Genomic DNA, 115,343 nt, shown 5'->3' with positions numbered 1-115,343 from the left:
GTTATTACGGCAAGTTGTTGTTAGCCTCAACGGCGTTTGAAAAGGCGCGTTTAATGTTTAATTGGACGGAGCGTTCAGAGTTTGATTTTCAACATGATAACCGCTTGTATTGGTTTAAGTTAGATATCGATAAAATGATGAAAACCATCGAACGTATTCATGATGCTGAACCCGATTTAGATGAAGATGAAGCCAGACAAAAAGCGGTAAAAGAGTCTGGTACGGTAGTTGAAATTGCCAATTGTTATCCTACCCCGTTATATTTCCAAAAGTCGGTTGAAACCGATGAATCATGGTATTACATGCGTGTTGATTTTCCTCGCCAGCCACAGGTTAAAGCCACGTTTACCGCCTCGCAGTTAACCAGTGCCAGTGAATTCAAAAAGCGTTTATTGCATGTGGCCAAAGGGGCGGTTTATACCGGCACGACCTTGCAATTGGATCGCATTTGCAAGCAAGCATTGCCGGATATCAAAGAGGTGATCACGCAAAATTATGTGGGTTACAACAAAGAGTATGGCGTGTATGTGTTTAATAGTGTGGCGGTGCAAGATGGTAAGTGCTATTCGTTGAATGAGGAAGATTATTTTTCTCTTAATAAGTTGGATATCAAGACATTAAGCCTTAGTCCATCATTAGCTATTAATACCGATTTTAGCGAGTTTGATACTAATTGGTTAGACTCGCTTTGGGAAGCGTTTGGCGCGAAAGGTTATGTGGTATTGGCATTCTGGTTGGGTTCATTTTTTGCGGAGCAGATACGAAAGACGCATAAAAGCTACCCATTTTTAGAAATTTGCGGTGAGCCTGGTTCAGGTAAAAGTACGTTGATTGAGTTTTTATGGCGTTTATGCGGCCGCGCAGATTATGAGGGGTTCGATGCATCAAAATCAAGCGCAGCCGCTCGAGGACGAAACTTTTCACAGATAAGTAATTTGCCGGTGTGTTTAATTGAAAGTGATCGCGTGCAAGATAACGCAAAACTTAAAGCGTTTGATTGGGAAGAACTTAAGTCACTGTATAACGGCCGTGCAACGCGTTCACTAGGGGTGAAAAATAGCGGCAATGAGACCTATGAGCCATTATTTAAAGGCAGTATTGTGATTGCACAGAATGCCGAAATTAACGCATCACGTGCGGTTTTAGAACGAATAATTCATCTTTATACCGATAAAGCTGAGCAGAGCATCGAAACTCGTTATGCCGCAGTAGCCCTTGAGCGTTATCCTATTGAAAAGTTGTCAGGTTTCCTGCCTACGGTGCTGATGAAAGAAGCGGCAATATTAAAACAGTATAATGAGCGTGTAGATGGTTTACAGGCGCAGTTATTTGCAGATAAGGAGATTAACCATGAAAGGATCGCCAAGAATCATGCACAGTTAATCGCTTTATTGGAAACGTTAGCGTTAGTTTTACCCGTAAAAGCGGCTCATATTCGTCAAACGCGCGACTTTATTATTGAGTTGGCCAAACAACGTGTTCAAGCGATTCAACTCGACCAGCCGCCAGTGATGGAGTTTTGGGATATGTTCGATTATCTGCAAGATAATGAAGCGTTTGGTGTGAATCATAGCGTTGAGCAGGGTGTTTATGCGGTGAATTTTAACCATATTGCACAGGTGGCCAGTGAACATCGTCAATCGGTGCTGTTGAATACAGATATTAAGAATTTATTGAAATCGGGCCGAATGCGTAAGTTTGTGGGCGTTAAGACGGTGAGAAGTGTGGTAAACAGTCAGTTTAATAGTTCTCTTGCGGTGGGGAGTACACTTAAGAAGCCCGAAGTGATTAAGTGTTGGGTGTTTCAGGATAATAGTGAGGTGTAGTTTCTGTTCCATTCTTCTATAGGCTGCCGATGTGCAGCCTTTCTTTTATCTATCGATAAATCCCATGAATTAAGTAAATGCTCATCATCAATATTCTATGAAAGCGTAGGTAAGTGAATCTATGGATAACAGAGTAAGAATTGACTGTTATTTAATCTCTTTTATAAATATAGAGAATTTATGGGAGGGGTTCGGAAAGCGGTTACAATGGTTACAAAATTAAAATAGTCTTATATCTTATTGATAATAGATAAAAATATAGGAATAGTAAAAGGTTACAAATGGGTTACTTTGCGGTTACGTGTAACCGTTTTAAGAGGTTACAAATTAAAAGTATAACTTATTGTTTTATAAGGGTGTAACTTTTTAACCCCTATTTTGTAACCCGTTGTAACCAGTAAAAAGTTACAATGGAGTTGTTTGTAATCAGTGAGTTATAGGTGGTTTTGGTAGGGTGTAACCGATGTAACCGGTTTCCGAATAGGGGGCGGGTAAAATAAGAAGATTAGAGAATAGAATAACTTCGCTATTTGCCTTAATATAATAAAATATTAATATGTTAATCTTTAAGGAAGAGATATATGAAAAATGAAACTAAATCTGAATTCTTGAAATTTTTTCTTAATTTAATAATTATCATAATTGGAACTTTAATTTTCGGGGTTTTATTGGAGAAATTTAAAAATGATGAGTCATTTAGAACTACTCTAATAAAAGATTATTATAGCCCATTGAAAATTAAAGAGTCAGAATGTGGTTCTAAAAGTAATGATTATTCAAAAGCATATTTTGGTATAGGAAATTATTACTCAGAACTGCAAAAAAGATATGTTGCAAATAAAAAAGGAGTTGGTCCGTCTCTCACAATAGAATATCAAAAATATTTAATAGATACTCTTAAATCAGCTATAGATTTATCAAAAAAAGCAGAAAAAATAGGATATGAATTAAGAAATTGTAGGGGGGAATTACATCAGTTGCATGTTGAATTATCATTAGTTACAGGGTCATATCCTGAAGTAACAGATTTATATAATAAAAAACAAAATGAAATACAGAGTTTACAGAGCCATCTTAAGATCGAAGCTGACAAGTTTAATGAAATTTCAAAAGGTACATTTCAAGATGAAATTCTAAATAATTTTTTTAAGGCTGGAGATTTATCTAAACCTGTAAATAAAGGTGATAATAAATTCTTGGATGCTTTTATAGAGAAGAACATGCCTTCATTGATCCCAATATTTTATAAAATAGCAGAAATAGAAGTTGAAGCATCAAATATAGAAAGAAAATATAATAAGATAATTGATAAAAAAATAGAATTAGAAATAAGTGAAAGATTTCGTAGGGGGTTATTATCGAGAATTGGATTGTAACACTTTTAATTTAAAGGGGCTAAAATAGAATTGCCCCCATTTTTATGGTATAAGTTTTAATTTAAATCAAGGAATGTACTTTTCTACATCATGAAAATATTCATCGTCATTGTATTCAATTACTAAAGCAGAACTAAACCGAGCTCTTGTCAATCCTACATATAATTTGGCTCTAGTTTCATCATTAATATTAATGGAGTTATCTTTTATCCATTTTATCATATTATCTGTTGGGTAAATAAGAACCCTATTAGCAGTTAAACCTTTAGACTCACCAAAATTTTTTACCTGAAAATCTAAGTTTACCTTTTTTGTTGAACTCCAACGTAGTTGTAATGGATTAAACATTTTTAGGTAACTATCTACTTGACTTGGTTTTATAACAAAAACACCTATATGTTCATTTGGAGTTATTCTACACTTACTACATTTACATTCTGTTGGTATGGGTAGGTCTGGGTATAATTTAGAGGAAAAATCGCATATTTTTTTATTGTTCCTATGAGATGCGTTTAATGTATCTCTATCTATAAGACACTTTATTTTTTTTCCTAATTCACTTTCAATGAATTTAGCTATATTTCCATTAGAATATTTAGAATAACGCTTGGAAAAATGAGTTAGGTATGTAACCTGCCTTGGATCACCAACTAAAATAACAATGGACTCAGTTGAAAATAAAAGTTTAATTATATCAAGGTCATAGCCGGCAAGATCTTGCACTTCGTCTACAAGTATATGTTTGTAAATTCTAGATATTCTCTTTATGACTTCCCCATTTGACATTTTATTTACTTGAAAAACGAATTTTGAGATTTTATCTGAGTATATTTTATTTGTGGGGGTTAAATAATGTTTAAATACATCCTTTTCACCCCAATAGATAGGCGCTCCAGTCGAGGTTTTTATTCCAGCTCGAAGACCTGATTTACTGCTTGTTAAGTAAAATCCAATAGTTATGTTATCCAAATTGCTATCTAAAATACTTTGATATGGCTTTACACCATGTTGTAATAAAAAAGAAAACCATGTCTGTATGGTTATATTTTCAGGTAAATAACCTTTTTGTTCTATAATTCTATTAGCTATTTCTTTCCCGTTAGCTTCAGTAAAAGTTGTTATAAGAACACTTTCATCTTTAATTGAAAGTGCTTTCATCACTAGATGATTAGTTTTTCCAGAACCAGCTGCTGCAATAATTAATTTGTTATTCATCACACCACTCAACCGCGTCATGTAAGTATTTTGGAAAGTTCAATTCTTCTTCAGATTCAAATACATGTAAAGCCCAATCGGTTTTATTATTTTCCATATAATTAGAAATTTCATCTACAGTTTTGTATTTTTCTTTATTTATTTTTAGTATTGAACATAATTTTTTTATTTTTTTCCTATTAGCATCAACAAACTGTGGTTCTAGAGTATTTAGATTGTTTCTATCATCTGCAAATATTTTAATATTTTCGCAATCAGAATATTCACTATATTTTTTAGTTATTTTTTTATCAAAATCGCTATCATTATCAGTGATTACTGCCACAGGTTTATTAAGATGGAAAGCTATCTCTAAAAAACGTTTAAACGTAAGTTTAACAGATATAACATCAATTTCATTTTCTATAGGAAGAGAACCTTTATGTGTATTCATATACAATTTTTGGAATACTAACTCATCTGAGTCACCTTCAACTAATACGGCCTTTTTACAAAGCAGCAACCTAAGCGTTTGATAGCCTGGTAATTTTTTAAAAAAATCATATGTATTTTTATTTAATTTATTTAGTCTGATTGTTTTTTTATCATTTAATAAAATTAAATTTTCCAAACCTAGCTTATTTGCTACAAAACTACTGTGAGTAGTTATAATCACTTGCTTCCCTTCACAGTTACTATTTATTTTTTTAATTAGATGGTTTAGCTTTGCATGAGACAAGTGATTTTCTGGTTCTTCTAATAAGATTAAATTTGCTTCTTTTGCTTTATTGTGACCTAAAGCTAAATTAGTTTTAATTATGCACTGTTCTCCTTTACCAATTTGATGAAATGGTATTTGATCTAAATATGTCATAAGTACCGTTTCCCAAGAATTCTGGGTGGATAAATCAGCAGAAACATGTAATTTTTTGCTTGAAATGTCAGCTTTTTTGTTTATTTTTTTATTTATATCTTGCATAGATTTATCATTGATAAATCCATCTTTCATTTTTCGATATGCTTGTGATAGTTTTATTTTTTCTTTATCATTTAAGTCATTCTTAATTATTCTAGCAATGTAAACATCTGAACCATTTTGGTACTTATTAGAAGATGAGTCTATTATTATCGATTTAATAGGTATTGAGCGCGATGAAATCGTATCTCTAGCAAAAGATTTCAAAGTTATTTTATAATACTCGATAGGTAAAGTTAGTATGGTTTCATCGCTCTTCACAAGCTCTTCATATTCATCTTTATATTCATCATCAAATTCTATTTTAAAAGATATACCACAATGTTTTGTTTTTTCATTATTTCCATTGCCTTCAAACAAAGGAAGATCACATTTTGCAAAATAAACTTCTATAGTGATTTTAGGTGGAGGTAGTTTACTAGCCTTATCTAACGAATTTAAATACTCGGTAATAGATTCATTATTAAATAAGTACTGCGTTAGTTCATTTTTCAGGTACTTACCGTGTAAGATGCCTGTTAGTGCTAGGTTTATTGCCTCTAAAATAGTTGATTTACCCGCTTCATTATCACCTACAATAATATTAATACCATCGTTAAAAGATAGTGAAAAAGGTTCTTTAAAACTCTTATAATTTTCAATATACACTTTTTGAATATTCAACGGTTACACCTATTAGCTTGGCTCTAAGTTAATTATTAATAAATAAAGCTTATTATAGTAGCTTTAAAATAATTATAATTCTGCGCTAATTTGCACAATTTTAATATTAACTTATAAGGTATTTATCACCAGTTGTGGTCTAGTTCTCTGCTTCCGCACACCTGCACAAAATCCCACCCCTTTTGTGTGCGGGCGAGGCGGGGGAGCAAGCGCGCGCAAAGGGGTAAAAATGGGCTGCGCTGGCTATGGTGCAATTAGCTCGTGAGTAGTGTTATTTGTGATTATTTGGGCTACATAGCCGAGATGAGATAAAAAATAGATTTGGATATGTCGAGTAGATAGAACGGCGCTAAGACCGTTCTATTGTGTTTGAGCGGAAATGTTTATGATCAGGTTCCCTACACTATGTTGGAAATAGATTACTTTCAGTTAAACTCTCTGTACTTAACGTGTGATGAGTTATTTATAATTCGGCTCTTTCCCCTTCGCCTGCGTCAAAAAATCCAGCAACGCATATTGTTTAAAGCGGATCGCCTCAACGCCTAACATGTCATTAATTGATTTCATGCTTTCCATCAGTGGCAATAACTCATTGAACCAAAACACCATTGCGGCTTTCTCGATATCGCCGAGGCTACCGGAACCTTGCGGAATGATCCCCATCAACTGCGGTGGGATGCGGTGCATTGCCAACAAATCATCGCGTGTGGTGTCTTTGATACCAACAAACTCATCTTTTGCACTGATTTGTGAGAATGGCATGATTTGAATCCCATCCTTGCCGCCATTGGCTGCATACACAAAAATATTCTTAAATGCTTTACCTTTGCGGGCTTCGGTGAGTGATTTTTTTAATGACTCGACTGCCTTGTCGTCGGCCAATGCCGCGGAAAGATAAACCATCACACCGGCGTGACTGCCGTTCTCATAATAGTTTGTCCGAAATAGGGTGGCTGAATGATTCAAATTTGCTGAAATTAGTCCAGCTAAATAATCGGGTACGCCATAAATCTCTTGATGAATACAGGGGTTTTTCAGGTGAATAACGCTATTTTTGCGGAACTCATAAGCATCTTGGTAATTCTTCACTTGCCAGAACTGCCCCTCATTCACACCGGCGCGGGTGTATTTTGCCAATGAGGGTTTAAGTGCCAGTATGTCGCCGAGCCGGTTGATACGTTTTTCGAGGTAGCCATTGCCAAAAACCACAAAATCTTGTGCAAATGAAATGAAATCAGGTCGTGATAAATAGGGTGTAGGTTCAAAGCAACTGGTGATCACATTGCGCTTAAATACCAAGGGGGATTGATGATAAGCCGCAGATGACGTAAAAGAGCGCGCAATACCATTAAAATCAATCGGGGTTTCATACCAGCGGCCATTGTGGGCGCACTCCATGCAGTCGAGTAAATCGCTACCACTAGACACAATTGATGGCGGGTCAAAAGTAAATGAGCAAAATTCAGGGGCTTGTGCTTGTTCGTCTGTTGCTGTTAATTCAGTTGCTTGTTCCATGTTTAAAACTCCATTACTTGCGCGCCAGTGCCGCCAGTTTCACTGGATATGGCTTCGTTAGAGAAAATGTTCATTGCCGCCCATGCCAGATCGCCATGGTCTAAACCACGTACACGGCTTGATTCATACGTGATAATCCCGCTTGGGGTTTGAATTTTCTTGATGGTCATAAAAGAGGTGATCAGTGACTTGTGTAACCCTGCATCGTATTCAAAACGGCCGCTACGGATTAGCATTTGCATTTTCATGATCATCATGCGTTTTATCGGGGCTGAATAGTTGAGTAAATTTGCCGCTGGAAAGAACTTCACAACCAGCTCATGCACGGCTGCACCTGTACCGCCAGTGCCATCAATGGTGATTGATTGCACGTTATAACGTTGTGTAATACGCCTGATTTCTTCGGCTTGTTTCTCGAATGCCATACCGCGTAATTGAATAGTTTCAATAATGCGAAATTTGCCACCACTTACCGCCGGTGGTGACGCGATAACAAGCCCTAAACCATCGCCATTATCGCCCGTGCCCGTTGGGTCGGCACCAACCCAAACAGGTCGATTACCCAGTGGGCGTGGGGCGTAAGGTTTCCAATCGGCCCATACATGGTTGTTATAGCCATCCACGCCGCAGTTAATCAATGCATCGTAGCTGAATGCTCGCTCACCAGTTTTAACGAACTCACACTCGTATAAATTGCGAAAATCATCAGGTGGGTTTTCGTCTTTAATTTCTTCCAAATCAACACGATCAAGGCCACGGGCGATAGCATCGTGAATATTAACGATTTGTCGCCACATCTTATCCGCACATTTGTGACCAGACTTTAAGACCTTGTGTGAAAGCTCAATGATTTTACGTTCTTTTTCGGGGTTTCCTTTGTTATACAAGTCACCTGTCCAAAATGAATAGGCCTCGTGATCTTCACTGGATGGAGTCGAAAAGTAGGTACGTCGTAAATGGGTATGTGATGCCATGGCGGAAGCAACTTTGCGTAACTCCAAGAAACGCGATACCCAAAACACCTCATCAAAATAGAGATCACCAGTGTATGACTGTGCGGTTGCCGCTGCGGTACCCAAGAAAAACAAAATAGCGCCGTTGGATAACATAATTTCGTCACCGCCTTTAAGCTCAACGCCGACTTGCCTTGCGAGCAATTGAATAAAACGTTTGAACTGAAAAGCTTGAGCGCGGCTAGCAGAGAGAAATATCTGGTTATTGCCGGTTTCCAATGCGGTTAATAAGGCCTCGCGGGCAAAATACCACGTGGCACCAATTTGCCGTGATTTAAGAATAAAGCGATTTCGTTGTGTGCGTTCATTCCACCATTGGCGTTGATACTCAAATAAGCTATCCAACACCAAAGTTTTTAGTTGTTCGATTTGCTCAGGGGTGAAATGGTTTTTTTGTGTCTTCGTTTTGGCCGTGCCTGAACTCTGCTTTTTCACTTCTAATCGTTCAAAGCGATCTAATTGCCGATTGAGAAAATCCACCGTTTTAAAGTCATGGGCGGTCATGGTGTCTTTCGCCATGATACGCAGCACTTTTACATGCGTTTGGTCATTCACGCGATGAATAGGGGAAGCCTCATCCCATTTATCACGTCGTCGCCATGAATAAATTGTATGAATACTTGTGCCCAGCCGTTTTGCAATCTGCGAAACGCTGTAAGCCTGCCAATAAAGCTCTTTGGCCTCTTGTCGTGGGTCAATGTCTGTTTTCATCATATTGTCACTTTGTCACGCCCGCGCGTAACCCTCTATGAATAAGGGTTCTCATAGCCTTATGAGAACCGTAACCCTTTGAGCAAAAAGAGAATGATTGCGATAGTAGCGTTATCGAAATGACAGAACTGTCAGGAATGGAGATTGATTTATGCCACAGGGTAAAAAAACGCGTCAGATAAAACTGGTTGCTTGCGCCGAAGGAATGACACTTAACGGTTTTCCCGTTGAACGCGAACATATAGAGCAGATGGCGAAGGACTATGATCCTAATTTTTATTGTGGACGCGTGAATTTAGACCACATTAAAAGCCTGTTTCCAGATAGCCAATTTCGCAGCTATAGCATGATTTCAGCGGTTAATACCGTCGAACTTACCGAGGGTGAGCTAAAAGGTAAATTAGGTTTAGAAGTCACCATTGAGGTTGATGAGCTGAAAGATGAATACATTGTTAACCTTAATAAATCCGGCCAGAAGATTTTTTCTAGTATTGAATATTATCCCTCGTTTCCACAAACCAAGCGCGCCTATTTAACCGGCGTGGCATTAACCGATTACCCTGCGGCCGTAGGCTCTCGCCCAATTGAACTTAGTACCGCATCCCGCGGTTTACCTGAAATCGGCAACCGATTTACCGCATCATTAGAAACGCAATGCCATTTGTTGAGTGAGCAACGAGCGGAACATCAAGAAGATAAAGAAGCCGGTAAAAAATTCTTATCCACGGTGAAACAGTGGCTAGGACTTGAACGTAATCACAATTCAGAAGAAGCCGCCAACTTACAAAAAGCCATTGAATTAACCGCGCAGCAGTGCGGCACGTTATTAACTGAAAATGAAGCGCAAAAGCGAGCGTTATCCCAGCTTACCAATGACTTTAACGCATTAAAGCAAAAGCTTGAGCTGACAGATGGTTCGGGAGAAGGTCGCCCGCCAGTGACCGGCGGTTCTACTAAGTTGGCCGAGTATTAATTCTGGCTTCACTTTCTTAAATTCAAATAAATAAAAAGGTTTTTACTATGGGTATCAGTAATGAATCACTCGCGAATTATCTTTCATGGCTTGACCAACAAGCCCGATTAAACGGGGTACGCCGTGAGGGCTCGTCGTTAAATTTTAGTGTTGACCCAACGGTTCAGCAGCGTTTAGAAAAAGCCAAAATGGAAAATAGCCCATTTCTAAAACAAATTAACTCATTTGGTGTGACGGATCAGGAGGGGCAAAAGGTATTTGGTTCCGTAAATGGACCGATTGCGAGCACCAACACCTCTAACACCGACCGCCGTAACCCTGAACAAGTGAATGATGAAAATAGCGACGATTATCGTTGCGAACAAACCAACTGGGATACTTACGTACCTTATTCATGGCTCGATGCATGGGCGGGGCACCCTGAATTTCAGCCGATGATTAGCCAACTAATTGCACAACAAGAAGCGAATGACCGCTTAATGATTGGTTTCAACGGTATTCAGAGGGTGAAAAAGTCCAATAAAGTGACTAATCCATTACTACAAGACGTCAATATTGGTTGGCTACAAAAAATCCGTGAAGCAGCGCCACAGCGCGTGATGAAAGGCGTCACACTGACTAATCGCGATGAAAATGGAAAGATCATTGCCAAAGGCACGTATGCCAATGTGGATGCGATGGTATTTGATGCGGTGAATTCACTGTTAGACCCATGGCACCGCCGTGCGCAAGGTTTAGTGGCCATCACGGGTTATCAGCTTTATACCGATAAAAATTTCAAAATCATGAACAAGCACAGTGAGCAAAATCCCAACATGGAAATGCTCGCCGGTAATGAATTGTTGAAACTCAGTTCAATGGGCAATTTACCAACGCTACAAGTGCCATTTTTCCCTGATGGCACAACATTAATCACTACCTTTAAAAACCTCTCAGTGTACTGGCAGAAAGGCAAATATCGCCGTGTGATCAAAGATGAGCCGGAATATAACCGCGTAGCGACGTATTCGTCGGGGAATGAGGGCTATGTAATTGAAGATTATGGCCTATCTTGCCTGATTGAAGGTATCAACTACGCAGAAAATAAAAACATTTAAGCCAATATTAGGGAAACCAAATGGAACATTTAACACCGGCACAGCAACATTGGCAAAAGGTAATGGCCTCACGTCGTGGTGAATCTAATGGTGAAATGTCACGAGCTGATATGACGGCATATGAAAATATTTTGCATCGTCTACGTGCTGACCAATCGCAGTTAAGCAACATTCAAGGCAACGACCGAAAAGCCGCTTATAAACGTGAAATTTTACCTAATTATCAGGGTTGGATTGAGGGCGTTTTAGAAAATAAAACCGGTATTGCCGATGAAGTTTTTACTCGTACTTTGGTTTGGCACATTGATGCCGGTTTATATACTGATGCATTAAAAATGGCGGAATATGCCATTCAATTTAATTTGCCTTTACCTGATAACTACAACCGCACTTTAGCCACTGTTTTAGTTGATGAAATTTGTGACTGGTCTTTAGCCGTTAAAGCCAGTGGTAAAGAGGATGAAGTGACGGCGTCACTTGATGAGTTACTAGTGTTAGAGCGCATTACCGAGCAATCGGACATGCCTGATGGGGCACGAGCCAAGTTGTATAAGGTGATTGGTTTAACGCTCAAAGCGGATGAAAAGCAACAAGCTTTAGCACTCGAATACCTGCAAAAGGCCATTCTTATCGATAAAGACATTGGTGTGAAAAAAGAAATTGAACAGCTATTACGGGCACTTCGCAAGCAAGACGACGAAACGCCTAAAAAATAGCAATAACCGAGTTGCACCCGCAAGCCACGGAGGCACAGCAATAATAAAGGGCTAATCCTCTTATGTTATCGCTGTCCACCTCCGTTTTCTCAGAGGGTAAATCATGAGCTTAGTGGCTACAAAACAGATCCATTCCGTACAAGAAGAAAGCATTAACGATGGTGACGAAAAAATCACCTCGGGCGACTTCTGGCCAGTGATTGTGCTTGCTCAATTAAGGCAGTCGATGCGCTTGACCGGCAATGTCACCACTAGTCGATTAAAGCATATGGCTATGGAAGCGGTTTTGTATGTCAATCAGCTATTGGATGAGTGGCGTGAGGTACAAAAAGATTGTGGATTCAATCAATTATCTACCGTGCCTTCACCAAAAATTAACGATACCACGGCGATAGTTTTTCGTTATCACCATGCCGTGTATAGCTTCACGAAAGCGTTATTGATTGAAAATTACCGCGATATTGACACAACACGCGAGGGTGAAAAGCACGCTCAAGCCCTAAGTACACAAGTCGATGATTTACGCCGCGATGGCCAAAATGCGGTGCGAGATATTCTCGGTAAATTACGCATGTTTGCGGAGCTCGTTTAATGAAAGTGCAGGCGCTGCAAGGTGACACCGTTGACCTATTGTGTTGGCGGCATTATGGGCGCACTCAGGGCATTGTAGAACAAGTGTTACAGGTCAATCCGAATCTGGTAGAGGGCGGCATACAGCTTGCCGCGGGGCAATGGGTGGAACTACCCGATATTGCACCGGCGGCACAACAAGAAATGATCCAACTTTGGGATTAACAAAAAGGGATTAATAGCATGAGTGAATGGTACAGCCGCCTATCTTACACCCTTTCAGGATTCGGTAGCTTCTTCAGTGGGTCAGGTATTTTAGGTTTTTTTGGTGATTTTTCTTTGTATGAATGGGGTTTCTTGGCTGGGCTGATTGCCAGTATTTCGTTAGGCGTAATGACCTATCGGCTAAACCGTCGTGAGCAGATAAAACGCACTCGTATATTAGAGCGTTATTTTTCACGGCATCCCATTACTGAGCGTGATATTCAAAACATCGTAAAGGTCACAGAGCAATCACCAAAGGATTTATGAAATGAATACAAAATCACGATTAAGTCAGGCGGTAATTGCGTTGATTATTTCAGGTGCCAGTGGCGGTGCGATCCTCTCCGGTTTTTTGGATGAAAAAGAGGGTAATACACTCAAAGCTTATCGTGATGCGGGCGGCGTTATCACCATTTGTCGCGGGGTAACGCGTATTAATGGCCAGAAAATCAAACTGGATACCAAACTCACGCAAGGGGAATGCGACAAATTAAATCGCATTGAAGCGGATAAAGCTATTGCATGGGTTAAACATCATGTTTATGTACCACTGACAGAGCCACAAATCGCCAGTATTGCGTCATTTTGCCCTTATAACATTGGTCCTTCCAAATGTTTTTCATCCACCTTTTATCGCAAGTTGAATGCAGGCGATATCAAAGGGGCCTGCGCTGAATTACCTAAATGGACGCGTGATGGCGGCAAAGATTGCCGACAAACCAAAGGGCAACCAAACGGCTGTTATGGCCAAGTGATCCGCCGTGACCAAGAGGCCGAATTACTGTGTGGCGAATGGGAGCAATGATGGTCAGTTATCGTCATGTTTTATTGGGGTGCTTTTCTGTTGCGCTCATCAGCGGTGGCGCGGCTTTTGGTATCACTCGGTTGGTTTATCAATCCAAATTGGATGCAACCAAATTGGGGCACCAGATGACATTAAATGCTCTCAGTACTCAAGCCTTTATTGATGCAGCTGAAAAACTCGCCCAACTACAAAAGGCACAAGCTAGCTTACATCAGCTGGATGTGGCCTATAACCAGAGGTTGTTAGATGAACAGAATGGATCTCAACGTTTGCGTGATGATTTGCTCACTGAGCGTCGCCGCGTGCGGTTCGCCAACGCCGACCTTGCAACCTGTGAGCTCGCCATCAATCACACTGCCCGCACCGGCAGCGTGGGCGATGTTGCCACCGTCGGACTCACTCGAAAAGGTGGACTTATTGTTCACGACCTCCGAGCTGGAATTCAGCAAGACAGAGCAAAAATAAGCTATTTACAAAGTTATATCCATGACGTGGTTAAGCAGTGCAAGGTGAAAGAATGAAATACATCGCTTTGTTATTTATCACACTGTTTTTAATTACCTTTTTCTTTGGTGGCTTGGTGCTATTACAAGAGCCTAAATGTGCCACAGCATCACCGCAAGAACGCGTTGAAATGCGTTGCCAAAAAGCACTGTATGACTATCGGGGGAAATAATGCTAAAGCCGAACTTATTACGCCAAATTATTGTTGAACAAATTCCTTTTTTCAAGCAAGACCCTGATTTATTAGAGGTCTATGTGACTGAGGGGGGCGTACAGGCCACAGGTACACAATCAGCCTCTTATTTGAATGAATACCAGATTCAGGTGTTGGCCATGGATTATACCGGCGAGTTAAGCGAGCTCTCATTGGCGATATTGATGTTTGCCCGAAAGCATCAGCCAGACTTGTTATTTAACCCTGATAAGCGGGCGAATGGCATTCGTTACAAAGCGGATATTCTCGACAATGAAAAAATTGACGTGCTGTTTACCATTCAAGCCTCTGAACGGGTGATCGTCAAAAAAGAGAATGGAAAAATTATTCAGACTCATATTACAGAGCCGAAACCAGCACTGCCGATGCCTGCATGGGATATCGTTATTGATGAGGGAGTGATGGCTCATGAGTGATAACGGTCTGTTTATGCAACTTGAAAATGAGCTAAATGGCTTGTTATCAACAACCTCACAAGCTTATCGCCGAAAACTTACCGGCAAATTAGCGCGGGCAATTCGTGCCGACCAACAAAAGCGCATTCGCAGCCAAAAAAATGCGGATGGCTCGGCCTATGAGCCTCGTAAACACAAAGTATTACGGACACAGCAGCAAATTCGATTTATTCATCGTGGTGATGTTCGAACTTTGCGAAATTGGCAAGGTTCAAAGGGCCAGCGAGGTAAAAATATCACCGGATTTGATGAAGATAGAGGCGCGGTAAGAACTTTTTATCGTCAAGATATTGCTCGTTTTCTAGATATTAATTTTTCATCGATAAAACGCAGTACCAAGCGTAAAGCCCCGATGTTTAAGCGACTCAGAGCAGCTCGATTTCTACATACCCGTAATAGCCAAGACAGCGCGATTGTGGGCTTTCAAGGTAAAGCCGCTGCTATTGCCAGAGAGCATCAATATGGGCTTGAGGGCGCGGTAAATCAATTGGCGCGGGCGCGTTATCCAAAGCGTGAGTTGTTAGGACTTTCAGAGCATGAGCGCCTAGGCTTGTTAGAAATGATTTATCTCGATTTAGTGGGGCAGCTATGAATTCACAAGAGCTATACCGCTTGCTCAGTAATATTTTCCGTCAAGGTGTCGTCACCGAGGTGGATTTAGACACTAGCTGTTGCCGTGTTCAATCGGGTGAATTAGTCACGGATTGGATTCGATGGTTAGTTTATCGAGCCGGTGAATCTCGCAGCTATTGGGCGCCAACGGTGGGTGAGCAAGTATTGATTGGGGCTATGGGGGGTGAATTAACCACCGGTTTTGTCCTTGGGTCGCTGTATAGCAATGACAATCCTGCGCCGTCACATTCAGCTAATGCATTAAACCATACCTTTTCCGATGGTGCGGTGATTGAGTACGAGCCGGAAAACGGAATATTAAAAGCGGTTGGCATTAAAAAAGCGGTGATTGAAGCTAGCGACGAAATTACGGCCACAACTAAAAAAGTGATTTGCAAAGCCTCTGTTGAAATCAAATTTGATACACCGAATGTGATTTGCACTAACAACCTCACCGCCGCCACGTTAAATGTGGAAAAGGGCGGCGAAATGACCGGTAACTTTAACCATACCGGCGGTGCGATAACCTCCAATGGTGTGGTTATCCATACTCACCAGCACGGTGGAGTGCGTTCTGGCGGTGAAACTTCAGGGAAACCCGTATGAAGTATTGTGGCATGAATGCAAAAACAGGGCGCAGCCTAAATGATGGTGAACATATTCGCCAAAGTATCGCCGATATTTTGCGAACGCCAATCGGTTCGCGAGTAATGCGCCGCCAGTATGGCTCAATGCTTTATGACCTGATTGACCAACCACAAAACCCCTCGTTGCGCCTCAAAATTATGAGCGCGTGCTATATGGCACTGATGCAGTGGGAGCCCCGAGTTAGGTTGCAAGCAATTGATTATATTCGTTCAGATATTGGTGAAATGGCGGTGAGTTTATCCGGTGTGATTGTGTCATCGGGTGAGCCCGTTTCGATTTCTATTCCAGTGAGGTAAAAGTATGGCAGCCAGTATTGATTTAAGTTTATTACCCGCACCGGACGTGGTCGAAATATTAGATTTTGAGGTGATATTTAGCGAGCGCAAAGCCGCGTTAATTTCTGCTATGCCATCGGAACAGCGGGAAGCTATCGCCCGTACTTTGGAATTAGAATCTGAGCCGCTCACCAAATTATTGCAAGAAAACTGTTATAGAGAGTTAATTTTACGTCAGCGCGTCAATGAAGCAGCGCGCGCAAGTATGGTGGCTTTTGCTTCAGGTGCCGACCTTGATCAACTCGCGGCCAATAATAATGTTAAACGGCTGATGCTATCAGCGGGTAATGAGAGTGTTATTCCACCTATTCCTCCGGTGTATGAATCTGATTCTAATTTACGTTTGCGTATTCCTACCGCTTTTGAAGCACTAAGCGTAGCTGGTCCTATCGGCAGCTATGAATATCATGCTCGCAGTGCTGATGGTCGGGTATCAGATGCCTCAGTGATTAGCCCGTTACCGGCTCATGTGACTGTGACAGTTTTATCTCGTGAGGGGAATGGCAGAGCACCCGTTGATCTCATTGAAAAAGTTACTTTAGCGTTAAACGATGAAGATGTTCGCCCCGTAGCTGACCGTGTCACCGTGCAGACAGCTACCATTGTTAACTATGAAATCGACGCGGTAATTTACTGTTATCCCTCGCCTGAATACGAGCCGATTACGGCTGCCGCCGAGGCGCAACTAAAGCGCTATACCACTCAACAACACCGGCTAGGCCGCGACATTGTACTCAGTGCCATTTATGCCGCGCTACATGTTCAAGGCGTTCAGCGTGTGGAACTGAAAAAACCGATTGCTGATATCAAACTAGATAAAACGCAAGCCAGCTATTGCACACAAATTAATGTGGTGCTAGGTGGCTCAGATGAATAGCCGTTTATTGCCGGTTGGCTCGTCACCGTTAGAACTCGCAGCGGCTGAATCACTGGCACAAATTGAGCGCGTGCCTATTCCCATTCGTGAATTGTGGAACCCTGATTTATGTCCAGTACATTTGCTGCCGTATTTGGCGTGGGCGTTTAGTGTTGATCGCTGGGATAAAAATTGGTCAGAAAAAGCTAAGCGAGATGCCATCAAGGCTGCGATGTTTATTCATAAACACAAGGGCACCATTGGTGCATTGCGCCGAGTGGTTGAGCCATTGGGTTATTTGATTCGGGTGATTGAGTGGTGGAAAACCAATGAAACACCGGGCACGTTTCGCCTTGATATCGGAGTACTTGAAACCGGTATTACCGAGGAAATGTATCAAGAGTTAGAGGCGTTAATTTTTGATGCTAAGCCGGCAAGTCGCCACCTTGTGGGGCTCACCATTCAGCTTGAAACCAAAGGCCATATTTATTGCGCCGCGACGAGTTACAGCGGTGATGATTTAACTGTTTACCCTTACACGCCAGATGTAATTAGTTTCGGTGGGACTATTTCCACAGGGGTTGCGGTACATGTAATTGATGAAATGAGGGTTATTCTCCAATGAAATATTTTGCCTTACTCACCACTTATGGTGAAAAAGTGCTTGCAGAGGCTACGGCGCTCGGCACGAAAATTGAGTTAACACAGATGGCAGTGGGTGACGGCGGCGGTTTATTACCGGCACCGGATACCAAGCAAACTAAACTAATCAATGAAAAACGCCGTGCAGCAATTAATACGCTATTTCTTGATTCAGTGAATACTAACCAGATTATCGCTGAACAGGTGATCCCCGAAAATGAGGGCGGTTGGTGGATACGTGAAATCGGTTTGTTCGATATATCAGGGTTATTGGTGGCCGTAGCGAATTGCCCTGAGACCTATAAACCGTTGTTAGCTGAGGGCTCCGGCCGCACGCAAACTATCCGCATGATCTTGATTGTGAGCCATACCGAAGCTGTCACCTTGAAAGTCGATCCCGCGATTGTGCTTGCCACGCGTAGTTATGTGGATGATTCAGTAAAACAAGCTATTGAAGTTCACGCCAAAAGTCGTAATCACCCTGATGCAAGTACCAGCGCCAAAGGTTTTGTTCAACTTGCTGATGTACTCAGTGCGGATAACAACAAAGCCGTCACGCCTAAGTTGGCCACTGAAGTTAATCAACGTGCAGTAAATGCACAAACCTCGGCGAATAACGCTAATACTGCGGCAACCAATGCGAATAACAACGCTAATGGACGGGTGCCAAGTTCGCGCAAGGTAAACAATAAACCGTTAAGCGCAGATATTACGTTAACCGCTGGTGATGTTGATGCCTATACCAAGGCTGAAACAGACACTAAAGTCGCCGATGCGAAAAAGGCGGGTACAGATGCGCAAGCTACGGCAAACGCTGCCAATACTGCCGCCGCCAATGCAAACAGTAATGCCAATGGGCGAGTGCCGAGTTCGCGTAAAGTGAATAGCAAACCATTGACGGAAGATATTAATCTCACCGCTGGTGATGTTGGCGCATATACCAAAGCAGAAACCGACACCAAAGTCGCTGATGCGAAAAAAGCGGGTACGGACGCGCAAGCTACGGCAAACGCCGCTAATACTGCGGCAACTAATGCGAATAACAATGCCAATGGCAGGGTGCCGAGTTCGCGTAAAGTGAACAGCAAACCATTGACGGAAGATATTAATCTCGCCGCTGGTGATGTGGGCGCGTATACCAAAGCAGAAACCGACACCAAAGTCGCTGATGCGAAAAAAGCCGGTACGGATGCAAATACAAACGCCAATGGTCGCGTACCTAGTGCTCGCAAGGTGAATAATAAGCCATTGACGGCAGATATTAATCTTACGGCCGGTGATGTTGGCGCATATACCAAAGCCGAAACCGACACCAAAGTCGCGGATGCTAAAAAAGCGGGTACGGATGCACAAGCTACCGCTAACGGAGCTAATACCGCCGCAACCAATGCGAATAACAATGCCAATGGTCGAGTGCCAAACGGACGCAAGGTAAACAATAAAGCACTAACCGCAGATATCGCACTGAATGCGGGAGATGTTGGCGCGTATACCAAAGCAGAGGTGGATAGTCGGATTTCAGCTGGTAGCGGCTTAGGTTATGGACAGACTTGGAAAGATGTAAAAACATCAAGAGCTTTGAGCACTACATACACAAATTCAACAGGTAAACCGATATTGGTTTCTGTTTCACCCAATGGAGCACGAGATCATTATATGGGTTTCGATGGCTTTGTTAATAATGTCAAAGTAGCGGTATCAGTTGGGTTCGGAGGTGAATCTAAACCACAACTATGCTTTATTGTACCTAACGGTTCATCTTATAAAGTTGAGTACAGTGCAAGTGTTACAAAGAATGGTATCAATATGTGGACTGAGCTGAGGGCATAATGAAATATTACAAAGATGAAAATAATGAAGTTTACGGCTATGAATCAGATGGATCACAGGATGTATTTATTGCCGATGATTTAACATTTATTTCTGAGCAAGAGGCATTAGCAATCACCAATCCGCCGCCAACAAAAGCACAGTTAATTGCTGAAGCGGAGTATCAAAAACAGGCACGATTAAATGAAGCTACCGCCGCAATAGCTCCCTTACAAGATGCGGTTGACCTTGGTATAGCTACAGATGAAGAACGCGAGCAATTAAAGGCATGGAAAGAGTACCGAGTGCAGGTGAATCGGGGGATGTTGGGTTGAGTGTTAATTGGCCAGAAAAGTTTAAATAAAAATGATCTTTTAGATGTATCATCTATAATCGTAAAACTACATTAGTGGTAATGTTGTTTTATAAAATATAATGAGGTCATAATGTCCGAGCAGTTAATTTTCGAAAATTGTAATAGCACAACAATTGGAGTGTATAGGCAGAATACTCTTTTTATGCGATTTAATAGTTTTGGAGACATATATCATGAATCTGGAGATGTTCATCCGAATATAATAGCTGCTAATGTTCATGAGTATATACATTATTTACATAATTTATCTACTGCATCAGGAATTACATATTTATATTTAAACATTATATCATTACGGTTGATGGTAAATGGATGTGATCAATCAGGTCACTTTATGGGAAGCAACGGACTATCAGAGGATCTCGTTTTACAATTAAGTGATGTAATTAATAAAATGAATATAATACTGGGGACAACATCAATTCAAGAGTTGAAGAGTATAACCGATATAAATAAATGTAATTTTGGAAAGTCTAATTTAATTTATAATAAAAAAGGGAGTGATGAAATAATAATAACTAAATGTGAAGTCAATATAGAGCATGAGGATAAGACAAAAAAAAGCGTAAATATAATAGTTGGCTTGAGTTTTATTACTGAAGGAATTGCATATGAAATAGAAAGGTTTATAAGACATAATAATGGGGTTCCTGAAAATGAATTAGATATAGGAACTGCTATATATCCTTACCTCTCATTCAAAAAGCTTGTAGAACAATGGTCAGGAAAGTCGTTGGATAGCATTGAATTGATTAAAGTTGGTGTGGCTGCTCTTAGCTTTATATATCCTGGTCACGGTTTAGCAACTATATGCGAGAAAATTAAAGAATCAGAAGAAACATTAGATAATATACTTGATGTCGCGACACAGAGCCAAGAAAAATATTTAGATTTAATAATGTTAGATCTTTCTAGGCAACAGATAGATCTTAGTCAAGGAGATACTATAGGTACGGCAATCAAAGCATATTTAGGCTTAGTAGAAAAAGGTCTTTATTTGAGAGATAATGACCCTTATATGGAATTAAAGTTTCTTGAATGCAATCCTATTGATGTTTCAATTTATGAAAAAATGGTTGTTAGTATGATTGACTGTTTTGTTATTCAAGAGAAATTTGAAAAACAATTGGATATATATTGGCTTGGAATAGACTCTCATTTAAAGAGCGATGAAACAATAGCTCGAATAGCAACACTACAATCTTTATTGCATTTTAGTCAACTTCATTTTAAACCCACTAGTGAAAATAATTTTGTTGCTACGTCAGTATTGCCAAATATAACTTGTCCTTTTTCTGGAGGTTGTGGTGATGAAACAAAAAGAGGGAACCCAAAAGAGTGTAAAAGTAAACCTTGGATGAATCATCAATCAAAAAAACCTGGAGATAAAGTTTGCTGGTATGCATCAGGAGTTAAATCATTAAAAAATTAATCCTATAAATAACTTTGCAATATTAAATTAAACTTTCCAATATAGTTATATATATTACTTATTATTATAACTTTCTAGATTAATTAGGGATTATACTAATTAATCTAGAAAGTACATTAACTCTAAAAGGTTATATGATTATAATTAGTAAAGTTCTCCCTCACATCCTCATTCACCCGACTCAACGACAGTGTAAAATCTATCTTTTTCGCCTTACCGTCGGTAAAACACTCGGTCCTATCCATAACCAGATTGGTGATTACATACATACCATAAATGGTTCCTGTACCTTCAATCAAAGGCAGTGGCTTAGCCACATAGGCCGATGTTTTCAGTAATTCCAGCGACATATCACCGCCGGTGACTTCGGGGTAAAGCGTGCCGGCCAGTGTGATTTTATCTTCACCGGCGCCGATGTATTGCCATTTTGCACTGCAGCCAACACGATCATTTTTAACATGGCGCCAGTCAAGTGAATGGTTAAAAGTTTGATAAGGGGTGGTGCGTAGTTCAAACACAAACATGCCATAAATCATCATCATAATTTAGTCCTGATCTTTTAAGCTGGAACGGCGGCGGCTATCGCGTTCACGTAATAGTGCGGTTAATTGTTGCTTCACAACGTCGGCCAGTTTCTTCTCGTTATTCACATCAACCCCGTGAAAGTGCAGCTCAAAGGTATTGTATTCAGGCTGCATGATTTGACGTTCTGGTCGGGTCGGGGATATTGCCACCGGTATTGCGTTTAATTTGGGCTGAATAGGGGCAAAAGTATTAATAAGCGAATCATTGAGTTGCGATAGCAATGACGGTTGCTTTTGGGCGGCAATACGAGGCTCTCGATACAGACCATCAACCGCCGTCACCGCAGGGAAATTTTTAAATACAATATCGCCGAGTTTATTTTTATCGACACTTTCGGCCGCATCGCTTAACGCGGATTTACTACCTTTGGCTTTGTTCTTTTTCTCTGCGCCGTCATAAACCAAAGTACCGTATTTTTCCGCATTTTCTAACGGGTTAACCTCATTGGCTTTTTGCTGTAACTCGCTGCTTTTTTCTAGCTGTTTACCGGCAACCATCACGCTACTGGTGATTTTACTGGTTGCCTCGGCTTGTTGTTTTTTGGCTTGCTCATTGGCTTTGGCGGTTTTTCCTGCATAGGATGAAACTGAATTGAGTACCTTAAATGGATCTTTTTCGTTCGGGTCAACACCCATGGCTCTTGCTGCATCGGCGGCGGCACTGGCTGCATCAGGAATAACGCCAAGCTTTTCTAATATCCAACCTAATCCTTTGGCGACTTGCTGAATTGGCCAAAATAGGGCGCTGATGGCTTTCCCTACCACATCACCAAATACCTGACCAGCTTCAGTACAGGATTTCAATTCTTCGGTAGACAGTTGAACCGGTGAAAGCAATTCTTTAAACCAATTCCACACCTTGCTAACGGCATTTGAAATGCCATCGAATATCGGTGCGAATGGGGCAAAGGTGGAGCTGAATGCTGCACCCATCGGTGCAAGGGCAGATGTGAAACCATCCCAAAACCCACTAAAAAAGGCTTTAATAGGTTCCCAGTATTGGTAAATCAACACGCCAGCCGCCACGATGGCTGCGATAAATAGCCCAACAGGGCTCAATAACAATGAGAAACCGCCGCCAATAACACCAATCGCGTTACTACCGGCGGCTATTAAGCTACTAAACCCAACGGTAGCAAGTCCTTTAATTCCAGAGCTAAGGGCCGTTAATGCCCCTAATGGATTGGTGAATAATAAAGAAAGGGCGCCACCGGTAGAGGTCGCGCTGGCTAGAATACTTGTAAACCCTGTTCGACCAAGCGCCATCACGCCAGATGAAAGCCGGCTAACAGCCCCTTTGGCATTGCCAAAGATAGGCAACCAGTCGCGCACGCTGCGACCTATTTTTCCAATGGAAGGAATTAAACTTTTTAAGCCAAACGAAAACGAACCTAATTTAGGAATAAGTCCACCGAGGCCGCGGCCACCGGTGAGCATAAATACACTGAGTCGCATTGCGGCAAAAGGTACAATAACCGCTGCCACAGCAAGGGCTAAGGCGCCGAGTGTAGTGACTAATGTTGCGATGGCAATCCCTCCGACAGCAAGGGCTTGCGTCATTTTCGGGTGTGCTTTCATCCATTGGCCAACTTGACCAATAAAGCCAGTCAATGATTGAGTCACACGCCGCAAAGGGGAATCAACATTTTCTTGGATCTCAATACCAAGATCTTCCCATGCAGATTGCAACTGTTTCAGGTCGCCTTTTAAGTTATCAATTTTAACTTTCGCGTTTTTATCAGCTTCGCCCTCGGCGCCTATATTGGCTGTTTTCAGCGCGTCATAGCGGCCATTCATCACTGAATCAATTACCGCGCCCATGCCGACCATCGCCTCCTCGCCGAAGATATCTTTTTTCATGCGAATTTGGCTAGCTTGGTCGAATTTACGCATACTTTTACCAACATCTTTTAGTATTGTGTCGGCATCGCGCAATTTTCCGCTGGCATCTTTAACGCTAATCCCTAGCTTGTCGAGGGCGGCTTGACCTTTGCCAACAGGGGCAACCATTCGTGATAAGCCGGCGCGGAGTGATGTACCCGCCATACTGCCACGGATACCGTTATCGGCCATGGTTCCTGCCATTGCTGCCATGCTTTCAAGGCTGACACCGAGCTGTGCTGCAATCGGGCCGGCATAGGTCATGGTTTCACCTAGTTGGCGTAAATCGGTATTACTGCGAGTAAAAGTGGCAGTCAGTACATCAGAAACGCGGTTCATCTCATCCGCTTTCAATTGAAATTGCGTCAAAACATTTGAGCCGATATCAGATGCCTCACCGAGATCCATATCACCGGCTAAACCCATATTTAATACGCCACCTAATGCCTGTTTAATGGCATCTGGCGTAAAACCGGCCATGGCCAAAAACTTCTGACCGGCGGCAACATCAGTGGAGGTATAAGCGGTACTGGCGCCAAGTTCACGGGCTTGTTGACGTAACATGGCGAGTTGAGGCGAGTCCTTATCTAATCGGGTCAGAGCTTGAACAGTCGACATACCCTCATCAAAGTCTCGACCAGGCGCAGTGATTCGGGAGCCTGCATAAAGCGCACCGGCGCCGCCTGCGGTCGCGATTGCACCACCCGTTGCTAGCTTATTACGTAACTCTTTTGACTTTGCATATTGGCCTTGCGCTCGAGTCACGGCACCTAGTCGCCGGCGCTGCTCATCTAGCTGCCTATTATAGATTTCCGTTCGCCGAGTCACTTGTGCTGTGGCATCACCGCTTTGACGCGCCGATACGCCATGACGATAGAGTGACGCTGTCACGTTATTAAGCTTTTGTTTCTCTTTGTCGAGTGTCCGGCCGTAGCGATCACGTTCCAAACGGGCAGCGGCTAAAGCTCTTTTTTGCTCATCTGTTTGTTGAGTTAGCGGTGGGTATTGGTCTCGCAATGCTTTGACTTTATTTTTAGCTGTCTCGTAAGCCTGCGAGTTTTGATTTACAGACCTAGAAAGCCGCTCGAAGGTTTTCGATTGGCTTTGTAGGTTGCGGATAGTATTTTGTGTGGCTTTGATTTGCGTCGCTAACCCTGCCGCGCTGCGCTGTGCAGCACTAACAGGGGAAGATAGCTTATTCGCAGCACTTAACGAAACTTTGATATTTAAATTGCGATTACTCATGGTTCATTTCCTGTTCTGGCGGCTGCGCGTTGGTGCCATAACAGGAGTTCAGAGGCCGTCATGGCATCATATTCAGACGGCGCCCAGTGAAAAACGGTGGCGATATCGGCGATTAACTCATCCGTTTCAACGTTGGGGCACTCTATGACTCGTCCGCGATGTCTGTCATCTCTGGCGGGGAGCTCGGTACTAAAAAATTGGCAATACCCGTCGCTAACGCATTGAATGTCGGAATCGGAAGCTGTGAAACATCACGCTCAGTTAAACGGGGTGAGGTGACGCGCGGCAGCAACTTAATCAGCGAATCTACATCGGAGGTCATCACGTCATACAGTTTTAAACCACGCAGCGCGCCAACTTGTTTCATGGTGTCCGTGATCGTGATTTCAGTCACTTCTTGCCCTGATTCCAATTTGATAGGTGCGTCGAATTGAATAACTTCAGCCATAGTAAATCTTCCTATTAAAAGTTAGTGGCCAATATTGGCGCGATGTTTTTCTAGCATGTCTTTGCCGTTGACTTTCCACACCATATTCAGCAAGTCCACTTCAAAAGCTTCTTTATTATTGATGGTGATCTTGCAGTAAGTATTTTTGATTGTGTACTTATGCTGCGTGTTATCGCCAGCTTTCGCACTACCAAAATCAAGCTCAGTAAAACGTCCGCGAGTTTGAATTTCACACGGGAGTGATTCGCCGGTTGAATCATCATAGTAAGAACCTGCAAAACGAAATTGTTTGCCGTCGATTGTGCCGCCCCAACTTTCCAATAATTCAGCTAATAGACCGCCCATAGTGGCATCCATATCTAATGCTCCTGAATCAAATCCCATCATAACAGCGACAGAGCCCACCATACCGGCACCCTGATAATCTTCTGTTTTTAATGACAGCTTTGGCGGGGTGACTTCTTCTACTTGTCCAAGGTAGGTTTGGCCATCAATAAACAGGTCAAACAAAAAGAGTTTTTTAGGCATACCCATAATCTAGATTCCTTAGCCCAGTTGGTCGAAAACAGTGAAATATTCGTCAGTGAATTCCTGCGTCAAAGACAGGTTTTCAAGTGGCGGTACGGGGGTGTACTTGTAGCGAATGTGCGCCTTACCATCACGTAAATTTTCTTTCGGGTTATCCGATGGGTCATACCAACATTGGAAGCCTAATAAACGCCCTTGAGTGACGAGTTGCGCGCCTTTGCGGTTGATCCCATCAACAATATCTTTCACCAGTGAGGGGGTGAGTGTTTTGTCGATATAACTAAAATGCGCCTCGGCGATCATTTCAGCCAAGATTTGTGCGGTGCGGGTATACACTTCAAAAGTATAAGTTTCATTATCGCCGGTGCGATTACCCCAAATACGGTAGCCATCGCGCTTAATTAACGTGGTGATTTGATGGCTGTTTAAGTCATTGGCATCGGTGTCTTTACCTTGTAGCGTCCAGTAAATATCTGCACTTATTCCGAGAACGCCATTCACTGGCACGTTGGAAATCGACTTATGCCAGCCTTGTTCTGCATCAATCTTTGCACGTAAACCAATGGCGTAAGCGGTGGCAGGAATGGTTTCATTTTTACCGCTTTGCAAGTTGTAGGCGATAAACTCAGGGTAGATGATCATCACTTCGCGCTGATTAAAATCTTCGCGGTATTTCTTCGCCTCGGCGATAGTTTTACAGCCGTTCGCGCTGATATAGGCAAAGGCTTTGATTTGCTCGGCAAAAATCGCAAGCTGCATGGCAACGGGTTTGGTATCAAGCTTCGGCACTGCCAAAATGCGCGGACGTTCCCCGATATTGGCCTCTGCGGTTAGTAATGCATAAAGGCCGGTATAACGGCCATCGTCACCAGTGCCGCCGATCACTAATTGGTCCTGTGTCTTTTCATCTCCTTCTTTCGCTTCAGCAACACGCACAATTACCACTTTAGGGCTGCATTGGTCGTCAATCGCTTTAAGTGTGGTGTAAAGCGTGCCGGTTTTTCCTGCTTTGTTTAGTACCGTTTTAATGCGCGTGACTAACACGGGCGTGTCTAGTGGGAACACTTCGGGGTCGGCATCTTCTGCGGTGCAGACAATCCCAATCACTGAGGTGTCGATATCTCGAATAAGGGTGCTGAGGTCGGTTGTTTCATGGACTTCAACACCGTGATGATATACGGCCATCGTTATTATCTCCTGATGTCTATTTATCTTTATTCTCAGGGATGTTTGATAACAAATCATGTACTTAGGGTTCTCATAGACACAAGAGAACCATTGATGATTGCTCACATACGCGCGCGACGACAATCTAGGCATATTGAATTGGCTAGGTGGTGAATATGTCTTTTACGGATTGGACTGAGGGGAATTTAGTCAAAGTTCCTGCATTTGATTTAACGGTTGGTGGCGTGCAGCTCCTCGGCGTCAATGACCGGCTTATGTCATTAACATTAACCGATAATCGGGGTTTTGAGGCTGATACCTTAGAGCTCACTATCGATGATGCCGACGGCAAAATTGCGTTACCAGCGCGTGGGGCTGAGATTTCCGTATCCCTTGGCTGGCAAGGCGAAGCCTTGGTACACAAAGGGATGTATACCGTTGATGAAATTAGCCACTCAGGCCCTCCCGACCAAATCACGGTAACTGCACGTAGCGCAGACTTTCGGCAAGATTTCAACGTCAAACGGGAGTATAGCTGGCACGATATCAAAGTCCCTGATGTGGTGAGCGCGATAGCGGGGCGTTATAACCTCAAACCCGCGATTAGCAAGCAATTGATGCACATTGAAATTGACCATGCAGACCAGACCAATGAGAGCGACATTAGCTTTTTAACGCGCATGGCTGAAATGCTCGGCGCGATAGCCACCATCAAAAATGGCAGTCTGTTATTTATTGTGCCTAATCAGGGAGTCACGCAAAGTGGGAAGCCTTTACCGGTGATCACTATCATGCGGGAAAGTGGTGATAAGCATTATTTCCGATTGGCCGATCGTCAAGCATACACCGGTGTACAAGCTTATTGGCTTGATTTGAACTATGGCCAACAAAAGAAAACCAATCTAAAACGCAAGCAAAAACCCAAAAAAGAGAAGTCGAGCAAAAAAGAGGGCGATTACATCGAGGGTGCTGAGGGTAACGTTTTTGTGATGCGACAAACCTTTAAAAACGAGCAATCTGCTAAACGTGCCGCCGCGGCCAAGTGGTCAAAGCTACAAAGGGGTGTGGCAGAATTTAATATTACGTTGGCCGAGGGGCGTGCAGACCTTTACCCTGAAATGCCTGTCACGGTAACTGGCTTTAAACCGACTATTGATAGTCACCAGTGGGTGATTAGCCGAGTGACACACACCATTGATGGGAACGGATTTATTACCCATTTGGAACTGGAAATAAAAATCAAAGATATTGATATGACAGATGACGAGCAAAACGAAGCATAATTGATTATAATAACGTCAGGCATACCCATAACCCAAGGTTATAAAATGGCGTTCAATTGTCCAAAGTGTGGCGCTGTAACTTATACCAAAACAAGTAAATCCATGAGTAGTGAAACCCGTAGAAGTTACCATCAATGCCAAAATTTGTTGTGTGGTTGTTCTTTTACGACAATAACCTCAGTCGAGATTTATCTAACAAAAACAATCCCCCAAGAACTGCCAGAAGGCTTTGAAATCCCGATGGATGAGTTACCGAGATCACATCGGGGTGAGAAACAGATGGAGATGTTTTGATTCGGATTATATGTCATAATTTCTTTAATTAAATTTAAATAGTGAAAAATTATGAACTGGACAGAATTTTTGGTAAAACCGGGACTAACATTAATAACAGGTGCTCTAACAGGATTAGTTGTGGCATTTTTTACTGCAAGATATGCGTTGACACGGTTTTATAAAGAAAAATGGTGGGAAAAAAAGCTTGCTGCTTTTTTGGAAGTGACAGAATATATCTATAAGATTAAACGAGCTGAAAACTATTGGTTTGCTGAAGTTGAAAGTGAAAGATATGAAGATGAAACATTTCAAGCACTATCCACTGAAGATAAAGAACTTCTTCGTGCAGAGTATATTACAGGGATGAAAGAATTAGTAAGAATATCTCATCTTTCATCGTTCACGTTATCTAAAAAGGCGTCTATTTTATTAATGAATTATATTAAGGAGCATGATAAAATATACCCATCGTGGTGGGATGATGAAATTGATAGTTTTGAAGCTTCTGAAAATAGTAATAAATTAATTAACAACCTTCTTGTTGATATATTAAACGAAGCAAGAAGTGAGTTAAAAATCAAATAAAATTTAAATGTGATGAGTGATTTATATCATACATGGTAAACTATGTTTTTTGTGGGTTTTTCATGATCTAACATTTTTATTAGACCATCAGTGGGAGTGTTGGGTTTTTGAGTTGTACATCAATGTTATTTTCATTAAAGCAAATCTGCATGCGCTTATCAAGTAACTCTACGAATAAATTAATTTTAAAATCACATAGCTTCATGGTATAAAAAAACTCTGAGATAGTTATTATGTTAAAGCATATGTCATATCTTTTACTTAGCGTCATCATTAATTTTATTACTTCATTCCATTTTTCTGATGGCCTAAATTCATCTATAATTATAACCCCATAAAATAAATAACTTTCATCTAATAACAATATTTCGTTTGAATTATTGTAAATTTTCTCACCTCGTTTATATACTTTGAATACACCTTCTAATTGGTCTAGTGCCTTTTTGCAATGCTTTATTATGTTTGATGCAGTTCGGTGGGTAGTTTTATCTATAAAATTCTCATCAGTTTTGAGAGATTTAGATTCTATGGCGATAAGCTGCTTAAAGTTGGTAATAGTTAAAATATCAGTAAATTCTCGTTCTTTCTTACCAATCGTAACAAGCGGAGATATAGTAGTACTAGAATTATCCATTAAGCATAACGATTGATATATTTGGCGTTCTTGACGTTCTCCATCGATATCATGAGTAACATTATAAGATGTAATTCCTTGATTGCTATTATGGATGGTTTGAATAGAACGTATACATTTAATTTCCACAGGGAATTTAAAACTTAAAATTGAATAGTGAGTGTTAGATATGTAATCAATGCCTAAGTGTGCTGAAATTGCGTCAATAAACATATTTGATTCAATATAATTACTGGCGGTTATCAAGTTAGTATTTTTAAGAATGTAATGAATCCTTTTATTTCTAAAGTTTGTTTTTATTTTTATTTTACTTTCTAGGACTGGGGCATCAGTTTCATCAAATAATGTTAAACTCAATTCTGTATCAAAGAATGTTTCATTAAATTTATTATTCAAGTTCCACCATCGTTGCGGAAGAACAGCGTATAATGGGGAGTTTTTATTATCAATGATTTTCATGCATAACGCTAAGTAATGAGGTTCATTTGATGTAGTGAATATATAGAAATCGACTTTAGCGCCAAGTGATATTGCTTTAATTGTTGAGGTAGGTAGTTTGGCTATAATGGATTTGTGACCTTGAACATTTGACTCACAAAATACCCCTATTTGTTCAGAGCATAGAATTTTATAGAGAAATTCAGATGGTATATACATGTATTATTTCCAATAATCATATATTTGATTGAAATCAAGTGGTTAAGATTAAAAACTTACAATACTATTTTGTATGGCTAATTTTCGTCATACAGTATGGTAAATTACCACATATGTAACATATTTCATAGATTGTATTCACTATATGCAAAGGGTCATGAGCTATAAAAACGCCTCCCACCCATTGAAAAATAAGCAAAAATAAAGCCTCTCGTCAAAAGAGGCTTTATAAGTGTGGTCAATATGTGGACATCAACCATTGACTAAATCCATTTAAATCAATGGCTTAACTCACTTTTAGAACGCCGCACTTAGCGCATTTGACTACCTAATCCGCACTAGTACCAGAACTGCTGAATAGGGGGTTTTTACTCTAAATTCAGTGAGTTGTAGTCAAAAGGCACTCGGGGGCGAGTGCCTTTTTTTTGTGCATTCATATAGTCTGAATTTTTTCACATTCTCTTGATTGAAAATTACTCAATATTCTATTTTGAGATGCCCATTTTTAATTTTTATCAAGACCACGCTATCCATATTTTAAATATTTAGATTTTTTTCATCTTTTTTAAGCGCGATACATAGTGCAATTCAATTAATCTGGCATGAATAATTTTTTATTGGAAAGCGTGTAAATCCGTGGCTTTAAAGCCATCTGGATGGCTAAATAACCACGCATTACATACCTGATCATGAATATAGTTCATGTTCTAATGAAATTAAGTCGCTTTAACTCATCGAAAGGCTCTGGCATTAATGGTTCATAACTTATTGAGAATATGAAGATTGGTAAATGAGATGACGAGAAAATTCTCGGCAATCAAGGGGCGAATAAAATTTTCATATCAGTGCTTAGGAAATAAAACCACGATGAACAGAGACTTTACATTTACGATTAAGAGCAGTCTTTTTGATGAAAATTATAACCCCTCTAAAAATACTCGTATAACGACCAACTTTGCTAATTTAGCTAGAGGAAAAGACCGCCAGACGAACTTAAAAAATACGTTGATGATGATTAATAATCGTTTTAATTCACTTGCGTATTGGGATAATCCTAAAGGTGATCGTTACTCAGTAGAACTTGAAATCATTTCTGTTTCAATGAAGATTGAAAATCAGGGTCATACATTCCCTGTAATTGAAATATTAAAAACCAATATTATTGATCAAAAAACAAACCAGCGTATTGAGGGTGTTGTAGGTAATAATTTCTCCTCTTACGTGCGAGATTATGATTTTAGTGTATTGCTGTTAGATCATAATAAAAATCAACCTAACTTTAGCATTCCAGATAATTTTGGTGATCTGCATGGCAATATATTTAAATATTTTGTGAATTCAAATGAATACAAAGAAAACTTTAATAAATCACCAATAATATGTTTAAGCGTTTCAAATAAAGATGTTTATTATCGGACAGGAAACCAACACCCGACATTAGGCATAGAGTACCAACAGAAAGGCACTTCCTTGACCGACCAATATTTTAAAAAAATGGGGCTGCAAGTGCGTTATTTTATGCCTCAAAATAGTGCGGCTCCCTTGGCTTTTTATTTTAAAGGTGACCTACTGAATGATTACACGAATATTGAGCTTATTAGTACGATAAGTACGATGGAGACTTTCCAAAAGATTTATCGACCTGAGATTTATAATGCAAATTCTGTGGCAGGTGAATGTTATCAGCCAAGCCTGAATCAGCAAGATTACTCATTAACAAAAATTGTTTATGACCGAGAAGAGCGTAGCCAGTTGGCTATTGAGCAGGGGAAATTTACTGAAGAGTACTTCATTAAGCCCTATAAGAATATTCTTGATCAATGGTCTGCTAACTACACACACTAATTAACTAAAAATAAAAGGTCATTTATTATGAAAAAATTATTACCTACATCGACAGCTGGCAGTTTACCTAAACCATCTTGGCTTGCACAACCTGAAACACTTTGGTCTCCGTGGAAGTTACAAAATGAAGAATTAATCCAAGGTAAACAAGATGCTTTGCGTTTATCTCTGGACGATCAGTTACGAGCCGGTATTGATATCGTCAGCGATGGTGAGCAAACACGACAACATTTTGTGACAACATTTATTGAACACCTTAGTGGCGTTGATTTTGAGAAGCGTCAGGTCGTTAAAATTCGTGACCGCTATGATGCAAGTGTACCTACAGTTGTTGGGGCAGTAGCTCGTCAAAGGCCCGTATTTGTGGAAGATGCTAAATTTTTGCGACAGCTAACTAATCAGCCTATTAAATGGGCTTTGCCCGGCCCAATGACAATGATCGATACACTTTATGATAATCACTATAAAAGCCGTGAGAAACTTGCTTGGGAGTTTGCCAAAATTCTCAATCAGGAAGCCAAAGAATTAGAGGCAGCAGGTGTCGATATTATCCAGTTTGATGAACCCGCGTTTAATGTTTTTTTCGATGAAGTGAATGATTGGGGGATCGCCACATTAGAAAGGGCGATTGAAGGGCTTAAATGTGAAACTGCGGTGCATATCTGCTATGGGTATGGCATTAAGGCTAATACCGATTGGAAGAAAACTTTGGGAACGGAGTGGAGGCAATACGAAGAGACTTTCCCTAAGCTACAAACTTCTAATATTGATATAATTTCGCTGGAGTGTCACAACTCGCACGTTCCTATGGACCTGCTTGAATTGATTCGAGGAAAAAAAGTGATGGTTGGGGCTATTGATGTGGCAAGCCATACTATAGAAACACCCGAGGAAGTCGCGGATACATTGCGGAAAGCGCTTCAGTTTGTTGATGCAGATAAGCTTTATCCTTCGACCAACTGTGGCATGGCTCCTTTATCTCATCAGGTAGCGAGAGGTAAACTCAATGCCTTAAGCGCAGGAGCAGAGATCATTCGTAGAGAACTCTCAACGAAATAAACTAGCAAAGAGTTAGCGACTAAAAAGGCACTCAAGGGGTGCCTTTTTATATTAAATTTCAAAAGATTAATTTATGCCTACTTGTTGACACTTAAAAAATCAATTTCGCAATTGCTAAGCTAATACCTGAAGCTGCAAGAATAATGCCAACAATCCATTTGGTTTGAGAACCAAGCTCTTTATGTAAATCACTGATTGTTAGATAATTTGATTTAATTACCGCCACATCAGTTTTGATTGCTTTCATATCATTTTCAAGGCTACTTAATCTTGACTCCATTTTGTTTCCTCCACTAGAACTGCCTAGGTTGCTACTGCTCGGAGACGAATCACCATAAGAAACCAATAACATTAAAGGAACTTGTTTTTCTCTAAATTGATTTGCCATTGAGTTTCCCTCTAATTATTTCACTAAATTTTGCTCATCCAGTCAGCCCTTTGAGCAAGCAAATAAGAGACTAAAAATCATTTGTGCTAAGGAGGGTATGGTGACAGATGAAGAGAGTCAAAAGAAATGACAAGTATACAGCTGAAGTTGCTCCTAAAAGTCTTGAAATGATAGATAAAGCCCCACTTTAATGGGGCTAATAGCGTGAGGGAATAATCAATCAATCGACTAATCTGGCTTAGTGAATATCATCATGACTGCGATAAATGAGTGATAACTCGGGGTGTTGCCATAGGCTTGCGGGAGTCACCGTTGTACGTTCCCACGGAATAGAGCCTATAAACCAAAGTTTCCAAAAATTAAGTTTTGCATCGGGATTTTTGGACAATAATGTATGAAATGTCTCGATTTCTCCGATCTGAATGGACAGGGCAGATTGATATATATCGAAGACAAATTTTGAGCAAAATTGACGAGATGAATCGTAATTAAACCCCGTATGATAGAACTTATTTAATCTTGAAGGAACTTCATCAATAAGCGCCTGTTTTTGGTGTTCATCAAGATGTGTCGATAAGCGACGAACACCATAACGATGCTCAGCTGAGCGAGCGATAAAGCGTGATAGTGTCGTAGTTGTTGACAGCGGAACTCGGCTTTCAGCGATTAAGTAATCTTCGCCATTATGCCCAATAATCATACCGACATGGTTGCTCCAGCACAGTGATGCGGAGGCTATTTGACGAAATAACTCAGTGCCAATACTGGTGAAAATAATATCTCCAACCTCAAGTTCTGACGGGTAATTTATTCTTGTCATAAGATAACCTCAATATGGTGATAAAGTGTGCATTAAAGTTATCTTATAAGCTGTTCGTTCTTAGCAGCAATCAGAATGAGGGCGAAAATTACTTCTGTTTATCTTGGGTATATCTTCAACAGCTTTTGACTTAAATCTTGAATACTCTGGATGATATCTTGTTCAGTATGCGCCGCATAGCCAAACAGAATTGCATTATTATTTGGGCTATTAATACAGTAGCGAGACAAAGGTTGGGCACCAAAATTGAGCTCTCGACACTGTTTTAGGATAATATCCAAACTATAACCTTGTTTTATCCAGCAAACTGTATGGATACCAGAATCAGTCATTTGCACATCAAATAAATGAGGAACATATAATTGAATATGTTGGCAGAAAGCATTTTGCCGTTCATGGCATATTTTACGAATTTTTCGAATATGACGTGCGTAATGACCTTCTTGAATAAATTGGGCTAAGGCTGCTTGTTCTAAATAACTACAATGACTATCGCTGTAGTACTTCATCATAGTAAATGCTGCACTCAGATTTTCTGGAACAATTAAAAATCCCAACCTAAATCCTGGATACATCATTTTTGAAAATGTACCAGCGTAAATAACCCTCTGGTGGTTATCTAATCCTTGCAAAGCTTGGATCGGTTTAGAGAGAAAACGAAATTCACTGTTGTAGTCGTCTTCAAATATCCATGCATTGTTTTGTTGTGCCCAATCTAATAACGCTAATCTGCGAGATAAACTTAACGTAATACCTAAAGGAAATTGATGGGATGGTGTGGTATAAATCAGCTTAGCATCCCCATGATTCTTGGCTCCATAGGCGATATCCATTCCTTCATCATCGGATGGAATTGGGGCAATTGAGGCGCCAGCTGCAGTAAATATTGCCCGGGCGCTGTCATATCCGGGGTCATCAAGCCAAACTTTATCTTTCTGTTTTAATAATACTTTAGCAACTAAATTGATAGCTTGCTGGGTACCATTAACAATAATAATTTGTTTTTCTGTACAGTGTACTCCTCGGGTTGAACGCACATAATCTACAAGTAGTTTTTTTAACGGAGCATAACCATCAGGGTGATTATAGTGGGTAATAGCCAGTTTTGATTTACGCCAAACTCGACCTAATAGACGTCCCCAAAGGTCATGAGGAAATTGGTCTACACAACCAATACCTATATTAAATACCTGATGTTTATCGGTATTAGGGCGAGATTGTTCCCATAGGTGATCTAAATCATTTATTATGGGGTTAAGAAAAACCGCATGATTTTCTGGTGAATCGCCCACTTGTGGTTGACTTGTTGTGCGTACTAGCTCATCCGGAATTTGTGCGGATACATAGGTCCCAGACCCTGATTTAGTATAAAGATAGCCTTCATCCACTAAACGATCAAAACCAGCAATCACAGAGTTGCGAGAAATTGACATCATTTCTGCGAGGGCGCGCGTGGAAGGTAATTTAATTCCCGCAATAATTCTGCCATCTAGAATTGCATTCCGAATGGTATGGTATACCCCTTCATTAATTCGCCCTTTTTCAATCAATAAAAGCGGAAATTGAGCTTGCTGTTTTCGGCGCATTAAAGTGGATCCTAAATAAATAACAAAAGTGTATCTTATGAAGCACCAGATAGCTAAGTACTATAGCCCCATTATGTAATATGTCTACAAATGGAAGGGTTATTATGAATAGTGCAACATTACCAGTAACAGTTGAATTTGTATCTCAAGAACATTACCCACAATGGTTAGTTTATTGGTTGGAATATCAAAAATTCTATAACGTTGATTTAAGTGAAGAGATCACATTAAAAGCCTGGGAACGCTTTTTTAATGCAGATGAACCGATGTACTGTGCTGTTGCATTGGAAGGGGATAACGTGGTTGGTTTTGTGAATTACTTATATCATCGTTCAACATGGGCAGAAAATAATTTCTGTTATTTAGAAGACCTCTATGTCACGCCAGAAATTAGAGGAAGGCATGTGGGAAAACAGCTGATTGAATTTGTTCATAATCAGGCCAAACAAAATCAATGTGGACGTTTATATTGGCATACACAAGAAACCAATTTACGAGGACAAAAGTTGTATAATTGGGTTGCAGAAAAACCAGGGGTTATTGAGTATAGAATGCCATTATAAAATAGGTTCTCCGTTGTTGGTAAAACAATAGAGAGACCTAATTACAATTTTCATTTAGTGGAATAGTAAATCGTACTTTTAGTTACTCCTATTTTTCAATGGTGCTAAAATTTCATATTTCAACTAACAAATTAAATTTTATAGAAAATTACTGGCCAATAATTAGTATTGGCTATTCTAAATAAAAATACGGCATTGACTATTACAGTTAATGCCGTACATTAATTCTTAATTTAAATTACTTAACCAGTTTACAATCACGACCTTTATCATCTGATACACGGTTATTGACTGCATCATCTTCAGAAATAGTTGCCAGATTTAACCCGCCTTTATGACTCCATAGCTGGAAGTTCTCACCCACATAACGAGCTCCGCTTGCGGCTTCCTTACTTTTCATAACAATTAATTCGTCGCTATAAAGCATCACTGCTGTATCTTGATTAGGAAAAGAAACCTTAATTTTTTGTCCATCACAATTGTAGGTGTCTGTTTTAGCTGCGAATGCAGATGAAGAGGCTGCTAGAATAGATAAAGCAGTGATAGATGAAATTAAAAGTGTTTTTTTCATTAAATTTCCTTAATACCTATAAAGTATTGAAACAGCTTTTATAAAAATAAACTTATATACTGTTAGTAATATGAAATCACTTTAAAATATATAATGCATAAGTAATTAATCATAAATTAATGGTGATGGACTATAAGTTTTTTCTTAAAATAATTTTTATACTTATAAAATTAATTACGTAAATTTAACTAAATATTAATTAATAAAAATTGCGAAAGATAATCTATTAAATAATCAGACGATAAAAGCAATTTCTTGTGAGAAGACAATGAATAACATACACTGATCCAGCAAAATTACGTCATTTGATAAGGAGTTGGGTGTGTCTTTGGAACAATACCGAAAATATGAAAATCTCTCGATTGAAGAGACCATAGAAAAACTTTCATTACTCTATTCAAATGCGATCGAAGCATTAAGAAATGCAATCGCGACCTACATCGAAAAAGGAACCATTCCAGATGTAAAAGCGAGAGAAAATGGTTTATTCGCCTACCCAGAATTGTGTGTTACTTGGATTGGTAAAGTCGACCATTGTGAAAAAACTCGCGCATATGCACGCTTTGTCAAGCAGGGTGATTATAGTATTACAATTACCCAACCTGATTTATTTAGAGCTTATCTCGTTGAGCAATTGACAATTTTTCAGCAAGATTATGATGTTTCCTTTGCAGTTCGTCCTTCTAAAACTGAAATACCTTATCCATTTGTGATTGATGGGTCTGACTTAATACTCGATAGAAGCATGAGCAGTAGCTTAGCCGCTCATTTCCCAATTACTGATTTATCGCATATTAGTGATGATATTACCGATGGCTTATATCATGTCACGGATGATATGCCACTTTCCCATTTTGATGCTCTACGGGTTGATTTTTCCCTTGCTCGACTAAAGCATTATACAGGAACACCACCAGAACACGTTCAGCCATATATTTTATTTACTAACTATAACCGGTATGTCGACGAGTTTGTTAACTGGGCATGTGAGCAAATTTGTGATCCGGAGAGTCGCTATATTGCCTTATCCTGTGTAGGTCATAATTATCTAACAGCTGAAAATGCAGACCCACAAATAGCCACCTCAGATTTAACGTGGAAAAAATTTCAAATGCCTGCATATCATCTGATTGCTCGAGATGGGGCTGGTGTTACTCTTGTTAATATTGGTGTTGGTCCATCGAATGCAAAAAATATCTGTGATCATTTAGCCGTATTACGCCCTCATGCATGGTTAATGATAGGTCACTGTGGTGGATTAAGAGAAAGCCAAAAAATTGGTGACTATGTCTTAGCTCATGCATATCTACGGGATGACCATATTCTAGATGACGTATTACCACCAGATATTCCGATTCCTAGTATTGCTGAAGTTCAACGGGCGTTATATGACGCAACTAAACAAGTAAGCAATATGCCCGGAGAGTTAGTTAAGCAGCGCTTACGTACCGGAACTGTGGTAACTACAGATGATAGAAACTGGGAGTTACGTTTCTTTGCGACAGCTCGACGTTTTAGTTTAAGCCGTGCTGTCGCTGTCGATATGGAGAGCGCCACTATTGCCGCTCAAGGATACCGTTTTCGCGTACCATATGGGACGTTGTTATGTGTTTCTGATAAACCAATTCATGGTGAAATTAAGTTACCGGGGCAGGCGAATAGCTTCTATGAGGGAGCTATATCAGAACATCTACAAATTGGTATTCGTGCGATCGATCTCTTAAGACAAGAGGGGGATAAGTTACACTCTCGAAAATTAAGAACATTTGATGAACCACCATTTAGGTAATGAAAGTAAGGAGACTCAATTGATCCCGACACTGGAAACTGACAGGTTAATTTTGTCAAAACATGAAGTGAGTGATTTTACTGCTTTGACACAGTTATGGGCCAACACATCGATGGTACAACATATTGGTGGTAAGCCTTCCACGGAGCGAGAATCGTGGATGAGAATGCTCGCCTATGGGGGATTATGGCCGTTACTTGGCTTCGGTTATTGGGCGGTAAGAGATAAAAATACTGGCGTCTATGTGGGGGATCTGGGTTTTGCAGATTTCCACCGAACGGTAGAGCCACCCATCAAAGGGATCCCAGAAGCTGGATGGGTAATCGCGGCGGAATACCAAGGAAAAGGCTACGCAACAGAAGCAATGCAAGCCGCGTTATCTTGGCTAATATCTCAGAAAAAACATCAACAGAGCATCTGTTTCATTGATCCGAAAAATAGTCGTTCATTAAGAGTTGCTGATAAATTAGGTTATATTCAAGATAAAGAAGTCTTTATGAATGGCAGTATTTCGATATTGTTACGTAAAAATCTGAACGAATAATAGCATTATCCCATTATTGATAATAATCAATCCTATTTTTATCAATAGAATAGGATTGATTCTCTATTTACACTGTTAAAATTGATATATTAATTTTAAGGTGTGTATGTCTATTCATTCTCTTGCTTTCGAAAAACCGATTGTTGAACTCAATGAAAAAATTGATGCATTAGTTGCATACAAGCAACAGAGTCATGCTTCTGAAATAAAACTTGAAGAAGAGATCCAACTTCTTGAAGAAAAAAGTGTTTCATTAACAAAAAAAATATTTTCATCATTGAGCGCATGGGAAATTGTGCAATTGGCTAGGCATCCATTACGTCCCTATCTTCTTGATTATATTCCATTAATTTTTACTGAATTTGAGGAGCTGGCTGGAGATCGCGCATTTGCCGATGATAAAGCCCTTGTGGGGGGACTGGCTCGTTTGGATGGACAACCCGTAATGGTTTTAGGGCAGCAAAAAGGGCGAGATACCAAAGAAAAAGTGATGAGAAACTTTGGGATGCCTTCTCCAGAGGGATACCGAAAAGCATTGCGATTAATGAAAATGGCGGAGCGATTTCATTTACCTGTGGTGGTTTTTATTGATTCTGCGGGAGCATATCCGGGAGTTGGCGCCGAGGAACGGGGTCAAGCTGAAGCTATCGCAAGAAATATTATGGAAATGTCCCATTTAAAAACGCCTATTATTTGCGTGATCACAGGGGAAGGTTGTTCAGGCGGCGCATTAGGTATTGGGGTTGGCGATAGAATTAATATGCTGCAATACAGTACCTATGCAGCAATATCACCAGAAGGCTGTGCATCTATTTTATGGAAAGATTCCCAAAAAGCCCAAATAGCGGCTGAAACGATGGGAATGACAGCGACTAGATTAAAAGAGTTGGCAATTATTGATACAATTATTCCAGAACCATTAGGCGGCGCACATCGTAATTATCAATTAGCTGCGCAACATCTGAAACAACAATTACTGGCGGATTTAGCGGAGCTAAGCCAACTCGATATTGATTCATTGCTCACTCAGCGTTACCAAAAAATAATGGCATTTGGTTACTGCTAATGTTATTAGTGCCTTATTAGTCATAACGAATTAGGTAGTCAAATGCGGGTTGATTTGAATTTATTACGCATTTTTGTCGCAGTGGCGTCACAAGGTAGCTTTGCGAATGCAGCAAAGTTACTCTCTATGCCAACATCAAATATTAGTCGCGCCATAAAGCAGTTAGAAGCGCAATTAAATTGTCAACTTATTGAACGAACAACAAGACAAATGCGTTTAACCGAGCAAGGGGCTTTATTGCTGAAAAAAAGCCATAAACTATATAGTGAGTTAGAAGAAACACTGCAACAAATTCGTGATCCGAGAGAGCTCTGTGGAACCTTAAGGCTCACTATTCCCAGTGAGTCTGGAAGCTTGTTATTGGCAGAATTACTGGCCAAATTTGCTATCGAACACCCCAAATTAGCTATCCATTGTGATACCCAATTAGTTCCCTTGGATGTCATCAGTGATGATATCGATTTATTACTGACATTTCATCGTGGGGATCTGGCTGATAGCCGTTACCACTCAAAACTTCTTAAATCATGGGAAAGTGTTATCGTGGCTTCTCCGGAGTTAATTAAAACTACAGGGACCCCTAAAACGATTAGCCAATTATCCGAGATGCCATGTATTTCTAGTTTAAGTGCATTGCATGGGCAGCCGTGGATATTTTTAGAAACAAATGGGCAACAGAAAAAAGTTATTGTGACGAGCCAATATAGAGTAAATAGTGGAATGCTTGCGAGTGTAGGGGCAATTAACGGCTTAGGATACGCAATATTATCGAAAGAGGCTTGTCAGGATAATCTTCAGCAAGGGAAATTAGTCGAAATCCATTTTGAAAATATTCAACCAGCTCCCATTGAGTTGCGAGCAGTCTATGCCACTCGCCGTTCACTATCACCGATAGTCGATAAATTTCTTAGTTATTTAACGCAAAATTTATAGGGAAAATGGATTGTTTTCCCCTTTATACGGATAGTGCTTAAGCGCCACGTAAGCGGATAGTGAGTCCTTTAAGCAGGTAGCGTAGCAATTGATCCCCGCATTCACGGTAATTTTTATGACCTGGTTTACGGAAAATAGCATTTAGCTCTGGCTTGGATACACGAAAATCAACTAACTGATAAAGTTCAGTCATATCAACATCTTTAAGCTCGAAGGCTACCCGTAATTTTTTCATAATAATGTTATTACTCAAACGAGTCTCTACTTCAGGCATCGGACGCTCTTCATCTTTGCCTCGGCGAAAATAAATCAATCCATTAAGAAAATGTCCAAGTACATTGTCATTACATTCGACATAATCAGGATCTGTGTCTTTTTTAAGCCAAAGAACCATTTCTTCTTTAGTGACCGTTAAGTCTGCAAGTTTTACGATATCAACCATCTGAGCATCGCTCAAATCCAACATATAGCGAACACTTCGTAAAACATAGTTATTCAACATGGGGTAAATTTTCCAATAAATGGTACAAAAAATAAGCTTAAAATAGCAAATGAGGGGGCATTATAAAGCAAAGGTAGCCACCGATGCTTTATAATTTACGCAATATAAGAAAACAATTATGCCATAAAGTAAATCAGCCCATAGAAAAAGACTAATGTTAATCCTACTGTTAGCAGCATATTTTTAAGTATGGATGCTACAACCACACAAAATAGCGCTCCCCATAAATAAGGGTTATCCGGGAAACTACGAATTTCATGATTTTCTAGCAAAATAACGGGAGCACAAATGGCAGTCAGTAAACAGGGAGCTGAATAACTTAGGGCCTGTCGAACGATTAAAGGTAACCGTATAGGTAATTGAGGAATAAGGAAAACATAGCGCAAAGAAAAAACGACCGCGGTTAAGCTAATTATCAAAATCCAGATCATTTTTCTTCTCCGAATAAACGTGCAACCCCAACAGAAACAAACATTCCACCCACACCGGCAATGACAATCGCACTGCTAATTGAATACATTGAGAGGGTGATGGCAGTAACCAGTGAAAATAATACTCCACAAGCCGTACTGATCTTTTTGGTTAATGGCACCACGATAGCTAATAAAGTTGCTACAACAGAAAAATCGAGATGCAACTTACTCAGATCTCCCACGAGATTGGCCATGACAATGCCGCATAAGCTAGTAACCAACCAAACAAGATAAAAGCTAAAGCCAGCACCAAATAAGTAGGGGAAACTTAATGCTTGTCGTTTGGCTGCACTGATGGCAAATAACTCGTCGGTTAATAAGAATCCAATACTTAATCTCTGTGGCGCAGTGAAATTTTTCACGTGTGGGCGCAGTGTTAATCCGTATAGCAGATGTTGAGAGGTAATAAAAAATACAGAAATGATGATAGTGATATAGCCCGCCCCTGAGTTTAGCAATCCCAAAGTGACTAATTGCGCTGCCCCAGCAAAAACCATTGCAGACATTGCAATACTTTGCCAAAACGTTAATCCCGTTTCTACTGCCATTGAGCCTGCTAAAACTCCCCAAGGGATAACGGCAAGGTTTAACGGTAAAGTGTGGACTGCACCATCCATTAGGGCTTGTTGCCAAGGTTTTTGTTGCTGAACTGACATTATTAATACCTATTTATTAATGAAGCTGAATTTATTTTATGGAAGAGAGCAAACAACACATCTACAGCTATTTGCTTAAAATCATTTTTGGATAATAAACGGTAGCTACTCATGTTATATCTTGAAATCTAAAACAATTCACTATCCTCATTCATGGTAATTAACCGGAATTAGATATCGAGTTTTATTTTTTATTCAGAATAAAATATTGCTTTAATTTTGTTTTTGGCTTGCTTCTGATTGCTATCATAAATTTGGTTTTTTGTTTCATATTATAACTGTAATTCAATTGGTTTAATCTGGGTTTTTCGAATAAATTAAAATTTAAATTTGTTACATCACTAATAATATAGTGATATCTTTTATTGAAAATGAAAGGTGTGTATCATAGTCTCTATTCAGTATGAATGTGAATTTATTGTTATAACTTTTATTGAGTTAGCGGGTTTCCTATGCTTGAAAATCTAGGTATTACAAACTTATGGACTTATCTTATCGGTGTGATTTTTATTACTCTGGTACCAGGCCCTAATTCTCTATTTGTTTTAACAAGCAGTGCAAAATATGGTGTAAAAAATGGATATAAAGCAGCATTAGGTGTATTTACAGGTGATGCATTGCTCATTTTTTTATCATTTTTAGGTGTGGCGTCTTTAGTCAAAACCTCACCAATATTTTTTAGTGTTATTAAATATGCTGGTGCCGCCTACTTATTTTATTTAGGTATTAAAACGCTATATTCGGTATTACATAAAAAAGAGTCAGCAACAGATGTTGATAGCATCATTTTAGAAACTAAAGGAACCTATAAAAAGGCGGTCGTCCTAAGTCTGTTAAATCCTAAAATGATTATTTTTTATGTCTCATTCTTTATCCAATTTATTGATCCTGCATATCCAAACGCAGGCGTACCATTCTTTGTATTGGGCGTGATCTTGGAAGCATGCAGTATGTTTTATTTATCTATGCTGATATTTGGTGCAGTCGCAGTGACCAATATGGTTAAGCATAATAAAAAATTATCCAAGTTTTCAAATAGCTGTATTGGCGCTGTATTCTTAATGTTTGGTGCAAAATTAGCATTGACCGCCTAATTAGCATCCTCATACTTCTAACTCCCCGAAATTTGGTGTAGTTCTCATTTTTGGGGAGCCTTGTTTTACTATTCCTACCTGTGTTTTATGTCTCTATCTTCTTGAGTAACTGATGTGAATCTTGCAAGTAAGGGTAAGATTTTCTTTTTTAAATCATCCATAAAGCTATAAATTACAGGCACAAATAGCAAACTGAGCAACGTAGAGCTTATTAACCCACCAATAACCGCGACCGCCATAGGTGCTCTAAAACCTGAATCTGCACCGCTAGTCAGCACTAATGGTATCATGCCAGCAATCATAGCTAATGTTGTCATAATGATAGGGCGAATACGTTCTTGGCCGGCTTCAATAATTGCAGCGTCACGGGGTAATCCGGCGCGCTCTTTCTCTAAAATAAACTCAACTAATAAAATCGAGTTTTTAGTGACTATCCCCATTAGCATCAGTATTCCGATAATGACGGGTAAGTCGATCATGGCGTCATAAAGTACTAAGGCAATAATAGCGCCGCCAATTGAGAACGGAAGGGCTGCTAAGATGGTAATTGGTTGGATAAAATCCTTAAAAAGGATAACAAGAATCGCAAAAACCAATAATATGCTAAATATCATCGTTGAACTAAACCGCTCAAACATATCAAGCATATATTCCATGTCGCCATATTCCAGTGGTTCAACACTTATAGGTAAGGATTGATACTCTGGCAAAGCCATCACATTTTCTATTGCTTCACCTAAAGTCAGGCCTTCTAAGTTACCTTCGATAGACATTTTTCTGGAACGATTGATCCGGTCTATTTGGGATGGACCATCGCTGAAATCGATGCTAGCTACCGATTTAATAGGAACTGTTTGTTGTTCATTATTGCGGACATATAAATTATTTAAAACATCCACATCGTCTTTTTGGTAGTCAGGTAAAGTGACCTGTAAAGCTAATTGCCGCTCTGGTAAATTGAATTTTGCACTACGTGAGTTGGATTCACCAATAGTTGCAACCCGCAGAGTATTCGCTATTTCTTCGACATTTACCGCGGTTCTTCCCAAATCCGGTAAGTTAGGCGAGACGATGAGTTCTTTACGCAATAACGGTTTGACGACTCGTGCATTATTAATTCCTTTAACGGTTGCAACCGCATCTCGCAATTTGTGCATAGCAACTTCTAATTCATCAGGATTGGATCCAGTAAACGTGAGTGAAAATTCTTTATTGCCATCACTGTTGCTAAAGGTATATCGAGCATCAGGATTTTGTTGCAACAAATAAGAGATCGAATTTTCAAATTGCTTTTGTGACATTTTTCGCTCATTGGGAGCCGTTAATGTCAGTATCAATTGACCTTTATGCTGAGCAATACCATCAGCATCGTCACTGATCCCTGCAATGGTATATATTGATTTAATTTCCGAGCGATCTTTTAGTTTTAGCGCCATATTCTTAATGGCTTGTTGTGTCTTTTCCACGGGAGTTCCGGGTGGGAATTCCACCTCAATTTGGCTAACACTCATATCACCGTCAGGCATAAAGCCTACGGGTAAATAAGTTATGCTAGACATTGAGCCGATTAAAAAAATTAAGGCTAAAGATAAAGCGAGTTTTCTGTGCCTCAACGTTGCAGATAATAACTGCGTATATTTTTTAATCCATTTAGGAATGGAGTTTTGGTGGTTAATATTTTTTGCTGGTAGTAATACATAGGCAGCCATTAATGGTGTGACTAATCTGGCAACGAGTAATGAGGAAAGCACCGCTGCGGAAACGGTAATACCAAAAGGAACAAAGTATTTACCGATAAAACCACCAATAAAGCTGACAGGTAAAAAGACGGCAACAATGGTAAGGGTAATGGCCACTATAGCAAACCCAATAGCATCCGAGGCTTTTAATGCGGCTAAATATGGGCGTTCACCACGCTCGATATATTTTTGAATATTTTCAATTTCAACGATGGCATCATCGACTAAAATGCCAATCACTAAGGTGAGGGCGAGTAGAGTTATACTATTTAGTGTGTAATCGAAAATAGTCAATATAAAGAATGTTGGAAGAATAGAAAGCGGCAATGCGACTGCTGCAATAAGAGTTGCACGCCAACTTTTTAAGAAAAAGAAGACAATTATGATGGTAAGAAATGCACCTTCTAATAAGGTCTGAATGGTTAAATGGTAGCTAGATTCGGTATATTTCACTGTCGATGATACTAACTGAATCGACATTTCAGGGTGTTTAAGCCTGAGTTGTTCAAGTGCCTGTTCAACACCTTTAGCAACCTCAGTATCACTAGAGTTTTTCGCACGAAAAACAGCAAAACCCACGACATCTTCATTATTTAACTGTGAAATTGTCTTGGCTGTTTTTTGCCCTTGGTAAATGGTCGCAATATCATCAAGTTTTATCCAACGTTGGTCACCAATCGGAAGCTGAATATTTTTAATATCGTCAACGCTCTTTTTTTCACCTAAAATCCGAATCGTATGTTGCAGTGAATTGTATTTTGAAGAACCTCAAGCCGAATTTTGATGAACACTTCTTAGTAATTCATTGATACCAACAATTGACAGTTGTAATGATGCGAGTTTATTTGCATCTGGTTCTACGCGGATCACGCTATCCGCACCGCCTAGACGACTCACTTTCTGTACGCCGGGTATCATTATTAACTGTTTACTAATCGTGTCATCAACAAACCATGAAAGGTCGGCAATAGATTGAGTATCAGAAGAAATCGCGTAACGTAATATTGCACCACCTTCAATATCAATTCGATTGATTAACGGTTCATCAATGGTTTGGGGTAAGTCACTCCTGATTTGAGCTATTTGTTCTCGGATATCATTGATCGCAATGTAAGCGTCAATATTTAAATCAAACTCGATTGCAGTGGTTGAAATACCCTCGGTTATTGTCGATGAAATATGACGAATTCCAGGAATGCCCGAAACAGCACGTTCTACGGGTTTAGTAATTGCATTTTCCATTTCTGTCGGTGATGAACCGTCTTGAGTGATGGTGACGGTGACAATTGGAAAGTTAATCACTGGGTTAGCAGTAACAGGTAATTGGTTAAATGAAAATATTCCAGCGATGGTGAGTGCGAGAAAAATCACGATAGTTGGAATCGGGCGAGTAATTGCCCATGACGATAATTGCAGTTTCATTCACTATCCTTGACTGGCGTCACTGCATCATTTTCAGTTAAAAATGCTTGTGCATTAGTGACTACATCAATATCGAGGGATATCGGCGATAATATTTCAACTAAACCGCTGTGAGGTTTTCCGATAGTGACTGTTTGTTGTTTTACTGTATTATTTTCAACGATAAAAATAATACGTATGCCATTATTGAGTGTTCGAATGGCACTGTATGGCAAGGTTATTTGTGGCTTCGCTGCATACGAAATCATCGCTATGCCCGATTCACCTACCTGAATTGGGGATTGATTTCCCTCTAAACTGATACGTATTTTCCCTTGCTGAGAGAGTGAGTCCACTTTAGGGGATAGATAACGTAGAGTTCCAGATAATTGCTGATTGTCTTCGGTTTTCAAGGCGATTGAATCTATACGTGATAAATTCTTTAGCTCCGAAGCATGAGCTAACCCTTCAAACTCAATTTGATTATTTTCGATAATTTTAAACAGTAATTGATTATCAGAAAGCATTCCTCGCATGGCTAAGCGCTCACTGATTACACCCGAAACAGGCGCAATAATTCGTGATTTATCCTGTTGGCTCTGTTCTTTGGTTAATTGTGCTTGTAATTGTCGTAACTCTGCGCGGCTGGCTTCTAATAATGCGTTTGCAGCGATAGAATCCGACTTGGTTTTTTCAAACTCACTGGCAGAAATTACGCCTGATTTTGCTAACGGAATGAGTCGGTTCAATTCTTTTTGCGCTTGAACAGATAAGGCTTTTTGCTGTTTGATATAAGCCGTTGCTTTCTCTGTTTCAGCTTGTAATTGTTTAACTGACGCGGTTTGAACAGGAGATTCTAATGTCGCTAATAGTTGGTTTTTTTCTACCCATTGACCTTCTTCAACAAAAACGTCAGTCACCATTTGCTGCTGTAATGGTGACCCGATTGAAATTTCATTTTGAGCAATAAACTTTCCCGGCAAGGTGAGAGTTTGAATATATTGTGTTTTCTGTGGCTGAGAGACATTGAGGCGCATATTTTCTGAAAATGAAGAGAATGATATAAAATATAAACATATCAAGGTAATACATAGACGGCTCATAAATAAATTTATTCCTAAAGTAGCGTTAGGAACACGTTAGTTAAAGACGCCAAGTATTACCATTAACGAAAGTTAAACCTTAATTTTTCGTTAAGCTTAGCCTGTTGTTTTATAAAAAAATAACAGCACTAGTGATAAGTAAAAATACATTTTCAAATCAGTTAATATTAAAAAATAACAAAGAGAGACCTAAAATAATGAGTAGCCCCCCAATTACCCGATCCATAGCGAGTTGATATTTTAAGATCTTATTACGGATTAATGGCGTGGCAAAAAAGAGGGCAATCAAACTAAACCAGATCCAATGAGCAAAAGAAATAAATAATCCATAACCAAAATTTAGCCATTGTGAATTATTGGCTTGAATAACTTGAGTATAAACAGATACCACAAAAAACATGGTCTTAGGGTTTAAGGCATTGGTTAAAAAACCGGTTTTAAATGCGCTTAATATTGATGGTTCAATAAAGTCACCAATTTTATCGTCAGTACTGATTAGCGTTTTGTTTGTTAATGATTTATAGCCAATATAAACCAAATAGCCAACCCCCAGGAGCTTTACGACAAGAAATAGCATGGGGGAGCTCATAATAATCAACGTGACCCCAAAAATGGTATATAGCACGTGAACTTGTACTCCTATAGCTATACCTAGAGCACAAAATAATCCAATTTTACGACCGTAAGAGTAGCTATTTTTAGTTACCATAGCAAAATCAGGTCCAGGACTAATCACAGCGAGGATCGTGATAGTTGCGACAGCAAGAATTTCATTCATAGTTAATATCCTAAAGACAATGAAAACTGACTTAAATATTGATGAAAGATAAGTCAATCAATCTAATTTGAGAGTTTTATTATCAATAGATTGCAGATATTGAAAAAGCGATTTATCCTCATGTAAATCTGTCAGATTTCGTTACCTATTTATGAAACTACCTCCATTAGCATCATTACGTTTTTTTGACGTGGCCGCACGTTACGAAAGCTTTGTGAAAGCGGCACAAGAATTGCACGTTACACACAGCGCAATTAGCCGTCAGATCCGATTACTTGAGGAACACCTCGGTATTCATTTGTTTGAGCGACGAAATCGCGCTATTTTCTTGACGTTAGAAGGAAAATTGTTATTTCAAACAACAACTAGTATGTTTCAACAACTTGCAGAAACAGTAAAGCAACTAGAGCAGCCACCGGACATACAAGTCGTGAATTTATCTTGTGAGCCCACCATAGCGATGAAATGGCTGATCCCGAGATTGACCGATTTTTATCGGCAATATCCAGATATTACCGTCCATTTAATTGCGGCTGGCGGACCTATCGATTTTGCTAAAACGGGGGTTGATTTGGCTCTACGGCGCAATGATTTCAAATGGAATGATAATATTCATTCAACACGAATTTGCGCAGAAAGAATGGGGGTCGTCAAACGTGTCGATGATACGCCATATCAGCGAATGAATTTACTGACTCCGTCATCTCGGCCAACAGTATGGGAAACATGGCAGTCTCGAACTGGCGTGAATCTGCAAGGCAATAAACGGATTAATTTTGAGCACTTTTATTTGTGCCTACAGGCCGCGTTGGCAGGGCAAGGAATCGTAATGGCTTCATTTTTGATGGTTGCTGATGAGATTAAATCAGGACAGCTAATGGCTCCGGAAGGTTTCATAGAAGATGGTTCTGCCTACTATATTCTTGCGCCTAAAATGTTAAATACACACAGTGCGGGGGGGATTTTCATGGAATGGCTAATCGAGAATGTGAATCAAAGCCTACAGCTGACTCAGTAGAAGACCGAGAATTTATACCAGAATGCAAATTTGGTTATTAAATCATCGAACCTCCATAAGAAACAAAGTTTTTATGACATAACTATTTCTCTGCGTGCTATATTTCCTTGATATATTTTGATGTTTTCAAGTTGGAGTAAATAATGAGCAAAATCCGGGTTGGTGTCATTTTTGGTGGAAAATCGACTGAACATGAGGTTTCTCTTCAGTCAGCTAAAAATATTATTAATGGTTTAGATCGTAATAAATTTGATGTGTGCTTGATTGGCATTAATAAAGAGGGGCAATGGCATGAATATGATGAAGCCAACTTTTTAGTCCACGGTGATGACCCTGCTCATATTGCATTAAACACTCCAAAACGCAGCATTGCTATCGTTCCTGGAAAGCAAAAAGAACAATTTATCTCTCTGGAAGATGCGAAACCACTCCCACAAATTGATGTTATTTTTCCTATTGTTCATGGCAATCTAGGAGAAGATGGTTCACTGCAAGGTCTATTACGTATGGCGAATCTGCCATTTGTAGGTCCAGGTGTTTTAGGCTCTTCTGCCTGCATGGATAAAGACGTTACCAAACGCTTATTACGTGATGCAGGTTTAAATATTGCACCATTTATCACGATATTAAAAAGTGGGCGAGAGCAAATTAGCTATGCTGCAACCGTTGAAAAACTGGGCTTACCATTGTTTATTAAACCTGCCAATCAAGGCTCTTCTGTTGGCATCAGTAAAGTAAACAATGAGAGCGAGTTTTATGCTGCGCTGGATTTTGCATTCCTATTTGACGTTAAAGTATTGATTGAAAGTGCAGTAAAAGGGCGAGAAATTGAGTGTGCAGTTTTAGGTAATGAACAGCCACTCGCTAGCCCATGCGGTGAAATTGTTTTACACGATAGTTTTTATGCTTACCACACTAAGTATATTGATGAGAACGGTGCCTCTGTTGTTGCTCCCGCCGATTTAGACGAAGCTGTTAGTGAAAAAATTCGTCAAATTGCACTAGAAGCCTATCAAGCCTTAAATTGTAGTGGGATGTCCCGTGTTGACGTATTTTTAACTGATACTAATGATGTGGTTATCAATGAAATTAATACATTACCGGGCTTCACGAATATTAGTATGTATCCTAAATTATGGCAGCAAGGCGGAATGACATATCAAGAGCTGATTAGTCGTTTAATTGAGCTGGGAATGGAAAAATTCGAGCAAACGGCGTCGTTAAAAACGGCATGTGATGAAATTTAATCACTAACACTTTGCCGATAGTTTTTAGCTATCGGCAAAGTGTGGTAGTAATCCATTTTTAAATCAATCACTGAGCATTATTTTCACACCAAACATAATTGATATAACGGAATAGTGGTTCGAAACCAAATTTCTTATAAAGATCAAATCCTGCTTCAGAAGCATCCAAGAAACAATGCTCAACTCGCTGTTGCCGGCAAAATGCTAATGCATAATCAATCAGTTGAGAAGCATAGCCTTTTCCCTGAAACCTAGGTTCTGTACCAATATCATCAAATCGAGCAAGTTCGCCTTCAATGGTTATCGTCATTGATGTGGCGGGTTCACCATCAACTAACAGTACAAAGTGAAATTGTGGAGCACCTTGTTGTAGGGCATCTTCATGATAACGAACATATTCTTGGATAACTAAGTCATGTTCTTCTGAGAGATAAAATGCAGAAACTAAAGGTTTAGCCCAGAGGGAAAGATCATGGTTGGCTAAAACAATATCAACTTGATTGTCGGGTAAATTTACGTCTTTTTGCTGGGATAATGAGAGTGCCATTGCAGTTGTGACGCTGTCACGTTTATAATTAAGAGCTTCAATATCTTTGACCACTTTTGGCAACATTTCTTCAGGGATTACCAATGTGTGGTTCTTTTTTTGTGCCACAAACAGATTATAAGCCTGCATAAATGCGTGATGTGTGGAGTCAGGCTGTAAGTAGATAAAGTTAAACGCAGGAGAATTCAGCGGGGTCAAATAACAGATTGTATGTTGTGCAATTTGTATGCTGTGCTCACAAATCGAGGTCCAAAACGTCTTTTCGATCGATTGGTAATGTCGTAAATAGTAGAGCGGAATATTCATGTCTCAGTTACCTGATGTAAAGCGTGTTAATCGATATGGGGTTAATATAGCGTGTTTGATCCCATGTAAGATTGTTATTTAACTTATTGGTACTAAAGCCATTGATGTATATCTACTGATAATATATCAACCCTCAAAATCATCAACACTTTCGATGATTGCTATCTCATCTTCTGGCCTAGGTCGCATTCCTATGTAAAGATTTTCAATTCAATATCTATAAATCATATTAGCAAGGTCAACAGGTCATTTTGTGCGGTATACATGTCCCCTTGCTAAATTGTATTATTTGGTCAGTTTACGCTGAGCGATAATTTTTTCTGTAGCTAGATGATACTATCTAATTAATTTATTTGTTATGGTAGCTTTAATTCAATCATCGTATTGGCATGAATATGCTACTTGATTGGGGTTTAAGTTATCTACAAAAGAAATCATGGATACTGTTGAATAATACGCTGTATTTTCAGGTTAAATATCAAGCTTATTGAGATGCAATAATGAAAAAAATTATTTTTATAGCCATGTGTGTATTTAGCTATCCCGTGACTACATTATCTGAAACTACCAATTATGAAAAACAAGTGCTGAAGAGTGGCGAAAAAGAGATCCATTATTACTTGTTGAAAAACACATCAAAAAAAACTGAAAATTTGTTAGTTTTAATTCAAGGGTCAGATTGTAAAAGTATCTTAAATAATCAAAATATAATGGCTAACTTTAGCCAGATATTACCCAATAGTGATATTTTACTAGTAGAAAAAACAGGGTTAACCCCTCAAACTGGTAAGGAAAATGAAAGTGCGTTAACTGAAGATTGTCCAATAGTCTATATGCAAAATGATTCTTACTATGAAAGGGTTGATAACTACATAACAGTCTTAAATGAAATAAAAAAAGACTATAAAAACATTGTGTTACTGGGTGGTAGTGAAGGTGCAATAGTGACAAATATTATTGCATCAAAAATTGATTTTATTGATGCATCAATTTCACTCAATGGTGGTGGGCAATATTTTATTGATGACGTTATTTATAGTATAAAAAACAGTGTTCCATCAGAGGAAGTTGAAGCATCAACTGAAGGATTTAAACAGTTCGCGAATGCTGTATTACAGAATCAATTAGAGGATGACCAATTTCCTAGCAACCATGGAAAAAATTGGTGGTATGAAGCTCTGACAATTGACAATAAAAAGTTGCTTGAATCAGTGAACAAACCGCATTTAGTGATCCAGACATTAGTAGATATTAATGTTGATGTTGAAAGTTCAGAGAAAATGATGAATGACATTGCTAATCCGAATATAACGTATAAAACCTATCCAACATTAGATCATTATTTTAAAGACAGCTCTGGGAATAATCATACTTCAGTTATAGTCAATGATATTCAACATTGGTATACAACGATTAAAGTGAAATAAATAAAATAAAAATATGCCCAACTGAAATCGGTTGGGCAACATTTTATTCGGATATATAGCTGTAATAATTAAAGATAGGCTTAAATCCTAATTTACTATACACAGAGAGCCCATCGCTAGATGCTTCTAAATAACACCGTTTTATATCGTGTTGATGGCATATGTGAAGGGCGTGTTTGATTAACATAGTTGCAAGGCCTTTGCGTTGATATTCAATATCAGTACCAATATCATCTAAACGAGCCAGATCCTTATAAATCGTAAGCGTTAAACTGGTGACAGGGCGCTGATGATGGAATAAGACAAAGTGCAGCATATTGATATTTTTATCCAGCGCACGCTGATGATAGCGAATATATTGATCAATAACAGACTCTTCATCTTTGACCTCAACATCAGAGTCTACTGGAAATGCAGTAACTAATGGTTCAGCCCAACATGATAAATTTTGGTTACATTGTTCAATGTGATAAAAATCAGGTAAACAGCATGGCGCCTGCTTAATTAAATCCTGTTGTTCTAATACCATCGCTGTTGATTCACCATCATTAACAAGTTGATACTCTTGAATCAACGCTGAAAATTTAGCTAATTCCGCAGAATGGACAACTAAAACGTAGGGCTTTGATTGCTGCTTAAATAAGTCATTCGCCACTTCAAAACTGGCTGTCGTCGCCCCTGAGTGTAAATAAATATAGTTGAATATGGGCATATTTAGCTCAGAGAAGTAGGCGACAGTTGTCGGTGTAATATCATAGGTTGATAAACAAATAGCAGACCAAAAATGATGCTCAAGTGTATAAAAATTTTTTTCGTTATACGTTATTGCAGTGTGATCTGAAAAATTCATGGTAAACCTTATAATATTGATAATCGAAAGATTGCTGTTGATATACTACATGGGATAGCATTTATTGAATTAAGAGAAGATTAAGGAAAAACGGTGAAAAATATCCCAGACACAATTACTTTTTTTGAACGTTTATTGCCATTAGTAGTTTCTGGCGAGAAAGTGATTACTATTCGTGACCAAAGTGAAAGCCATTATGTTCCTGGCTCTATTGTTAAAGTTTATGCGCTAGAAACGGGAAAATACTATACCGATATTGAAATACTCTCGGTTGAACCGCTCAACTATGACGATATTTCTGACTATCATGCCACACAAGAAGCGATGGCATTAGATACATTGAAAAATTTAATCCGCGAGATTTATCCAACAGAAGATTGCTTGTATGTCATTCATTATCGCCTAACAAATTCAGTCCGGTAATCGAACACTTATTTTTTCTACCAGTTTGATGAATGCCTTTGCCGCTGGAGAGGCTTCATTCTGGTTATTCATCGCCAATGCGACATTTCTTTCAACTTTCGGAAATAGAGGCTTGATGACTAAATTCGTTGTCTCTTCGGGTATGGCGAGTTGAGCAACAATAGAGACCGCTTCTCCACGGGCGACTAAGGCAAAAGTACTCAGTAACTGGCGTGTTCTAAAATGGATTTGGGGCGTCAGTTTTTGTGCAGAAAATAAATCCATGACTGTTTTCCCTGATCCTGCTTGGGTCAGATTAAATGGATAATCGCATAATTGCTTCAATGTTACGCTATCATATTCTGCAAGAGGGTGCCCTAATGGTAATATCGCAACAAATTGATCTTGCCTTATTTTAAACGTTTCAAATCGCTCATCGGGCAATACAACAAATCCAATATCAACACGTTTTTCTTGCAGCCAGCGAGCCACACTTTCATCATCACCTTCATCGACAATAATATTAATAAAAGGATATTGTTGGCGAAAAGCATTAAGCAGTGGAGGGAGAATTGTCATAGAAGATCCTGGGCCAAATGAACCTATCCGCAAAATACCTTTTTTTAAACCATTAGCTGCAAGTGATTCCTGTTTCATTGCTTCTTGAATGCTCAGCATATGATGAGCGCGAATCAGTAATGAATGCCCAATTTCAGTCAGTGATATTTGATTTTGTTCACGAGTAAATAAACTGATATTTAAATCTTTTTCGAGAGATTTAATCGCATGGGAAACGGCAGATTGGGAAATATTTAAGCGCATTGCGGCCAATGTAAAGCTTTTCAATTCAGCAACAATAGTAAATATCTCAAGTTGTCCAAGTGTCATGAGTAAATGCTCATTTGATTATGATAGTAGATAACAAATAACTTATCTGTCTTATTGCATTGGGTCAATAAAATGCAAACTTTCTTATTCTAAGAGGCAGAAATGGAAAAAGGTAAAATAGTCACTCAGAAAGTACCCATTAATCTGATGATGTTACAGATGGTTTTTGTCTCCATAATTTGGGGCGGAACCTTTATTGCTGGCAGGGTATTACAAACGGATATTTCCCCATTATTATCGGCCACAATACGCTTTATATTTGCTAGCATAGCGCTGATTTCACTACTTAGCTTAACCAAGATTGGTTGGAAAAAAATCACATTATCCCAGTTAGGGCAAATCATGTTACTCGGTACGAGCGGGATATTTGTTTACCAAATTTTATTTTTCTACGGGTTACAGGTTATTCCTGCATCGAGAGCAGCACTATTAGTTGCCATTAATCCAGCGATGATTGCCTTAATTTCTTTTTTACTTTGGAAAGAAAAAGTAACGCAGATTAAAGGGGTCGGTATCTTACTTTGTGTTACGGGGGCGGTAATACTATTGTCCGATCAAAGCTCAGATACCCGTGGTTTTCTGACGAACAAAGGTGACTTAGCGATATTGGGTTGCGTAGTGAGTTGGGGGATCTATACGGTTGCTGGCAAGCATGTTATTCGTGAAGTTGGTGCACTGCATACGGTTACTTACGCTGTTTTATTTGGGACATTGTTACTTATTTTAGTCTCGGGAATGACAGGTGTATTAACAATAGAAGGGATTACACATTTATCCTCCAATGATTTTATTAGCTTGGTTTATTTGGGCATCTTAGGATCTGCATTGGCATATGTTTGGTACTACCAAGGTGTCGATAAGTTAGGTGCAGCCAGTGCTGGCTCATTTATTGCACTTAATCCGTTAACGGCAGTCATCATCGGTACACTCTTTTTAAATGAGAAAATCACGTCAATGGTTTTATTGGGGGGCTGTGTAATTGTACTTGGCTTAGTGATTACGAATCGGAAAAGTACAGATAAATAAAGCGCTCTATGGGGGAATTAATCTCCCATAGAGCCCTAAAATTAGTTTATCGTTTTGTTGATTTCAGCATAGGCAAATAGTGCTTGTGCGCCACCAGTATGGACAAACAATACGGGTGTTTTTTCTGATGAGTTATCGAGATAATCGATTAAACCAGCCATCGCTTTACCCGTATAAACGGGGTCCAGTAGGATGCCTTCTTTTTGCGCTAGCAATTTAATGGCATCTAAACCACCACGGTTTGGCATACCATACATAGGCGCAAAGAAGTTATCCCATAAGGTAATTTTTGGTGTTTTTTCAATCTGTAGTAACTTAGCTAAATCATGTTGCAGTTTTTCAACTTTTGGCGCTTGATCTTGCTGCTTACGAGAAACTGTCACACCGATAAGTTGTGAGTTAGGGAGTAACTCTTGCAGTCCGATAGCGAGCCCGGCATGGGTTCCTGCGCTACCCGATGCGACAATAATCTTATCAAATTCAATATCAGTGGGCTTTTGCTGTGCAATTTCAATGGCACATTGAACGTAGCCTAATGCACCAATATCATTCGAACCGCCCACGGGCACAATATAGGCATCGTTAAGATTTAATGATTCAATTAAATCTGCCATTTGAGCTTGAGGGTCGGTTAATTCATCGCACATTACGCACTGAGTATCAAATAAATCGGTGAGTAATTTATTTCCATTGCTTAGAAAATTATGATCTTCGCTTTGAATTGGATTCTCTAATAACGCAACACATTTTAATCCATACATTGCGGCGACAGCTGCAGTTTGTCTCACATGGTTAGATTGAATGGCACCTGCGGTGACGATAACTTTTGCATTTTTTTCGAGTGCATCAGCCATTAAAAATTCGAGTTTACGTAACTTATTGCCACCCATAGCAAGAGGGGTCATATCATCGCGTTTAATATAAATTTCGCGCCCATACAAACGAGATAAATTATCTAGTCGATTCAGTGGGGTCGATGCTTTAAGCAAGTCAACTTTAGCGAATTGAGTTAATTTTTGTTGAAGTGACATCTAAATTCCCCTGTATTAATTGGTAAAACCTAAATAGAGATAAATCGCAAGAACCACGCTTGCGGTAACTATTGCATATGGCATTTGAGTACGAATATGTTCAATATGGTCACAATCTGTCGCCATTGATGCCACGATCGCATCGGCTGAAATGGGTGAAGTCATATCGCCAAAAATAGAACCAGAGATAGCGGCGCCAATCATATATTCTATTGGCATACCCACAGATAATCCCAATTGCACACCGATGGGGATCATTATCGCAAACGTTCCCCAAGAGGTCCCTGTTGCGAGGGACATGATGGCGCTGATAATGAAAATGAAGCCAATAGAAAAACCAGGTGCCATTATTCCATGGGTCACTTCGGCAATATAAGCGCCGGTGTTAAGTTCCGAAGATACATTACCCATTAAGAAGGCTAAGATCATAATCGAACTGATTTTTAGCATACTGGCGTAGCCAATAAATAATTCTTTAAAAAAGTTATCGATATTCAGTAGCCTTCTTCCGATAAACCAGCAGAAAGAAACGGCGGTACCGAACATGACTCCCCAATAGACTGATGTTGATCCGCTACCTTTAGTAAAGTCACCATCTCCAGTGATATAGAGGGCAACAGGCACCATCAATACAGTGGAGAGAATAGGAATAAAAAAGTTCAGAACTGAATAGGCATTTGGGTGCTCGATTATTTCGTCTTCTTCACTTTGTTTTGTTGTGTTAGTCAGCTTTCCTGAAACAAAGTGTTGCTGGTATTTGTCTTCGGCTTTTTTCATCGGTCCCCACGAAATATTGGTGAGAACATAGAATAAAATGGTTGCTAGGGATAACCATGCCATTAAGTTATAACCGATAGACTTAATTAAAATATCGAAAGGTTCACCAGAAATCAGTCCTTGAGAGATTTGCACTCCAATTAATCCCATAATGACCGCTCCCCAACCGTTAATAATGGCGGAAGAGCAGACCGAAACACAGGCAGTTTGAATTAAATAGGACATTTTTTCTGGAGCAACGCCATATTGTCTAGCCAAATTCTTAGTTGATGCACCAGCCACCAGCTGGTTAATTGAGCTTTCAATAAAGATCAATGATGTGATTAGAATTGCCAATAATTGTGTTGCTGTTCGATTTTTAATTAGTCTGGTTTTGTTTGTGAGAAGCTGTACGAGGGCGCGTACACCGCCCGTGACAACAACTAAGCGCATAATCCCACCGATCATGACCATAAAGACGATGGTGCGTGTATTCCCTGCGGAAGCAAATGTATCGATAATTCCGTCAACTGTACCGCGAACACCCAGTAAAATATTGTGATCGTTGATAACAGTGAAGCCAACCAAGATCCCTAACATCAATGAGAGCATCACTTGCCGGGTTAGGATCGCCAAAAGAATGGTGACGATGGGAGTGATGATTGTCCAAATACCGTAGTCCTGCATGTGTTTACCTTGGTTATTTTTATAATATGATGTGTTGTTTATAAGTGTCAGGAAATCATAGCATTGATGGATGCGGGCTGTGGGATCTTTTCATAAAATTGCAGCAGATTGTTACAAATTGATCAGCAAGGCGGGGAAAACTACCAATAAATTATCCTCCAAAAAAACGCCATCTAAAAAACGATAGCGTCTCAGTAATTATTTTTTAATAAAATTAATCCATTCATTGTAACTAATACGGCTAATTTCTTCGGTTTTAGTTTCACCAATCAACTCAATAAATTGAGGTTTTAACGTTGAATGATATTTAAAACCGCATTTTTCTTGTGCAATTTTTGATTGCTGATTGCCTTGAAAATAGCCACACCATAAGTTATCGAGTTTTATATTTTTAAAACCGTGGCGCATAATTTCTTGAATCGCTTCAGGAATTAAACCTTGCCCCCAAAAAGGGACTCCAATCCAATAACTTAATTCAGCATCATTATCACCAATAGGTAAATTACTCTGTTTTCCAATTGATAAGCCAATGAGCCCGATAGCTCTATTATTTTCTTTTAATGCCACGGCGAATACATTGTCGCGCATAAAAATTGTTTTAATAATTTCAGTACTTTCTTCAACACTTTGATGAGGAGGCCATCCCGCAATAGGGCCAATACGTTCATCTTTTGCGTAATGATAGAGATCTTCCGCATCAGTGAGTTGCCAAGGACGCAATATTAATCGTTCTGTATATAACACCATTTTTTACCTTTGTATTTTGTGCATTATAGAATGGTACTTATTTTAGGTATTTATTTATGTTTTATAAGCGCAAAAATCGATCATTTTGGGTACTTTTGACAACTTATGTTAGGATGCGATGGAAAATATCAGGATATGAGTATGCGAAATTTAAAAAACCACCAGTATCATTGGCAAGATATCGTTAGTGCAGGAATAACAAATTTAGACAAAAAGCAGAATACATTATTGTCTACGGATTATGTCACTCTGTGTGTTTGTCGGCAGGGGCGAGGTGTTTTTAATATTAATTTCAAACAATATCTAGTACGTAAAAATGACATTTTAGTATTGTATGACGATACATTTTTAATGTTAAAGAAAAAATCTAAAAATTTTTCAATTGACTACATTATGCTAGATAAAAGATTTGCAGCCGATGTGGCTTTTGTTTTACCGAATCCATTATTTGCATTCTTTAATATTTATCCTGTTTTACCCATGACACAACTACAATCAACGCTGTTTACACATTGGCATCAACTTCTGCTTTATTATCTTCAACAACAAAGTGAGTTTAGCAAACTGCAATTACGTCATCATTTGCAAAATTTTTTCTTAGAAATAGCGAATCAAGTTGAACAGTCAAATATTGATTTGCAGGAAGATCGTAGCCGTAAATCGCAATTATGTTGGCGATTTTGGGATTTGATTACGAAGTATTGTAAAACACATCGAGACGTTAAATTTTACGCTAAACAGCTGTCTATTACGCCATTTTACTTATCTCAGATTACAAAAGATTTCTTTAAAGACCCACCTAAAGCATTAATTGATAGGCAGGTTGTTTTAGAGATCAAAGCATTGCTGGATTTAGGTACCTTATCTATTCAAGGCATCGCCAATGAGCTTAATTTTGAAGATACCTCCTATTTGTGCCGTTATTTCAAACGACAAACTGGGATCACACTCAGTGGGTTTAGAAAACGCCCAACTAAGGATTAGCTGGGTTCGATTTTGGTTGTATGTTTTTTGATAAAATCAATAAAGCAGCTTAGGCGAGGGGAAACTGCCTGATTTCGATAATAAACCGCATTGATTGGCTGTTTCATCGAGATAGTTTTATGTTCAAGAACTTGGACGAGGCGGCCACTGGCAAAGGCATCTAAAGTCACAAAGTCAGCGGAACATAAAATTCCAGTGCCTTGTAATGCTAAGTGGTACAAAACTTCACCGCTAGCGCCCGCAATATTCGGATGAATTTTCAATAAGTTGCCACTAGAATCTTCTATTGGCCAATAATTCAATGATTCCGGTGTTGTAAACCCGAGCAGGCAATGTTTGTTTAGATCCTCGATATTTTGAGGAGTACCATATTTCTCGAGATAAGTAGGGCTTGCTACGAGCCTTTTTTGGCTATAGCCAAGTAACGTAGCGCTTAGGGACGAATCCTTCAATGTTCCGATCCTAAAAGCGACATCGGTCTTTTTTTCTAATAAGTTAGTAATGCCTTCATTATTATTGATCTCTAACTCAACTTGAGGATATCGCTCATAAAATAGAGGAATTAGAGGAGCGATAACATGGGTCAAGAAAGGGGTGGAGGCGTCAATTCGTAATTTACCTGATGGGATAGATTGTCTGGCTGAAAGCAAATCTTCAGCTTCTTGGGCTAAATTGACGATTTCTCGCGCTTTTTGCAAGAATGCAATGCCTTCTTCACTCAATTTAATCGAGCGTGTGGTGCGATAGAGTAATGTGGTTTTAACTTTTTCTTCTAATCGCAATAGTGCTCTACTTACCGTAGATACAGTCATACATTGTTGTTCAGCAGCACGAGTGATTGACCCGCTGTCGACCACACTAATAAAGGTTTGTAACTCATCTAAAGTAATTTTCATTGTTGCAATTCCCGCAAAAGTTATTCCCACCTTAACGGGTTTTTCTATGTCATTCAATATGGAAAAATTGCCGTCGGTCAATTTGGATAGTTTTATTAGGATCTTAAAATGAGAATAAATACTGCGCTTATTGCATTATCAATAGGGGCATTTGCTATTGGTGTCACTGAGTTTTCACCAATGGGAATGATACCGTATATTGCTGAAAATATTCAGGAAGATATTCCTTCTGTCGGTGCCGTGGTTGTGATTTACGCGCTTGGGGTGATGATTGGTGCGCCTATAATGACATTGTTGCTGGTCAGTAAACGCCCAAAAGTAGCTTTAGTGTTTTTAATGTCAATATTTACAGTAGGCAATTTTCTTTCTGGGCTATCGCCTGATTTGGTGACGTTGTCACTTTCTAGGCTAATTACAAGCTTAAATCATGGTGCTTTCTTTGGGCTAGGTGCAATAGTCGCAGCCAATGTAGTTCCCCCGGGAAAACAAGCCAGTGCGATTGCTGCCATGTTTATGGGACTAACCATTGCGGGAATTGGAGGGGTACCTTTAGTGACCAAATTAACTCAGTTAATAGGCTGGCGAGAGGCTTTTTATGCGATTTCAGCATTAGGGCTGGTGACGATTGTGAGTTTAATTTTTGCAATTCCTAGTCATCTTCAAGGCAGTACTGTGAATGTAAAAAATGAACTGCGTATTTTAAAACGTCCATTAGTGATGCTCGGCATGCTGTCTACAGTATTAGGGGCAAGTGCAATGTTTACCTTATATACATTTATTACACCGATGCTGATGCACTTTATTAATGCGTCTGACCAAACAATAACTATTATGTTAGTGGTCATTGGTGTTGGATTTAGTATTGGTAATTATCTTGGCGGATATTTTGCAGATAAATCCTTATACCCTACATTAATGTTATTATTTCTATTGTTGGCGAGCAGTATGGTGCTATTTCCGTTTATTGCGGTTAATACATTAGGCGCAACATTAGGTTTATTATTCTGGAGTATTTGTAGTTTTGCATTAGTACCACCGATTCAAATCTTAGTGATGAATGCGGCTGTTGGGGCGCAAGCACTGGCATCCTCTGTTAATATTGGTGCTTTTAATCTTGGAAATGCCATTGGTGCTGCCGTTGGGGCGGGTATTTTATCCCATGGATATAGTTATACCGTTATTAGCTTCACGGGAACCTTATTAGCATTGATGGGTAGCATGGTTATTTTGCTTATCATTCGTAAGAAAAATCGACCCGACCAGGAACTCAACGTTGTCTGTGTTTGCCATTAAACGTAAAACGTTGGAAGCGTTATAGACCACCATGTAGGTCTTAAAAAGTTCGCATAAAATGATTTTTCAATCTGGAAAAAGAAAGTAGTTACCAGAGAATCCCGCTAAGGAGGGTATCATTAGCGGGATTTCTTTTAGATAGCCAAGGTTTGATTATTTTTTATCCTCATGCCATTCAACATACTCAGCCAAGCCAGTACCGTCACAACCATCAGAATAATAAAGATGGAATAAGCCGGTAGTTCGGTTAGCACGAATCCTGTCATCATTGGGTTAAATGCACCTCCCAATAACCCCAGTGCTTGTGCTGAGAAATAGCTCGATTTCATGCCTTCGGGAGCAATGCTATCAATCAGCATATATTCTCCCGGGGCGTAAATAAGCTCACCGAGGGTGAAAATAAACGAGCCCAGTGCCCATAGATAGAGATTGTTTCCAGCCCCCATAAATACCGCTAAACCAGCAACAAAGAACATACTGCCTATGGTCATTAGTCGCCTTAAATTTTCAGGCGTAATTCGCTTACCAACCGTATATTGCAAAGAAACAACAACAATCGCATTCACCGGTAAAATCACCCCAATAACAGCTTGAGCAAAATCGCTATTCGCAACGGTAATAATATATTGGGAGATCCATGTCATGAATGAACCGAATACCAATGAACCGAGGAATGTGGAGAGAATAAACCACGCTAATGCACGGTCGTGTAGCATCGCTTTTGGGTTCCATACCCGTGGTTGACCATCGACATAACTGGCCGGTCTCGTACTTTGAACGAAGCGTTGAATAAAAAAGATAGGCGCAGCTGCAGAAATGGCCGCGAGCCAAAACGGTAAATTAACGCTGTACATCAGCAACCAAGTGCCGATGGGTGGGCCAACTGTCCATCCAATATTAATAAACGTGTAATTAAGGGAAAATACTTTGGTTTTAAGGGCTAAGGAGAGTGTATCCGCAAAATAGCCTTTTAAGACGGTAGAAAATACAGAATAAGAACAGTTTATTAATGAGAAAAAAACGGTTACCAATAGTGCGCTATTCATCAATGGAATGGCGATAAAACCACAAATAAATGCAATGACCGCAATTAACATGCAGCGTTTTTTATCTATACGGTCTGCGAGTATTCCGAACCCCATACTAAAGAGTACACCAACCGTTAACGCGATTGTCATGGCAATACCCACAATGTCGATTGCCATGTGGTACTGCCTTGTGAGGTAAATCGCCATAAATGGTAAAGTTGCACCGCGCCCAATAGTGAGGAGAAGTGAGGAAACTAACAGCGCTGTATTGGAGATATTAGATTTAGACAACATGACTCACGACCTAGAAGACAATATTTTTGTTATACACATGTTTTATGCAAATCAGTTATATAAAATACATAAAATTAGTACGCTAATAAATGGCTTGTAGGAAGTGAAAACTAAAACAATATTTTGAGTAGGCTATTGTGCCATTGCCAATCAATGATCTGGCTATGAATCGAGCTTTAATCTTTAGCAGAGTTATCTGCTGCTAACATAACTGTCTAAAAAATAAATCAATTATTCTAATTAATTAAAATAGAGCCATCTTAAATTATTAATAGACAAAGAGCGCAATAAATTGCGCTCTTATACTGGGTCAATATCTCAACAAATTATAATGATGCGATAAAGATGCGACGGCTAACTTCCGGTGTAATATCCCCATGCTCACCTAATGTCACCATATTATGGGCCACTAAGCTGTCGACTAATGGTTCAACAACATCTTGGGTTAATTGATAATCTTTGAAACGCGTTTTAACTTGCATTGATTCAAAAAATTGGCGAGTTAACTCAATAGATTTTAACGCTTTTTCTTTCTCGCTACCGTCATGAATACCCCAAACTCGCTCAGCGTATTGCGCCATTTTAGCCTGCTTTTGCGCTAGTTTTTCATGCATCATGGAAGGCAATATGATTGCTAAAGTTTGGGCGTGGTCTAATCCGTATAGCACGGTAATTTCGTGTCCTAACATATGTGTAGCCCAGTCTTGGGGAACACCAACACCGATTAAACCGTTTAATGCTAACGTAGCGGTCCACATTAAATTGGCTCGGACATCATAATCCGTTGGGTTTTCCAGCGCTTTAGGACCAATTTCAATTAAGGTTTTTAGTAAGCCTTCAGCAAACGCATCTTGAACATTGGCATTGACCGGGTAGGTCAAATATTGCTCGATAACATGCACGAATGCATCTACAACCCCATTACTGATTTGACGAGGGGGCAAAGTGTATGTTTTAACAGGGTCTAAAATAGAAAATTGTGGAAATACTTTGTCACTCATAAACGCCAGTTTAGAATGCAGTTCTTCGCGGGTGATCACTGAGCCTTTATTCATTTCAGAACCGGTCGCAGGCAAGGTGAGTACGGTACCAAAAGGAAGGGCAGTTTTAATGGTTGATCCACCGCTGGTCACAACTTCCCATTTATCCCCGGGATAATTCACCGCAGCCGCAATAAACTTGGTCCCATCAATCACTGAACCGCCACCGACAGCAAGCAAAAAATCATAGCCTTCATTTTCAATTAGGGCGACAGCTTTGATTAATGTTTCATAACGTGGATTTGCTTCGATCCCACCAAAATAGCCAACTTGGCGACTTTTTAATGCATCCGTGACTTCATCAAGAGTGCCATTTTTTCGAGCACTTTCGCCACCAAACAGCACTAAAACTTTTGCATTTGTAGGAACTAAGCGATCTAGTTCGCCAATTTTGCCTTCACCAAAAACGATACGGGTTGGATTGTAAAACTCAAAATTATTCATATACAAACCTTTGTTGGGAATTGCAGGAAAAATCATTTGGCATCTGTAGATTTACGCCAGATCAAAAACAGTTACTTGATTATCAAATAATATGAATTGATATAGTATACGCCATAAAATATGCAGATTTTGTCATATTGTTTTATTTATAAATAAATTCGCTACTATATTGATTAGAGTTGAATTAAATAAACTAATATCCGATGTGATTGGGAAAAGAGTTATGCGTCGTTTTATCCATTTAGATCTTCCTCCTGAGCCTGTTATCAATGATAGGTGCGTGAGAAAGCGACTGAAAAATAGCCTCTGTGAAAACTGTGCAACCAGTTGTCCGGTAGACGCTATTTCTTTTGGTTTTATGGATGCGAAAATTGATGACCAACTCTGTTACCAGTGTGGTAACTGTTTGTTTAGTTGCCCAGTCGATGCAATTGAAAATATTCTTCCACATGAACGCACTTACCAAGATAGTGATTTGGTGATTAGCCATGATGAACCGTTAGCCAGTACAGAAGAGCTTATTGTATGGCACCGTCAATATGCTATCCGTGGGATGCAAATCCCTGAACCACTGGTGGATAAATGGTTACCTACGTTGGCAGCCTTAAATCTCAAGTTACAAGCACTACAAGAGCCTATCTGGCGATTAACAATCACTGAACCTGCTCCCGTAGATAGTGGACGCCGTAGAATGTTATTTCGTCAAAAACTGGATCTGCAACCCCTAGATAAAGGAATGGTGAAAACCGGTTTAAACGCGAGGAAACAATTCTATCCTGAAGATAGTTGGTTTCAGATTGAATTAGATGCGGCGAGCTGTATTTTATGTGGCGCTTGCGCCAAAGTGTGCGATGAGCAAGCGATTGAAATTGAAGATCACCAATTCAAAGTGGATGAGAAGCGTTGCACGGGATGTATGAGTTGTCAGGTGGTCTGTTTTCCACAATCTATTCATGTACATCCCCATGTTGCAAAAAATAGCGAACCTACGATTTATCATTATCATGATAGCACTTGCCAGAAATGCCAATTGCCATTCTTTTCATGGGAGCAGGATAAGAAAATCTGTCCTATATGTACCCAACATCAAAAACAAGGATGGTTGTAAAACGCTCCTAGAGGAGCGCTTACAATAATCCGCACTCAGTCAGACTTAGCAACCTTGCATATGCGAAATAATCATGTCGGCAATGATTGGATTTAACTCTGGCGGTGTGTCGTGTCCCATACCATCAATAATCTCTAATTCAGCATTTTGAATATTGTCAAAAATATCCTGACCTGAGGTAACTGGGAATAACGGGTCAACCGCTCCGTGGATCACTAATGTTGATGCGGTCACGTTGGGTAAGTGAGGCCTTAGATCACCAGTCACTACAGTGGCAACCAGCTGGCGTTTAGTTCCTTCAGGAGAATAATTTCGAGCTAAAGCTTGCAAAAGATAATTGCGGCAATGTTCTTCATTAAATGGGACGCAAGTTGAGCCAATTCGACGATAAAATGCGATTTGTCCGGCTAAATAGGCATCTAAATCTTGTTTAGGATCAGCACCAGAACTGGTGAGCATCTGCATAACGTCAGGTTCACTTGGTGGTAAGTTCGGATTACCAGTAGATGACATAATTGGGCACAGAGAGAGTACTCGATGGTTAGCTTTCGCCGCAATGATTTGAGCGATAAACCCTCCCATGGAGCGCCCGACAATATGCGCTTTTTCAATGGATAAATTATCTAATAACGCAATATAGTCATCAGCCATATCAAATAACGTATAGGGAACGTCAATTGGCTCTCCAGCCTGTAATTTCTTCGAGAGTTCAGCAATATCAATCGACGGATAATCAGATAAATGGGGTGATAGACCCGCATCACGGTTATCAGGGCGGAGAATATAGAACCCCGCATCGGCAATTTGTTGGCAAAATTCAGTGGTCCAACTAATGTTATGCCCCCCTAAACCGGGGATCAGTACAACGGCAGGGTTTTCTGGTTTCCCAAAAGAATCATAATACAGAGGTAAAGGCGCAGTATTTGTCATTTTATTTCCATGTTTTGTGACGATAGGCTATTTATGCAGTAAGTCTGTCTAAAAGGCTATGGCTAAAAACAGATAATCAATACCAACAAAAATACCTATCCTCGTTCCTGTTAACTTTTAGTAAACTCGCTATCTTTTTTTGCGTATAAATAGACAGACGCTCGAGAAACGCCAAGATGCTGGGCAATAGTATCCATAGATTTTCTGATATCCAGAAGACCTTCCCGGCGTAGTAATTCAATGAGAGCGACACGCTCATCCGCTTTTAGTGATCGTGGCGTCGCAGCAAGAGAGGCGGCAAACTGATCAATACGGCTGCGAATGGCTTCACTACCAATGGGCTCAAGATGCTCTTTAATTGGGCTGCAACCAACTTCGGTAAATTGAGAAAGCATGCTTTGCATACTGCGAAACTGTGTCATATCTAAATTTAAGCACAGTGCTGCAACGTATTGACCATTTTCATCTTTGATACCGATCGACGTACTTTTTGCCGGACGGCCATCTGGAAATTGGTTTGCATAATTGGCGATAATATTTGGAAAATCAGCGGATGCTATTCTGGCTAATCCTAATTCGGTCGTGGGTTCACCCACTTTGCGCCCAGATAGATTGTTATGAATAGATAAAATAGATCGCTCTGGATTTTTCAAATCATGGACAACCACTTCACAAAACGGGGCAAAAGTTTCACTGAGACCTTTTGCAATGGCTTCGACTTGAGCCAGTAGGCTATTTTCTTTTGGTTTTGCCATGACCATACCCCTTCATCTTTTCGATATCTTGTTCAATGTTAAACTATTTGTAGAAATTCTAATAGAGAAGGGGCATTAATTGCTTAAGCTAACATTAATTCTGCGAAGCGTTTAATATCCACATTTCCGCCGCTAACAATAATACCGATACGTTTACCGCGTAATTCTTCTTTCATCTTTACCGCCGCCGCAAAGGATAAACACCCCGTTGGCTCTACGACCATTTTCATTCTTTCAGCGTAGAATTTCATGCAGTCAACCAATTGTTCATCCGTGGCAGTCAAAATATCATCAACATTTTGTTGGATCAGGGCAAAAGTATAATGCCCAATATGTTGAGTTTGCGCACCATCCGCAATCGTTTTTGGGGTTTCAATATGCACGATTTTGCCACTTCTAAACGATTGTTGGGCATCATTGCCGGCTTCCGGTTCTACGCCATAAACTTTACAATTAGGGGATAATGCTCGCGCTGATAGCGCGCAACCGGACAGTAATCCGCCACCACCAAGGCAAACGAATAAGGCATCCAATTCGCCAACTTCTTCGAATAGCTCTTTGGCTGATGTACCTTGCCCAGCAATAATATGCGGATGATCAAAAGGTGGAATAATTGTAAGCCCCTGTTGGGTTGCCAACTCTTGAGTCAATTGCTCTCTATCTTGGGTATAACGATCAAATCTGACAACACTTGCACCATATCCCTCTGTAGCGGCCACTTTGACTTCAGGGGCATCCAGAGGCATTAATATTGTTGCAGGGATGTTCAAAATTTGTGCCGCCAGAGCGATCCCTTGAGCATGGTTGCCGGAAGAAAACGCAATTACACCGGCTTTTTTCTGCTGTGGCGTGAATTGTGCGAGTGCATTAAGTGCACCTCGGAACTTAAATGCACCCATCCGCTGAAAGTTTTCACATTTAAAAAATAATTCAGCCCCAAATTGTTTATTTATCGTTGAGGATGTCATTACAGGGGTTTTATGCGCAAAATTAGCAATGCGTGCAGAGGCAGCTTCAACATCTTGGTAAGTGGGTAATATTAATTCTTTCATAGTGTGACCCCATTGATTCATGATTTAGTTTGTTGCAACCGCGGTAGCTTCAATTTCTAAGCCAGCGCCGAAATGTAGCTCTGAAACGCCTGCTACTGCACGAGCAGGGCGATATTCCCCAATCCAAGTAGCATAAATTTGATTAAATACCTGCCAGTCATTCATATCTGCAATATAGACACGAACTTGAACAAGATGTTGCTTGCCCACGCCACACGCCGTTAAACAGGCCTCTAAATTTGACAATACTTGTTCGGCTTGTTGTGCAAAAGGCACATTTGTGTGGACTGTACCGTGGCTATCAACAGGCAGTTGTCCTGAAATAAAGATAAACCCATTGGCTGTCACGCAGTGCGAATAATGCCCGCGAGGCGGGATCAGCCCTTGAGCATTTGTGTAAGTAATCGAGTTTTTCATTTTCGTTTTCCAGTGTTCTAGATAGAATATACAAACAGTCTAATATTAGACTGTTGATCTAGTCAATGGATTTATGGTGTTTAAATGAGCAATAGCATGAGCAAAAAACAATGATTAAAGATACAAAAATGGATAAAAATAAATATAGCTGTTATTTCTGGAGTTAATTGTCATTGCGCCGTTATTGTTATTGAATCCCCCAATATTAAGAGATTAGTACAGTTTTTTGAGGGGGATTAATTGAGGATATTTAAATTATTGGCATTTAATTCCAAATGAAAATTTAAGTATAAAAATTAAATAATCAGGAATAAGAATAATCAAATTGAGACTCACCACAAAAAATGGTAAGAATTTGTTATATAAATACATTTAGGAAATTAACATGGCGAAAGTTACATTTGACCTTCTTCCAATTTATGGTGAAAAAGGGGCAACGGCAGGGCTGCAATATTTACAAGAAACCCTCTTACCATTAGCGGCATTTGAAGAAAGCTTACCCAAAGAGCTGTTTGACTATGTTATTGAGGGGAAATCCCCTGAAATTTTGATGAAACTGGGTCAATTAGATAAAGAAAAAGCGACCGTTTTATTAGACAAACCAGGTACTGTTGATTGGTGGTGGCCAGGTAATAATTTTGATGCTAACCCGTATTCAAAGCTGATTCGCCAAAGTAGAAATGCCCGTCATAAATTATATTCCAAAGTCGGTGATGACATTACCCCCATCCAAATTGCCCGCTTTGCAAAGGTGCTCGCAGCCATTTGCCAAGAAGCGAATATAAAAGTACTGACGCCTGAACTACCGTCATGGATGATGTATTTACTGTGTGATGCGTTTGGGACGACATTCGATAATTCCCGTAATGCAAAGTACGAGCATCGTAAACATTGGAGTTTAGAGCTACTCAGTCAGTTAGTTGAGACAGAGGCTGAGCAACCTGCCAATACCATTTTGTATGGTATTTTTGATCGCCAAAATCTCTCTGATTACCACTATGACCACCTAAATTTATTCTTTGCCATTCCGGGATTAAAAGCCTATTTACTGGCAGAGCAAGAATTTGTTAAGCAGACTTTGGTCAATACATTGTCAGCAGCAGGGCAAATTCAACTCATCGATCACCTGAAAAAAGATCAGGATCTGAGCCGCGAATTCGCTGATAGTTTAGTGTTATTTGCCACCAGCGCATTAAAAACAGTACGTACAGCCGCAGAGCCGGTGGTGGCAGTCTTACCCGCTGAATCTGTCAAAATGCATTTAACCAAAGTGTTATTGGAAGGCACCCCTAAACAGCGAACTCAAGCGGCGGATCTGTTTGCACGTATTGGTAAAGATCGTGATGTTCTTGAAGCAGCGTTAAACGTTGAAACCAATAAAACCGTATTAAAAAGTATTGAAAGCGCTATTTCCCGCTTCGACGTGATGGATACCGCGAATGAAGTGGAAGAGGTTGAGTTACCTGAAATTATTATGCTTGAAGATACGCCACTTCCTGAAAGTGCAGTTGATATTTTAGTGACTAACTTCCGTGAAATGGAGCAAAAAGCTAAAGAAAATGCGGAACGAGAATTAGAGGAAAATAAGCAAGAAAAACATAAATATACGTGGGCACAACGTCACTATGCTGAACTTCAAAAACACAACGAAGATGAGTGTGCGGGGATATTAACCAAACTAAATACCGGCGTAGGGGTGATTTCTGACCATGAATATAACGTCATTACGCATAAAGAACGCATCTCTAATCTTCCTGAGTTCACGTTATTTCATGCATTACGCTTGATAAACCATAACCGTCCAGATACCGATAATTTCTCAAGTTACCATATTACTCGAGGGCTGCCGCAACGGATTATTTCCCAAATAGAATTGCGTCAACTTGAGGCTGGACTTGAGCTGTGTCGTTTTAAAAACCCAAATCGCTTGATTGCCGATCTGTGTTTGCGTTCTTATACCGATGGTCTATCCATGTTTAAAGACGCGGAGCAGGTCTGGCCGTTCTTTATGCAATATCCTGATTTCTTAAGTGAAGCATTAGGATTGATCCCTCAGCATGAAGGTCACCGAAATTACCAAGAATATGATGCTGCCAACGCGATTGATGTCTTAGCATTATTTCCAAAGGTTCCTGCGCGCTTTATTCCACGGATCATGGAACTTGCCTTGGGGGAAAATAAAACCCACCGGTTAAGCGCCCAAAAATTATTAGAAACGTTGCCAAATATTCATGTGAGTGCCGCTGAGGGATTAGAATCCGGTAAGCAAGAAATTCGTGTCACGGCAATTGAATGGTTAGCGCGCTTAAAACACCCAGATTCATTAAAACCGCTGTATGCATTACTGAAGAAAGAAAAACGAGAAGTAGTTCGTGCGGCACTACTGACGGCTCTGGAACAACTCGGTGAAGATATATCCAGCTACTTATCGCCAAAAGTCTTATTATCCGAAGCCCAAACAGGCCTGAAAGGTAAAGCGCCAGCTAGTATGGCGTGGTTTGATTTAGGCGCGATCCCTGCGCTGAAATGGCAGGATAATAAAGCAGTCGATCCGGCGATTATTCGCTGGTGGATCATCCTTGCGGTGAAATTAAAAATGCCAGCAGGTAATGGGCTGTTGCAGCGTTATATCAGCCTATTATCCGTAGATAGCCAGCGTAAACTGGGTAGTTTTATTCTGAACAGTTTTATCAACCAAGATATTGCAGGCCCATCTTTGGAAGTCGCAATGGCAGAAGCTGAGCGAGATGCTCCTCAGCGGCTGGCTAACTATCAAAATTGGCTCAAACGCTGGCCAGAGTATTATTCACAATATGAAAATTACACGCTGGAGCAGACGTATAACGATATCAAAAATGAAGTTTTGCGCCGTTATTTAGGTTCTGCTATCAGTGATAAAGGCATGTTGGCGCTAATTTGTGGCATTGAAGGGCATATTGCCGTCACGATGCTCCGTAACTATATGCGTGACCATTATCAACGCCGTGCTCAAATCGAAGCGATGATTGACGCGATTGCAGTCAGTAATGACCCTCTGATTATCCAACTATTATTGTCACTGTCTCGCCGCTATCGGACAACCTCAGTACAGGAAAAAGCCCGTGGATTAGTTGCCATCATTGCACAGCGTAATGGCTGGAGTGCAGATGAGTTGGCAGATCGTACTATTCCAACCGCCGGTATGGATGAAACGGGGACATTGGTATTGGAATATGGTGACCGAACCTTTACCGCCAAGTTAGATGCCCAACAAAAATTGGTGCTATTTAACCCTGAAGGTAAAGAGATCAAAGCCTTACCTGCGGCGCGTAAAACTGACAATGAAGAACTGATTAAAGAATCGAAAAAATTACTCACATTAAGTAAAAAAGAACTAAAGCAAGTCATCGAGTTACAAACCGCCCGTTTGTATGAAGCAATGTGTGCAGAGCGTTTGTGGAGTACAGCAGATTGGCAAGAATATATTCAAAATCATCCCATTATGCGTGGCTTAATTGAAAGACTGGTTTGGCTAGAAGTTAAAGATGACCAAGTGATTAATCAGTTCCGTCCATCCGATGATGGGAGTTTGTTGGATCTTGAGGATGATGAGGTCGAATTAAGTGCGGATTCGTCAATCAAACTGGCCCATGCGGCGTTATTGTCTGATGCGGATCGTAAAGCGTGGATGGCGCATTTTAAAGATTACAAAGTGAAATTTTTGTTCTCACAAATGGAACATAAAATTCCTGAATTAGAGTTAACACTCACAGAAATTGAAGATAGAAAAGGTTGGGTCACGGATACCTATACGTTACGCGGCGTATTAACCAAGATGGGCTATCAACGTGGTCAAGCCGAAGACGGTGGAAGTTTTTGCCACTATTCGAAATATTTTGCTAGCTTAGATTGCTATGTATATATCGAATTTAGTGGAAGTTATGTGCCTGAAGAAAATATTCCAGCGGTACTTTATTCTTTGAGTTTTGACCAATCACAAAAAAGTTCATGGAATCGCAGCTATCTTGAATTGAAAAATGTTCCTCCGATCCTTCTGGCAGAAAGTTATGCAGATTATCTGAAAGTTGCTGATGCCTGTGCCGGTTTTGACCCTGAATGGGAAAAGAAAACCCCTTGGTAATTCAATAATTAGCACATTCATTTAGGAAACAGACATGGCGAAAGCAAAAAAATCAGACGGAAGTGTTCTGCGCGAAAGCGCAGAGGTGCGCTTCGCGGATGAACTTGAACGATTAACACAAGCGGATAAAGCTAACCCGAAACCACAAGGATGGCTACGTTCACCGAGAGCGGTTAGGCAATTTATTTTAGGGGATGAGTCACTGCAAATTACACCGAAGTTTTTCGGAGATGATGCGCTGGTAGATAGAGCGATAGTGACTTTACTCGGTAAACAAGGCCTCATGTTAGTGGGAGAGCCGGGTACGGCAAAATCCATGTTATCTGAGTTATTGGCCGCGGCAATTAGCGGGGATTCTGGGTTAACCATTCAAGGAACAGCGGGAACAACGGAAGACCATATTAAGTATTCGTGGAACTATGCGTTATTGCTTGCAGAAGGTCCGACAGAAAAAGCCTTGGTGAGTTCGCCACTGTATCAAGGGATGAAAGAGGGCAAAATTGTCCGTTTTGAAGAGATCACCCGTTGCCCACCGGAAATTCAAGATGTGTTGGTGAGCATGATGTCAGAAAAGCAAATGATGATCCCAGAAATGAAAGATAATGCGCGGATCAGTGCTAAATCTGGATTCAATCTGATTGGTACGGCGAACTTACGTGACCGTGGTGTTCATGAAATGTCATCAGCACTGAAGCGTCGTTTTAATTTTGAAACTGTAAAACCGATTCAAGACCCTGCATTTGAAATTGAGCTGATTAATAAGCAATTAGCGGCAGAATTAGGGGAGTTGGATGGAGAGGTAACCGTTCCGAATAATGTCATTGAATTATTAGTCACTACATTCCAAGAATTACGTTCGGGAAATACTAAAGATGGGGGAAGCATTAAAACCCCTGATGCAGTGATGTCCACCGCGGAAGCCGTCAATATTGCCTATGCTTGTGCGCTAGAAGCCCACTATTTGGGGGATGGGACATTAAGTGCAGGCGCGGTGGCTCGTCAATTAATTGGGGTGGTGCTCAAAGATAACGCGGATGACATCAAACGGATGCGTTATTACATTGATAACGTTGCACGAGAAAGAGCCAAACAGAGCCCTGAATGGAAAGCCTTTTTTGAAGCCTCGCGAGAGTTTTGGCAATAACGTTAGTCACTCAGAAATGGCCAAGGTCGCTTGGTCATTTCTTTTCAATAAGAGAGTAAATCCGTGAGTTTGTCATCCATCACTTTACCCGAACGGCTACAACAAGCACTCAATCAGTGGCAATCCCTTGAGTCTCAAAATATCTATTTTGCACCTGTTCGCCATCATAGCCCAGCGTGTGCGTATAGCGTATTGACCTTAATTGAGCAGGTTCAGCCTGATTATGTGTTAGTTGAAGGTCCGGATAGTTTTAATTCACTGATTGTCGGCCTATTGGATGGCGAGACTCGTCCACCGATCGCCATAATGGGGCAGACGGAGCTAAAAATAGCGGATATTGACCAAGGTGAAAGTGACGCTGTCACTAAATCTGCATACTTCCCCTTTTGTGAATACTCCCCAGAATGGCAGGCTTTACAGGCTGGTAACCAGCACAATGCAAAACTTCGATTTATTGATTTACCTTGGGCTGCACAAATTGCTCTCGACCACAAAATAGACAATCAAAATCAGAGTTTACAACGAGAGCGTTATCTTGCGCATAGCTTGTTTATTGCCCAGTTAGCTAAAAAATGTGGTTGTCGAGATCACGATGAGTTATGGGAACATTTATTCGAATTACGCCCATTAGAGTCCGTTGCCAATTGGGCAGGATTTTTCCGTGACAGTTTTATTTGGTGTGCTTTGGCTCGTTTAGATTATGAGCCTGAAGTTCTTGATTCTGAGGGGTCGACCCAACGTGAATCCCATATGCAAGCCCATATCCAAACCATTAAATCCCAAGAGCCGAACGCAAAAATTGTGGTAGTGACGGGGGGATTTCATACCCTTGCATTAATTGAAGGATTAGCTCCGTCCATTGAGCATCACTTTGCACTGACACCAGTACAGCAAAAACAATTTACCCAACAGCAAAAAATGGCAGAGCAGGATAGCGCTTGGCTGATCCGCTACAGTTATGACCGTCTTGATGCACTAAATGGCTATGCATCGGGGATGCCGTCACCTGCATTTTATCAGCAAGTCTGGGAAGGCTTACTACAGCAACGTGCTGACCAACTGCAACAAAAAATGATCCCTACAGCCATTTATCGTCATCAACAAGGCATTGGATTTTTGTCTAAAGTGGCTGAATCCCTGAGAGAAAAACAATTTGATGCCGCGCCGGGATTTTTATCGGTTAAATTGGCCGCAGAACAGAGCTTAAGATTAGCGGCTTTTCGTGGACACACGGGGCCAGGCCGCTATGACCTTTTGGATGGGCTACAAAGTGCATTTATCAAAGGCAGTTTAGATGAAAGTCAAAATGAATTATGGCATGAGATAAAAACCTGTTTTTCTGGTTTTACCTTAGGGCAGATCCCCAAAGGCACTATCACGCCACCATTAGTTTCGGAAACTTATGACATTGCAAAAGCCTTTCGTTTTAAACTGGATGATACGTTAGCCAAAGTCAGTCGTTTAGATGTCTACCGCAATAAGCAACATCGTCTACGTAGCCGTTTTCTACATCTTTTAGCATTTCTAGAGATCCATTTTGCAAAATTAATTGCAGGACCCAATTTTTTATCGGGTAATCAGATGGATTTATTGTTTGAAGAGTGGCAGTACGCGTGGACACCCAATGTGGAAGGGGAGCTAATTGCGTTATCCGAGAAAGGAACTCAGCTGAAATCCATTGCATTGAATAAGATTTTACAAATGGAGAAACAGTTAGAGGAGCAAGGTGTCAGTCGTTCAAGCCAAAGTGCCGTGACCTTATTGATGCAAGCGGCATTGATTGGGTTGCATCAGCGTATTCCGACACTGTTTAACTTGCTTGATAGCTATATTCAGCAAGATGCCAAGTTTGAATCATTGGTGGCGTGTGGCCATAAATTAGTGCATTTATGGCGTGGTCGCAGTGTCTTTGATATTGAGCAGGATAGTGGGATACGCCAGCGTCTCGATAAGGTGCTGCAACAAGCATTTTATTGCCTTGATCAGATTAGCCAAGGAGATGAACAACGACAAGAGCACGATTTTAATGCGCTACTTTCATGTCGAGAGCTCATCACCTTCATTCCTGAAATCAACCCACACAGTGACTATTCCACTGAATTTTATGCACAGCTCGATCGCTTAGACGGACAGCTTAATCATGCGCCATTAATTAAAGGGGCAGTGGATGCGATCCGCTATCTGGGAGGAAAGATCGACGAGTCTGTACTCACAAAAGAGATTGAACGCACATTCAGTTTGGGGAGCGATCCGGAACTCGCCATCGGTTACTTTATTGGGATCATGCGTACAGCGCCAGAATTAGTGGTACGTTTACCCTTGCTAATCGAGTTGCTGAACCAGCTATTAAGCCAGTGGGATGACAATCGCTTTATTCAAGTTCTGCCAGATCTGCGTTTTGCATTCAGTCAGCTCACACCAAAACAAAATGCCAATATGGCTCGGGTAGTCGCTCAGAAACTGTCCATCGAGACCCACGACCTCACGTTGCATCAAGCTCAATTTAATCAACAGCAGCTTCTACAAGCCATGGAATTAGAACAAAAAATTCAACAACAACTTGCTGACCAAGGATTAACTGGCTGGTTTAAGTCACACAGTGAGGAGCCATCCCATGGATAACCCGCAACCGGAAGAACTCAAATTAACCGAAGAACAGATCCAGCTGGCAAAACGTTGGCGTTTGATCTTGGGGCAATATGCCGATAATGCATTGGGGCAGGCTACATTTAATGGAAATGAGCTTAAAATCGAACGCTCATTAGATTTTTTATATCGCCGTGAATACCAGCGTCGTGGGTTACGCCAAGAAAATGGACGCCACGGATCGTTAGATGCTTCTCAACTGACCGCAGTGAATTGGTTAAATCAAGCCCGTAAACTTTTTCCCAATAGTACCTTTGAAAGAATGCAAACACAGGCTTTAGAACGTTATGAAATCAGTAGCTTATTGAAAAATCCTCAAGCCCTGAATGCCATGGAGCCGACCAAAGCACTGGCAAAATCCTTGCTTAGCTTACGTGGAAAAATGAGTGAGGAAACTCGCGATGCGGTAAAGAATATTATTCGTAAAGTTGTGGATGATATTTTGAGCCAAATGCGCAACCAATTTCGGCAGGCGCTAACCGGCAGGCGCAATCGCTTTAGGCGTTCATTAATTCCCAATAGCCGTAATTTCGATTGGCGAGCAACCATTGCCGCCAACTTAAAGAACTATGATCTTCAACATCAGCGATTAGTCATCAAAACGCCTTATTTTAATTCTCGGCAACAACAGCACTTGCCGTGGGATGTTATTCTGTGTGTGGACCAAAGTGGCTCAATGGCCAGTTCGATAATGTATGCGGCAGTGTGTGCCAGTATTTTAGCTGCATTGCCAACGGTACGGGTTTCTCTCGTGGTATTTGATACCCAAGTCGTTGACCTCTCTCATCTAGCCCATGACCCAGTGGAGGTTTTGATGACCGTACAACTTGGTGGCGGAACGGATATTGCCAAGGCGATGAATTATTGTGAAAGCCTGATCCGCAATCCTAAACGAACGGTGATTTCCCTTATCAGTGATTTTGAAGAAGGTGGGGCGCTGAATAATCTGCTTAGTTGCACTGAGCGCTTGAATAGCCAACAAGTTAAACTGCTCGGATTGGCCGCGCTAGATGATGAAGCCTTACCGGTCTATGATACTGAAATTGCCCAAAAGCTGGCGGATCGAGGCATGAATGTGGCGGCATTAACCCCAGAGCATTTCGCCCATTGGTTGGCAGAGGTGATGCAATGAGTTGGAAAAACCTCTATTTACATTATGACGATGATGCATTAGCGGTATTTGCTAACGTAGGTTTGCTGCGTCGAGCACGCAAAGATCTGGAAAATAACAAGGTAGATCCCGAAAGTTTAGCGGATGGAACTTTTATTAGTGATGGTCAACAGGTCACTTTAGATCCTCAAGGAATCCAAAAGTCTCGTTGTGACTGTTCAGCGACAGGTTGCTGTAAGCATATTCTTGCTGCCGTTTTGTGGGTACAAAGCCATAATCATGAGCAAAGTGCAGACGTGGAGCTTGAATCCTCAGGTTCTATCGAGCTAGAGCCTCTATTACCTGAGCTACTCAGCTTAGATCCACAGGCACTGATTAAGCAGAATAGTAAACCTGATTGCCGATTAGCCGTGAAGATCGTACAGGATTGGCAAGATCGGAGCTTGATTCTTGACGATCAGTCCAACCAACTGAAAATCTTTATTCCACAATACGAAGAACCGATTATTTATATTCGTGGTAACGGCTTTCAAGGGATATTGTCCTCACTGCCTGAAAAGCAGCAAAAAGCCCTGCATTTGGCGGTCATTGCTAAGCTGTTTATTCAATACCATCAGCCATGGAATTGGCCTGAAGATCTTATTCAAGTCAATCCCCATCAGCAGAAACTTAGCGATGATGAACATAAGGTGCTTGAGACCATACAGCGTTTTATTCACGATATGCTGCGCCAAGGTTTATCCCATATCAGCCAAAGTAGTGCAGCACAATTACATCTGCTGAATATGTCCGCTCGTGCCGAAGGATTACCGAGATTGGCTAATTATTTGAAGCGGTTAAGCCATCAAGCTAAGTTATTAGCTCAGCGCCATTTCACGATGGATGAAGGTCAAGTTCTGCGGTTTATTGCACAAATTAGCGCCTATGTGTATCAGTTAGCCCATGCCAATGAATCCCAGATAGCAACGCTACGGGCTTTTGGTCGACGTCATTATGATACGAAGACAGATATTTTGTCGTTGATGCCTATCGCTGCGCAGTGGTGGCAGACTCAGAGCGGTGCGATTGGGGCAACATTGAGTTTTTGGGATCATCAAGAGAACAATGTGGTGCAATGTTCCCAAGCAAGAGCCAATTCTCTTGATACCACATTTAATCGCCGTAATGTGTGGCAAACCTTAGCGATTTGGAAGCAGACTGCGGATAATTTGATGCGTGGACGATTTGAGTTGCATGCCCCTCGGATATCGGATGAAGGAAAGCTCTCAGCAAGTGGTGAAAGCTACGCAATAAGTCGCGATAAACTTATCTCATTTGATGATTATCAATCCTTAAAAAGTCAGTTGGGTTTTACTGATTGGCAAGTTGCTGCGGAATATTTGTCTAATCTGAGTGAAGAGGTGCAATTTGAACCCATTGTGCTGCACATCGCGAGCTATGAACCTTTGCAATGGAACGAAATTGAGCAGTGTGTGATTTGGCCTGTTTGTGATATCCACCAAAACCGAGTATTTTTGCGCTTAAATTGGCAAGGAAGTGAAAATAATCAAATTGAGGAGCTACGGTTTATCACCCAAAAAGGCTGGGATATCCAGGCTATTTCGCTACAAGCTAATGAAAATCAGCAATATCTCCAATTAATACCAAAAACATTATGGTTGAAGAAAGAGCAGGGAATTGAACTGTTTTATCTTGATTTTGACGCTATTCCGCGTAAGAAACAGGCTTCTCAGTTTATGACAACGATTGCGGAATATATGGCTAAAAAGCAGCGTGATAATCTGGCATTTGCACCTGAACCCACCTTAGCTCAGCAAATAACGCGCCCTATTTTTTCAGTACTAGAGACCCAAGGTTGTACTGGAAGACAACGGTTGTCAGAGAACCAATCGGATGAGCTCAGCGATGTTGTCCGAACTTTGCAAGATCTCGGTATGCTATGGTTTGCTAAGTTGCTGGATAACTATCTGCAAATAGATAACCAAACGCCAGAAAGTCTGCTGCAATTAGTGTATCTGTGTGACCAATTTGAACGCTCACAAAAAATGTTACCTTTTGAATTAAATAACTAAGCGAAAAGGGGAAATGGAGTTCCCCTATTGCTTAGGATTCTAATGAGGCTAAAAAACCACGAAGTAACTGGTTAAGAGCCTGCTGCTCTTCTTCAGACAGTGCAGCGACTAAACGAGCTTGATTTTGTGTGTGTGCTGTTACCATGCTATCTATCAAATCTAACCCTTCAGGCGTTAAACTTACCAGAAAGCCACGTCCATCATCAGGGTTGGTGTGCCTAGTGACATAACCGGCTTTTTCCAGTTGATCAATCCGGTTGGTCATGGTGCCTGAAGTCACCATTAAGGTTGCCAGCAACTCACTGGGGGTCAGCGTATAAGGAGATCCCGCACGACGTAGAGTCGCAAGTACGTCGAAACTTGATCGGTTCAGACCAAATTGCGTAAAAACCTTCTCCATTTCTCGGGTCAGGTGATGAGCAACGTTACCTAAGCGACCAATTAGCCCCATGGCACTAATATCAAGGTCTGGGCGTTCACGTTCCCATTGTTGAGTGATTTTATCGATTCTATCCATAGGCGAATCATACAATAAATTATCTTGACGTCAAGATTGTTTGAATTTATCTTGACCTCAAGATAAATCAAGCTGAGTTTAATGATGAATAGATATTGGGTTTTGTTTCTAACAGCACTAGCCCCCATTGTTTGGGGAAGTACCTATTTGATTACCACAGAAATGTTACCCGCTGGTATGCCGCTGACTTTAGCGGTATTACGTGCATTACCCGCCGGTTTATTACTGTTGCTCTTTCTCCGTCAATTACCCCAAGGTATCTGGTGGTTGAGAGTGATTATTCTTGGTGTTCTTAATTTTTCGCTGTTTTGGTGGCTATTGTTTATTTCGGCTTACCGCTTGCCTGGCGGGGTTGCCGCTACTGTCGGAGCCGTTCAGCCACTGATTGTGCTATTTTTGAGTCGTTGGTTACTTAACAGCCAGCTATCCAGGATTTCAATTATGGCGGCATTTACGGGGATCTTTGGTGTCGCTATCTTATTGCTAACGCCAAGTGCGAGATTGGATCTAACCGGAGTGATTGCAGGATTGTTTGGTGCGTTATCCATGGCCGCAGGGACGGTATTAAGTCGCCGCTGGCAGCCGCCCGTGTCAGCCTTGACGTTTACATCGTGGCAATTAACTGCGGGGGGTTTGGTCTTATTGCCTTTTGCGCTATTTTTTGAACCTGCCTTACCTTCGTTAAGTATGCTCAATCTTGTGGGATTAAGTTATCTAACACTGATTGGCGGGGCACTGACTTATGCGCTCTGGTTTCGTGGGTTGGCAATACTCGGGCCCAGTTCAGTTGCATCATTAGGTTTTCTCAGTCCCATGAGTGCGGTTATTTTGGGATGGATGTGGCTGGAGCAACAGCTAACCCCTTTACAGTTTATTGGCATGTTAGTGATTTTGCTCAGTGTGTGGGTAAGCCAAAGAACGGAACGCAAGTTGGCATTAAAAATCGCCCAGCAAGTTGCTTAAAGGGAAAAACCGACATTTTATGGCGACACGCTAATCAGTAAGTGCGATCTGCTAAAAAATATCATTGAACATTGAATACTATACGAATATAACTATTGGCTTATTTCGAATCTCGAACACAGTCAACTAGCTAACGGTAGGTCGCCCCCATGTACAGTTTTATCAATGATTATAATGAAATTGCGCACCCAGCAGTAATGGATGAGTTAAATCGCTTAGCGGGTAAGCGCTTTCAAGGGTATGGCACAGATGAGTTATGTGCCAGCGTTGCTGAGCAACTGAAACAACGTATTGGGCGCCCGGATGCAGATATTCATTTTTTTAATGGTGGTACGATCACCAATTTAACAGCGATTTCTCATGTATTAAGACCCCATCAAGCCGCAATTGCTGTGGATTCAGGGCATATTGCAGTGCATGAAACAGGGGCAATTGAAGCCACTGGACACAAGGTTTTTACGGTTAAATCTGAGTCAGGTAAGTTAACTCCAGCATTGATTGAACAGGTTTTAGCCGCTCATACCGATGAACATTGTGTTCAACCTAAATTGGTATATATCAGTAACTCGACTGAGATTGGCACTGTTTACCGTAAAGAAGAGCTAATAGCACTACGTAAAGTCTGTGATCAGCATGGGTTGTTGTTATTTATGGATGGCGCTCGTTTAGCCTCTGGCTTGATGTCCCATGCCAGTGACTTAACCATTGAGGATATCGCGCAATTAACCGATATTTTTTATATTGGTGGAACAAAAATTGGGGCATTAACGGGGGAAGTTTTAGTTATTTTAAACCCAAGCTTAAAATCAGATTTTCGTTTTAGCATCAAGCAAAAGGGCGGATTGCAAGCAAAAGGATGGTTACTTGCAGCACAGTTTAACGCGTTATTTGCGGATGACCTCTATTTTAAACTGGGTAAACATCTTAATGAAATGGCGAATAACTTAGCCGATTTCTTTACTCAGCAAGGCTTTGAGTTCCTCGCACCCGTTGAATCAAACCAAGTGTTTGTGATCCTGCCTGACGAACTAGCTACTAAATTGTTAGCTCATTATGTGTTAAGCAGCATGCCGGCCCCTGAAGCGGGTAAAACCTGCATACGCTTGTGCACCTCATGGTCAACAACTCAGCAAGATGTCGATTCTTTTATCAGCACGTTCAATTCTCTGCGCTAATTGTATTGTCGGTAAGCTCAAATCCTTGGGCTTACTCAGGTTTGTACCTCCTAAGTTACTGATAACATGTTATGATACGCTAAAGTAATAATTTAATAGGTTTAAATGAAAATGATGGTGATTTGGGTTGATGCGGATGCTTGTCCGAAAGTGATTAAAGAAATTTTATATCGAGCCGCGGATAGGGATAAAGTGCAAATTACTTTTGTCGCTAACCAACGTCTTTCCGTTCCACCGTCTATTTTTTTGAAAACTTTACAGGTTCCAGCAGGGTTTGATGTTGCTGATAATGAAATTGTTTTACGTGCTCAAGCTGGCGATTTGATTATTACTGCGGATATTCCATTGGCAGCAGAAGTCATGGAAAAGGGGGCGGTTGCCTTGAACCCTCGTGGAGAGCGGTACAGTGAAGCGACAATCCGTGAACGCCTGACTATCCGTGATTTTATGGATACCATGCGCGCAAGTGGCGTACAAACGGGAGGGCCTGCAAGTATGAACCAGCGGGATCGTCAGCAGTTTGCTAATGAGCTAGATAAATGGTTACTACAGCGTAGAAAAGCACTTTCTCAACAAGGTTAATTTTTTATCTGAATACGAACACTGATTCAGGAATTTAGCATTTTCAATGTCTATAATGGAAACATCATCGACTGATTTGAGAGGCAATGATGGATCCTCTACATAGCATTATCATTACGCTGTTTTTATTTGTACTCACTTTTTTCAATCCTGGCGCTAACTTATTTACTGTCGTTCAAACCACCCTCAGCTCAGGGAAAAAAGCAGGGCTGACATGTGGATATGGTGTTGTGCTGGGAGATGCTATTTATTCAGGACTAGGGCTATTTGGGTTGGTGACATTGATGACCCAGTTTGAGTATCTCTTTTCAGTGATTAAGATTTTAGGCGGCTTGTATCTACTTTATTATGCAGTGAGTATTTTTCGGAATAGAACTCAACTTAATTTAGCCACTGAAAATGCAACGGAAATTTTTCCTACTGGAATTTACTTTCGTCGCGGATTAATCACTGATTTATCCAATCCGCAAACGGTTCTGTTTTTTGTCAGTATTTTTTCTACCACCATTTCTACCTCGACACCGCTATGGACTAAAATTGTTATTTGGCTAGGAATTGTGTTGGCGTCACTAATTTGGCGGATTATTTTATGCCAAACTTTTTCACTTTCTTCCGTTAGGCGGACATATTCCCGGATCCATAAAGTTGTAGGGAAGGCAGTCGGTTTGCTCTTAGGTGGATTAGCCTCTAAATTGATTTACCAAGGTGTGAGTGAGCTAGCACTTAGAAAGTGATTTTGTTATTTGGTAGGTAAAAGGTGACGCTGTCACCTTTTATAATGGAGTATTTACCTATTTGCGGTTGACTTAACCCATTCAGTCACTTCTTCAAACGTCCCCTTGAAGACGATGCGTTGCTGCTTTTTACTCAGTTGATAACGGTACATCGGGTCATAATATTCATGGAGTAGTGGGCTTAACCATGAAAAATGAACTTCCGTATGACCTGTTTTTCGTTGCTCAATCAATGCGTTATCGAGTAATACTGTTAGCTCTATGGCACGCTGAGAACCTAAACGTTTACGAATGGCATATAACCCATGATGCAGATATTCACTATAGGCATCCCAACCTTTTTCTTCCCCATAGGCTGCAATAAAATCATGAGTCATTCGGTTGAAATACTCTTCTTTTAGCCTTTGCATACGTAATTCAAATGGATCTTCGACGACGGCGATATTGGCGGCTTCCATTGCTGCTCGCATAGGCTCTGGTAGGCTATTGATGCCAATAGCGCGACCTTCGTCCTCAAGTATCCAACGGTTATGGTTAGGGGCTTTTTTTAGCATGGATACAGCGAGATAATTTTCGAAGGTGGCTTGTGAAAATTGGGCTTCTAGTGTACGCCCAAAAGAGGAGCCACGATGATGTGCGATTCCTTCTAGATCAATACCATCATCTAAATTTTGTACTAATAACGTTTTCCCATTGCCCGTGCAGCCACCAATAAGAATGACGGGGCGCTGGGATAATTCGTTAATGGCATCAATTGCTGCTTGGCGTAATGTCTTGTATCCACCGCTAATTAAAGGGTATTCGATACCGCAATCTTTTAACCATTGTTGGACAATATGGGAGCGCATTCCTCCACGAGCACAGCAGATGTACCCTTCAGGGGATTGCTGACATGCGGCTTTCCATGCAGCTATTCGATTTTCACGTAATTCCCCAGACACCAATTGATGACCTAAAGCTACTGCTTTATCGGAGCCTTTCTGCTTATAGCAGATCCCGACCGCGGTACGTTCGTCATCATTCATTAATGGTAAATTCAACGCTGACGGCATAGAGCCTTGCTGAAATTCAATAGGAGCACGGACATCAATAATAGGCGTGTCAGAGATTAAGAGTTGGCGAATATTTTGAGGGGATGATGCTAATTCCATAATAAATAAAGTGATTCATATCAATTCTAATTTCGATATTGGCTACTATACTCCTAAACAGTATTGATGGCACCTAGTGCAGGACTAAAAAATATCAGCGTGCTATATTAATACAGGACTTCAACCTGCGTAGGGAGTAATGATATGAAAATTCTAACACTACAAGAAATGACCGAGTCTCAACGAATGCGAGTGAGGCAGCGGTTAGCGCAAGAGCGTAAAAGTCTTGGACGTGAATTAAGTAATAGCGAAGAGAACAAAGTTAAAAAGCAAATCATTACCGAAATATCCGCTGAAGTTGAAAAAGAAGCTAAAAAATTACGAGTTCAAAAGAAAAAAGATCGAGTGGTGGACACTAGCTCTACTTTCAGTTGGTCATCAAACAACCATACCCGGGGACACCGTTAAAATACGTAGCCTTTTGAATTTATCAATTCAACACCATAAAGCACCTATGACTTAGGTGCTTTTTTTTTGTCTATGAAAAACCGAGGTTTTTTCAATATTACGAGCGTATACTGATTATTAGCAGTCTTATAATTGCAATTTAATTAATATCAGTGGAGCTGTAATATGAGTAACATTACTTCGCAACATGAACCTTTTGGTACTTTACTTGGCTATGCCCCAGGCGGGGTCGCTATTTACTCATCAGATTACAGTTCCATAGAAGATATTGATAAGCATGATGACATATCCTTTCGTAGCTATATTGGTAACGAATATATGGGATATAAGTGGCAGTGTGTTGAGTTTGCACGCCGCTTTCTGTATCTCAATTATGGTGTTGTATTTACTGATGTTGGAATGGCATACGAGATTTTTTCTCTGAGATTTTTACGTCATGTGGTTGATGATGACATTTTACCTCTACGGGCATTTAAAAATGGCAGTCAAGTTAAGCCAGTTGCTGGAAGTCTATTAATTTGGGCTGAAGGAGGGGAATTTCAAAAAACGGGTCACGTGGCGGTTATTACACATGTTTTTGACGATAAAGTCCGTGTTGTTGAGCAAAATGTCTTACATCATAAACTTCCCGTGGGGCAACAGTGGACCCGCGAACTTCCCTTGCAGTTTGATAATGGTATTTATACCGTAATCGATACTTTCACGGATACCACCATTCTCGGGTGGATGGTCCAGACAGAAAATGACCAGTTCGCCTATATTGAGCCAGATGTCAATCCGCAGCTCATGCAGCTGCATGGTTCTAAATTAGATAGCCAAATCAATTTTAACTATGGATGGTTAGATGAATCTAACCCAATTGAGCATGCTTATGTCAAAGATAAGCGTGGACATAGGCTGAATGCAGATCCCCATGAGTACTTTACTATCTCAAGCACCGCTGAAAATAAGTTGATGCAAGCGACCAATGAAGTCCACTTAATGTATCTTCACGCGACAGAAAAAGTACTAAAAGACGATAATTTATTGAAGTTATTTAATATTCCTGAAATTTTATGGCCACGTTTACGTTTGTCATGGCAAAACCGTCGTCATGATATGGTCACAGGAAGGGTTGATTTCTGTATGGATGAACGGGGTCTGAAAGTCTATGAATATAATGCAGACTCTGCATCTTGCCATACTGAGACTGGGTTAATTATCGAAAAATGGGCACAGGTTGGCGGATTAAAAACGGGTTGGAATCCAGGGGAACGTCTTAACGAGATATTAACGGATACTTGGAAGCATACTTCGGCAAAACCGTTTATTCACATCATGCAAGATAATGATGGTGAGGAAGACTACCATGCCTTATTTATGGCTCAATCCATTAAAGCCGCTGGATTTGAGTATAAAATTATTCATGGTTTAGACGAATTAGAGTGGAATGAAACGGGGCAAGTGGTTGATGGTGAAGGGCGTGTATTAGAATGCGTGTGGAAAACATGGGCATGGGAAACTGTACTTGAGCAATTGCGCCAAGAAAGTGAAAGCGACATTACCTTTTCTGCTTTACCTATCTGCACAGGGCATCCTCACCATAATGATGTTCGGTTAATTGATGTATTATTACGTCCCGAAATTCGTGTGTTTGAACCTTTATGGACGGTGATACCTGGAAATAAAGCTATTCTACCTATCCTTTGGTCATTGTTTCCTCATCATCCGTATTTATTGAACACTGATTTTGAAATCAATGATGAGTTACGCCAAACAGGTTACGCCGTTAAGCCAATAGCAGGGCGCTGTGGGGATAATATTGGTTTAGTTGACCATCTGGATGAAGTTTTGGATGAAACTGATGGGCAATTTAATTATCAAGAAAATGTTTATCAGCAGCTGTGGTGCTTGCCTAAGGTTTCAGGTCGTTATATTCAAGTCTGTACTTTCACGATCGGGGGACATTATGGAGGCGTTTGTCTACGTTCAGACCCATCTCTGGTCATTAAAAAAGATAGCGATATCGAGCCGTTATGGGTACTCGATGATGAAGATTTTTTAAAACAATCTAAATAAAAAAATAGGCGCTATCGATAAAATTGTACGGTAGCGCCTATTCTATTTACCCATGATTAGAATTGGTAAACTAATCCTAGACCCAACACGTTATCGGTATTGATATTATATTCGCGAGTAAATTCGTTTTTATTCAGTAGATTAATTTTGTAATCGATGACTGCTGACATATTGTTGTTAAACTCATATGCCGCACCAACAGCAAGGTATTTCACTAAATATTTATTGCCGAATTCGCCCAGATTTTTGCCTTTAGATTGGTTATAACCAATTGAAGGGGTCAAACCAAAATCCAGTTCATATAATGCTACAACTTCTAGGTTTTCTGACTTGTTCGCGACAGATTCTTCATCATCGCCACCAAAACGAGTGGTGTTCAATGCTTGACCATACATTGCTGCTAAATATAGTGATTCCCACTCAAACTTTCCGCCAACGTTCCAAGCCTCAGCTCGTTTACCGGTTGCGCCTGTAGATTGATTCTTTTGAGCTGGGGTGCGATTTGAGTTAGTGTAGCCACCGCCTAAAGTGACGCCGTAACCTAATTCATAGGCTGTAGAGAAACCGTAGCCATCGCCGTTATTAGTCAACGCATCATCACTAGAGGAGAGGTTTTGATCGCCATTTTTGCCTTGGTATTGCAAAGCAAAACTTAAGCCATCAACGTAACCAAATGCATTATTATTACGGTAAGTCAGTAAGTTGCGGTTACGACCCGTCATAAAGTTATCTTCTTGGTCCATGGTGTCTGCACCCCATAACGGTAGTACGTCAGTCCATGCGTTAGTATCGTAAATCACACCATAGTTACGACCATAATCCAGAGAGCCGTAATCACCGAATTTTAACCCTGCATACGCAAAACGATTTTGGTTTTCGTTATCACTTTCAGATTTATTTGTTGGTGTTTCCCACTCAAAACGACCATAACCAATTAATTGATCGGTAATTTGCGTGTCACCACGAAAGCCTAGGCGAACACGTGAGTCATCGCCATCTTCACCACTTTTTGAGTCAGCAATATAGTGGCGCACATCAATTTGGCCATAAACATCAAATTTATTACCATTTTGGTTATATACTTCTACCGCATTAGCTGTCCCTGCGACCATAAGTGTTGTAACAAGCACTGTTAATTTATTGTATTTCATATAAAAACCCTTTAAATCACGAGTAAGTCAGTTGATTTTGTGTATGCATAGGAAATAAAGCGCAGATATTATCAATGAAAGTGACTAACTTTAGCAATTTATAATTGAATGAGAACTATTCAATAAGTTGATTGCGCTGAATTAACACCGATTACTCGCAATATATATCTAGAAGACCATGTTTTGCGAATAGGAGAAGAATGGGTCGAGGGGATCATTGTGTTAAAGGAATCGTAGTGTGAAAATTAGAACGTTAAATGGCCGTAATAAATAGGTGAAAAATAATTACTGCCATTTAATTGAGTTAATGCATTATCAGGAATGCTGTGTACTTAAGCTATTACGTAGCCATATCATAATAATAATCACGCTAGCACCCACGACTAATCCAAATATATTTACTGAATGCCATCCCATCAAATAGAATGCGAATCCTGCAATTAAGCTTCCAATAGCACCAAAACTGAAAATTAGAAAATCTGTCGCACCTTGAATTTTTGCTTTTTCATTTTCTTGATAAGTCTGAGGCAATAAATGGGTTGTAGTAATTAAAATAAAGTTCCAAGCCAATCCAACTAATGTCATCGTGATGAGAAAATGTGCGTAGCTAGTTCCTGTTAACCCAACAATATTGGCAATAACTAAGCAAATTGCGCCCATCCAAACGAAGGTTTTTACGCCAAAATGGCTGATAAGTTGCCCTGTAAAAAATGAAGGGGCAAACATGCCTAATATGTGGCATTGGAACACAAATGCAATGGCAGCAAAATCAAATCCTTGAGCTTTCATCGCTAATGAGAATGTCCCGACCATATAGACAACTAAGGCATAGCCGATCGCACTCACGACAGCAATCAACCGTAATAGTGGCTGAGAATAAAGCTGTCGATACGTGCGATTTATTGAAGGTGTTATGCTGGTTGTTTTGATTGGGTTGGGTTTTAATGGTAAGAATAACAACAGAATAAATGCAAGAATATAAATAATGGATAAAGCACCAAATGTACCAATAAATGGATAATTAGAGACGATTGTTCGTGTTGAGATCGCCAGTGATGGGCCAATTAAGACTGCAACAATTCCTCCGCTCATTACCAGACCAATAGCTTTAGCTCTTAAGGCGGATGGGGCTTCTTCTAATGCTGCAAATCGGTATTGCTTCGCGATTCCGATTGCGGTACCTGTGAAAAATGTTCCAATAGAAAAAATAAATAAATTTTGCGTATAAATTCCTGCTATGGCTAGCAGGGCTCCGGCGAATCCGCCGATATCACCGAGAATAAACCCGGCGCGCCGACCAAACCGCATCATAAAATGAGCGATAGGTACTGATGCTGCAATTAATCCAACATATTGAGTTAATAGGGGAAGCGTGGCATAGGCTGGGTCATCCGTGAGTTGGGAGCCAACTAAAACAGCAACAGACAGTACAAGAGAATTTCCTGTCGTAAATAAAGCTAAAGCCGCAGCTAGCCAAAGAACGGAACGTGGCATAAAAATTCCTTATTGTTCATTGAGATAAATAATTCATCTAATGGAATTGGATTCAATATGCCGGATGATACAACTTCAAGTTAACTTTAAGTCAAGAGGGATTTTTGAGTAGTTTTGTCATGTTTTTTTTTAAACTAATCGACAAAATTTTCTGAAATTTAGGGCACTGTAAATGGTTTTCAGCTGAACATTGCTCTACATGGAGTAACCCTTCTTTTAGCTTTTGTAATTCTTGAATTTTCTGTTCGATTTCATCTATTTTAACTCGAAGGACAGGGCGTTCGATGCCTTTTTCTGGAAAATTATTTAACATTTCGACTATATCATCTAATGAAAATTGTGCTTGTTTTGCCAAAATAATTAATGAGAGTTGAGTGAGGACTTCTTGGGCATAAATTCGAGTGAGCCCTTTTCGACCAATCGGAGCAATTAATCCCTTACTCTCATAAAAACGGATCGTTGCTGTCGTCAGTCCCGTAAGCTCAGAGACTCGAGTAATGGATAGAGTTTTCATAAAGTTTTACCAGTATAAAAAATGAGTTCAGGGTCATTCTTATCAAGATTATGAATTATCCCACTCGGGATAAAACCTGACCTCAAGAGCAATTTTTGCATCAACAGATTGGATTGATTGGTAGAGGTAAACAACTTAGAATGATGGCAGTTTACCTTGAGGGCATCCAATAATGCTAAGCCAATACCTTGGTGACGAAACTGTTCATCAACCATGATCATCTTGATAAAACCACAACCAAAGAAATGATAATGTAATACGCCATATCCTAACACCTCACCCTTTTTTTCAGCAATATAGCAACTCCCATTTTTAACCCAACTTTCAATTTGTTGTTCACGAGTATTATCAAATTTGGCATAGCTATCAATATGGATTAATGGTGCAATATCATTTGTAGCTGCAAGACGAATCAACATAAATTTCTTTTTATTCTCCATTAGTTACATTTTAAAAATGACTGAATACAGTAATAACATTTTATTGGGTAAGTATCTTGAAATAAATGTTTGATTGATGACTTATTTAAAGTTTCAATGCTTAACTAATCTGTCAGTAAACTTTGTTGAGAAAGGGCGTGGAAAAGGTCATTTATTACAGCAACCAAGATAACAAAATATTGAGGAAATTAAGTGTCAGATATCCAACAACGAGTCATTATTACAGGCGGTCCAGGGGCTGGCAAAAGTGCAATCATTGAGGGATTGATTGCCCAAAAATATGACTGTTTACCTGAGTCTGGTAGGGCAATTATTCAGGATCAGGTACGTATTGGAGGCAGTGCATTGCCATGGCTAGATAAACAAGCGTTTGCTGAAATGATGCTATGCTGGGAAATTCGCTCATGGCATTTAGCGAACAATAATAATGGGTTAAGCTTTTTTGATCGTGGATTGCCTGATATTGCAGGCTATTTACAATTATGTGAAATAGCAGTACCCAAGCATTTAGACCGAGCAATTCGCATATTTGAATATCAAAAAACAGTATTTATAGCACCGCCATGGAAAGAAATCTATGTTCAGGATGTGGAAAGAAAACAGACCTTTGAAGATTCAGTGATGACTTACCATGCGATGGTTTCTATATATGAGCAATACAATTATAAATTGATTGAGATACCTTGTTTGTCTGTTGATGAGCGAGTTAATTTTATTCTTTCGAACATGAGCCAATAGAATGAAGAAAAAGATTCTCGTTAGTGCTTGCCTAATGGGACATAACGTTCGCTACAACGGAACAGCAAAAGCGCATTTACAAACAGTTTTATTACGTTGGCAGGAAGAGCAGCGTTTAGTGATATTTTGTCCTGAGTTGGCCGCTGGGTTACCAACTCCACGCTTACCTGTAGAAATTATTTCAGCGACTGGTTATGAGGTGATGCAAGGTAACGCTAAGATGCTTGAAAGTACGGGAACTGATGTGACTTCACATTATCAGTTGGCAGCATGGCTTGCTTTGCAACGGGCTGAAGAGGAAGGTTGTGTTGCTGCACTTTTAACCGATGGGAGTCCCACTTGTGGCGTTAATCATATTTATGATGGAACATTTAATGGCAAGACAGTTCTAGGTATGGGGGTCGCAACAACATTATTATCCCAATCAGGGATTTCTATGTTTTCTCACTCACAGATTGATGAGTTAGTCGAATGGGTTAAATAGTCATCGCCAACAATATCTCTATCTTGAAATCACGCACCGTTAGCTTTCGTTTTTATTGTGGTGATTTCCCCATGGTGAAGTAGGGGATAAATCAGTTTCATCAATTGAACTCTCTTCTAACATATCAAGATAGAGAGCTTCAACTTCAGCTCGTGCCCATGGTGTTCTGCGAAGAAACTTTAAGCTCGATTTGATACTTGGATCTTTGGTGAAGCAATTGATTTTGATGATACGACCTAATTTTGGCCAGCCATATCGATTGACCAATGCAGTCACTTGCATTTCAAGTGTGATTCCATGCAATGGGTCTTTGGAAGTATGCTCGCTCATTATTATTATCCTGTGTCATTATCTTATGTTTTTAAAGCCTGCGAAGATTACAAGAAATGAAGGTTAGTGGCAATCAATACTCACAGCCTCTAGATTTTGCGAGAGCATTTCATCTATACAAGAATAACGGCTAAATAGTAGGGAATGACGTTAAACCGCATAACTAACAAAGGCAGATATAACCATGAATGTCATTTAACATAATATGCATTATGCGAACTAAAGTATAAAATGAAGAAATCCAGCGTTCTGGCTGGTTAATCGTGTTGGTTTGTTTATCGCTTTTCTGGGTATTTTTTATACTTTTATCTAAGGTGCTTTTAGTACCTTGCTTTTTAACTTTCAAGCCATCCATGGCTATGCTATTACAAATTATAAAAACTTTTCCTTTATGAAATTTTCAAACTCATAAGCAAGAATGGCATGGACCTCTTCTGATGGGTGAACTCTATCATTAAATATATGCTTATGATCAGAGACCATTTCATCTATTTTATTTAATTCGACATAACTTCCGCTGTAATAGCTCTTATCGATTACATATCCGGGTAATTCTTTGGCTTTTTCAATAACTGATTCAAAGATTTTGTTGGTATCGAAAAAGTGAATTTTAATATCTTTATTTTTAGAACTCATCTCATTAACTAAGCTACGAACTTTTTCATTATGCTCCATACTTAAGGAGGTTAACCTCGCTCGTTGTTCGTTAGTTTTGCTTTTAGCTGATGGCGTATGTGAGATATCAGGTATTCCAGCAATAATAATATTTTTAGTGCCTTTTTTTATTAATTTAGTCATATTGGATTTTTGTGCTTTTATCACCCTATCCACATCATCTTTCTTGTATGTCATATAATCATTTGCACCTGCCATCATTATCGCTAAATCGTTTTTCGTTGTTTTTACCTTTTTTAACTGTTTTTTAATACTTGACAAAAAATGGCAGGCAAATCCCTCTTTAAGCTTATAGTTCCCTGCGACAGCACCACCATAAGATAAATTCACACATTTATTAAAGAGTAAATTGGGTTTGCTTAAGTGGTCAACCCAAGTGAATCCATTGGTGAATCGGCCTTTATAATATTGAATTGCTGAGGGGAAAATCCTTTTGAATCTTTTAAAAATATTTCCTGAATCTGAAAGGCTATCACCTAGAACAATCAGTTTATCAAAGTTATTTAATTTCTCATTTGTATTTTTTATTGAAGTTATATTATCTATTTTTATATTACTCACTCTATTTTTTTCTATGCATTTTTTTAATAACAGATATCTATTATCATTGCAGTGGCTGCTATTTATGCTATCTATATATAACTTCATATCATTTACCTTATTTTAAATATTGCAGAAGATCCTATATATATATCCTCCCTACTTCTTTAAAAAAATGATGATATTCTAACCAGTTAAAGGGACTTGGAAGACTCCTGAAGAAAGAGTTAGAATGAATCAATAAATAAACAATGATAACAACATGAGGTCCCTATGATTATTTTAGTAACCGGTGCAACATCAGGCTTTGGTGAGGCAATTGCACGTAAATTTATTCAGCATAATTTCACGGTAATTGGTACAGGGCGCAGAACAGAAAGATTAAATGCTTTGCATCAAGAATTAGGTGATAAATTTTATCCGTTAACCCTTGATATTCAAGATAGAAAAGCTATTCAGCACGCAATTTCTAGCCTACCTTCTCACCTTAAAAATATTGATATATTAGTCAATAATGCGGGATTGGCTTTAGGGTTAGAACCTGCTTTTGATGCCAACCCGGATGACTGGGAAGTGATGATCAACACGAATACAAAAGGGTTGGTGAACATGACTTACGAAGTATTACAGGATATGGTCGAGAAAAACCACGGGCATATTATTAATATCGGATCAACTGCAGCCTCTTGGCCATATAAAGGCGGTAATGTCTATGGCGCGACTAAGGCATTTGTAAAACAGTTTTCTTTAGGATTACGTGCAGACTTATACGGTAAAAAAATTCGAGTTACCGATATCGAACCGGGCTTAGTTGGGGGTACCGAGTTTTCCAATGTGCGCTTTAAAGGGGATGATGATAAAGTTACCAATACGTATAAAGGTGCTGAGGCGTTAACACCAGACGATATTGCTGAAACCGTTTTTTGGGTTGCAACACTCCCAGCACACATGAATGTGAATACATTAGAGTTGATGCCTGTATGTCAAACATTCGCAGGATTAACCGTTCATAAACAATGATAATTTTTCGTACTATTCTATAAAGACGAACCCCTTGATTTTTAGCTATACTCCGTTAATACACTTAGCTTGATCACAGAAGGAACTTACATGAGCACGTCAATGCAGTTTATTAAAAAGAGCCTTACCGCGATTTGCTTTTGCCTTCCACTAATGGGAATGAGTGCCGCACAAGCCGCGAATACCTCTTGTACAGCTGGCAGCACCTGTGTCTCTGTCGGTAGCGGTAATGATCCTCTTAATAAGGAACAGGCTCGCCAAGAAAAAGAACAGTGGGATGAAACTAAAATGCTACGTTCTAAAGTGAATAGTCGTACAGAGAAAGAATTCGATAAAATCGATGCCGCATTTGATGCAAAAGATAAATGTGAGAAAAGTTTAAATCTGAATGCCTATTGGGAGCCCAATACTCAACGTTGTCTTGATGTAAATAGTGGTCGTCCAATCGCAAATCCGTAATTTGTTGTCATGGTTTTGATGTGGCATAAACGTATTAAAGTAGGATAAATGATGAAAACCAAAATTGTAATACCCTTATTTTTAGCGCTTTTAGCCCCTGCTTTCGCTCACGCTTCATGTGAAAGCGTCATCGAGGAAATTAGGCAGAAAATCATAAATAATGGCGTACCCAAAGATGGTTTTAGTTTAGTTGCGGTTCCCAATGATGAAGTTGACCCTGCTAAAGGGCAAGTTGTTGGACACTGCCAGAATGATACTTATAAAATCATTTATACTCGTCATCAGTAAATCTTCTCGTATTAATTTTTTCCACAAAAAAAAAAGGGCACTCATTCAAGTGCCCTTTTATTTTGATTACGTAGATAAGTTATAGAGCAGGAACACCAACGAATTCTTGCAGTTTTTCCCCATCTAAATAATGCCCTAGCTCTTTTTCTTCAGGACGTAATAAATATGGGATTTCACCAAGCAATGGTGCTTTGATGTGCTGCTGCATACGTTTGATGATTTGAGCGTAATGAGCTAAGCCAGGGTTAATTCTGTTTGCGACCCAGCCAATTAACGGCAACCCGTCATTTCTTATTGCTTCAGCGGTTAATAGTGCATGGTTAACACAGCCATGCTGAATTCCTACCACTAAAATAACACCGACAGATTGCCCTTTCAGCCAATCTGCATAGAAAGTATTATCATCAAGCAGATAACGCCATCCCCCATTACCTTCAATAACCACCGTATCACATTGCTCATGAAGACGGTCTAATCCTGATTTTATTTTATTGAAATCAATTTTATTTTCATGGCTATAGTTATCATCAAGCCTAACTGGGTTCACATCATCATAAGAAACCAGATCTTTCGATACGCTATGAATGAATAAAGCATCTTTATTGCGCTTCCCTTCGGGCGTATCGATGCATTGATCTGCAATAGGTTTATATCCTACAGCCTTAATTCCTTGATTATTTAGTGCTTGTAATATTGCTAGTGTCGATACCGTCTTCCCGACATCTGTATCTGTCCCGGTAATAAATAGATTCATCATGTTTTTTCTATCCTGAAGTGACAGACTGTGTGGCAGCAAAATGCTGTAAAAATGACATGAATTCAGTTTATGGGAATGGGAAAATAAGAAGTTTGCGTTAGCTCAATTTTGTGTAAGATAATAAGAACTTTATCGAATTGTACTAACCTTGTAATAATTTTAGTAACAACGAACCATCATATAATGAGTGATGAATAACCGCAGTTTCACTTTCTTTAATAGAAAATGTTGACTTTTCAATAAGTAATTTTGAACGATACAAAGGATTTACATATAAATTGATATAATGATGCAATTGGGTATGCCAATATTTTTCTGAACTATTTAATGGGGAATTGATAAGAATAAGTTGAGTGCCGAGTATATTTATCATCATTGCTAACGGGTGTGCTAATTGCTGAGCAACAGAATCCAGTATTTTTAAGCATAATGAATCTGCGATATTTGCTCCCTGACAAATAGCTTCAATATTTATTTCTTTTTGGTTTAATATCGACGCCGGATAATCTGCAAGCAATATTCTCGCTTGTTTTAATATGGATGAAACGGATACCAATGTTTCTAAACACCCTTTCCCACCACAATAACAATCAAGTCCCTGTAAGATCTCTACAGGAATATGACCAAATAAAATAGGATGTCGTGTACTGGAATCTAAAGATTTTTCCTGATTGAGTACGGCAACATTCACTACATCATGTAGCTGCAAATAAATAATGTTTTTGTTTCTTCGCTGGGTTGAATAACTTAAATTATCCATAAGCGCTAATGCGTTTACTGAGGGATTCAAGTAAACGGGTAATCCAGTTTGTTCTGTCAAATAATTGCTAATCGGCAACGCATCTAAATCATAATTTGGTAATCTATAAATGACACCTGAAGATGAATCTAGAATACCATCGAGTAGAATGCTAATTGCGGTAACTCGCTCCAAGCAATTCTTATTCTGTTCAAAAAACAGACTCATTAGCGCAGATAATTGCAGGCAAAATTGTTGATTTCCTTTCACATCAAAAGAATAACTATTTTCTGCAAGAGTCTTCGAGCTAATTTCTTTGAGTGAAAGTGTCAGTTGATTGTTTTCAATTCGGATTGCAAGAAATTGCCAGCCTTCACTTTCGGTCACCAGACCGATGGCCGGACGTCCTCTCAAACCCAAGACTGGAAACTCACGCTCTTGAATGAGGTGTGCATCCATTAATTCACGGGTGATTTTAGTAATACTTGCGGGCGCGAGTTGAGATTGCTTAGACAACGCAATACGAGAAATTGGACCATGCTGAGCAATAACTCGGTACACAATTCCTGTATTCAGTTGTTTAATTTGATCAATGTGGCCCGTTTGATTTGTCATTTTTAGCTCAGAATTCGTTATAACGCTACCCGTGATTATGCCCTATGCGCTGAAATTCATGACTTCATTTACATACGAAATGTGATATATATCTCGTTAATCTATTGATTCGATTGACCGACAATATTGTGTAATAACAATTCGGTTAGTTTCTTCGCTGCAGCTGGCTGGGTGCGTCTTGTATTGTAAACTAACCAAACTTCTGATGTGGCCTGACTGTTCGCTAACTTGAGGTACCTCACACCATCAATTTTCATTCGAGTGAAAGACTCAGTGATAATTGATATCCCCATCCCAGCAGAAACTAATCCTAAAATAGTCATTGCCTCACCAGCTTCTTGAGAAATCGTGGGTACAACGCCCTCAGAAGCCAGCAAATGATTTATTTCATCATATAATGCCGTGCCCACCTCTCGCTCAAAGAAGACCAGAGGATAAGCTGCGAGTTGCTGAATACTAACGCCAGTATCTTCATAAGCTAACAATGGGTGACCTTCATAAACTGCCACCATAAAAGGCTCTTTAAACAGTAACTGATAATCAAGTTGCTCCGGCAATATTGTATTACGCATGATGCCAATATCAATTCGCCCAGTTACTAGTGGCGGAATTTGCTGTTTAGTGTTCATCTGGTGCATGTGAATTGATACGTCGGGATAAGCTTCACGGTATTGACGTAAGCTCATCGTGACCTTGTGCATAAAGGGTGTCGTCGATGTAAAACCAATAGAGAGTTCACCAAGTTCGCCCTTTTCCATACGGGCGGCTTTGGTCGCTGCGGCATCGACTTGCCCCAAGATTTGATAGGCTTCTTTTAAGAACATAGCCCCAGCCGGGGTTAGTGCAACATTTCGATTATTTCGTTCCAGTAACTTCGCATTGATTTTCTCTTCAAGCAACTGAATTTGTTGACTTAATGGAGGCTGAGATATGTGCAAGCGTTCAGCTGCTCGTCCAAAATGTAGTTCTTCTGCGACCGCAATAAAATAACGTAAATGGCGTAGTTCAATATTCATGGTGATTGATACTTTAAAAATATTATTATGTATAATTAATATATTAGACAAAAAAGTTGAAACTTTCTATTCTTTGATCGAAATCAAATGAGTTGCACCGTCAAGGAATAGCTATGGAACCGTCATCAAATCGCCTTTCAACGAACACCATCATGGAGGATAAAACGACTAAAACCTTGATCAGCAGCGATCCAAAAAAGCATTATATCCAACGGGATGATGCTCTCTATCTGCGGGTGACACTCTCATTTTTTACCGTGGGCTTTGCAACCTTCGCCCTCCTATATTTTGTCCAGCCAATTTTACCGATGTTATCCGCCGATTTTAATGTTTCTCCGGCAACTGCAAGTTTATCACTCTCACTCAGTACTGGGCTGATGGCGCTCGGTTTACTGGTTACTGGGCCTATTTCAGATGCTATTGGCCGTAAAAATGTGATGGTGATATCCCTCACATGTGCAGCAATATTTACGTTAATGAGTTCAGTAATGCAAAGCTGGCAAGGAATATTGATTGCTCGAGCATTAGTTGGTCTATCTTTAAGTGGTGTTGCGGCGGTTGCGATGACCTACTTAAGCGAAGAAATCCATCCTAGCTATGTAGCCCTCTCCATGGGACTGTATATTAGCGGTAATTCGATTGGTGGAATGAGCGGGCGTCTAATGACTGGTGTCGTAGCTGATTATTATTCTTGGCGGGTTGCGGTCGTTATTTTAGGCACTTTAGCGTTAATTGCCGCAATTGGTTTTTGGCGTTTATTACCCCCTTCCCAACATTTTAGGGCCACCTCTCTCAAACCTAGAAATCTTTGGGTTAACCTACACTTACATCTACGAGATAAGGGATTGCCTTGGTTGTTTATTGAAGGCTTTGTGCTGATGGGCGCCTTTGTCACAATGTACAACTATATTGGTTACCGTTTATTGGAACCACCCTATAATTTTAGCCAATCAGTTGTTGGATTTTTATCTATTATCTATTTAACTGGCACTTATAGCGCAACAAAAACGGGTAGCTTAACTCAGAAATACGGTTATGGCAGAGTGCTCATTGCTGCTATTGGTATGATGCTCATTGGCGTGGTATTAACGTTACACCCAAACATATGGATAATATTGACGGGTATGACTGTGTTAACCGCTGGTTTTTTTGCAGGACATTCGGTAGCTAGTAGTTGGGTTGGTCGTCGAGCCAAGCGTGCCCGCGGACAAGCTTCATCTCTTTACCTTTTTAGCTATTACGCAGGTTCCAGCATTGCAGGTACATTAGGTGGGGTTTTCTGGTCATTTTATGGATGGAATGGCGTCGCATTGTTCATTTCGGTAATTCTATTACTTGGTGTAGCTATCGGCTATAAGCTGAAGAATAAATGCTAGCGGCTAATATCGAGCTTATTTTTAGTCAATAGGCTAGATAGCCTGAACATCGGCATTATTTATATTCCGGTAATAATGACGATGTTCAGGTTAAATTTAGATAATACATTGATATTAAATTGGATTATAGAATATAGCCCTTTCAGTATGAATCGTAATAAGAGTATAATCACGTAGGTATCCTAGTTGAAATTAATTGATAAACACGGTAGCTAATGTTAGTTTTGGTTTATCACCCATCTGAATGTTGTAACTAAAAAAGGCTCTGTGATGAGTAAAAAACAAGAATTAATCACTCATTTTAATCAGTTAGAATTCAGCATTAACCAGTTTTGTCATCATCTAACTAAGCAAGACCGCATTCAGGCCTGTGTATTCAGTTTGCCTGAAGTCCTTAAAGGTGATGAACATAACGAAGTTTCCTCGATATTTGTTGATAAACACGTTGGAATCGATGCTATTAACCATACTATTGAGCTATTTAAGTTGCTCTTTATCCACAATAAATCTGAATCTGTTAGTAATAAAGCGGCAATTCGTTTGCCTGGTGCCATCGTTATCGAAGCATCCCTACCCGATTACCATCTCTTTCAATCGTTAATAACCGATATAAATCAATTAAAACTAAGCATAAAAAATATCGTTACTCAGGTTGACGAATCTCATCGTTTTGAGTTTATACGCGAGAGCCTTCATGGGTTATTAACCCTTAATACCTATCGAACAATCACGTCGATTGTAGATGTGGATACGGTTCGCTTTGGGTGGGCAAATAAAAAAGTTATTAATAAAGTCACTCAAGAACAGATGCTTAGTAGATTACAGGCTAGTTTAGAAAGTGGTCGAACACCTTCTCATATGCAGAGGGAACATTGGCAGTTGCAATTGGAGAATGAAATAGCCTTGATCCGCTCTCTTCCTCATGATGCCATTTTAAAAACCCAGCGCCCTGTAAAAGTTCAGCCCATTGCCAGAGTATGGGATAAAGAGAGTCAGAAACAGGTTCAGTATCCTTGTGCAACACCATTGCTTATCTTTGCCGTAGAAAAAAGTCTTGAAGATATTACGGTTGGTGAATTATCAGATTACCATGTTGATCAGATTGCGCTACGCCATCGTCCACGATCTAAACCTGTAGAATTACTCATTCCAAGATTAAATTTGTATATTGAACGATAAAAAAAGCCCCGATTCTATTATTAGTATCGGGGCTGACCTCAATTTATTGTGATGGATAAATTAAGATTTCATACTTCCAACCATGTCTTCTGGACGAACCCACTCATCAAATTGAGCTTCAGTTAAGTAGTTCAATTTCAGTGCGGCTTCTTTCAGGGTAAGACCTTCTTTATGAGCTTTTTTAGCAATTTCAGCTGCTTTGTCATAACCAATGTGGGTATTTAAAGCCGTTACCAGCATCAGAGATTCATGCAGTAATTTTTCAATACGCTCACGGTTTGGTTCGATACCTTCAGCACAGTGCTCATTAAAGCTACGCATACCATCCGCGAGTAAACGAATAGATTGTAAGAAGTTATCAATAACCATTGGGCGGAATACGTTCAGCTCAAAATTACCTGAAGCACCACCGATGTTAACAGCTACATCGTTACCCATCACTTGTGCGCACAGCATGGTTAATGCTTCACATTGTGTTGGGTTAACTTTACCTGGCATGATTGAGCTGCCTGGTTCGTTTTCAGGGATTGATATTTCACCAATACCACAACGAGGACCTGAAGCTAACCATCTAACATCATTAGCAATCTTCATTAATGATGCAGCTAAGCCTTTCAGGGCTCCGTGAGCATGAACTAATGCATCACAGGTCGCGAGCGCTTCAAATTTGTTGGGTGAAGTAACAAATGGTTGACCGGTTAATTCAGCAATTTTCTTCGCCACACGTACCGCATATTCAGGATGCGTGTTTAGACCCGTACCAACAGCTGTTCCACCTAGCGCCAGTTCACAAACATGTGGAACTGAGTTTTCAATATGCTTTTCATTGTGAGCCAGCATTGCCGCCCAGCCAGAAATTTCTTGGCCTAAAGTCAATGGAGTAGCATCTTGTAAGTGAGTACGACCAATTTTTACGATATCTTTGAATTCTTTCGCTTTCGCGTCGAGAGTTTTGTGCAGAACTTTCAGTTCTGGCAGGAGATGTTCACGGATCCCCACAACCGCAGCGACATGCATTGCTGTTGGGAAAACGTCGTTGGAGCTTTGGCTCTTGTTAACATCATCATTAGGGTGAATCAGACGGTCATTACCACGTTGACCTCCGAGGATCTCGCTACCACGGTTAGCTAGCACCTCATTCATGTTCATGTTACTTTGAGTACCAGAACCGGTTTGCCAGATAGCAAGAGGGAATTCTGTTGGGTGTTTGCCAGCGAGCACTTCATCTGCCGCAGCGATAATTGCGTCACCGCGATCTTTTGGCAGCAAACCTAAATCCATGTTCACACTTGCCGCTGCTTTTTTAGTCACCGCTAATGCGTGAATTAAGGCAACAGGCATTTTTTCTACAGAGATACGGAAATGTTCTAAAGAACGCTGCGTTTGCGCGCCCCACAAGTGGTCAGCAGGTACTTCAATTGGTCCCATTGAGTCTTTTTCAATGCGAGTGGCTGCCATTACTAGCTCCTTAGGTACATACTCAGAATAATTGATTTTAGAATCATCTGCTTGCAGGTAAGCAAATAACCGAGCAGTATAATGCCACAAATTGAATTTCAATTATGAGACTTGGTCGAGCTTATTGTACTGTAGTAAAAAGGAAATTAGTTGATTTTTGCAAAAAAGAGAATTTCGTTATGCTGAAAATGATAAACAAAGTCCAGAACTATGATTGGGGTAGTAAAACCGCCCTGACCCAACTGTATGGTTACCCAAACCCGGACAATTTACCTATGGCAGAACTTTGGATGGGAGCCCACCCAAAGGCAAGTTCTGAGGTGATTTCACCGCAAACAAATCAAAAAGTTTCACTTGAATCATTGATCAATGATGACCCAGAGCGAATTTTAGGGGCGAAAGTTGCTAAACACTTTGGTCGCCTACCTTATCTTTTTAAAGTTTTGTGTGCTGCACAACCATTATCAGTGCAAGTACATCCAAATAAAGCGTATGCTAAAGCGGGATTTGCTAAAGAAAATGCTGCTGGAATTCCTTTAGATTCCCCTATTCGTAATTATAAAGATGATAACCATAAGCCAGAATTGATCTATGCTTTAACACCATTTAAAGCCATGAATGCGTTTCGTCCTATCGACGAAATTGTCGAATATTTAGATTTTATCTCTGCAGCCCATCCTGATATTCAATTATTTATTCAAGAGCCAACAGAAGAAAAACTAGGAAAATTATTTGCACAGATTCTTAATTTGACTGGTGAGCAAAAAGATCTCGCATTAGGTGTATTAAAAGCTGCGCTAAATAGTAAACAAGGTGAACCATGGAATTCAATCAAGCAGATGACAAGTTTATATCCCGATGATAACGGGCTATTTACCCCTCTTCTACTAAATATCGTTGAATTACAACCAGGTGAAGCAATGTTTTTGTATGCCCGAACACCTCATGCCTATTTAGAAGGTGTTGGCTTAGAAGTTATGGCAAACTCTGATAATGTATTGCGCGCAGGTTTGACCAGTAAACATATTGATACAAAAGAACTGATTGATAATATTGATTTTAAGTCAACTAAAGCTCGCGATTTGCTCAATATCCCCGAAAAATCTGGAAATGTCTGGAAATATAAGATCCCAGTGGAAGATTTTTCATTTAATATATATTCTATTAGCCGCTCGGGAGTATCCATTACTAATAATAGTGCTTCAATTTTATTCTGTATTGAAGGCGAATTAGTGTTACGCACTGGTACTCAAGAAATAAACATGAATTCTGGTGAATCTGTTTTTTTACCTGCCTATGAGGATAACCTTTCCATTTATGGAGATGGTAAGTTGGCTCGAGTGTTTAATATTTAGTGTCATATTCTGTATTTAGCCGTTTACACACACAGTAAAACGGGTAATAAAACTTATATTATTTATACGTAGGTACGCTACGCTCGTACTGAAAGGATGGATGTCTACAATGAAAAAGTCATTAGTTGCGGTTGGTGTTATCGTTGCTCTAGGTGCTGCATGGACCGGTGCATCATGGTATACAGGCTCTAAAGTTGAAGCTGAACTGAAAAAAGTCATTGATAAATCAAATGAGTTTGTTACAGCAAACGACCCTAGCTCAGACGTCAGCTTTAAAATGGAAAACTACAAACGTGGCGTTTTCTCTTCTCAAGCAGACATCGTGATTGGTTCAGCAGGTAAACCTGATGAAAATATCGTATTCAAAGCAGATATTGCTCATGGTCCATTACCATTAACGCAAGTTGCTAAATTCAACTTAATGCCTAAATTAGGCGCAGTAAATGTTGAATTAGCCAATACAGCAGCAACTAAAGAGCTGTTCGAAGCTACCAAAGGTAAGCCATTCATGAATGGTACTGCGGTTATCGGTTACAGCAAAAATGTTGACTCTAACATTGAACTGATTCCTCTTGAATATGCTAAAGATGACAGCAAATTCTCGTTCAGTGGTGCAAAATTAGATATCTCAACAGGTACTGACTTAGAAACTGTTGATGCATTATTAGTCACTGATAGCGTCGTTGTTAGCAGTGCAAATAATTCAGAAGCCGTTACCATGAAAGGTCTAAAACTGTTTTCTAATGTGAAGAAAACTCAATACGGTTTCTACACAGGTAAACAAGAGTTTGTTATCGCTGATACTGACGTTAACATCCCAGAGACTAAGTTCTCTTTCAAAAACCTAAGTGTTGCTAGTGATACCTCAATTAACGGCGAAGACGTTAAAGGTAACATGACTTACAAAATTAGCGATGTTAAAGCATTAGAACAAAACTTAGGTTCTGGTGAATTAACTGTTGCTATCGAAAAATTAGATGCGAAAGCATTAGGTAAATTTGTAGAACAATATAACAAAGCGTTAGCTGAAGGCTTAGCAAGTGGTAACCCATCTGAAGCAAGCGAAGCTATCGCAATGCAAATGCTCACCACTACTTTACCAGAGTTAATGAAAAGCAAACCAGTACTGACTGTTAGCCCGTTCTACTGGAAAAACGAAGCTGGCCAAAGCTCTATCGACCTGAATATCACTTTCAACCAGTGGAATCAGGACGAAGTCACTTCATTAGCAATGTCTAATAAAGTTGATGAAGCATTCAAAAAGCTGATCACCTCTTTTGACTTCAGCATGAAACTGAACAAGCCAATGATTATTGAGTCAATGACTCAAGCTATGATCTTAGATGGCGGTGTTCCAGCGGCTGCCGAAGATAAAAAGGCCATCCAAGAACAAGTTACTGCTGAATTTGAAGGTGTTCAACAAATGTTGACTGCTGACATGTTCTCTAACCCGTTCGAAGAAATGTTCATGACTGACGAACAGCGTGCAGAAAAAGCAAAAGAGAAAAAACATCCTTGGATGATCGATAGCGAAAAAGATTTAACAATGACTGTTAAATTTGCAGGTAATGACCTGACTTTCAACGATGACAAATATACCTTAGCTGAATTCTTAACTAAGATGAAAATGATGTCTGGTCCAGAAGATACTATGGGCTACGAAGAAGAAGCTCAACCTGCTGAAGGCGCTGAAGTTAGCGAGCAAGTATTAGAAGTTGAGCAACCAGCAGAAGCACCGGCTGCGCCAGCTGCACAATAATTTATCCTACGATAAATTGATTAAACGCCAGTCTTTATGACTGGCGTTTTTGCTTATATTAACTATATTTTTCATTGCTTTTTATGTAATTACAGACAAAATGGGGGCAGAACATTCATAAGGATCATTTATTGTGATAAATAGACAACTCCCTTTAACCGATATCCATCGTCATCTTGATGGAAATATTCGTCCTGAAACTATTCTTTCCCTTGCACAGCAACACAATATCCAACTTCCGGCCGATGAAATTGAAGCATTAAGACCTCACGTCCAAATTATGGGGCAAGAAGCTGACTTGGTTGGTTTTTTAACTAAATTAGATTGGGGTGTTGCAGTATTAGCAGACTTAGATGCCTGTAAGCGTGTCGCATTTGAAAACGTTGAAGATGCATTTAATGCAGGTATTGATTATGCAGAATTACGTTTTTCCCCCTACTACATGGCGATGAAACATCAGCTTCCTGTTGAAAGCGTTGTAGAAGCCGTTATTGATGGTATTGCTGCAGGCTGTCGCCAGTATGATATTAAAGTTAATTTAATCGGTATTTTAAGCCGTACTTTCGGTCAACAAGCCTGCGCTCTTGAACTCGAAGGTTTACTGGCTCACCGTGATAAGCTTTGTGCACTTGACCTTGCTGGTGATGAACTGGGCTTCCCCGGTGCTCTATTCGAAGAACATTTTATTAAAGCACGTAATACCGGGCTCAATATTACTGTTCATGCAGGTGAAGCGGCTGGAGCAGCAAGTATATGGCATGCTATCAAAGAATTAGGTGCTCAGCGTATTGGTCATGGTGTTAAAGCTATTGAAGATCCAGAACTTATTGAGTATCTGGCTAAAAATCACATTGGCATTGAGAGCTGTTTAACCTCCAATATCCAAACCAGTACTGTAGCTTCACTTTCTCAACATCCGCTGAAAACATTTTTATCTCATGGTGTATTGGCTTCAATTAATACCGATGACCCTGCCGTTCAAGGCATTGAGCTTCCTTATGAGTATAATGTTGCTGCCCCGCAAGCTGGTCTAACCTCGAGTGAAATTGAGCAAGCACAACGAAATGGTTTAACCATGGCATTTTTATCCGAAAGTGAAAAAGCGGAATTGACACGTAAAGCGGCTAATCGCTAACCCTTCTGATCTTTGGGCAGAGCACCTATTCTGCCCTGTTTAACCTTTCCTTTTATAGTTAATTTGCACTGATGCCCATGTTCTTTTTTGTTATTACCCCACCTGTATGTTGTAACTAAATTATCAGTATTAATAAAGGCAGATAAACTGCCTTCTTAAATTCAATGTAAACTACTGTTTGTCTAAACGTTTGGCGTAATGCTGGGCGATAACGGCGCAAACCATCAATTGAATTTGATGAAAAATCATTAATGGTAATAAAATGATCCCCACTGAAGCCGCAGGAAACAAGACATTAGCCATTGGAACACCATTGGCTAAGCTCTTTTTTGAACCACAAAAAAGGATTGTAATTTCATCCTCTTTATTAAAGCCAAAAATACGCGCTGACATGACATTAATAACCATCACCACAACGAGTATGAAACAGGAGACCAAGGTAATAATAAACAGTGAATACGCATCAATTGTTTGCCAAATCCCCTCTACTACAGCCTCACTAAATGCCACATAAACCACCAATAGAATTGATGACCGATCTGTTGTATTCACTAACCGACGGTGACGGTTAATCCAATTAGCAATCAGTGGTCGACATAAATGCCCCACTACAAACGGTAGCATCAGCTGTAACATAATCGAGCCGATAGCATTCAAGGTATCCATCGCTTGGCTACCATCCGTATCCATCAGAATACCCACCAAGATAGGCGATAAAAAAACACCTAAAATACTGGATGCCGATGCACTACAAATGGCAGATGCAACATTTCCACCTGCCACTGATGTAAACGCTATCGCTGATTGTACGGTAGCAGGAAGCGCACATAGATATAAAAATCCCATGTAAACAGTTGGAGACATCCATTCAGGAACCATGAACCGCAACGCGACACCGATGATCGGAAAGAGAATAAATGTACTCGCAAATACCAGTAAATGCAGTCGCCAGTGCCCCATTCCAGCTACGATAGATTCTCTGGATAACTTCGCGCCGTGCATAAAAAATAGTAACGCAATTGCAGCAGTCGTTAAGTATTGAAAGAATATTTTGACGTTCCCTTCGCAAGGAAAAATACTGGCAACAACTACAACACCAATCATGATTAACAAGAAAGAGTCTATCTTGAGTTTTGCTAATAAATTCATTCGATTTCTCATAAATAAAAGCCAGTATTTAATGACTAGCTTTATCTTCAGCGGTGAACCTTAGAAAATATTTTCAATGGTACGCTTTTGTTGTGCTGACGCTATACCTGCCTCAATCAGCTTCATAATATCGATAGCTTCATTTGGGGTTACAGGATTCGGTTTCCCAAGACGAATAGCATCGTGAATAGCGTCATAATAGCCGCCATAATTTCCTTTTTCGTTTGGCCACGGTTTGCTGACCATGTCATCGCCTTGTGACAACGTCACAATTCCAAGGTTAGGATCTTCCCCCCAATGCTCACCTTGAGGTATAGCACCGCCTTTCAATGCATCTTCCTGTGTATCTAAGCCATACTTAACATAGCTACCTTGCATACCGTGGATAGTATAAATTGGCATTGGTGCAGCAGCGAGTGTGGTGGAGTGCAGAACGACTTTTTTATCGCCATATTCCAGCATTGCATGGAAATAATCCACAGCTTGAGCCCCCGGACGAATAATTCCCAAATCCACAGTAATCCCTGTCGGCTTTCCAAAATATTGTAATACTTGGTCAATAACATGTGGACCTAGGTCATACCAAATTCCAGCACCGGGAATATCTGCTTCACGCCAACGTTGTCTAACAACCGGTCGGTAGCGATCAAAATGAGATTCATAATATTTAATTTCCCCTAAACAGCCATCACGCAAGATTTTTTGCACTGTTCGAAAACCTGAATCCCAACGGCGATTGTGATAAATCGATAGCAATTTTCCGGCTTTTTCAGCCTGCTCTTTCAATTTAACGGCTTCTTCAACGCTCAACGTAAACGGCTTATCGACCACCACATGTTTACCTGCCGCCAATGCATCCCTAGCAAGTGGATAGTGAGTATCATTAGGCGTTGGAATAACGACTAATTCAATTTCAGGGTCAGCAAATAGCTGTTCTGGTGTTGCCACAACCTTTACATCAGGAAAATCAATGTTGACTTTATTGGCGTCACTACTGGAAATCGTTGTTAATTCGAAGCCATCAAACATCGCTAAAAATGGCGCATGAAATGTTTTACTCGCATAACCGTAGCCGACGATCCCGACTTTAATTGGTTTGGACATTTGAACCTCACAGTAAGTGCTATATTTTGCTATTCTGAAAAAGTATCATCAGAACGAATCAATTAGCAAATAAATCTATGATAGGATTATAAATTATCTATCTTGTTTAGTAATAATGGACTCTTAATTTATGACTTCTGCTTATAACGCTGGCCGTATTACGGGTTGGCTATTAGTACCTGCAAGCTATCTATTACTGACTCTTTTCGCTGTCTGCAGTATGACGGTAATGTACTGTCTCAAGTTTTATGAGATTGTAACGAGCATTGATAACTGGAGCGGTTATATTACTCCTGAATGGTACCTTTCATTCGCCATCAGTATCGCAATGACCTTATTCAGTCTGCATGTCACTCAATTGATGTTCAAACGTTCCCGTAATTTCCCACGCCGTTTTACCATTTGGTTACTCGTTTTAGTTTTAATTGGCTTAAAAACATTTGCCTTTTCGCCTATTGATGACCAAACCGCGATTCAAATCCTCGCATGGCCCCTGTTAGGTGCTGCTTTTTTTGTTCCTTATTTGAAAGTTTCGAAACACGTGAAAATGACTTTCACACAAGATCGATAAGCATCACAAAAATAGCTTTGTTATCATAGCCTCCGTTAAACTGACATTGGTCAGTTTTTGGGCTTTTATTCTCATTTCAGGCAATGTAATGACTGACTATTTATTACTCTTTATTGCGACGGTGTTGGTAAACAACTTCGTTCTGGTTAAATTCTTAGGGTTATGCCCATTTATGGGTGTTTCAAAAAAACTCGAAACGGCGATTGGGATGGGGTTTGCGACCACGTTCGTGATGACGCTCGCCTCAATTAGTTCGTGGCTGATCGATACGTTGATTTTGATCCCTTTAGATCTCATATACCTGCGTACATTGAGTTTTATTCTTGTTATTGCCGTCGTCGTACAATTTACTGAGATGGTGGTAAGAAAAACCAGCCCAACGCTGTACCGTCTGTTGGGGATTTTTCTACCGTTAATCACTACCAACTGTGCGGTATTAGGGGTTGCACTGCTTAATATCAATCAATCCCACAATTTCCTGCAATCCGCTGTCTATGGCTTTAGTGCCGCAGTCGGGTTCTCTTTTGTCATGGTGCTATTTGCCGCTATTCGTGAACGCCTAGCCGTTGCAAATGTGCCTGCACCTTTTAAGGGTTCGTCAATTGGCCTAATTACTGCAGGGCTGATGTCTCTCGCATTTATGGGCTTTAGTGGTTTGGTGAAATTCTAATGATGTCATTATGGATTGCGATTGGCATATTAGCCTTTTTCGGACTCATTTTTGGTCTGATTTTAGGTTATGCCTCATTACGTTTTAAAGTTGAAGAAGATCCTATTGTTGAAAAACTGGATGCGATTCTACCGCAAAGCCAGTGTGGTCAATGCAGTTATCCGGGATGTCGTCCTTATGCTGAAGCGGTGGCAAACAATGGCGAAATGATCAATAAATGCGCCCCCGGCGGCGAGCAAGTTATGCTCAAAATTGCCGAGTTAATGAACGTTGACCCGCAACCTATTGATGGTGATGAGAACGCACAGAATCCTGTTCGTAAAGTTGCTGTTATTGATGAAGAAAATTGCATCGGTTGTACCAAATGTATTCAAGCTTGCCCTGTGGATGCAATTGTTGGTGCCACTCGCGCAATGCATACCGTAATTGAAGATTTATGTACCGGATGTGACCTGTGTGTTGCTCCGTGCCCAACCGACTGTATTGAAATGGTGCCTGTTAAAACAACCACAACTAACTGGAAATGGGATTTAAATACAATCCCAGTCAAAAATATTACCGTAGAGCCTCTAGCTCAGTCTCAAGCCTCAACTAGAGGTAATGCACATGTTTAATTTATTTAACTGGCTGAAAAAAGATAATATTTGGGACTTTGACGGTGGGATCCATCCACCGGAAAATAAATTACAGTCAAGTCAGACTCCAATGCGAGTTTCTACCGTTCCGAATGAGCTAATTATTCCTTTACAGCAACATTTGGGACCAGAAGGTGAATTGATTGTCCAAGTTGGCGATCAAGTCCTTAAAGGGCAACCTTTAACTAAAGGTACTGGTCGTACCGTGCCTGTTCACGCCTCAACATCTGGCATTATTAGTGCTATTGAACCCATGGTTACCGCTCATCCTTCAGGGTTAAAAGAGCTGTGTGTCAAGATTGCCTCCGATGGGCAAGATGCTTGGTATCCATTACACCCAGCACCTGATTACCATCAACTTTCCCGTGATGAATTACTTAATAAAATTGAACAAGCGGGAATTGCGGGTTTAGGTGGCGCGGGTTTCCCTACTGCTCCTAAATTAGCAGGCGGGAAAGATGCGATTAAAACATTAATTATCAACGCCGCTGAGTGTGAACCTTATATCACCGCCGATGACCGATTAATGCAAGAACATGCTCAGGAAGTTATTGAGGGTTGCCGTGTATTACAACATCTTTTAAATCCAGACCAAGTACTCATTGGAATTGAAGATAACAAGCCAGAAGCCATCAAGGCATTAAAACTGGCATTAACATCGACTGACCGACAAATTTTTATTCGTGTGATCCCAACAAAATACCCGTCAGGTGGCGCAAAACAACTGACAAAGATACTGACAGGTAAAGAAGTTCCTTCTGGTGCTCGCTCATCCCAAATAGGGGTATTGATGCAAAACGTGGGAACGGTTGTCGCTATCAAACGCGCAGTAATTGATGGGCAGCCTCTCATTGAGCGTGTGGTCACTGTGACCGGTGATGCCATTAAACAACCAGGAAATTTCTGGGCTCGCCTTGGTACTCCAGTAAAACATCTACTTCAACAAGCTGGGTTTGAGCCTGAAAATGAACAAATGGTAATAATGGGGGGACCTTTAATGGGCTTTACCCTCCCCGACCTTAATGTTCCTGTTGTGAAGATCTGCAACTGTTTATTAGTCCCAACAATGGAAGAGATGGGGAAAAAACCAATCGAAGAGGCCTGCATCCGCTGTGGTTTGTGCGTTGATGCCTGTCCTGCTGGCTTATTACCACAGCAACTTTATTGGTTTAGTAAAGGCGATGAGCACGAAAAAGCTCAAAAACATAACTTGTTTGACTGCATTGAATGTGGTGCATGCGCTTATGTTTGCCCAAGTAATATTCCACTTGTTCAATATTACCGTCAGGAAAAAGCGGAAATTCGTGAAATTACTCAAGAAGAGCGTCGTTCCGCAGAAGCTAAGTTACGCTTTGAAGCTAAACAACAGCGTATGGAACGCGAAAAATTAGCGCGTGAACAGCGTCATAAAAAAGCTGCTGTTCAAGTTGATGACGTTGATAAAGACGCCGTCAATGCTGCTCTTGCAAGAGTTAAGGCAAAACAAGGTTTGTCTTCTGAACCTATTAAGATTATTTCAGGAGAATTACCTGATAATAGCGCTGTCATTGCAGCTAGAGAAGCGCGCAAAGCACAGCTGCGCGCAAAACAAGCACAGAAAGCGACTGAGTTAACAGAGCAAAATAGCGAAGTCTCAAGTGATGACCCAAGAAAAGCAGCGGTGAATGCAGCCTTAGCTCGAGTTAAAGCGCGTAAAGCTGCACAGCAAGCAGAATTACACATTGAGCCTGCTCCACCGGTTGAAGCTGAAGTTGACCCACGTAAAGCTGCCGTCGCGGCCGCCATTGCCCGTGCAAAAGCTAAAAAAGCCGCTACTCAGCAGGTCACGGAATCAGTGATTGAGCCTGCACCGCAGGTCGACGCTGAAGTCGACCCACGCAAGGCTGCCGTCGCTGCCGCTATCGCCCGTGCAAAAGCCAAAAAAGCGGCTGCTCAGCAAGCCACGGAATCAGTGATTAAACCTGCACCTCAGGTCGACGCTGAAGTCGACCAACGCAAGGCCGCCGTCGCTGCCGCCATTGCCCGTGCAAAAGCCAAAAAAGCCGCTGCTCAGCAGGT

The 115,343-nt window shown here is 40.2% G+C and carries 111 protein-coding genes and 1 pseudogene (1 of these 112 running past the window's edge); 64 read left to right on the top strand and 48 right to left on the bottom strand.

The features are described from left to right. A protein-coding gene (locus PR761_RS03660; RefSeq protein ID WP_154611085.1) for a toprim domain-containing protein crosses the window boundary here: on the top strand, window positions 1-1,826 show its 3' portion. 835 nt of this gene lie to the left of the window's left edge; the window shows 1,826 of its 2,661 coding nt (coding positions 836-2,661); its start codon lies beyond the left edge, outside the window; its stop codon occupies window positions 1,824-1,826. Window positions 1,827-2,407: 581 nt separating this feature from the next. Further along, the gene (locus tag PR761_RS03655) at window positions 2,408-3,202 is read left to right on the top strand and encodes a hypothetical protein (RefSeq protein ID WP_154611086.1); all 795 of its coding nucleotides are present in this window, start codon (window positions 2,408-2,410) and stop codon (window positions 3,200-3,202) included. 66 nt (window positions 3,203-3,268) lie between these two features. Here PR761_RS03655 and PR761_RS03650 read toward each other — a convergent pair whose 3' ends face one another. From PR761_RS03650 to PR761_RS03635, 4 genes are all read right to left on the bottom strand, one after another. Next, the gene (locus tag PR761_RS03650) at window positions 3,269-4,417 is read right to left on the bottom strand and encodes a UvrD-helicase domain-containing protein (protein ID WP_154611087.1); all 1,149 of its coding nucleotides are present in this window, start codon (window positions 4,415-4,417) and stop codon (window positions 3,269-3,271) included. Beyond that, a complete protein-coding gene (locus PR761_RS03645) occupies window positions 4,410-6,035 on the bottom strand; it encodes an ATP-dependent nuclease (RefSeq protein WP_154611088.1) in 1,626 nt (541 codons plus the stop codon). Before PR761_RS03645 ends, PR761_RS03650 begins: the two co-directional genes overlap by 8 nt. 459 nt (window positions 6,036-6,494) lie before the next feature. Then, on the bottom strand, window positions 6,495-7,550 hold the full coding sequence (locus PR761_RS03640) for a phage portal protein (RefSeq protein WP_154611089.1): 1,056 nt from the start codon (window positions 7,548-7,550) through the stop codon (window positions 6,495-6,497). Between the two features lie 2 nt (window positions 7,551-7,552). Next, the gene (locus PR761_RS03635) at window positions 7,553-9,277 is read right to left on the bottom strand and encodes a terminase large subunit domain-containing protein (protein ID WP_154611090.1); all 1,725 of its coding nucleotides are present in this window, start codon (window positions 9,275-9,277) and stop codon (window positions 7,553-7,555) included. A gap of 148 nt (window positions 9,278-9,425) precedes the next feature. On the opposite strand from PR761_RS03635, the gene PR761_RS03630 reads away from it, so the two are divergent. The 18 genes from PR761_RS03630 (at window position 9,426) to PR761_RS03545 (ending at window position 21,582) form a co-directional block, all read left to right on the top strand. Next, window positions 9,426-10,247 (top strand): GPO family capsid scaffolding protein, encoded by an 822-nt coding sequence (locus PR761_RS03630; protein WP_154611091.1) that lies wholly within the window; start codon window positions 9,426-9,428, stop codon window positions 10,245-10,247. A gap of 47 nt (window positions 10,248-10,294) precedes the next feature. Further along, complete coding sequence (locus PR761_RS03625; protein ID WP_154611092.1) at window positions 10,295-11,344, top strand: phage major capsid protein, P2 family; 1,050 nt, start codon at window positions 10,295-10,297, stop codon at window positions 11,342-11,344. A gap of 20 nt (window positions 11,345-11,364) precedes the next feature. Further along, the gene (gene gpM / locus PR761_RS03620) at window positions 11,365-12,060 is read left to right on the top strand and encodes a phage terminase small subunit (protein ID WP_154611093.1); all 696 of its coding nucleotides are present in this window, start codon (window positions 11,365-11,367) and stop codon (window positions 12,058-12,060) included. Window positions 12,061-12,163: 103 nt separating this feature from the next. Beyond that, window positions 12,164-12,652, top strand: a complete 489-nt coding sequence (locus tag PR761_RS03615) for a head completion/stabilization protein (RefSeq protein ID WP_154611094.1) — start codon at window positions 12,164-12,166, stop codon at window positions 12,650-12,652. Continuing rightward, window positions 12,652-12,855, top strand: coding sequence for a tail protein X (locus PR761_RS03610; protein ID WP_154611095.1), 204 nt, complete (start codon window positions 12,652-12,654; stop codon window positions 12,853-12,855). Before PR761_RS03615 ends, PR761_RS03610 begins: the two co-directional genes overlap by 1 nt. An 18-nt stretch (window positions 12,856-12,873) precedes the next feature. Beyond that, the gene (locus PR761_RS03605; protein ID WP_154611096.1) at window positions 12,874-13,161 is read left to right on the top strand and encodes a potassium channel protein; all 288 of its coding nucleotides are present in this window, start codon (window positions 12,874-12,876) and stop codon (window positions 13,159-13,161) included. Between the two features lies 1 nt (window position 13,162). After that, entirely contained in the window at window positions 13,163-13,699 is a 537-nt protein-coding gene (locus PR761_RS03600) for a lysozyme (protein ID WP_154611097.1), read from the top strand. Then, window positions 13,699-14,220: a lysis system i-spanin subunit Rz gene (locus PR761_RS03595; protein ID WP_154611098.1), complete on the top strand. Its 522-nt coding sequence runs from the start codon at window positions 13,699-13,701 to the stop codon at window positions 14,218-14,220. Before PR761_RS03600 ends, PR761_RS03595 begins: the two co-directional genes overlap by 1 nt. Then, window positions 14,217-14,375, top strand: coding sequence for a preprotein translocase subunit SecG (locus PR761_RS03590; protein WP_154611099.1), 159 nt, complete (start codon window positions 14,217-14,219; stop codon window positions 14,373-14,375). The genes PR761_RS03595 and PR761_RS03590 overlap by 4 nt, the downstream gene beginning before the upstream one ends. Then, window positions 14,375-14,833, top strand: a complete 459-nt coding sequence (locus PR761_RS03585) for a phage tail protein (RefSeq protein ID WP_154611100.1) — start codon at window positions 14,375-14,377, stop codon at window positions 14,831-14,833. The genes PR761_RS03590 and PR761_RS03585 overlap by 1 nt, the downstream gene beginning before the upstream one ends. After that, window positions 14,826-15,464: a phage virion morphogenesis protein gene (locus PR761_RS03580; protein ID WP_154611101.1), complete on the top strand. Its 639-nt coding sequence runs from the start codon at window positions 14,826-14,828 to the stop codon at window positions 15,462-15,464. Before PR761_RS03585 ends, PR761_RS03580 begins: the two co-directional genes overlap by 8 nt. Continuing rightward, on the top strand, window positions 15,461-16,090 hold the full coding sequence (locus tag PR761_RS03575) for a phage baseplate assembly protein V (RefSeq protein ID WP_154611102.1): 630 nt from the start codon (window positions 15,461-15,463) through the stop codon (window positions 16,088-16,090). The genes PR761_RS03580 and PR761_RS03575 overlap by 4 nt, the downstream gene beginning before the upstream one ends. Continuing rightward, window positions 16,087-16,428, top strand: a complete 342-nt coding sequence (locus PR761_RS03570; protein ID WP_154611103.1) for a GPW/gp25 family protein — start codon at window positions 16,087-16,089, stop codon at window positions 16,426-16,428. Before PR761_RS03575 ends, PR761_RS03570 begins: the two co-directional genes overlap by 4 nt. A gap of 4 nt (window positions 16,429-16,432) precedes the next feature. Then, complete coding sequence (locus tag PR761_RS03565) at window positions 16,433-17,344, top strand: baseplate assembly protein (RefSeq protein ID WP_154611104.1); 912 nt, start codon at window positions 16,433-16,435, stop codon at window positions 17,342-17,344. Continuing rightward, the gene (locus PR761_RS03560; protein ID WP_154611105.1) at window positions 17,337-17,948 is read left to right on the top strand and encodes a phage tail protein I; all 612 of its coding nucleotides are present in this window, start codon (window positions 17,337-17,339) and stop codon (window positions 17,946-17,948) included. The genes PR761_RS03565 and PR761_RS03560 overlap by 8 nt, the downstream gene beginning before the upstream one ends. Beyond that, window positions 17,945-19,795 (top strand): phage tail protein, encoded by a 1,851-nt coding sequence (locus PR761_RS03555; protein ID WP_230083597.1) that lies wholly within the window; start codon window positions 17,945-17,947, stop codon window positions 19,793-19,795. Before PR761_RS03560 ends, PR761_RS03555 begins: the two co-directional genes overlap by 4 nt. After that, window positions 19,795-20,109, top strand: a complete 315-nt coding sequence (locus PR761_RS03550) for a tail fiber assembly protein (RefSeq protein WP_272519334.1) — start codon at window positions 19,795-19,797, stop codon at window positions 20,107-20,109. The genes PR761_RS03555 and PR761_RS03550 overlap by 1 nt, the downstream gene beginning before the upstream one ends. Before the next feature lie 111 nt (window positions 20,110-20,220). Then, the gene (locus PR761_RS03545; RefSeq protein ID WP_154611106.1) at window positions 20,221-21,582 is read left to right on the top strand and encodes a hypothetical protein; all 1,362 of its coding nucleotides are present in this window, start codon (window positions 20,221-20,223) and stop codon (window positions 21,580-21,582) included. A 122-nt stretch (window positions 21,583-21,704) separates the two neighbouring features. Here the strand turns inward: PR761_RS03545 and PR761_RS03540 are convergent, their stop codons facing one another. The 6 genes from PR761_RS03540 to PR761_RS03515 are packed head-to-tail and all read right to left on the bottom strand — an operon-like array spanning window position 21,705 to window position 27,453. Further along, window positions 21,705-22,124: a phage tail protein gene (locus PR761_RS03540; protein ID WP_154611107.1), complete on the bottom strand. Its 420-nt coding sequence runs from the start codon at window positions 22,122-22,124 to the stop codon at window positions 21,705-21,707. Between the two features lie 3 nt (window positions 22,125-22,127). Continuing rightward, complete coding sequence (locus PR761_RS03535) at window positions 22,128-25,292, bottom strand: phage tail tape measure protein (RefSeq protein WP_154611108.1); 3,165 nt, start codon at window positions 25,290-25,292, stop codon at window positions 22,128-22,130. Next, the gene (locus PR761_RS03530) at window positions 25,289-25,396 is read right to left on the bottom strand and encodes a GpE family phage tail protein (protein WP_256596695.1); all 108 of its coding nucleotides are present in this window, start codon (window positions 25,394-25,396) and stop codon (window positions 25,289-25,291) included. The genes PR761_RS03535 and PR761_RS03530 overlap by 4 nt, the downstream gene beginning before the upstream one ends. Before the next feature lie 38 nt (window positions 25,397-25,434). Further along, window positions 25,435-25,740: a phage tail assembly protein gene (locus tag PR761_RS03525; protein ID WP_006813026.1), complete on the bottom strand. Its 306-nt coding sequence runs from the start codon at window positions 25,738-25,740 to the stop codon at window positions 25,435-25,437. A 21-nt stretch (window positions 25,741-25,761) separates the two neighbouring features. After that, window positions 25,762-26,274, bottom strand: a complete 513-nt coding sequence (locus PR761_RS03520) for a phage major tail tube protein (protein ID WP_154611109.1) — start codon at window positions 26,272-26,274, stop codon at window positions 25,762-25,764. 12 nt (window positions 26,275-26,286) lie between these two features. Then, complete coding sequence (locus PR761_RS03515) at window positions 26,287-27,453, bottom strand: phage tail sheath subtilisin-like domain-containing protein (RefSeq protein ID WP_195848295.1); 1,167 nt, start codon at window positions 27,451-27,453, stop codon at window positions 26,287-26,289. Window positions 27,454-27,611: 158 nt separating this feature from the next. Here PR761_RS03515 and PR761_RS03510 point away from each other — a divergent pair, with 158 nt between their 5' ends. The 3 genes from PR761_RS03510 to PR761_RS03500 are packed head-to-tail and all read left to right on the top strand — an operon-like array spanning window position 27,612 to window position 29,579. Then, window positions 27,612-28,718 (top strand): phage late control D family protein, encoded by a 1,107-nt coding sequence (locus PR761_RS03510; RefSeq protein ID WP_154611111.1) that lies wholly within the window; start codon window positions 27,612-27,614, stop codon window positions 28,716-28,718. 45 nt (window positions 28,719-28,763) lie between these two features. Then, the gene (locus PR761_RS03505) at window positions 28,764-29,012 is read left to right on the top strand and encodes an ogr/Delta-like zinc finger family protein (RefSeq protein WP_004254581.1); all 249 of its coding nucleotides are present in this window, start codon (window positions 28,764-28,766) and stop codon (window positions 29,010-29,012) included. Between the two features lie 51 nt (window positions 29,013-29,063). Beyond that, window positions 29,064-29,579 (top strand): hypothetical protein, encoded by a 516-nt coding sequence (locus tag PR761_RS03500; protein WP_154611112.1) that lies wholly within the window; start codon window positions 29,064-29,066, stop codon window positions 29,577-29,579. Between the two features lie 79 nt (window positions 29,580-29,658). Here the strand turns inward: PR761_RS03500 and PR761_RS03495 are convergent, their stop codons facing one another. After that, window positions 29,659-30,870, bottom strand: a complete 1,212-nt coding sequence (locus tag PR761_RS03495; RefSeq protein ID WP_154611113.1) for a hypothetical protein — start codon at window positions 30,868-30,870, stop codon at window positions 29,659-29,661. 867 nt (window positions 30,871-31,737) lie between these two features. Here PR761_RS03495 and PR761_RS03490 point away from each other — a divergent pair. Together PR761_RS03490 and PR761_RS03485 are read left to right on the top strand one after the other, a co-directional pair. Beyond that, window positions 31,738-32,715 (top strand): DUF1852 domain-containing protein, encoded by a 978-nt coding sequence (locus PR761_RS03490; RefSeq protein ID WP_039854065.1) that lies wholly within the window; start codon window positions 31,738-31,740, stop codon window positions 32,713-32,715. 27 nt (window positions 32,716-32,742) lie between these two features. Then, entirely contained in the window at window positions 32,743-33,774 is a 1,032-nt protein-coding gene (locus PR761_RS03485; RefSeq protein ID WP_154611114.1) for a methionine synthase, read from the top strand. 91 nt (window positions 33,775-33,865) lie between these two features. Here PR761_RS03485 and PR761_RS03480 read toward each other — a convergent pair whose 3' ends face one another. The 3 genes from PR761_RS03480 to pdxR form a co-directional block, all read right to left on the bottom strand. Continuing rightward, on the bottom strand, window positions 33,866-34,162 hold the full coding sequence (locus PR761_RS03480) for a hypothetical protein (RefSeq protein ID WP_006813016.1): 297 nt from the start codon (window positions 34,160-34,162) through the stop codon (window positions 33,866-33,868). Window positions 34,163-34,400: 238 nt separating this feature from the next. After that, window positions 34,401-34,982: a YebB family permuted papain-like enzyme gene (locus PR761_RS03475; protein ID WP_006813015.1), complete on the bottom strand. Its 582-nt coding sequence runs from the start codon at window positions 34,980-34,982 to the stop codon at window positions 34,401-34,403. Window positions 34,983-35,080: 98 nt separating this feature from the next. Next, a complete protein-coding gene (pdxR, locus tag PR761_RS03470; RefSeq protein WP_154611115.1) occupies window positions 35,081-36,568 on the bottom strand; it encodes a MocR-like pyridoxine biosynthesis transcription factor PdxR in 1,488 nt (495 codons plus the stop codon). A gap of 80 nt (window positions 36,569-36,648) precedes the next feature. Here pdxR and PR761_RS03465 point away from each other — a divergent pair, with 80 nt between their 5' ends. Then, window positions 36,649-37,131: a GNAT family N-acetyltransferase gene (locus tag PR761_RS03465; RefSeq protein WP_006813013.1), complete on the top strand. Its 483-nt coding sequence runs from the start codon at window positions 36,649-36,651 to the stop codon at window positions 37,129-37,131. Window positions 37,132-37,369: 238 nt separating this feature from the next. Here PR761_RS03465 and PR761_RS03460 read toward each other — a convergent pair whose 3' ends face one another. Next, a complete protein-coding gene (locus PR761_RS03460; protein ID WP_006813012.1) occupies window positions 37,370-37,702 on the bottom strand; it encodes an MliC family protein in 333 nt (110 codons plus the stop codon). A 361-nt stretch (window positions 37,703-38,063) separates the two neighbouring features. On the opposite strand from PR761_RS03460, the gene PR761_RS03455 reads away from it, so the two are divergent. The 4 genes from PR761_RS03455 to PR761_RS03440 all read left to right on the top strand — a co-directional run bounded on the left by PR761_RS03455 (window position 38,064) and on the right by PR761_RS03440 (window position 42,034). Next, window positions 38,064-39,491, top strand: coding sequence for an AMP nucleosidase (locus PR761_RS03455; protein WP_438667000.1), 1,428 nt, complete (start codon window positions 38,064-38,066; stop codon window positions 39,489-39,491). Further along, window positions 39,472-40,035 carry a GNAT family N-acetyltransferase gene (locus PR761_RS03450; protein WP_006813010.1) on the top strand — a complete coding sequence of 188 codons (564 nt, stop codon included), beginning with the start codon at window positions 39,472-39,474 and terminating at the stop codon, window positions 40,033-40,035. The genes PR761_RS03455 and PR761_RS03450 overlap by 20 nt, the downstream gene beginning before the upstream one ends. 106 nt (window positions 40,036-40,141) lie before the next feature. Continuing rightward, entirely contained in the window at window positions 40,142-41,101 is a 960-nt protein-coding gene (gene accA, locus PR761_RS03445; RefSeq protein WP_006813009.1) for an acetyl-CoA carboxylase carboxyl transferase subunit alpha, read from the top strand. A gap of 42 nt (window positions 41,102-41,143) precedes the next feature. Next, window positions 41,144-42,034, top strand: a complete 891-nt coding sequence (locus PR761_RS03440) for a LysR family transcriptional regulator (protein WP_154611116.1) — start codon at window positions 41,144-41,146, stop codon at window positions 42,032-42,034. Window positions 42,035-42,071: 37 nt separating this feature from the next. Here the strand turns inward: PR761_RS03440 and PR761_RS03435 are convergent, their stop codons facing one another. The 3 genes from PR761_RS03435 to PR761_RS03425 form a co-directional block, all read right to left on the bottom strand. Then, the gene (locus tag PR761_RS03435) at window positions 42,072-42,536 is read right to left on the bottom strand and encodes a DUF1456 family protein (protein WP_039854058.1); all 465 of its coding nucleotides are present in this window, start codon (window positions 42,534-42,536) and stop codon (window positions 42,072-42,074) included. Window positions 42,537-42,652: 116 nt separating this feature from the next. Next, window positions 42,653-42,967 (bottom strand): AzlD domain-containing protein, encoded by a 315-nt coding sequence (locus PR761_RS03430; RefSeq protein WP_112836757.1) that lies wholly within the window; start codon window positions 42,965-42,967, stop codon window positions 42,653-42,655. Next, window positions 42,964-43,665: an AzlC family ABC transporter permease gene (locus PR761_RS03425; protein WP_112836759.1), complete on the bottom strand. Its 702-nt coding sequence runs from the start codon at window positions 43,663-43,665 to the stop codon at window positions 42,964-42,966. The genes PR761_RS03430 and PR761_RS03425 overlap by 4 nt, the downstream gene beginning before the upstream one ends. A gap of 452 nt (window positions 43,666-44,117) precedes the next feature. Between PR761_RS03425 and leuE the strand changes: the two genes are divergently transcribed. Then, entirely contained in the window at window positions 44,118-44,759 is a 642-nt protein-coding gene (gene leuE / locus PR761_RS03420; protein ID WP_006813004.1) for a leucine efflux protein LeuE, read from the top strand. Window positions 44,760-44,833: 74 nt separating this feature from the next. Here leuE and PR761_RS03415 read toward each other — a convergent pair. From PR761_RS03415 to PR761_RS03405, 3 genes and pseudogenes are all read right to left on the bottom strand, one after another. Beyond that, a pseudogene (locus PR761_RS03415) lies at window positions 44,834-47,920 on the bottom strand (efflux RND transporter permease subunit). Beyond that, on the bottom strand, window positions 47,917-49,002 hold the full coding sequence (locus PR761_RS03410) for an efflux RND transporter periplasmic adaptor subunit (protein WP_174217577.1): 1,086 nt from the start codon (window positions 49,000-49,002) through the stop codon (window positions 47,917-47,919). The pseudogene PR761_RS03415 and the gene PR761_RS03410 overlap by 4 nt, the downstream one beginning before the upstream one ends. A 157-nt stretch (window positions 49,003-49,159) precedes the next feature. Continuing rightward, the gene (locus PR761_RS03405) at window positions 49,160-49,780 is read right to left on the bottom strand and encodes a LysE family translocator (protein ID WP_154611117.1); all 621 of its coding nucleotides are present in this window, start codon (window positions 49,778-49,780) and stop codon (window positions 49,160-49,162) included. Between the two features lie 151 nt (window positions 49,781-49,931). On the opposite strand from PR761_RS03405, the gene PR761_RS03400 reads away from it, so the two are divergent. Both PR761_RS03400 and ddlA read left to right on the top strand, forming a co-directional pair. Next, complete coding sequence (locus PR761_RS03400; protein ID WP_154611118.1) at window positions 49,932-50,798, top strand: LysR substrate-binding domain-containing protein; 867 nt, start codon at window positions 49,932-49,934, stop codon at window positions 50,796-50,798. Window positions 50,799-50,941: 143 nt separating this feature from the next. Then, the gene (gene ddlA, locus PR761_RS03395; protein ID WP_006812999.1) at window positions 50,942-52,045 is read left to right on the top strand and encodes a D-alanine--D-alanine ligase; all 1,104 of its coding nucleotides are present in this window, start codon (window positions 50,942-50,944) and stop codon (window positions 52,043-52,045) included. A 67-nt stretch (window positions 52,046-52,112) separates the two neighbouring features. Here the strand turns inward: ddlA and PR761_RS03390 are convergent, their stop codons facing one another. Continuing rightward, on the bottom strand, window positions 52,113-52,898 hold the full coding sequence (locus tag PR761_RS03390) for a GNAT family N-acetyltransferase (RefSeq protein WP_039854054.1): 786 nt from the start codon (window positions 52,896-52,898) through the stop codon (window positions 52,113-52,115). Between the two features lie 500 nt (window positions 52,899-53,398). Between PR761_RS03390 and PR761_RS03385 the strand changes: the two genes are divergently transcribed. Further along, on the top strand, window positions 53,399-54,325 hold the full coding sequence (locus PR761_RS03385) for an acyl-CoA thioester hydrolase/BAAT C-terminal domain-containing protein (protein ID WP_154611119.1): 927 nt from the start codon (window positions 53,399-53,401) through the stop codon (window positions 54,323-54,325). Between the two features lie 43 nt (window positions 54,326-54,368). Here the strand turns inward: PR761_RS03385 and PR761_RS03380 are convergent, their stop codons facing one another. Then, on the bottom strand, window positions 54,369-55,175 hold the full coding sequence (locus tag PR761_RS03380; protein WP_006812996.1) for a GNAT family N-acetyltransferase: 807 nt from the start codon (window positions 55,173-55,175) through the stop codon (window positions 54,369-54,371). Window positions 55,176-55,268: 93 nt separating this feature from the next. Between PR761_RS03380 and yqfB the strand changes: the two genes are divergently transcribed. Further along, window positions 55,269-55,598: a N(4)-acetylcytidine aminohydrolase gene (gene yqfB / locus PR761_RS03375; protein ID WP_006812995.1), complete on the top strand. Its 330-nt coding sequence runs from the start codon at window positions 55,269-55,271 to the stop codon at window positions 55,596-55,598. Here the strand turns inward: yqfB and PR761_RS03370 are convergent. Continuing rightward, on the bottom strand, window positions 55,587-56,465 hold the full coding sequence (locus PR761_RS03370) for a LysR family transcriptional regulator (RefSeq protein ID WP_154611120.1): 879 nt from the start codon (window positions 56,463-56,465) through the stop codon (window positions 55,587-55,589). The genes yqfB and PR761_RS03370 overlap by 12 nt on opposite strands. Before the next feature lie 102 nt (window positions 56,466-56,567). On the opposite strand from PR761_RS03370, the gene PR761_RS03365 reads away from it, so the two are divergent. After that, a complete protein-coding gene (locus PR761_RS03365; RefSeq protein ID WP_154611121.1) occupies window positions 56,568-57,491 on the top strand; it encodes a DMT family transporter in 924 nt (307 codons plus the stop codon). A gap of 41 nt (window positions 57,492-57,532) precedes the next feature. On the opposite strand, the gene PR761_RS03360 is transcribed toward PR761_RS03365, so the two are convergent. From PR761_RS03360 to PR761_RS03350, 3 genes are all read right to left on the bottom strand, one after another. Further along, window positions 57,533-58,522 (bottom strand): D-cysteine desulfhydrase, encoded by a 990-nt coding sequence (locus PR761_RS03360; RefSeq protein WP_006812992.1) that lies wholly within the window; start codon window positions 58,520-58,522, stop codon window positions 57,533-57,535. 15 nt (window positions 58,523-58,537) lie between these two features. Continuing rightward, window positions 58,538-59,965 carry a Na+/H+ antiporter NhaC family protein gene (locus PR761_RS03355; RefSeq protein WP_006812991.1) on the bottom strand — a complete coding sequence of 476 codons (1,428 nt, stop codon included), beginning with the start codon at window positions 59,963-59,965 and terminating at the stop codon, window positions 58,538-58,540. A gap of 198 nt (window positions 59,966-60,163) precedes the next feature. Further along, window positions 60,164-60,712 (bottom strand): GNAT family N-acetyltransferase, encoded by a 549-nt coding sequence (locus PR761_RS03350; RefSeq protein WP_154611122.1) that lies wholly within the window; start codon window positions 60,710-60,712, stop codon window positions 60,164-60,166. 141 nt (window positions 60,713-60,853) lie between these two features. Here PR761_RS03350 and PR761_RS03345 point away from each other — a divergent pair, with 141 nt between their 5' ends. Then, window positions 60,854-61,696 (top strand): helix-turn-helix domain-containing protein, encoded by an 843-nt coding sequence (locus tag PR761_RS03345; RefSeq protein WP_115164314.1) that lies wholly within the window; start codon window positions 60,854-60,856, stop codon window positions 61,694-61,696. Here the strand turns inward: PR761_RS03345 and PR761_RS03340 are convergent. Next, window positions 61,693-62,592 (bottom strand): LysR family transcriptional regulator, encoded by a 900-nt coding sequence (locus PR761_RS03340; RefSeq protein WP_039854050.1) that lies wholly within the window; start codon window positions 62,590-62,592, stop codon window positions 61,693-61,695. The genes PR761_RS03345 and PR761_RS03340 overlap by 4 nt on opposite strands. 108 nt (window positions 62,593-62,700) lie before the next feature. Between PR761_RS03340 and PR761_RS03335 the strand changes: the two genes are divergently transcribed. After that, window positions 62,701-63,885, top strand: a complete 1,185-nt coding sequence (locus PR761_RS03335; RefSeq protein ID WP_112836771.1) for an MFS transporter — start codon at window positions 62,701-62,703, stop codon at window positions 63,883-63,885. A 134-nt stretch (window positions 63,886-64,019) separates the two neighbouring features. On the opposite strand, the gene ydeE is transcribed toward PR761_RS03335, so the two are convergent. Next, on the bottom strand, window positions 64,020-65,207 hold the full coding sequence (gene ydeE, locus PR761_RS03330) for an efflux MFS transporter YdeE (RefSeq protein WP_039854049.1): 1,188 nt from the start codon (window positions 65,205-65,207) through the stop codon (window positions 64,020-64,022). A gap of 326 nt (window positions 65,208-65,533) precedes the next feature. Beyond that, window positions 65,534-66,691 carry an iron-containing alcohol dehydrogenase gene (locus tag PR761_RS03325; RefSeq protein WP_039854048.1) on the bottom strand — a complete coding sequence of 386 codons (1,158 nt, stop codon included), beginning with the start codon at window positions 66,689-66,691 and terminating at the stop codon, window positions 65,534-65,536. A gap of 223 nt (window positions 66,692-66,914) precedes the next feature. Here PR761_RS03325 and PR761_RS03320 point away from each other — a divergent pair, with 223 nt between their 5' ends. Continuing rightward, window positions 66,915-67,799, top strand: coding sequence for a 4Fe-4S binding protein (locus PR761_RS03320; protein WP_115164317.1), 885 nt, complete (start codon window positions 66,915-66,917; stop codon window positions 67,797-67,799). Between the two features lie 45 nt (window positions 67,800-67,844). On the opposite strand, the gene PR761_RS03315 is transcribed toward PR761_RS03320, so the two are convergent. The 4 genes from PR761_RS03315 to PR761_RS03300 form a co-directional block, all read right to left on the bottom strand. After that, complete coding sequence (locus tag PR761_RS03315) at window positions 67,845-68,729, bottom strand: alpha/beta fold hydrolase (RefSeq protein ID WP_154611123.1); 885 nt, start codon at window positions 68,727-68,729, stop codon at window positions 67,845-67,847. Window positions 68,730-68,839: 110 nt separating this feature from the next. Next, window positions 68,840-69,484 (bottom strand): helix-turn-helix transcriptional regulator, encoded by a 645-nt coding sequence (locus tag PR761_RS03310; RefSeq protein WP_039854046.1) that lies wholly within the window; start codon window positions 69,482-69,484, stop codon window positions 68,840-68,842. 83 nt (window positions 69,485-69,567) lie between these two features. Next, a complete protein-coding gene (locus PR761_RS03305; RefSeq protein ID WP_115164318.1) occupies window positions 69,568-70,536 on the bottom strand; it encodes a threo-3-hydroxy-L-aspartate ammonia-lyase in 969 nt (322 codons plus the stop codon). A gap of 24 nt (window positions 70,537-70,560) precedes the next feature. Next, complete coding sequence (locus tag PR761_RS03300; protein WP_115164319.1) at window positions 70,561-70,953, bottom strand: RidA family protein; 393 nt, start codon at window positions 70,951-70,953, stop codon at window positions 70,561-70,563. A gap of 385 nt (window positions 70,954-71,338) precedes the next feature. Between PR761_RS03300 and PR761_RS03295 the strand changes: the two genes are divergently transcribed. The 5 genes from PR761_RS03295 to PR761_RS03275 all read left to right on the top strand — a co-directional run bounded on the left by PR761_RS03295 (window position 71,339) and on the right by PR761_RS03275 (window position 82,046). Then, window positions 71,339-75,073, top strand: a complete 3,735-nt coding sequence (locus PR761_RS03295; RefSeq protein WP_154611124.1) for a DUF4132 domain-containing protein — start codon at window positions 71,339-71,341, stop codon at window positions 75,071-75,073. A gap of 34 nt (window positions 75,074-75,107) precedes the next feature. Next, entirely contained in the window at window positions 75,108-76,217 is a 1,110-nt protein-coding gene (locus PR761_RS03290) for an ATP-binding protein (RefSeq protein ID WP_006812978.1), read from the top strand. 63 nt (window positions 76,218-76,280) lie between these two features. Beyond that, a complete protein-coding gene (locus tag PR761_RS03285) occupies window positions 76,281-78,839 on the top strand; it encodes a DUF5682 family protein (protein WP_272519333.1) in 2,559 nt (852 codons plus the stop codon). Further along, complete coding sequence (locus PR761_RS03280; protein WP_006812976.1) at window positions 78,832-79,995, top strand: VWA domain-containing protein; 1,164 nt, start codon at window positions 78,832-78,834, stop codon at window positions 79,993-79,995. Before PR761_RS03285 ends, PR761_RS03280 begins: the two co-directional genes overlap by 8 nt. Beyond that, on the top strand, window positions 79,992-82,046 hold the full coding sequence (locus PR761_RS03275; RefSeq protein WP_154611125.1) for an SWIM zinc finger family protein: 2,055 nt from the start codon (window positions 79,992-79,994) through the stop codon (window positions 82,044-82,046). Before PR761_RS03280 ends, PR761_RS03275 begins: the two co-directional genes overlap by 4 nt. A gap of 31 nt (window positions 82,047-82,077) precedes the next feature. Here the strand turns inward: PR761_RS03275 and PR761_RS03270 are convergent, their stop codons facing one another. Further along, the gene (locus PR761_RS03270; RefSeq protein ID WP_112836786.1) at window positions 82,078-82,563 is read right to left on the bottom strand and encodes a MarR family winged helix-turn-helix transcriptional regulator; all 486 of its coding nucleotides are present in this window, start codon (window positions 82,561-82,563) and stop codon (window positions 82,078-82,080) included. An 84-nt stretch (window positions 82,564-82,647) separates the two neighbouring features. Between PR761_RS03270 and PR761_RS03265 the strand changes: the two genes are divergently transcribed. From PR761_RS03265 to PR761_RS03250, 4 genes are all read left to right on the top strand, one after another. Beyond that, a complete protein-coding gene (locus tag PR761_RS03265) occupies window positions 82,648-83,526 on the top strand; it encodes an EamA family transporter (protein WP_039854045.1) in 879 nt (292 codons plus the stop codon). A 149-nt stretch (window positions 83,527-83,675) separates the two neighbouring features. Continuing rightward, window positions 83,676-84,701 carry a threonine aldolase family protein gene (locus tag PR761_RS03260; protein WP_006812972.1) on the top strand — a complete coding sequence of 342 codons (1,026 nt, stop codon included), beginning with the start codon at window positions 83,676-83,678 and terminating at the stop codon, window positions 84,699-84,701. A gap of 114 nt (window positions 84,702-84,815) precedes the next feature. Further along, window positions 84,816-85,283: a YaiI/YqxD family protein gene (locus PR761_RS03255; RefSeq protein ID WP_112837548.1), complete on the top strand. Its 468-nt coding sequence runs from the start codon at window positions 84,816-84,818 to the stop codon at window positions 85,281-85,283. A gap of 86 nt (window positions 85,284-85,369) precedes the next feature. Next, the gene (locus PR761_RS03250) at window positions 85,370-86,017 is read left to right on the top strand and encodes a LysE family transporter (RefSeq protein ID WP_195848296.1); all 648 of its coding nucleotides are present in this window, start codon (window positions 85,370-85,372) and stop codon (window positions 86,015-86,017) included. Between the two features lie 53 nt (window positions 86,018-86,070). Here the strand turns inward: PR761_RS03250 and mnmH are convergent, their stop codons facing one another. Beyond that, a complete protein-coding gene (mnmH, locus tag PR761_RS03245; RefSeq protein ID WP_126436840.1) occupies window positions 86,071-87,168 on the bottom strand; it encodes a tRNA 2-selenouridine(34) synthase MnmH in 1,098 nt (365 codons plus the stop codon). A gap of 144 nt (window positions 87,169-87,312) precedes the next feature. On the opposite strand from mnmH, the gene PR761_RS03240 reads away from it, so the two are divergent. Together PR761_RS03240 and gss are read left to right on the top strand one after the other, a co-directional pair. Beyond that, a complete protein-coding gene (locus PR761_RS03240) occupies window positions 87,313-87,576 on the top strand; it encodes a DUF3811 domain-containing protein (protein WP_006812968.1) in 264 nt (87 codons plus the stop codon). 165 nt (window positions 87,577-87,741) lie between these two features. Beyond that, entirely contained in the window at window positions 87,742-89,634 is a 1,893-nt protein-coding gene (gene gss, locus PR761_RS03235) for a bifunctional glutathionylspermidine amidase/synthase (protein ID WP_006812967.1), read from the top strand. A 56-nt stretch (window positions 89,635-89,690) separates the two neighbouring features. On the opposite strand, the gene PR761_RS03230 is transcribed toward gss, so the two are convergent. The 4 genes from PR761_RS03230 to PR761_RS03215 form a co-directional block, all read right to left on the bottom strand. Further along, complete coding sequence (locus PR761_RS03230) at window positions 89,691-90,785, bottom strand: porin (protein ID WP_006812966.1); 1,095 nt, start codon at window positions 90,783-90,785, stop codon at window positions 89,691-89,693. Between the two features lie 315 nt (window positions 90,786-91,100). Continuing rightward, window positions 91,101-92,279, bottom strand: coding sequence for an MFS transporter (locus PR761_RS03225; protein WP_112836792.1), 1,179 nt, complete (start codon window positions 92,277-92,279; stop codon window positions 91,101-91,103). 91 nt (window positions 92,280-92,370) lie between these two features. Further along, on the bottom strand, window positions 92,371-92,793 hold the full coding sequence (locus tag PR761_RS03220) for a MerR family transcriptional regulator (protein WP_006812964.1): 423 nt from the start codon (window positions 92,791-92,793) through the stop codon (window positions 92,371-92,373). Beyond that, window positions 92,790-93,233 carry a GNAT family N-acetyltransferase gene (locus PR761_RS03215; protein WP_230083598.1) on the bottom strand — a complete coding sequence of 148 codons (444 nt, stop codon included), beginning with the start codon at window positions 93,231-93,233 and terminating at the stop codon, window positions 92,790-92,792. The genes PR761_RS03220 and PR761_RS03215 overlap by 4 nt, the downstream gene beginning before the upstream one ends. A gap of 192 nt (window positions 93,234-93,425) precedes the next feature. Here PR761_RS03215 and PR761_RS03210 point away from each other — a divergent pair, with 192 nt between their 5' ends. Both PR761_RS03210 and PR761_RS03205 read left to right on the top strand, forming a co-directional pair. Next, the gene (locus PR761_RS03210) at window positions 93,426-93,971 is read left to right on the top strand and encodes an AAA family ATPase (RefSeq protein ID WP_006812962.1); all 546 of its coding nucleotides are present in this window, start codon (window positions 93,426-93,428) and stop codon (window positions 93,969-93,971) included. Window position 93,972: 1 nt separating this feature from the next. Further along, window positions 93,973-94,455, top strand: a complete 483-nt coding sequence (locus tag PR761_RS03205) for a DUF523 domain-containing protein (RefSeq protein ID WP_154611126.1) — start codon at window positions 93,973-93,975, stop codon at window positions 94,453-94,455. A gap of 39 nt (window positions 94,456-94,494) precedes the next feature. Here PR761_RS03205 and PR761_RS03200 read toward each other — a convergent pair whose 3' ends face one another. Next, on the bottom strand, window positions 94,495-94,785 hold the full coding sequence (locus tag PR761_RS03200; protein ID WP_006812960.1) for a VF530 family DNA-binding protein: 291 nt from the start codon (window positions 94,783-94,785) through the stop codon (window positions 94,495-94,497). Window positions 94,786-95,157: 372 nt separating this feature from the next. After that, complete coding sequence (locus PR761_RS03195) at window positions 95,158-96,108, bottom strand: SGNH/GDSL hydrolase family protein (protein ID WP_006812958.1); 951 nt, start codon at window positions 96,106-96,108, stop codon at window positions 95,158-95,160. A 165-nt stretch (window positions 96,109-96,273) separates the two neighbouring features. On the opposite strand from PR761_RS03195, the gene ydfG reads away from it, so the two are divergent. From ydfG to PR761_RS03180, 3 genes are all read left to right on the top strand, one after another. Beyond that, entirely contained in the window at window positions 96,274-97,020 is a 747-nt protein-coding gene (gene ydfG / locus PR761_RS03190; protein WP_006812957.1) for a bifunctional NADP-dependent 3-hydroxy acid dehydrogenase/3-hydroxypropionate dehydrogenase YdfG, read from the top strand. A 90-nt stretch (window positions 97,021-97,110) separates the two neighbouring features. Then, window positions 97,111-97,479 (top strand): DUF1283 family protein, encoded by a 369-nt coding sequence (locus PR761_RS03185; RefSeq protein ID WP_039854041.1) that lies wholly within the window; start codon window positions 97,111-97,113, stop codon window positions 97,477-97,479. A gap of 51 nt (window positions 97,480-97,530) precedes the next feature. Further along, a complete protein-coding gene (locus tag PR761_RS03180; protein WP_039854040.1) occupies window positions 97,531-97,767 on the top strand; it encodes a DUF1161 domain-containing protein in 237 nt (78 codons plus the stop codon). Between the two features lie 79 nt (window positions 97,768-97,846). Here the strand turns inward: PR761_RS03180 and bioD are convergent, their stop codons facing one another. From bioD to PR761_RS03165, 3 genes are all read right to left on the bottom strand, one after another. Next, window positions 97,847-98,524: a dethiobiotin synthase gene (gene bioD, locus PR761_RS03175; RefSeq protein ID WP_006812954.1), complete on the bottom strand. Its 678-nt coding sequence runs from the start codon at window positions 98,522-98,524 to the stop codon at window positions 97,847-97,849. Between the two features lie 142 nt (window positions 98,525-98,666). Beyond that, a complete protein-coding gene (locus PR761_RS03170; protein WP_112836810.1) occupies window positions 98,667-99,878 on the bottom strand; it encodes an ROK family protein in 1,212 nt (403 codons plus the stop codon). A 101-nt stretch (window positions 99,879-99,979) separates the two neighbouring features. Further along, window positions 99,980-100,894, bottom strand: a complete 915-nt coding sequence (locus PR761_RS03165) for a LysR family transcriptional regulator (protein WP_006812952.1) — start codon at window positions 100,892-100,894, stop codon at window positions 99,980-99,982. A 113-nt stretch (window positions 100,895-101,007) separates the two neighbouring features. On the opposite strand from PR761_RS03165, the gene PR761_RS03160 reads away from it, so the two are divergent. After that, window positions 101,008-102,270 (top strand): MFS transporter, encoded by a 1,263-nt coding sequence (locus PR761_RS03160; protein ID WP_112836812.1) that lies wholly within the window; start codon window positions 101,008-101,010, stop codon window positions 102,268-102,270. A 270-nt stretch (window positions 102,271-102,540) separates the two neighbouring features. Then, window positions 102,541-103,449, top strand: coding sequence for a DNA replication terminus site-binding protein (gene tus, locus PR761_RS03155; RefSeq protein ID WP_112836814.1), 909 nt, complete (start codon window positions 102,541-102,543; stop codon window positions 103,447-103,449). Window positions 103,450-103,509: 60 nt separating this feature from the next. On the opposite strand, the gene fumC is transcribed toward tus, so the two are convergent. After that, window positions 103,510-104,907 carry a class II fumarate hydratase gene (gene fumC / locus PR761_RS03150; RefSeq protein ID WP_039854038.1) on the bottom strand — a complete coding sequence of 466 codons (1,398 nt, stop codon included), beginning with the start codon at window positions 104,905-104,907 and terminating at the stop codon, window positions 103,510-103,512. Window positions 104,908-105,086: 179 nt separating this feature from the next. On the opposite strand from fumC, the gene manA reads away from it, so the two are divergent. From manA to add, 3 genes are all read left to right on the top strand, one after another. Then, entirely contained in the window at window positions 105,087-106,262 is a 1,176-nt protein-coding gene (manA, locus tag PR761_RS03145) for a mannose-6-phosphate isomerase (RefSeq protein WP_039854037.1), read from the top strand. A 109-nt stretch (window positions 106,263-106,371) separates the two neighbouring features. Further along, window positions 106,372-108,021, top strand: a complete 1,650-nt coding sequence (locus PR761_RS03140; RefSeq protein ID WP_112836816.1) for a YdgA family protein — start codon at window positions 106,372-106,374, stop codon at window positions 108,019-108,021. 133 nt (window positions 108,022-108,154) lie between these two features. After that, complete coding sequence (gene add, locus PR761_RS03135) at window positions 108,155-109,156, top strand: adenosine deaminase (RefSeq protein WP_112836818.1); 1,002 nt, start codon at window positions 108,155-108,157, stop codon at window positions 109,154-109,156. Window positions 109,157-109,327: 171 nt separating this feature from the next. Here add and PR761_RS03130 read toward each other — a convergent pair whose 3' ends face one another. Beyond that, window positions 109,328-110,305: a bile acid:sodium symporter family protein gene (locus PR761_RS03130; RefSeq protein ID WP_112836820.1), complete on the bottom strand. Its 978-nt coding sequence runs from the start codon at window positions 110,303-110,305 to the stop codon at window positions 109,328-109,330. A gap of 60 nt (window positions 110,306-110,365) precedes the next feature. After that, window positions 110,366-111,409, bottom strand: a complete 1,044-nt coding sequence (locus tag PR761_RS03125) for an oxidoreductase (protein WP_154611127.1) — start codon at window positions 111,407-111,409, stop codon at window positions 110,366-110,368. A gap of 130 nt (window positions 111,410-111,539) precedes the next feature. Between PR761_RS03125 and PR761_RS03120 the strand changes: the two genes are divergently transcribed. From PR761_RS03120 to rsxC, 4 genes are all read left to right on the top strand, one after another. Beyond that, the gene (locus PR761_RS03120; RefSeq protein ID WP_154611128.1) at window positions 111,540-111,980 is read left to right on the top strand and encodes a DUF2569 domain-containing protein; all 441 of its coding nucleotides are present in this window, start codon (window positions 111,540-111,542) and stop codon (window positions 111,978-111,980) included. An 88-nt stretch (window positions 111,981-112,068) separates the two neighbouring features. Then, window positions 112,069-112,650 carry an electron transport complex subunit RsxA gene (gene rsxA / locus PR761_RS03115; RefSeq protein ID WP_006812942.1) on the top strand — a complete coding sequence of 194 codons (582 nt, stop codon included), beginning with the start codon at window positions 112,069-112,071 and terminating at the stop codon, window positions 112,648-112,650. After that, window positions 112,650-113,264, top strand: coding sequence for an electron transport complex subunit RsxB (rsxB, locus tag PR761_RS03110; protein ID WP_006812941.1), 615 nt, complete (start codon window positions 112,650-112,652; stop codon window positions 113,262-113,264). The genes rsxA and rsxB overlap by 1 nt, the downstream gene beginning before the upstream one ends. Further along, on the top strand, window positions 113,257-115,343 hold a 2,087-nt coding region (gene rsxC, locus PR761_RS03105; RefSeq protein ID WP_272519332.1), incomplete at its 3' end, for an electron transport complex subunit RsxC. The genes rsxB and rsxC, both read left to right, overlap by 8 nt.

The sequence above is a fragment of the Providencia sp. PROV210 genome (assembly GCF_028479445.1).
Classification (GTDB): domain Bacteria; phylum Pseudomonadota; class Gammaproteobacteria; order Enterobacterales; family Enterobacteriaceae; genus Providencia; species Providencia rustigianii.
The sequence above is the reverse complement of the archived record's forward strand: the minus strand, read 5'-3'. Positions and strand labels throughout refer to the sequence as shown.

Excerpts from the sequence above, each read along its gene's own strand:
- PR761_RS03655 (WP_154611086.1), top strand. The coding sequence starts at position 2,408 with ATGAAAAATGAAACTAAATCTGAATTCTTGAAATTTTTTCTTAATTTA.
- PR761_RS03650 (WP_154611087.1), bottom strand. The coding sequence starts at position 4,417 with ATGAATAACAAATTAATTATTGCAGCAGCTGGTTCTGGAAAAACTAAT.
- PR761_RS03640 (WP_154611089.1), bottom strand. The coding sequence starts at position 7,550 with ATGGAACAAGCAACTGAATTAACAGCAACAGACGAACAAGCACAAGCC.
- PR761_RS03635 (WP_154611090.1), bottom strand. The coding sequence starts at position 9,277 with ATGATGAAAACAGACATTGACCCACGACAAGAGGCCAAAGAGCTTTAT.
- PR761_RS03630 (WP_154611091.1), top strand. The coding sequence starts at position 9,426 with ATGCCACAGGGTAAAAAAACGCGTCAGATAAAACTGGTTGCTTGCGCC.
- PR761_RS03625 (WP_154611092.1), top strand. The coding sequence starts at position 10,295 with ATGGGTATCAGTAATGAATCACTCGCGAATTATCTTTCATGGCTTGAC.
- gpM (WP_154611093.1), top strand. The coding sequence starts at position 11,365 with ATGGAACATTTAACACCGGCACAGCAACATTGGCAAAAGGTAATGGCC.
- PR761_RS03615 (WP_154611094.1), top strand. The coding sequence starts at position 12,164 with ATGAGCTTAGTGGCTACAAAACAGATCCATTCCGTACAAGAAGAAAGC.
- PR761_RS03610 (WP_154611095.1), top strand. The coding sequence starts at position 12,652 with ATGAAAGTGCAGGCGCTGCAAGGTGACACCGTTGACCTATTGTGTTGG.
- PR761_RS03605 (WP_154611096.1), top strand. The coding sequence starts at position 12,874 with ATGAGTGAATGGTACAGCCGCCTATCTTACACCCTTTCAGGATTCGGT.
- PR761_RS03600 (WP_154611097.1), top strand. The coding sequence starts at position 13,163 with ATGAATACAAAATCACGATTAAGTCAGGCGGTAATTGCGTTGATTATT.
- PR761_RS03595 (WP_154611098.1), top strand. The coding sequence starts at position 13,699 with ATGGTCAGTTATCGTCATGTTTTATTGGGGTGCTTTTCTGTTGCGCTC.
- PR761_RS03590 (WP_154611099.1), top strand. The coding sequence starts at position 14,217 with ATGAAATACATCGCTTTGTTATTTATCACACTGTTTTTAATTACCTTT.
- PR761_RS03585 (WP_154611100.1), top strand. The coding sequence starts at position 14,375 with ATGCTAAAGCCGAACTTATTACGCCAAATTATTGTTGAACAAATTCCT.
- PR761_RS03580 (WP_154611101.1), top strand. The coding sequence starts at position 14,826 with ATGAGTGATAACGGTCTGTTTATGCAACTTGAAAATGAGCTAAATGGC.
- PR761_RS03575 (WP_154611102.1), top strand. The coding sequence starts at position 15,461 with ATGAATTCACAAGAGCTATACCGCTTGCTCAGTAATATTTTCCGTCAA.
- PR761_RS03570 (WP_154611103.1), top strand. The coding sequence starts at position 16,087 with ATGAAGTATTGTGGCATGAATGCAAAAACAGGGCGCAGCCTAAATGAT.
- PR761_RS03565 (WP_154611104.1), top strand. The coding sequence starts at position 16,433 with ATGGCAGCCAGTATTGATTTAAGTTTATTACCCGCACCGGACGTGGTC.
- PR761_RS03560 (WP_154611105.1), top strand. The coding sequence starts at position 17,337 with ATGAATAGCCGTTTATTGCCGGTTGGCTCGTCACCGTTAGAACTCGCA.
- PR761_RS03555 (WP_230083597.1), top strand. The coding sequence starts at position 17,945 with ATGAAATATTTTGCCTTACTCACCACTTATGGTGAAAAAGTGCTTGCA.
- PR761_RS03550 (WP_272519334.1), top strand. The coding sequence starts at position 19,795 with ATGAAATATTACAAAGATGAAAATAATGAAGTTTACGGCTATGAATCA.
- PR761_RS03545 (WP_154611106.1), top strand. The coding sequence starts at position 20,221 with ATGTCCGAGCAGTTAATTTTCGAAAATTGTAATAGCACAACAATTGGA.
- PR761_RS03540 (WP_154611107.1), bottom strand. The coding sequence starts at position 22,124 with ATGATGATGATTTATGGCATGTTTGTGTTTGAACTACGCACCACCCCT.
- PR761_RS03535 (WP_154611108.1), bottom strand. The coding sequence starts at position 25,292 with ATGAGTAATCGCAATTTAAATATCAAAGTTTCGTTAAGTGCTGCGAAT.
- PR761_RS03525 (WP_006813026.1), bottom strand. The coding sequence starts at position 25,740 with ATGGCTGAAGTTATTCAATTCGACGCACCTATCAAATTGGAATCAGGG.
- PR761_RS03520 (WP_154611109.1), bottom strand. The coding sequence starts at position 26,274 with ATGGGTATGCCTAAAAAACTCTTTTTGTTTGACCTGTTTATTGATGGC.
- PR761_RS03515 (WP_195848295.1), bottom strand. The coding sequence starts at position 27,453 with ATGGCCGTATATCATCACGGTGTTGAAGTCCATGAAACAACCGACCTC.
- PR761_RS03510 (WP_154611111.1), top strand. The coding sequence starts at position 27,612 with ATGTCTTTTACGGATTGGACTGAGGGGAATTTAGTCAAAGTTCCTGCA.
- PR761_RS03505 (WP_004254581.1), top strand. The coding sequence starts at position 28,764 with ATGGCGTTCAATTGTCCAAAGTGTGGCGCTGTAACTTATACCAAAACA.
- PR761_RS03500 (WP_154611112.1), top strand. The coding sequence starts at position 29,064 with ATGAACTGGACAGAATTTTTGGTAAAACCGGGACTAACATTAATAACA.
- PR761_RS03495 (WP_154611113.1), bottom strand. The coding sequence starts at position 30,870 with ATGTATATACCATCTGAATTTCTCTATAAAATTCTATGCTCTGAACAA.
- PR761_RS03490 (WP_039854065.1), top strand. The coding sequence starts at position 31,738 with ATGAACAGAGACTTTACATTTACGATTAAGAGCAGTCTTTTTGATGAA.
- PR761_RS03485 (WP_154611114.1), top strand. The coding sequence starts at position 32,743 with ATGAAAAAATTATTACCTACATCGACAGCTGGCAGTTTACCTAAACCA.
- PR761_RS03480 (WP_006813016.1), bottom strand. The coding sequence starts at position 34,162 with ATGGCAAATCAATTTAGAGAAAAACAAGTTCCTTTAATGTTATTGGTT.
- PR761_RS03475 (WP_006813015.1), bottom strand. The coding sequence starts at position 34,982 with ATGACAAGAATAAATTACCCGTCAGAACTTGAGGTTGGAGATATTATT.
- pdxR (WP_154611115.1), bottom strand. The coding sequence starts at position 36,568 with ATGCGCCGAAAACAGCAAGCTCAATTTCCGCTTTTATTGATTGAAAAA.
- PR761_RS03465 (WP_006813013.1), top strand. The coding sequence starts at position 36,649 with ATGTCTACAAATGGAAGGGTTATTATGAATAGTGCAACATTACCAGTA.
- PR761_RS03460 (WP_006813012.1), bottom strand. The coding sequence starts at position 37,702 with ATGAAAAAAACACTTTTAATTTCATCTATCACTGCTTTATCTATTCTA.
- PR761_RS03450 (WP_006813010.1), top strand. The coding sequence starts at position 39,472 with ATGAACCACCATTTAGGTAATGAAAGTAAGGAGACTCAATTGATCCCG.
- accA (WP_006813009.1), top strand. The coding sequence starts at position 40,142 with ATGTCTATTCATTCTCTTGCTTTCGAAAAACCGATTGTTGAACTCAAT.
- PR761_RS03440 (WP_154611116.1), top strand. The coding sequence starts at position 41,144 with ATGCGGGTTGATTTGAATTTATTACGCATTTTTGTCGCAGTGGCGTCA.
- PR761_RS03435 (WP_039854058.1), bottom strand. The coding sequence starts at position 42,536 with ATGTTGAATAACTATGTTTTACGAAGTGTTCGCTATATGTTGGATTTG.
- PR761_RS03430 (WP_112836757.1), bottom strand. The coding sequence starts at position 42,967 with ATGATCTGGATTTTGATAATTAGCTTAACCGCGGTCGTTTTTTCTTTG.
- PR761_RS03425 (WP_112836759.1), bottom strand. The coding sequence starts at position 43,665 with ATGTCAGTTCAGCAACAAAAACCTTGGCAACAAGCCCTAATGGATGGT.
- leuE (WP_006813004.1), top strand. The coding sequence starts at position 44,118 with ATGCTTGAAAATCTAGGTATTACAAACTTATGGACTTATCTTATCGGT.
- PR761_RS03410 (WP_174217577.1), bottom strand. The coding sequence starts at position 49,002 with ATGAGCCGTCTATGTATTACCTTGATATGTTTATATTTTATATCATTC.
- PR761_RS03405 (WP_154611117.1), bottom strand. The coding sequence starts at position 49,780 with ATGAATGAAATTCTTGCTGTCGCAACTATCACGATCCTCGCTGTGATT.
- PR761_RS03400 (WP_154611118.1), top strand. The coding sequence starts at position 49,932 with ATGAAACTACCTCCATTAGCATCATTACGTTTTTTTGACGTGGCCGCA.
- ddlA (WP_006812999.1), top strand. The coding sequence starts at position 50,942 with ATGAGCAAAATCCGGGTTGGTGTCATTTTTGGTGGAAAATCGACTGAA.
- PR761_RS03390 (WP_039854054.1), bottom strand. The coding sequence starts at position 52,898 with ATGAATATTCCGCTCTACTATTTACGACATTACCAATCGATCGAAAAG.
- PR761_RS03385 (WP_154611119.1), top strand. The coding sequence starts at position 53,399 with ATGAAAAAAATTATTTTTATAGCCATGTGTGTATTTAGCTATCCCGTG.
- PR761_RS03380 (WP_006812996.1), bottom strand. The coding sequence starts at position 55,175 with ATGAATTTTTCAGATCACACTGCAATAACGTATAACGAAAAAAATTTT.
- PR761_RS03370 (WP_154611120.1), bottom strand. The coding sequence starts at position 56,465 with ATGACACTTGGACAACTTGAGATATTTACTATTGTTGCTGAATTGAAA.
- PR761_RS03365 (WP_154611121.1), top strand. The coding sequence starts at position 56,568 with ATGGAAAAAGGTAAAATAGTCACTCAGAAAGTACCCATTAATCTGATG.
- PR761_RS03360 (WP_006812992.1), bottom strand. The coding sequence starts at position 58,522 with ATGTCACTTCAACAAAAATTAACTCAATTCGCTAAAGTTGACTTGCTT.
- PR761_RS03355 (WP_006812991.1), bottom strand. The coding sequence starts at position 59,965 with ATGCAGGACTACGGTATTTGGACAATCATCACTCCCATCGTCACCATT.
- PR761_RS03350 (WP_154611122.1), bottom strand. The coding sequence starts at position 60,712 with ATGGTGTTATATACAGAACGATTAATATTGCGTCCTTGGCAACTCACT.
- PR761_RS03345 (WP_115164314.1), top strand. The coding sequence starts at position 60,854 with ATGCGAAATTTAAAAAACCACCAGTATCATTGGCAAGATATCGTTAGT.
- PR761_RS03340 (WP_039854050.1), bottom strand. The coding sequence starts at position 62,592 with ATGAAAATTACTTTAGATGAGTTACAAACCTTTATTAGTGTGGTCGAC.
- PR761_RS03335 (WP_112836771.1), top strand. The coding sequence starts at position 62,701 with ATGAGAATAAATACTGCGCTTATTGCATTATCAATAGGGGCATTTGCT.
- ydeE (WP_039854049.1), bottom strand. The coding sequence starts at position 65,207 with ATGTTGTCTAAATCTAATATCTCCAATACAGCGCTGTTAGTTTCCTCA.
- PR761_RS03325 (WP_039854048.1), bottom strand. The coding sequence starts at position 66,691 with ATGAATAATTTTGAGTTTTACAATCCAACCCGTATCGTTTTTGGTGAA.
- PR761_RS03320 (WP_115164317.1), top strand. The coding sequence starts at position 66,915 with ATGCGTCGTTTTATCCATTTAGATCTTCCTCCTGAGCCTGTTATCAAT.
- PR761_RS03315 (WP_154611123.1), bottom strand. The coding sequence starts at position 68,729 with ATGACAAATACTGCGCCTTTACCTCTGTATTATGATTCTTTTGGGAAA.
- PR761_RS03310 (WP_039854046.1), bottom strand. The coding sequence starts at position 69,484 with ATGGCAAAACCAAAAGAAAATAGCCTACTGGCTCAAGTCGAAGCCATT.
- PR761_RS03305 (WP_115164318.1), bottom strand. The coding sequence starts at position 70,536 with ATGAAAGAATTAATATTACCCACTTACCAAGATGTTGAAGCTGCCTCT.
- PR761_RS03300 (WP_115164319.1), bottom strand. The coding sequence starts at position 70,953 with ATGAAAAACTCGATTACTTACACAAATGCTCAAGGGCTGATCCCGCCT.
- PR761_RS03295 (WP_154611124.1), top strand. The coding sequence starts at position 71,339 with ATGGCGAAAGTTACATTTGACCTTCTTCCAATTTATGGTGAAAAAGGG.
- PR761_RS03290 (WP_006812978.1), top strand. The coding sequence starts at position 75,108 with ATGGCGAAAGCAAAAAAATCAGACGGAAGTGTTCTGCGCGAAAGCGCA.
- PR761_RS03280 (WP_006812976.1), top strand. The coding sequence starts at position 78,832 with ATGGATAACCCGCAACCGGAAGAACTCAAATTAACCGAAGAACAGATC.
- PR761_RS03275 (WP_154611125.1), top strand. The coding sequence starts at position 79,992 with ATGAGTTGGAAAAACCTCTATTTACATTATGACGATGATGCATTAGCG.
- PR761_RS03270 (WP_112836786.1), bottom strand. The coding sequence starts at position 82,563 with ATGGATAGAATCGATAAAATCACTCAACAATGGGAACGTGAACGCCCA.
- PR761_RS03265 (WP_039854045.1), top strand. The coding sequence starts at position 82,648 with ATGAATAGATATTGGGTTTTGTTTCTAACAGCACTAGCCCCCATTGTT.
- PR761_RS03260 (WP_006812972.1), top strand. The coding sequence starts at position 83,676 with ATGTACAGTTTTATCAATGATTATAATGAAATTGCGCACCCAGCAGTA.
- PR761_RS03255 (WP_112837548.1), top strand. The coding sequence starts at position 84,816 with ATGGTGATTTGGGTTGATGCGGATGCTTGTCCGAAAGTGATTAAAGAA.
- PR761_RS03250 (WP_195848296.1), top strand. The coding sequence starts at position 85,370 with ATGATGGATCCTCTACATAGCATTATCATTACGCTGTTTTTATTTGTA.
- mnmH (WP_126436840.1), bottom strand. The coding sequence starts at position 87,168 with ATGGAATTAGCATCATCCCCTCAAAATATTCGCCAACTCTTAATCTCT.
- PR761_RS03240 (WP_006812968.1), top strand. The coding sequence starts at position 87,313 with ATGAAAATTCTAACACTACAAGAAATGACCGAGTCTCAACGAATGCGA.
- gss (WP_006812967.1), top strand. The coding sequence starts at position 87,742 with ATGAGTAACATTACTTCGCAACATGAACCTTTTGGTACTTTACTTGGC.
- PR761_RS03230 (WP_006812966.1), bottom strand. The coding sequence starts at position 90,785 with ATGAAATACAATAAATTAACAGTGCTTGTTACAACACTTATGGTCGCA.
- PR761_RS03225 (WP_112836792.1), bottom strand. The coding sequence starts at position 92,279 with ATGCCACGTTCCGTTCTTTGGCTAGCTGCGGCTTTAGCTTTATTTACG.
- PR761_RS03220 (WP_006812964.1), bottom strand. The coding sequence starts at position 92,793 with ATGAAAACTCTATCCATTACTCGAGTCTCTGAGCTTACGGGACTGACG.
- PR761_RS03215 (WP_230083598.1), bottom strand. The coding sequence starts at position 93,233 with ATGGAGAATAAAAAGAAATTTATGTTGATTCGTCTTGCAGCTACAAAT.
- PR761_RS03205 (WP_154611126.1), top strand. The coding sequence starts at position 93,973 with ATGAAGAAAAAGATTCTCGTTAGTGCTTGCCTAATGGGACATAACGTT.
- PR761_RS03200 (WP_006812960.1), bottom strand. The coding sequence starts at position 94,785 with ATGAGCGAGCATACTTCCAAAGACCCATTGCATGGAATCACACTTGAA.
- PR761_RS03195 (WP_006812958.1), bottom strand. The coding sequence starts at position 96,108 with ATGAAGTTATATATAGATAGCATAAATAGCAGCCACTGCAATGATAAT.
- ydfG (WP_006812957.1), top strand. The coding sequence starts at position 96,274 with ATGATTATTTTAGTAACCGGTGCAACATCAGGCTTTGGTGAGGCAATT.
- PR761_RS03185 (WP_039854041.1), top strand. The coding sequence starts at position 97,111 with ATGAGCACGTCAATGCAGTTTATTAAAAAGAGCCTTACCGCGATTTGC.
- PR761_RS03180 (WP_039854040.1), top strand. The coding sequence starts at position 97,531 with ATGAAAACCAAAATTGTAATACCCTTATTTTTAGCGCTTTTAGCCCCT.
- bioD (WP_006812954.1), bottom strand. The coding sequence starts at position 98,524 with ATGATGAATCTATTTATTACCGGGACAGATACAGATGTCGGGAAGACG.
- PR761_RS03170 (WP_112836810.1), bottom strand. The coding sequence starts at position 99,878 with ATGACAAATCAAACGGGCCACATTGATCAAATTAAACAACTGAATACA.
- PR761_RS03165 (WP_006812952.1), bottom strand. The coding sequence starts at position 100,894 with ATGAATATTGAACTACGCCATTTACGTTATTTTATTGCGGTCGCAGAA.
- PR761_RS03160 (WP_112836812.1), top strand. The coding sequence starts at position 101,008 with ATGGAACCGTCATCAAATCGCCTTTCAACGAACACCATCATGGAGGAT.
- tus (WP_112836814.1), top strand. The coding sequence starts at position 102,541 with ATGAGTAAAAAACAAGAATTAATCACTCATTTTAATCAGTTAGAATTC.
- fumC (WP_039854038.1), bottom strand. The coding sequence starts at position 104,907 with ATGGCAGCCACTCGCATTGAAAAAGACTCAATGGGACCAATTGAAGTA.
- manA (WP_039854037.1), top strand. The coding sequence starts at position 105,087 with ATGCTGAAAATGATAAACAAAGTCCAGAACTATGATTGGGGTAGTAAA.
- PR761_RS03140 (WP_112836816.1), top strand. The coding sequence starts at position 106,372 with ATGAAAAAGTCATTAGTTGCGGTTGGTGTTATCGTTGCTCTAGGTGCT.
- PR761_RS03130 (WP_112836820.1), bottom strand. The coding sequence starts at position 110,305 with ATGAATTTATTAGCAAAACTCAAGATAGACTCTTTCTTGTTAATCATG.
- PR761_RS03125 (WP_154611127.1), bottom strand. The coding sequence starts at position 111,409 with ATGTCCAAACCAATTAAAGTCGGGATCGTCGGCTACGGTTATGCGAGT.
- PR761_RS03120 (WP_154611128.1), top strand. The coding sequence starts at position 111,540 with ATGACTTCTGCTTATAACGCTGGCCGTATTACGGGTTGGCTATTAGTA.
- rsxA (WP_006812942.1), top strand. The coding sequence starts at position 112,069 with ATGACTGACTATTTATTACTCTTTATTGCGACGGTGTTGGTAAACAAC.
- rsxB (WP_006812941.1), top strand. The coding sequence starts at position 112,650 with ATGATGTCATTATGGATTGCGATTGGCATATTAGCCTTTTTCGGACTC.